Raw genomic sequence first — 93,724 nt, forward strand, 5'->3', positions numbered from 1 at the left:
GGAAATGGTGATGCCGGGCGACAACGTGAAGATGGTTGTCACCCTGATCAACCCGGTCGCCATGGACGAAGGTCTGCGCTTCGCCATCCGTGAAGGCGGTCGTACCGTCGGCGCCGGCGTGGTCTCCAAGATCCTCGAGTAATCTGCTAGAATCTGCGCCCCGATGTTGCCTGGGTAGGGCATCGGGGCGTAATTAAATGGGAAAAGAGGCGCAGGATGCTCCTCGTGTTCCCCAGACCAGGAAGGGTCGCGCCATTCAGGCTTTGTCAACAGTGACCCTGTTGACTGCCAACTTGTATGCGCGCTATACTTTTTGTCTGGGCAGATCGGGAAACCGGTCTGCCTCGATTTTTGAGGTCTACGGAAAGATCTTGTCGCCGCGCAGGAATGTGCGGCGTCTGCATTCAGGATATTCATGGGACAAGGCAACCCAGAGGCCTTGTCCGTCGCTCTTTTAACGAAGGAACCCACCGTCATGGCGGACCAAAAGATCCGGATTCGGCTGAAGGCGTTCGATCATCGTTTGATCGACCGTTCGGCCAGCGAGATCGTAGAAACGGCAAAGCGGACCGGCGCGCAAGTGCGTGGCCCGATCCCCCTGCCGACCAAGATCGAGCGTTACACCATTCTCGTCTCCCCGCACGTCGACAAAGACGCGCGTGACCAGTACGAGACCCGCACGCACAAGCGCGTGCTCGATATCGTTGACCCGAACGACAAGACCGTGGACGCGCTGATGAAGCTCGAACTGGCTGCCGGCGTCGACGTTCAGATCAAGCTGACCTGAGGACTACGACCATGACGAAGAAATATTCGTTGGGCTTCGTGGGCCGCAAGGCTGGCATGAGCCGCGTGTTCACCGAAGATGGCCAGGCCATCCCGGTAACCCTGATTGAAGCAACCCCGAACCGCATCGCGCAGATCAAGACCGTCGAAGCTGACGGCTACAGCGCCGTGCAGGTGACCGTCGGCGCGCGTCGCGCTGCCCTGGTCAACAAGCCGGAAGCCGGTCACTTCGCCAAGGCGAAGGTCGACGCGGGCCGTGGCCTGTGGGAATTCCGCGTTGAAGACGCGCAGCTCGGCGATTTCGCCGTCGGCGGCGAAGTCAAGGCGGACATCTTTGAAGTTGGCCAGAAGGTCGACGTCCAGGGTGTCACCAAGGGTAAGGGCTTCCAGGGCACCATCAAGCGCTACAACTTCCGTATGGGCGATGCAACCCACGGTAACTCGCTGTCGCATCGCGCGCCGGGTTCCTTGGGCCAGCGCCAGACCCCGGGTCGCGTTTTCCCGGGTAAGAAGATGTCCGGCCACATGGGTTCGGTGCAGCAGAGCACCCAGAACCTGGAAGTGGTGAAGGTCGATGTCGAGCGTGGTCTGATCGCGATCCGTGGTGCCGTTCCGGGCGCAGCGGGTGGTGACGTGATCGTTCGTCCGGCTAGCAAGGCATAAGGAGAGATGACGATGGAACTCGTTATCACGGGTAGCAACAACAAGGTCTCGGTCTCCGATGCCGTGTTCGGTCGCGATTTCAGCGAAGATCTGGTTCACCAGGTCGTCGTTGCTTACCGCAACGCCGGTCGCGCCGGCACCAAGGCACAGAAGACTCGCTCTGAAGTGGCTGGTACCACCAAGAAGTCGAAGAAGCAGAAGGGCGGCGGCGCGCGTCATGGCGCACTGACGGCTCCGATCTTCATCGGCGGCGGTGTCACCTTCGCGGCCAAGCCGCGCAGCTTCGAGCAGAAGGTCAACCGTAAGCAGTACCGTGCAGCCATGTGCGCGATCCTGTCCGAGCTGAACCGCCAGGGCCGTCTGACGATCGTGGAGTCCTTCGATGTCGAAGCGACCAACACCAAGTCGTTGATCGCCAAGCTGGCCGGCCTGGAAGTGGGCAAGCGTCCGCTGATCGTCACCGAAGATGCTTCCGAGCACCTGTACCTGTCGGCGCGCAACATTCCCTACGTGGAAGTGCGTGACGTGCAGGGCCTGGACCCGGTGTCGCTGGTCGGTGCCGACACGGTCGTCATCACCGCTGATGCGGTCAAGAAGGTCGAGGAGTGGCTGGCATGAGCAGCAACGAAAAAGTCTTCAGCGTGCTGCGCGCTCCGCGAGTCTCCGAAAAGACCGCGCGCCTGCAGGAACATTCCAACCAGTATGTCTTCGAAGTTTCGAACGAAGCCACCAAGGCCGATGTAAAGGCCGCGGTCGAGCAGCTGTTCGACGTCAAGGTCGAGTCGGTCAACGTGCTGAACGTGAAGGGCAAGAACAAGTCCTTCCGTAACCGCACCGGCCGCCGCGGCGATTGGCGCAAGGCGTACGTGCGTCTCGCCGATGGCCAGTCCATCGATGTAACGGCCAAGGCCTGAGGTACATCCCATGCCATTGATGAAATTCAAACCCACTTCTCCCGGCCGTCGTTCGGCCGTGCGCGTGGTCACGCCCGATCTGCACAAGGGCGCGCCGCATGCCGCGCTGCTGGAGCCGCAGAGCAAGTCCGGTGGTCGTAACCACCACGGCCGCATCACCACCCGTCACGTGGGTGGTGGTCACAAGCAGCACTACCGTGTCATCGACTTCAAGCGCAACAAGGAAGGCATTCCGGCGCGCGTGGAACGCATCGAATACGATCCGAACCGCACCGCCCATATCGCCCTGCTGTGCTACGTCGACGGCGAGCGCCGCTACATCATCGCACCGAAGGGCCTGAAGGCCGGTGACCAGGTGATCGCGGGTTCGGATGCGCCGATCAAGACCGGCAACACCCTGCCGCTGCGCAACATCCCGGTCGGTACCACTGTCCACGGCATCGAACTGAAGCCGGGCAAGGGTGCTCAGATCGCGCGTGCCGCCGGCGCTGCCGTGCAGCTCGTCGCTCGTGAAGGCATCTACGCCACCCTGCGCCTGCGCTCGGGTGAAATGCGCAAGGTGCCGGTCGAGTGCCGCGCCACCATCGGTGAAGTCGGTAACGACGAACACAACCTGGAAAAGCTGGGCAAGGCTGGCGCCAAGCGCTGGCGTGGTGTCCGCCCGACCGTTCGTGGTGCTGCCATGAACCCGGTTGACCATCCGCACGGTGGTGGTGAGGCGAAGGCCGGCCAGGGCAACCCGCATCCGGTCACCCCGTGGGGTGTCCCGACCAAGGGTTACAAGACGCGCCATAACAAGCGCACCCAGCAATTCATCGTCCGCGATCGTAGGGGCTAATCGACCATGGCACGTTCACTCAAGAAGGGCCCGTTTGTCGATCACCACCTCATCAAGAAGGTGGAAGCCGCTGCGGGTAGCAAGAAGCCGATCAAGACCTGGTCGCGCCGTTCGATGATCCTGCCGGAAATGGTAGGCGTCACCATCGCCGTTCATAACGGTAAGAACCACGTTCCGGTGCTCGTCAACGAGAACATGGTCGGCCACAAGCTCGGCGAATTTGCCATCACCCGGACCTTCAAGGGTCACGGTGGTGACAAGAAGTCGGGCAAGTAAGGAGAGATGACAATGGAAGCGAAAGCAATCCTGCGCTCCGCGCGCATCTCTGCGCAGAAAGCCCGCCTGGTCGCTGACCAGGTGCGTGGCCTGCCGGCCGAGCGTGCGGTCAACCTGCTGAAGTTCTCGGACAAGAAGGCTGCCCACCTGATCAAGAAGGTGGTGGAGTCGGCTATTGCAAACGCCGAGAACAACCAGGGCGCCGACGTCGACGAGCTGAAGGTACAGACCATCATGGTAGATGAAGGTCCGACCCTGAAGCGTTTCATGGCGCGGGCGAAAGGCCGCGGCACCCGCATCCTCAAGCGCACCAGCCACATCACTGTGGTTGTGGGCGCCGGCAAGTAAGCGGAAAGGAAAACACCATGGGTCATAAAGTTCATCCGATTGGTATCCGCCTCGGCATTTCCAAGGACTGGAACTCCAAGTGGTACGCCAACAAGGCCGAGTTTGCTGGTTATCTGGCAGCCGACCTGAAGGTGCGGGACATGCTGCGCAAGAAGCTTGCGCAGGCCGGCATCAGCAAGATCCTGATCGAGCGTCCGGCAAAGACCGCTCGCGTGACGATCCACACCGCCCGTCCGGGCGTGGTGATCGGCAAGCGCGGTGAGGACATCGAGAAGCTGCGCAAGGAAGTGAGCGAAATGATGGGCGTCCCGGCGCACATCAACGTCACCGAAGTGCGTAAACCCGAGCTGGACGCACAGCTGGTTGCCGAGTCGATCGCGCAGCAGCTGGAGCGTCGCATCATGTTCCGCCGCGCGATGAAGCGCTCGGTCGGCAACGCGATGCGCCTCGGTGCCCTGGGCATCAAGGTCAATGTCGGTGGCCGCTTGAACGGCGCGGAAATCGCCCGTTCGGAGTGGTACCGCGAAGGCCGCGTGCCGCTGCATACGCTGCGTGCCGACATCGACTATGGCTTCGCTGAAGCCAAGACGACCTACGGCATCATCGGCATCAAGGTCTGGATCTACAAGGGCGAAGTCTTCGATTTCTCCCAGGTTGGCCAGGAAAAGCAGGACGACTCCCCGCGCAACGATCGTAACGATCGCGGCGACCGCGGTGACCGTCCGTCGCGCCCGGCTCGTGAAGCGAGGTAACGACAATGTTGCAACCCAAGCGAACCAAATACCGCAAGGTACACAAGGGCCGTAACGATGGTCTGAGCTGGAGCGGCAACGCCGTCAGCTTCGGCGAGTACGGCCTGAAGGCAACCGCTCATGGTCAGCTGACCGCGCGTCAGATCGAAGCGGCCCGCCGCTCGATCAGCCGCTACGTCAAGCGCGGCGGCAAGATGTGGATCCGAGTGTTCCCCGACAAGCCGATCACCAAGAAGCCCATCGAAGTCCGAATGGGTTCTGGTAAGGGCAACGTGGAGTACTGGGTAGCCCAGATCCAGCCCGGCCGCATGATCTATGAAATCGAAGGCGTCGCAGAAGACGTGGCACGTGAGGCGTTCCGCCTGGCTGCCGCCAAGCTCTCCGTGACCACCACTTTCGTGACCCGGACGGTGCTCTGATGGATATCAAACAACTTCGCGAAAAGTCGGCTGACGACCTGAAGAGCCACCTGATCGACCTGCGTAAGGAGCAGTTCTCGCTCCGTATGCAGCAGGTCACTGGCCAGCTGCCGAAGACCCACGAAACCCGCCGGGTTCGTCGCGAGATCGCTCGCGTCAAGACCCTGCTCGGCAGCACCAAGTAAGGATGGCCGCGATGAGCGATAACAACGACAGCAAGACGCTGCGCACGGTCGAAGGCCGTGTCGTCAGCAACAAGATGGACAAGACGGTCACCGTGTTGGTGGAGCGCCTGGTCAAGCACGCCCTGTACGGCAAGTACATCAAGCGTTCGACCAAGCTGCACGCACACGACGCCGACAACACCTGCAACGAAGGTGATGTCGTGCGCGTGGCCGAGATTGCTCCGATGTCCAAGACCAAGAACTGGCGCGTGGTGGAAGTCATCACGCGTGCGGCTGAATAAGGAGATCTGAATCATGATCCAGATGCAGAGCTACCTCGACGCCGCGGACAACTCCGGTGCCAAGGAACTGATGTGCATCAAGGTGCTGGGTGGTTCCAAGCGCCGTTATGCCCACATCGGCGACATCATCAAGGTCACCGTGAAGGACGCAATCCCGCGCGGCAAAGTCAAGAAGGGTGAAGTGTATGACGCCGTCGTGGTGCGTACCCGCAAGGGTGTGCGTCGCGCCGATGGCTCGCTGATCCGTTTCGACGGCAACGCCGCGGTCCTGCTCAACAACAAGCAAGAGCCGATCGGCACCCGCATCTTCGGACCGGTGACCCGTGAACTTCGTTCCGAGAAGTTCATGAAGATCGTCTCGCTCGCTCCCGAAGTTCTGTGAGCGCCAGGAGATAATCATGGCTAACCGTATCAAGAAGGGCGACCAGGTCGTCGTCAACACCGGCAAGGACAAGGGCAAGCAGGGCGAAGTCGTCCGCGTCGACGGCGATCGTGTGATCGTCGCCAACGTGAACATCGTCAAGCGCCACACCAAGCCGAACCCGCAGGCAGGCGTTGCCGGCGGCGTGGTCGAGCGTGAAGCGTCGATCCATATCTCCAACGTGAATGTGCTGAACCCGGCTTCGGGCAAGGGCGAGCGCGTTGGCTTCAAGGTGCTGGAGGATGGACGCAAACTGCGTGTGTTCCGCTCCAGCGGTGAGGCGCTCGACGCCTGAGGAATGAGCTGATGAATTCCCGTCTCGAAAAGTTTTACAAGGAAGAAGTGGTGCCGGCGCTGATGAAGCAGTTCGGCTACACCAATCCGATGCAGGTTCCGAAGCTGGTCAAGGTCACCCTGAACATGGGTGTCGGCGAAGCAGCCACGAACAAGAAGATCCTGGAAAATGCCGTCGCCGATATGGCCAAGGTCTCCGGTCAGAAGCCGATCGTGACCAAGTCCCGTGTCTCGGTGGCATCGTTCAAGATCCGCGATGGTTGGCCGATCGGCTGCAAGACCACGCTGCGTCGTGAAAAGATGTACGAGTTCATGGACCGTCTGATCAACATCTCGTTGCCGCGCGTGCGCGACTTCCGTGGTGTTTCGGGTCGTTCCTTCGACGGTCGCGGCAACTTCAACATGGGTGTGAAGGAACAGATCATCTTCCCGGAAATCGACTTCGACGCTGTCGACGCGATCCGCGGCATGGATATCGCCATCACCACCACCGCCAAGACCGATGCGGAAGCGAAGGCGCTGCTCGCAGCGTTCAAGTTCCCGTTCCGTAACTGATACGTCGAGGAATCCGAAATGGCAAAGACCTCCATGGTCAACCGCGACCTCAAGCGTGCGAAGCTGGCCGTCAAGTACGCCGGCAAGCGTGAAGAGCTGAAGAAGATCATCTCCAGCACGACCGCGTCGTACGACGAAAAGGCCGAGGCCGTCATCAAGCTGCAGAAGCTGCCGCGCGACTCGTCGCCGAGCCGTCACCGCAACCGTTGCGAGCTCTCGGGCCGCCCGCGTGGCGTGTACAGCAAGTTCGGCCTGGGCCGTAACAAGCTGCGTGAAGCCACCATGCGTGGCGACGTGCCGGGCCTGCGCAAGGCCAGCTGGTAAGGGATTCGTCCCTTCCACTGCCGCGCGCCTTCACGGCACGGGGCAGGGGAGAGGGGTCGGTTTTCCGGCCCTGATCCCGGATTAAGGGAGCCCGACGCAAGTCGGGCTCTTTTTGCCGTATACTCCCGCGTCTTGCTCCGTCACGGGGGCTGGCGTAGAGCGGGCCGTTGGTCCGCTGAACAGGCAACAAGGGCCCTGGCCCATCCCAGGTAGACACAAGATTTTCGCGAAAGCGGATATCGGTGCACTCAAAGGTATCGACTATGAGCATGACTGATCCCATCGCCGACCTGCTGGTACGCATCAAGAATGCGGCCGCGGTTGGCAAGCAGACGGTGAAAGCACCGTCGTCCAAGATCAAGGTGGCAATCGCAGAGGTGTTGAAGGCCGAAGGCTACATCACCGATCTGCGCGTGACCAAGATCGAGAACAACAAGGCCGAGCTTGAAATCGTCCTGAAGTATTTCGAAGGCAAGCCGGTCATCGAGACCCTGAAGCGCTTCTCGCGTTCGGGTCTGCGCCAGTACCGTGGCAAGTCCGAGCTGCCGAAGGTCCTCAACGGCCTGGGTATCTCCATCATCTCCACCTCCAAGGGCATCATGACTGATGCGCAGGCGCGCCAGTTGGGCGTCGGCGGCGAAGTCCTGTGCTTCGTGGCCTAAGGCGAGAAGGAAACAACTATGTCCCGCGTAGCCAAGAAGCCAGTCAACCTGCCCAAGGGCGTTGAACTGAACATCCAGCCGGAATCCGTCAGCGTGAAGGGCCCGAAGGGCACCCTGTCGCTTGCCAAGGTTGCTGGCGTTGAAATCACTGTCGACAACGGCGTTGCCACCCTGGCCGCCAACGATGCCTCGCTGGTCGCCCTCACCGGCACCGTGCGCGCCATCCTGGCCAACATGGTCCACGGCGTGACCGAAGGCTTCGAGCGCAAGCTCGAGCTGGTCGGCGTCGGTTACCGTGCCGCCATGCAGGGCAAGGACCTGAACCTGTCGCTCGGGTTCTCGCATCCGGTCCTGTTCGTGGCGCCGGAAGGCATCACCATTTCGACCCCGACCCAGACCGAAGTGCTGGTCCAGGGCACCGACAAGCAGCGCGTTGGCGAAGTTGCCGCCAAGATCCGTGGCTTCCGTCCGCCGGAGCCCTACAAGGGCAAGGGTGTGAAGTACGCCGGCGAAGTCATCATTCGTAAGGAAGCCAAGAAGGCGTAACTCACGCCCTCAGCTTTCAAGGAAAAAGATCATGAACAAGAACATCGCTCGTCTGCGTCGTGCCAAGTCGACCCGTGCCCACATCCGTGTGCTCGGCGTGCCGCGTCTGTCGGTGCTGCGCACCGGTCAGCACCTGTACGCCCAGGTCTTCACCGCCGACGGCTCCAAGGTGCTGGCAGCTGCCAACACCACCCAGGCCGACGTCAAGGAAGGCCTGAAGAACGGCAAGAACAGCGACGCCGCCGCCAAGGTTGGCAAGCTGGTCGCCGAGCGCGCCAAGGCTGCGGGCATCGAGAAGGTCGCTTTCGACCGCTCGGGCTACCGCTACCACGGCCGCATCAAGGCACTGGCTGATGCAGCCCGCGAAGGCGGCCTGCAGTTCTAAGGGATAAGGAAGCGGGGCTGGTCCCCGCTTCCGCCTGCCTGCCGGCGCGGGTTGCGCCGGGCGACGTCCTTCTTCTGCAGGGGCGCTCGAATCACCGCTCCATCTCACAGCTATAAGCGGCCCTGAGCCGTACATACTCAATCAATCAAGGAATCAACATGGCAGAAGAACGTCAGCAGCGGGGTCGCGATCGCGATCGCCGCGAAGAGAAAGTCGACGACGGCATGATCGAAAAGCTGGTCGCGGTCAACCGCGTCAGCAAGACCGTCAAGGGCGGCCGCCAGTTCACCTTCACCGCACTGACCGTGGTCGGTGACGGCGCAGGCAAGGTCGGCTTCGGTTACGGCAAGGCGCGTGAAGTGCCGGTCGCGATCCAGAAGTCGATGGAACAGGCTCGCAAGAACCTGGCCACCGTCGATCTGAACAACGGCACCCTGTGGCACCCGGTGAAGTCCGGCCACGGCGCAGCCCGCGTGTTCATGATGCCGGCCTCCGAAGGTACCGGTGTGATTGCCGGTGGTGCCATGCGCGCCGTCCTGGAAGCCGTTGGCGTCAAGAACGTGCTGGCCAAGGCCGTCGGTTCGCGTAACCCGATCAACCTGGTTCGCGCCACGCTGAAGGGTCTGACCGAAATGCAGTCGCCGGTCCGCATCGCGGCCAAGCGCGGCAAGAAGGTGGAGGATCTCAACCATGGCTAATGAAACCGTCAAGACCGTCAAGGTCCGCCTGGTGGCTGGCCTGCGTGGCACCCAGTCGCGTCACCGCCTGTCGGTGCGTGCCCTGGGCCTGAACAAGCTCAACGATGTGCGTGAACTGAAGGACAGCCCGCAGGTTCGCGGCCTGATCAACAAGGTCCACTACCTCGTCAAGGTTGAGGAATAATCCAATGACCATGCATCTGAATGAATTGAGCCCGGCACCGGGCGCTCGTAAAGAGCGCACCCGCGTCGGTCGTGGTATCGGCTCCGGCCTGGGCAAGACCTGCGGCCGCGGCCACAAGGGTTCGTTCGCCCGTAAGGGTGGCGGCAAGATCAAGGCAGGCTTCGAAGGCGGCCAGACCCCCATGCAGCGTCGTCTGCCGAAGGTCGGTTTCCGTTCCAAGATCGCCAAGGACACCGCTGAAGTGCTGTCCTACCAGCTGGAACGCCTGGAAGCCGGCGAGATCGACTTTGCCGCGCTGCGCGCTGCCAAGCTGGTCCCGAGCACCGCCAAGCGTGCCAAGATCGTCATGAAGGGTGACCTGACCAAGGCCTTCACCCTGAAGGGCGTCGCTGCAACGGCCAGTGCCAAGGCCGCGATCGAAGCTGCCGGCGGCAGCGTACAGGAGTAAGACATGGCGCAAGCTGGCATTGGTAACCTCGGCGGCGGGCTCGGCAAGTTCACGGAACTCCGCCAGCGCCTGCTGTTCGTCATCGGGGCATTGATCGTCTACCGCATCGGCTGTTATGTGCCGGTGCCTGGCGTCAATCCCGATGCCATGCTTGCGCTCATGCAGGCGCAGGGCGGCGGCATCGTGGACATGTTCAACATGTTCTCGGGCGGCGCCCTGCACCGTTTCAGCATTTTCGCGCTGAACGTGATGCCGTACATCTCGGCATCCATCGTGATGCAGCTGGCGGTCCACATCTTCCCGGCATTGAAATCGATGCAGAAGGAAGGTGAATCGGGTCGTCGCAAGATCACCCAATATTCCCGCATCGGCGCCGTGTTGCTGGCGGTGGTGCAGGGCGGCAGCATCGCGCTGGCGCTGCAGAACCAGGTCTCCCCGGGCGGTGCCCCGGTCGTCTACGCACCGGGCATGGGCTTCGTGCTCACCGCCATCGTCGCGCTGACCGCCGGTACCATCTTCCTGATGTGGGTCGGTGAGCAGGTCACCGAGCGCGGCATCGGCAACGGTGTGTCGCTGATCATCTTCGCCGGCATCGTGGCCGGCCTGCCGGGCGCGGTCATCCACACCGTGGAAGCCTACCGCGACGGCAACATGAGCTTCATCGCCCTGCTGCTGATCGTGCTGGTGGTGCTGGCCTTCACCTACTTCGTGGTGTTCGTCGAGCGCGGCCAACGCCGCATCACGGTGAACTACGCACGTCGCCAGGGTGGCCGCAACGCGTACATGAACCAGACCTCGTTCCTGCCGCTGAAGCTGAACATGGCGGGCGTGATCCCGGCCATCTTCGCCTCGAGCATCCTGGCGTTCCCGACGACGCTGGCGATGTGGTCCGGCCAGGCCAGCTCGGCCACGTGGCTGCAGAAGGTCGCCAACGCCCTCGGGCCGGGCGAGCCGCTGCACATGATCGTGTTCGCTGCGCTGATCAGTGGCTTTGCGTTCTTCTACACCGCGCTGGTGTTCAACTCGCAGGAAACCGCCGACAACCTGAAGAAGTCGGGCGCGCTGATTCCGGGCATCCGTCCGGGCAAGGCCACCGCCGACTACGTGGATGCCGTGCTGACCCGCCTGACGGCTGCCGGTTCGCTGTACCTGGTGATCGTCTGCCTGCTGCCGGAAATCCTGCGCACCCAGCTGGGCGCCTCGTTCTACTTCGGCGGCACCTCGCTGCTGATCGTGGTGGTGGTGGTGATGGACTTCATCGCCCAGATCCAGGCGCACCTGATGTCTCACCAGTATGAGAGCCTGTTGAAGAAGGCCAACCTGAAGGGCGGCAACCGCGGCGGTTTTGCCCGCGGCTGATTGACCTGTTACACTAGTCTTCTTGTTGTGAAGGCCCTCCGGTTCCCGGACTGGCCTTCCAAATCGAAGGGCGGCCCCTGCAGCGGTTTCGGGTGGGGGTGTGATGTGGTGGTCCCGCGCGGGAGTAGCGCGGGCGGCGGCGAGGGCAACCTCTGCAGTCAACGACATCCGGCGCCGGAGCATGGGCACACTCCCCACGCCGGGTCCATGGAACCTCAAGGTTCCACGGGCTTCCCAGTAAACCGAGACCTTGATAGAATCGCTAGTTCACTTTTTTGATCCATCCTGCCGGATTGGCGCGCCCATGGTGCGCTGTCGGCCATCACTCAGCTGGAGAACCGCGTCATGGCGCGTATTGCAGGCGTCAACCTGCCAGCCCAGAAGCACGTCTGGGTCGGGTTGCAAAGCATTTACGGCATCGGCCGTACCCGTTCGAAGAAGGTCTGCGACGCCGCAGGCGTGACCTCGACCACCAAGATCCGCGATCTGTCGGAGCCGGAAATCGAGCGTCTGCGTCTCGAAGTCGGCAAGTACATCGTGGAAGGCGATCTGCGCCGTGAAATCGGTATCGCGATCAAGCGCCTGATGGACCTGGGCTGCTACCGCGGTCTGCGTCACCGTCGCGGTCTGCCGCTTCGTGGCCAGCGCACCCGTACCAACGCCCGCACCCGCAAGGGCCCGCGCAAGGCGATCAGGAAGTAAGGGACCTAAGAAATGGCTAAGCCCGTCGCTAAGACCAAGAAGAAGATCAAGCGCGTCGTCACTGACGGCGTCGCCCACGTCCATGCTTCTTTCAACAACACCATCGTGACCATCACCGACCGTCAGGGCAACGCTCTGTCGTGGGCGACCTCCGGTGGCGCTGGCTTCCGCGGTTCGCGTAAGTCCACTCCGTTCGCTGCCCAGGTGGCTGCCGAGAAGGCCGGCCGTGCCGCGCTCGACTACGGCGTCAAGTCCCTGGAAGTCCGCATCAAGGGCCCGGGTCCGGGTCGTGAGTCGGCCGTGCGCTCGCTGAACAACGTGGGCTACAAGATCACCAACATCATCGACGTGACGCCAATCCCGCACAACGGGTGCCGTCCGCCGAAGAAGCGTCGCGTCTAAAGGAGCGATAAGAAATGGCTCGTTATATCGGTCCTACCTGTAAGCTCGCCCGCCGCGAAGGCGCCGACCTTTCCCTCAAGAGCCCGGCCCGTGCGCTGGACTCCAAGTGCAAGCTGGAGCAGAAGCCCGGCCAGCACGGCGCCACTGCCCGTAAGGGCAAGCTGTCCGACTACGCTACCCAGCTGCGCGAAAAGCAAAAGGTCAAGCGTATCTACGGCCTGCTGGAGCGTCAGTTCCGCAACTACTACAAGAAGGCCTCGACCAAGAAGGGCAACACCGGCGAGAACCTGCTGCAGTTGCTGGAAACCCGTCTGGACAACGTCGTCTATCGCATGGGCTTCGCTGTGACCCGTCCGGCTGCCCGTCAGCTGGTCTCGCACCGCGGCGTCACCGTGAACGGCAAGTCGGTCAACCTGGCTTCGTACCAGGTCAAGGCTGGCGACGCCGTCGCTCTGTCCGAGAAGGCTGCCAAGCAGCTGCGCGTTCAGGAAGCCCTGACCGTGTCTGCCACGCATGACCTGCGTCCGTCGTGGGTTGAAGTTGATTCCGGCAAGTTCGCCGGCATCTTCAAGGCCGTGCCGGATCGTTCGGACCTGCCTGCGGATATCAACGAAGCGCTGATCGTCGAGTTGTATTCGAAGTAATTCACATTGGAGAACCTCCGGGTCACACCGGAGGTTCGCAGGAGAACCCGCAACATGACGGTTACCGCCAACCAGGTTCTGCGTCCTCGCGGTCCGCAGATCGAACGCCTTACCGATACCCGCGCCAAGGTCGTCATCGAACCCTTGGAGCGTGGTTACGGGCATACGCTGGGCAACGCCCTGCGTCGCGTGCTGCTGTCGTCCATCCCGGGCTTCGCCATCACGGAAGTCGAAATCGATGGCGTACTGCACGAGTACACCACGCTCGAAGGCTTGCAGGAGGACGTGCTGGAAGTCCTGCTCAACCTGAAGGACGTGGCCATCCGCATGCATACCGGTGACAACGCTACGTTGTCGCTGTCCAAGCAGGGTCCGGGTGTCGTGACCGCTGCTGATATCAAGCTGGACCACAACGTCGAAGTCCTCAACAACGACCATATCATTTGCCACCTGACCAAGGACACGGCAATCAATATGCGTCTGAAGATCGAGCGTGGTTTCGGCTACCAGCCGGCGGCCGCGCGTCGTCGTCCGGATGAAGAAACCCGTGCCATCGGCCGTCTGGTCCTGGACGCCTCGTTCTCGCCGGTCCGTCGCGTCGCCTATTCGGTGGAAGCGGCCCGCGTTGAACAGCGTACCGATCTGGACAAGCTGGTGCTGGACATCGAAACCAACGGCACGATCGATGCCGAGGAAGCCGTGCGCACTGCCGCCGACATCCTCAGCGATCAGCTGTCGGTCTTCGGTGACTTCACCCACCGCGACCGCGGTGCGGCCAAGCCGGCCAACAACGGCGTGGATCCGGTGCTGCTGCGCCCGATCGACGACCTGGAACTGACCGTGCGTTCGGCCAACTGCCTCAAGGCAGAGAGCATCTATTACATCGGCGATCTGATCCAGAAGACCGAAGTGGAGCTGCTCAAGACCCCGAACCTCGGCAAGAAGTCGCTGACCGAGATCAAGGAAGTCCTCGCACAGCGCGGCCTTTCGCTCGGCATGAAGCTGGAGAACTGGCCGCCGGCCGGTGTCGCCCAGCACGGCATGCTCGGCTGATCCAGCGCTACGCAAGATGCTTGACCCCGCACCTTCGGGTGCGGGGGCTTCACCGGCAACACCCCGCACCGACAGGTCGATAGCCTGCGGTGACGGCCAGCCAGGACGGCTGGCACCGGACCATCCGCAGTCCAAGCAGCAACGCCAGGATGGCGACAGCGATACCCAACCGATCCAACATTCACTTCAGGAATCACCGTCATGCGTCATATGAAGTCCGGTCGCAAGTTCAACCGCACCAGCGCCCATCGCGAAGCAATGTTCAAGAACATGGCCGCGTCGCTGTTCAAGCACGAGCTGATCAAGACCACCCTGCCGAAGGCCAAGGAACTGCGCCGCGTTGCCGAGCCGCTGATCACCCTGGCCAAGGTTGATTCGGTTGCCAACCGTCGTCTGGCGTTTGCTCGCCTGCGCGACAACGAAGCCGTCGGCAATCTGTTCACCACCCTGGGCCCGCGTTACGCGAACCGTCCGGGCGGCTACCTGCGTCTGCTGAAGTGTGGTTTCCGCGCTGGCGACAATGCGCCGATGGCCTACGTGGAGCTGGTCGATCGTCCGGCCGCTGTGGCTGAAGCCGTCGAAGAGTAATCTTCGAGCTGTACCTGTTATTCGGTGAAGAACCCGGCCTTGTGCCGGGTTTTTCCGTTTCTGCGGGGTTGATAAGGGCCAAGGCCAAGGCCACGGCCACGGCCACGGCAAGAGCATGGCGCTGCGGGCGAGGGTGGGGCGTCGGCGCGGGTGGGTTGGCGGGACACGCCGTAAATCCGTCCATGGAGGCTCATGTCGCGCCATCCATGGCGCTCATGGTCCCGACAACCCACCCGCGCCAACGCCTGCACACATGGTCGGTGCGCATGGGGTAAAGCGGGGGCTGTGCGCGGCGTAGGTAGAGCCGGCCGTTGGCCGGCTGCGTGGCGGCTGGTCGCGGCCCTGTTAATCTTGGCGCCTGGACTTTCACGAGTGTTGGCAATGAATCCATTGCGTTGGAGTTTCCGCGCCCAGTTCCTGCTGGGGTTCCTGGTCTGCGCGGTGCTGTTGGGGTATGCGATCTTCCTGCAGCTGAAGATGGGGCTGGAGCCGTGCCCGTTGTGCATCTTCCAGCGGATCGCGTTCGCGGCGCTGGGGCTGCTGTTCCTGATCGGGGCGCTGCACGGTCCGCGTGATCCGGCCGGGCGGAAGACGTATGGCGTGCTGGCCTTCATCGCGGCGGCTGTCGGTATCGGCATTGCCGGGCGCCATGTGTATGTGCAGTTGCTGCCGCAGGACATGGGCTCGAGCTGCGGGCCACCGTTGAGCTTCCTCAGCGAGACGATGGGGCCGTTCGAGGTGTTCCGCACGGTGCTGACCGGTACCGGCAACTGCGGCAACATCGATTGGCAGTTCCTGGGCCTGACGATGCCGATGTGGAGCCTGGTGTGGTTCGCGGCCTTGGCGCTGTGGGCGCTGGTGACGGCGTTCCGTGCGCGCCGCCGCCACTGAGGTCGCATCCGGCCGTCTCCGGCCTGGCACGCGTTGCGCGGCCAGGTCGGAGGCTGCGGTCAGGTCTGGATGTTCCCGGCCTGATCCGGTCGCAAGGCGTCAGGGTACCGCTCAGAAGTCCTGCTGCAGGCTGAGGTAGGCGCCACGGCGCGGGCCCCACTGCGGGGCGAAGACGCCGATCCCGCCGCCGTCGCGCAGCTGGTAGCTGCGGTCCAGGGCGTTGACCAGGGCCAGCTGCGCGTGCAGCGGGTGGCCGCTGTCGGCGTTGAAGTCGTGGCCGGCGCTCAGGTTGAGCTGGAGGTAGGCGGGGAGTTCGCCACCGTTGGGGACGCCGTCGGCGTCCGAGCGCAGGCCGCTACCGAAGACGTAGTCGGCGCCAAGACGATTGTGGCCGGCGAAGGCGTAGCTGATGCCGCCGGACGAGGTCAGTTTCTGGTCGTGGTCCAGGTGGATCCAGTTGTCCTGGACATAGGCCAGTGCTTCCGGATCCAGGTTGTACTGGCCGGTGATGACCTGCTTGCCCATGGCCTTGTTGTAGGCCGCGTTGACGTAGGCGCTGAGCGGGCCATTGCTGTAGTCGGCGCTGAATTCCACGCCGTGGATATGCCCGTGGCGATAGTTGAAGGTCGAGTAGATATAGGCGGCGCCGAACTGGCCTTCGTCCTGCAGCCGGTCGACCTTGCGGTCGTAAGCGTCCAGGCCGAGGGTGAGGTGTTCGCCCAGCTGCTGGGAGACGCCGATGTCGTAGTAGTCGCTGCGCTCGGACAGTGGCGTGGTGCTGCCTCCGGCCGGTTGCTGGTTGGTGGTGCCGTCGTAGAGCGCGATGTCACTGCTGGCCACCAGTTCGCTGGCCGGCGGGGTGAAGTAGCGCGAGTAGCCGGCGTGCACGGTGGTGCTGTCGGTGGCGTTCCAGACCACACCCACCCGCGGGCTGAGCTGGCCTTCGGTGCCACCGAAGGCCTTGTAGCGGTCGCCGCGCAGGCCGTAGTTCACGGTCCAGTCGTCGCCGAGGCGCCATTCGTCCTGCAGATAGACCGCGGTGGTGGTGGCGTTGAAGGCGCTCGCCTCCGGAATGCGCCGGGGCGTGGTGCTGGCCTGTTGGCCGTCGGCGTCGACCGGGAACACCCAGGTGTCGCTGCCGGCGCGGGCGCGTTCGGCGTTGACGTACAGGCCGTAGCGCAAGGTGTGGTTTTCGCCCAGCGGGGTGGAGAAATCGGCCTGCACGGTGTTGGCGCGGTTGCTGCGCTCCACCTGTGAGGCAACGCCGTTGAAGATGAGGTCGCCGGCGAGGTCCGGGTGGAAGGACAGGTCGCTGTACCGCCGCCCGGCCGAGACCTGGTAGGCGGTGCTGCCCAGCGCGCCCTGCAGCACCAGCATGCCGAAGCGGGTGGTCTCGCGCTGGGTTTCGTCCAGCGCGGCGGAGTCCGCAGTGACCGTGTCCAGGTAGCCGAACTGCGGGGTCTGGCCGGGGTTGACCGGGATCTGGAAGCGGTTGTTGGAGAACCCGGCGAACAGGCTCAGGCGGGTGGCGTCGTTGACCAGGTAGGTCAGGTCGGCGAACGCCTTGCCCTGGTGGGTGTCATCGTGGTCCGGCCGGCGCGAGGCGGTGGGGTTTTCCATGCCGACCTGGTCCTGGTCGTAGTTGCCGGTCAGGTACCAGCTCCAGCGGCCCTGGCTGCCCCACCACGAGGCGTTGGGGTTGACCTTGCCGTAGGAGCCGGCGGTGAGGCCGGCGCTGCCGCCATTGCCCAGCTCGGCGCCGCTGCGGGTGGTGATGTCGACCACGGCGGCGGTGCGCTCGCCAAACTGTGCCGGCAGGGCGCCATCCATCAGGCGGAGGCTCTTGATCGCGCGGGCGTCCAGCGTCTGGCCGAAGCCGGAGATCGATTCGGGCAGCAGGACGCCGTTGAGCCGGTACTGGAGGTTGGCATGGCCGCCGCGCACGTGGACGCCACCGTAGGAATCCTGGACCACCCCCGGCGCCTGCAGCAACACCTGGTTCAACGGGGTGGAGGCGCCCAGCGGCAGGTTCTGGATGTCTTCGGCAGTGATCTGGTACTGGCTGCTGCCGATATCCGGCGACAGCGCATTGCGCGCCTGGTCGAGTTTGGCGCTGACCGTGACCGCGTCCAGATCGGTGACGGCAGGGGCGGCGCTGGTGGCGGCGGCGGCGAGGGCGGGCAGGCCGGTCAGGGCCAGGGAAACAGTAATACCGGTAGCAAGCAGGGAGGGCTTCATGAGGATGGCTTGGCTGGGCGATGGAGGAGGGGCCGGCCTGGCAAGTGTTACTCCGTAACAAATCATGCGCCTGTCCGCGGCCGCTGGACCATGCGCGATCTGGCCGATCGCCGCGCCCGTTGACCGGTGTTCAGCCACGCAGGCCGGCCCAGCCCTTTGCGGCGGCGGCGCGCTCTGCGACCATGACCGGCCCCACACCCCGGAAGTCCGTGATGAGCCTGTCCGCCCCCCCCGTAGCCGATCCCGCCGCGACCGCCGTCGACGCTGCCTGGTCGCCGGAGAGCTGGCGTGGCAAGCCGGCGCTGCAGATGCCGACCTACCCGGACCCGCTGGCGCTGGATGCCTCGCTGCACGAGCTCAAGCGGCTGCCGCCGCTGGTGACCTCCTGGGAGATCCTGGCGCTCAAGCAGCAGCTGGCCGATGCCCAGGAAGGCAAGCGCTTCCTGCTGCAGGGCGGTGACTGCGCGGAGAACTTCAGCGACTGCGAATCCACCACCATCTCCAACCGGCTCAAGGTGCTGCTGCAGATGAGCCTGGTGCTGGTACACGGCATGCGCAAGCCGGTGATCCGGGTCGGGCGTTTCGCCGGGCAGTACGCCAAGCCGCGCTCGGCCGATACCGAAACCCGCGACGGCGTGACCCTGCCCAGCTACCGCGGCGACGTGATCAATGCGCCGGAATTCACCGAAGCTGCCCGTCTGCCGGACCCGCGCCGGATGCTGCAGGCGCATGCGCATTCGGCGATGACGATGAACTTCGTGCGGGCGCTGATCGATGGCGGCTTCGCCGATCTGCACCACCCCGAGTACTGGAACCTGGAGTGGGTGCGGCATTCGCCGCTGGCCACCGATTACCAGAAGATGGTGTCCTCGATCGGCGACGCGGTGCGCTTCATGGAAACGCTGTCCGGCACGCAGGTGTACAACCTCAACCGGATCGACTTCTACACCTCGCACGAAGCGCTGCTGCTGCCCTACGAGCAGGCGCTGACCCGGCAGGTGCCGCGCCAGCAGGGTTGGTTGAACCTGAGCACGCACTACCCGTGGATCGGCATGCGCACCGCGGCGCTGGATGGCGCGCACGTGGAATACCTGCGTGGCGTGCGCAATCCGATCGCGATCAAGGTCGGCCCGTCCGTGCAGCCGGACCAGCTGCTGCGCCTGATCGATGTGCTCAACCCCGATGACGAACCGGGCCGCCTGAGCTTCATCCACCGGATGGGCGCGGCTCAGATCGCCGAGAAGCTGCCGCCGCTGTTGAATGCGGTCAAGCGCGATGGCCGGCGCGTGCTGTGGGTGTGCGATGCGATGCATGGCAATACCGAGAGCACCAGCAATGGCTACAAGACGCGCCGTTTCGACAATGTGCGTGGCGAGGTCGAGATGTCCTTCGATCTGCATGCCGCGGCCGGCACGCGGTTGGGCGGCGTGCACCTGGAGCTGACCGGGGAGGACGTGACCGAATGCACCGGCGGCGCCCGCGAGCTGACCGAACGCGACCTGGAGCGTGCCTACCGCTCCTCCGTCGATCCGCGCCTGAACTACGAGCAGTCGCTGGAGATCGCGATGGCGATCGTGCGCAAGCAGGCGCATTACGCCGACTGACACGGGGGCGTGTCCTCGACACGCACCTTACATTTGTCTGATACCCCGGTCATGGTGGTACCGGTATCCTGTGGACTTCCTTGCGAAGAACACAGGAGCGTGCAGTGACCGTGGACTGGCAGCAGGCAGCGCTGTATCTATGGCCGATCTCGATCGCACTGGTGATCGGGATCACGGGCTGGTGGTTGCTGATGGCGTTGACGCGGCGCTTGAAAAACCGCGATTACCGCCGCGCCCGCATCGCGCGCGTGATCAGCCGTCCGCTGGCGTTCGCGCTGCCGCTGCTGCTGCTGATTCCCGCGCTGGAAGCCACGCCGCTGCACGGGCGTTGGCTGGACCAGTCACTGCGCCTGCTGCATATCGGCCTGACCGGCTGCTTCATCTGGCTGCTGGTGCGCGCGGTCGCTGCCGGCGAGCAGGCGATCCTGCGCGACCACCCGATGGAGGTGGCCGACAATCTCGAAGCGCGTCGCATCCAGACCCAGACCCGGGTGCTGAGCCGCGTGCTGATGGGCGCGATCATCCTGATCGGCGTCTCGCTGATCCTGCTGACCTTCCCGATGGTGCGCCAGATCGGCACCGCGCTGCTGGCCTCGGCCGGCATCATCGGCCTGGTCGCCGGTATCGCGGCCAAGCCGGTGTTCGGCAACCTGATCGCCGGCCTGCAGATCGCCTTGACCCAGCCGATCCGGCTGGACGATGTGGTGATCGTGGAAGGTGAGTGGGGCCGGGTGGAGGAGATCAACAGCAGCTACGTGGTGGTGCGGATCTGGGATGCGCGGCGGATGGTGGTGCCCCTGACGTGGTTCATCGAGCACCCGTTCCAGAACTGGACACGGCGCAGTGCGGACCTGCTTGGCACTGCCTTCCTGTGGCTGGATTACACCGCGCCGATCCCGGCGATCCGCGCTGAACTGGAGCGGATCTGCAAAGGCGAGGCACTGTGGGACGGCCAGGTCTGCGTAACCCAGGTGACCGAAACCAGCGAGCACACCCTGCAGGTGCGCCTGCTGGTGAGCGCGCGCAACTCCGGCGATGCATTTGATCTGCGCTGCATCGTGCGCGAGCGGATGCTCGATTTCCTGGCGCGCGAGCATCCGCAGGCGCTGCCGCGCACCCGTGCCGAGCTCAACCAGGAAGTGACGCCCACGCGCCGGCCGCGCTCGCAGCCGGCCGAGGATGTGCGCTCGCCCGGGGCCGAGGATGGTGAGCCGGCGATCCTGCCGGACCCGGGCGATGCATCCCGGTAGTGCCGGCCGCCGGCCGGCAAACGCATGGACCCTGTGCCGGGATTGCGTGGTTGCCGGCCAGCGGCCGGCACTACCGAGGTGGGGCGTACGTTATCGGGTAGGTACCGACCGTTGGTCGGTACACGCCCGTCAGGGCGCGACGGCGTTCGTCAGCAGACTGTCGGTCTGGAAGCGTGGTGGGCGGCGCGCCCGCGTGCGCTGCTCGTAGGCGTAGCCCAGTTCGATCAGGCGCGGCTCGCTCCACGCGGTGCCCATGAACAGCAGGCCCAGCGGCAGGCCGTTCACGTGCGCCATGGGCACGGTCAGGCTCGGGTAGCCGGCCACGGCGGCAGCGCTGTAGCTCTCGCCCGGGAAGTCATCGCCACTGCCCGGCCGGATCGGCCAGGCCACGCCGGTGGTCGGGGCCACCAGCGCATCCAGTTTCTGCTCGCGCAGCACCGCATCGATGCCCTCGGGGCCGGCCAGGCGGCGTGCGTCACTGCGCGCGCGGATGTACGCCGGGGTGCCCGGCCCGCCCATGGCGGCAGCGGTTTCCATCAGGTCCTGGTCGAACAGCGCCAGCTCCTTGCCCGCGTGCTGCCGGTTCCAGGCGATCACGTCCTCCAGGCTGCGCACCGGGGCCTGGTAGGTGGTGAAGTAGCGCTGCAGCCCGGCCTTGAACTCGTGCATCAGCACGATGCGTTCGGCGTCCTGCCACTGGCCCTGGGTCGGCAGCTGCACCGGCACCACGGTGGCGCCGGCGTCGCGCAGCACGGCCACGGCATGCTGCAGGGCCGGGGCGATGCCCGGCTTCTGCATCAGGTCGCCATACAGCACGCCGACCCGCGCGCCGCGCAGGCCATCGGCGTTCAGGCGGGAGGTGTAGTCGTAGACCGCGCGCCCGGGCATGGTCGCGGTGGCCGGGTCGGCCTCGTCGCGGCCGGCCATGGCGGTCAGCAGGGCCGCCGCATCGGCGACGCTGCGCGCCATCGGGCCGGCGGTGTCCTGGCTGAAGGAGATCGGGAGGATGCCTTCCCGGCTGACCAGGCCGACGGTCGGTTTCAGCCCGACCACGCCGTTGACGGCGGCCGGGCAGACGATGCTGCCATCGGTTTCCGTTCCGATCGCCGCCACCGCCAGATTGGCCGACACCGCCACCGCGCTGCCGCTGCTGGAGCCGCAGGGGCTGTGGCTGAGCCGATACGGGTTGCGGGTCTGTCCGCCACGCGCGCTCCAGCCAGAGACCGATTGGCTGGAGCGAAAGTTGGCCCATTCGCTCAGGTTGGTCTTGCCCAGGATCAGCGCGCCGGCCGCGCGCAGCCGCTTGACCAGGAACGCATCGTCGGGGCGGAAGCCTTCCAGTGCGAGCGAGCCGGCAGTGGTACTCATGGGGCTGGCGCCGATGTTGTCCTTGAGCAGCACCGGGATGCCGTGCAGCGGGCCGCGGAGCTGGCCCCGGCGGCGCTCGGCGTCCAGTTGGGCGGCCTCGCGCAGTGCGTCCGGATTGAGCTCGATGACCGCGCGCAGGCGCGGGCCGGCGCGGTCGAGGCGGGCGATGCGGTCCAGGTAGGCGCGGGCCAGGGTGACGCTGTCCAGCTCGCCGCTGGCCATGCGCGCCTGCAGATCGGCGATGTCGGCTTCGGCGTAGGCGAAGGGAATCGGCGCGCTGGTGGGCGGTGCCGCGGCAGGCGACTCACGGGCGTGCAGGGGCGCCGGGCCCGGGCTGCAGCCGGCCAGTGCGATGAGCATCAGTGATGTCAGTGTCAGGCGCATGCCTGTCCCCCCGAACCGGCCGACAGGCTAACCAGCACAGACGGCGCTTGGCAACTCAAGCCGCGTTGGCGGCCTTGCCATGGCGTTTGCGGATATCGCGGGCGAGCACGCCGACCACGATCAGATTGATCACCAGCACCGACCACGAGGCCCAGCCCGGGTGACGGAGAATGGCGTAGATATCGAACGGCAGGTAGATGCCGGCGGTGACGCAGCCCAGCCAGGAGGCCCAGGCTTTGGCGCGCCAGAGGCCCCAGGCCTCGAAAAGGTGCAGGACGCCATAGGCGACCATCGCAGCAGCCGCCAGATGCACGGCATCGGGGCTGATCATGTTGAGCAGCGAGGGCAGGGTGCCGTGATCCGGGTCCAGACTGAACCGGCGGATCAAGGCATTGACCGCATCGCGCAGGGGCTGCGGGCCGAGCATTTCCAGCCCGGTCGCAGCCAACAGCGCCAGAACCGCCTTGCTGGCTTCCAGCAAGGCGATCAGGTGAAGCCCCGGATGCTTGTGAGGATCCGGGTTGTAGGGCTTGTCGGTCACGACAGGGTCCTATCAGCCGCCGCGCGATGCCTTCTTGCGGTCGCTTTCGGTCAGGCCCTTCTTGCGCAGGCGGATTTCCTTCGGGGTGATCTCGACCAGCTCGTCGTCTTCGATGAAGTCCAGGGCCTGCTCCAGCGAGTACTTGATCGCCGGGGTCAGCTGGATCGCATCGTCCTTGCCCGAAGCGCGCATGTTGGTCAGCGGCTTGGTCTTGATCGCGTTGACGGTCAGGTCGTTGTCCTTGGAGTGGATGCCGACCAGCTGGCCTTCATACACGTTGTCGCCTTCAGCAGCGAACAGCTTGCCGCGTTCCTGCAGCGGGCCCAGGGAGTACGCCGGGGTGGCACCCGGAGCATTGGCGATCATCACGCCGTTCTGGCGCTTGGCGATCGAACCCTGTTCCTTCGGGCCGTAATGATCGAACACGTGGAACAGCAGGCCCGAACCCTGGGTCAGGGTCTTGAACTCGTTCTGGAAACCGATCAGGCCACGGGCCGGGATCTGGTATTCCAGGCGCACGCGGCCCTTGCCGTCCGGCTCCATGTTCTTCAGCTGGCCCTTGCGGGTACCCAGCTTTTCCATCACGCCGCCCTGGTGCTGCTCTTCGATGTCCACCACCAGCTGCTCGATCGGCTCCATGGCCTGGCCGTCGATCTGCTTGATGATCACTTCCGGGCGCGACACGGCCAGCTCGTAGCCTTCACGACGCATGTTCTCGATCAGCACCGACAGGTGCAGTTCGCCACGGCCGGAGACCAGGAACTTGTCGGCGTCTTCCAGCTGTTCCACCTTCAGGGCCACGTTGTGGACCTGCTCGCGGTCCAGGCGGTCCTTGATCTGGCGGCTGGTCAGGAACTTGCCACCGGACAGGTCCTTGTTGCCGGCGAACGGCGAGTTGTTGACCTGGAAGGTCATCGAGATCGTCGGCTCATCGACGGTCAGCGCCGGCAGCGCTTCCGGGGTGTCCGGGTGGCACAGGGTGTCGGAGATGGTCAGTTCCGGGATGCCCGAGATGGCGATGATGTCACCGGCCTCGGCGGTATCCTGCTCGATGCGCTCCAGGCCCAGGAAGCCCAGCACCTGCGCGACCTTGCCGTTGCGCTTCTTGCCTTCGCGATCGATGACCGCGACCTGCATGTTCTTCTTCAGGGTGCCGCGCTGCACGCGACCGATGCCGATCACGCCCACGAAGTTGTTGTAGTCCAGCTGGCTGATGCGCATCTGGAACGGACCGTCCGGGTCCACTTCCGGCTTCGGCGCGTGCTGCATGATCGCTTCGTACAGCGGGGTCATGTCGCCGTCGCGCACGGTGTCTTCCAGGCCGGCGTAGCCGTTCAGGGCCGAGGCGTAGACGATCGGGAAGTCCAGCTGCTCATTGGTGGCGCCGAGCTTGTCGAACAGGTCGAAGACCTGGTCGATCACCCAATCCGGACGCGAGCCCGGACGGTCGACCTTGTTGACCACGACGATCGGCTTGAAGCCCATCGCGAAGGCCTTCTGGGTCACGAAGCGGGTCTGCGGCATCGGGCCGTCCATCGCATCGACGAGGATCAGCACGGTGTCGACCATCGACAGCACGCGCTCCACTTCGCCGCCGAAGTCGGCGTGTCCCGGGGTGTCGACGATGTTGATCCGGTTCTTGATGCCGGTCTTCTTGTCTTCCCAGGTAATGGCCGTGTTCTTGGCCAGGATGGTGATGCCGCGTTCCTTTTCCTGGTCATTGCTGTCCATCACGCGCTCGGCGAGCACGGTGCGCTCGGAGAGGGTGCCGGACTGCTTGAGCAGCTGGTCGACGAGGGTGGTCTTACCGTGGTCGACGTGGGCGACGATGGCGATGTTGCGAAGATTTTCGATAGACATGCGAAAGGGGGCCAGTCGGCGCCGGATTTGGAAAAAGAAGTCCAACATTATACGGCCAAGATGACCAATCGCGAAAAGTGCGTCGCAAGCCTTGCCGGACGGGCATTCAGGTAGTGCCGGCCGCTGGCCGGCAACCCCGTGATCCCCGGCAGGTTTTGCCTGGCTGCTGGCCAACGGCCGGCACGACCGCCGTCCCTGAGGCATTCAGCCGCCGTCCCTGAGGCATTCAGCAAAGCGTGTCCGTGCCGGCGCGGAGGTACCTGGGCGCGTGGCGACGCGTTTGTCCAACAGGCGCCCGTTGGTCAGGGGGCGCGGTGTATCCTATGGGGCTAACGACAAACCCCCGTACCCCAAGGATTTGCATGTCCCTCATCGCCACTTTCGACACCACCCAGGGCCCGATCAAGGTCGAGCTGTTCGCCGACAAGGCCCCGCTGACGGTCGCCAACTTCGTGAACCTGGTCAAGCACGGCTTCTATGACGGCCTGATCTTCCACCGCGTCATCCCCGACTTCATGATCCAGGGCGGCTGCCCGCAGGGTCGTGGCACCGGCGGCCCGGGCTACAAGTTCGAAGATGAAAAGAATGGCGTGAAGCATCAGGTCGGTTCGCTGTCGATGGCCAATGCCGGCCCGAACACCAACGGCAGCCAGTTCTTCATCACCCACATCAAGACCGATTGGCTGGACGGCAAGCACACCGTGTTCGGCCAGGTCCTGGACGGCCAGGCCATCGTGGACTCGGTCAAGCAGGGCGATGTGATCCATTCGATCACCCTGGAAGGCGACACCGACGCCGTGCTGGCCGCCCAGGCCGAGCGCGTGGCGGAGTGGAACAAGCTGATCCCCAGCGCCTGATCCGATCCCGACGGCCCCCTGTGAAGGGGGCCGTTTTTACGATTCTTAGCAGAGGAAATCCCCATGAAAGCACCTGTTCGTGTTGCCGTGACCGGCGCCGCCGGCCAGATCGGCTACGCCCTGCTGTTCCGCATCGCCTCCGGCGACATGCTGGGCAAGGACCAGCCGGTCATCCTGCAGCTGCTCGAGCTGCCGGTCGACAAGGCCCAGGCCGCCCTGCGCGGCGTGATGATGGAACTGGAAGACTGCGCGTTCCCGCTGCTGGCCGGCATGGTCGGTACCGACGACGCTGAAGTCGCCTTCAAGGACGCCGACATCGCCCTGCTGGTCGGCGCGCGTCCGCGCGGCCCGGGCATGGAGCGCAAGGATCTGCTGCTGGAAAACGCGAAGATCTTCACCGCCCAGGGCGCCGCACTGAACAAGGTCGCCAAGCGTGACGTGAAGGTGCTGGTGGTCGGCAACCCGGCCAACACCAACGCCTACATCGCCATGAAGTCGGCGCCGGACCTGAACCCGCGCAACTTCACCGCCATGCTGCGCCTGGACCACAACCGCGCGCTGAGCCAGCTGTCGACCAAGCTCGGCAAGCCGGTCGGTGGCATGGAAAAGCTGATCGTGTGGGGCAACCACAGCCCGACCATGTACCCGGACTACCGTTTCGCCACCGCCGATGGTGCCTCCATCGCCGAGGCGATCAACGACCAGGAATGGAACGCATCGACCTTCATCCCGACCGTGGGCAAGCGCGGCGCGGCGATCATCGAAGCGCGTGGCTCGTCCTCGGCAGCCTCGGCCGCCAATGCCGCCGTCGACCACATCCGTGACTGGGTGCTGGGCAGCAACGGCAAGTGGGTCACCATGGGCGTGCCGTCCGACGGCTCCTACGGCATTCCGGAAGGCGTGATCTTCGGCTTCGCGGTCACCACCGAGAACGGCGAGTACACCCTGGTGAAGGATCTGCCGGTCGACGACTTCAGCCAGAAGTACATCGACAAGACCCTGGCCGAGCTGGAAGAAGAGCGCGCCGGCGTCGCCCACCTGCTGGGCTGATCGCACGCCGCGACAGGTGCTGGCCGTTGGTCGGTGCCTGATGGAAGAAACGCCGGGCATTGCCCGGCGTTTTTTTTTGGTTCTTCGCCCATGGGCGGTGCAGGTAGAGGCGCGTGCTGAGTCTTTTCCTCCGCGGCGGTCGGTGGGTCGGGCGCTGGGCCCCCATACCCTTGTAGGCGAAATAAAGGAGGAGGGGGCGGCCGCAGGCCGACGCCGGGGGACATTCGCCGGAAAGGGTATGGGGGCCCAGCGCCCGACCCACCGATCGGCCCTACGACCAAGGTCGGACGGCCCGTGCCTCACCATCGGACTATGCTCGATCCCATGACTTTGTCTGGGAGGGCTGTCATGCGTTACGAAGATGTCTATCGACGTTCGGTCGATGAACCCGAGGCGTTCTGGGGCGAAGAGGCCCAGCGCATCTACTGGCACACGCCGCCGCAGCAGATCCTCGATTACAGCAACCCGCCGTTCCGGCGCTGGTTCGTCGGCGGGGAAACCAACCTCTGCTACAACGCGGTGGACCGCCATCTGGTCGATCGCCCCGACCAGCTCGCGCTGGTCGCGGTCTCCAGTGAAACCGGCGTCACCCGCGAGATCACCTACCGCGAGCTGCACCGCGAAGTAAATGCCTTCGCCGCCGTGCTGCTGCGGCTGGACGTGCAGCGCGGCGATCGCGTGGTGATCTACATGCCGAACATGGCCGAGGCAGTCTTCGCGATGCTGGCCTGCGCGCGCATCGGTGCCATCCACTCGGTGGTGTTCGGTGGCTTCGCCGCGCACAACCTGGCACTGCGCATCGACGACGCCGAACCCAAGCTGCTGATCGCCGCCGATGCCGGCAAGCGCGGTGGCAAAGTGATTCCCTACAAGGCGATGGTCGATGCCGCCTGCGCCGAAGCCGCTTCGCCGCCGCCGCACGTGCTGATCGTCTCGCGCGGGCTGGACCCGGCCGAGCCGAAGGTGCCCGGCCGCGACGTGGACTACGCCGCGTTGCGCGCCGAGGTGGGCGACCAGGATGTGCCGGTGGTGTGGCTGGAATCCAGCGAGCCCAGCTATCTGCTGTATACCTCCGGCACCACGGGCAAGCCCAAGGGCGTGCAGCGCGACGTCGGCGGCTACGCGGTGGCGATGGCGCAGTCGATGGAGACCGTGTTCGATTGCAAGCCCGGCCAGGTGATGTTCTCCACCTCGGATGTGGGCTGGGCGGTCGGGCACTCCTACAACGTGTACGGCCCGCTGATCGGCGGTTGCACCTCGCTGCTGTACGAAGGGCTGCCGACCAGTCCCGATCCGGGCATCTGGTGGGCGCTGTGCGAACAGTACGGCGTGCGCACGCTGTTCTCCTCGCCCACGGCGATCCGCGTGCTCAAGAAGCACGATGCGGACTTCATCCGCCGCCACGATCTGGCCTCGCTGAAGTACGTCTTCCTTGCCGGTGAACCGCTCGATGAACCCACCGCGCACTGGATCAACGACGCACTCGGCAAGCCGATCATCGACAACTACTGGCAGACCGAAACCGGCTGGCCGGCACTGACCCTGCTGCCGGGCGTGGACATGAAACCGGTGCGCTTCGGCTCGCCCGGCTTTCCGAACCTCGGCTACCGGATGAAGGTCATCGATGAGAACACCGGCGAGACCGTCGCGCCGGGGCAGAAGGGCGTGCTGGTGATGATCCCGCCGCTGCCGCCGGGCTGCATGAGCACCGTCTGGAAGGACGATGCGCGCTTCATCCAGAGCTATTTCAGCCACTTCAAGGAACTGCTCTACAGCTCGCTGGACTGGGCGATCCAGGACGAAGACGGCTACACCTTCATCCTGGGCCGCACCGACGATGTCATCAACGTGGCCGGGCACCGCCTGGGCACGCGCGAGATCGAAGAGTGCATCGCCGGCCATCCGCTGGTGGCCGAGGCCGCCGTGATCGGGGTCAAGGATGAACTCAAGGGCCAGGTACCGCTGGTGTTCGTCACCCTCAAGCAGGCCCTTCAAGGCGACGGCAGTGCCGTGGTGGCCGAGATGATGCAGCGGGTGAGTGGCACGCTGGGCGCGGTCGCACGGCCGGCGCACATCCATATCGTCAACGCGCTGCCCAAGACGCGCTCGGGCAAGCTGCTGCGGCGCTCGCTGCAGGCACTGGCCGAGGAACGTGACCCGGGCGATCTGTCGACCCTGGACGACCCGGCGGCCCTGGACGAGATCCGGCGCGCGCTGGGCAACTGACCGGCCGTCGTCCTGGCGTGCCCCACGCGTCCCCACGGCCCGCCTTCCCCCGAGGGCGGGCCTTCAACGCCTGCCGTGCCACCGCCCAGGACCATGCTGCAGCGCATTACCGGCAAGCGGAGCGCTCCGGTAAGCTGCGCAGGCGATCGTTGCAGGCCTCACCGGCCCGGCGCCGCGCGCTGGGGACACGGCGCGCCACGCGCGGCCGGTGATGCGCATCGGCCTGGAAGATCGCAAGGGGGCGCGTACGCATCGGCGAATGTCCGGGTGCCACGCGCGGTGATGCACCACGTGAGGGGGAACACATGGCGTATATCCATGCCAAGACGGCCGCTGGCCGTCAGGAAATCGAGGACCGTGCACGGCGCCTGCCGCCGTCGCTGCGCTCCATTCTGCTGATGGTGGATGGTCAGCGCGATGACACCGCGCTGACCGCTCTGTTGCCGGGCCTGCGTGCACCGGAGGACGCGCTCGCGCAGTTGTCCGCGCAGGGCCTGATCGAGATCGTCGGCGGCAGTGTCGCGCCGGTCGTCGCTGCGGCCCTGACCGCCGGACGCGAGCAGGATCCGGACCTGTACAAGCGACTGTACGACTGGATGAGCGAATCGGTGCGCAGGCATCTCGGTCTGAAGGGCTATTTCATGCAGTTGAAAGTGGAGCGCTGTACCGATGCCGGCAGCCTCGAGACGCTGTGGCCGGACATGGCCGCCGCGATCAGCAAGGCGAAAAGCCCGGCGTTGGCCAACCGTTGGCTCGACGAAACGCGCGCGCTGGTGCAGGCCGATCCCGTGGTCGCCTGAGCCGAGGCCTCCACGGCAGTCAGCCAGCGCGGTGTTTAGAATGCGCGCTGATTCTGTGGCTGGAGAGCGGTGATGGTGGATGAGATCGAGGACGACGGCGCGCCTGGCTGGGAGGCCATCGATGCGGCGTTGAAAGCGGTGTATCCCGTGCAGGCGCCGCAGCATTACGGCCCGGTGCTGCGCTCGCTGCTGGGCGGTGAGGACCCGTTGGACGGCATCAGCGCGTACTGGAACGATGCGCCGCTGCCGCACTGGCATTTCGTCAGCTACGGCTTCTCCGAACTGTATGAAAAAGAGAGCGATGATCCGGCCACCAGTGGCTACGGGTTCGAGCTGAGCTTCCGGGTGGCCGCCGAAGCGGGCAGCGAGCCACCAGCGTGGGCGATGAACTTCCTGCAGAACCTGGCGCGCTACGTGTTCGCCAACGGCAAGGTGTTCCAGCAGGGCCACTACCTCAACGCGGGCGGGCCGATCGCCGCCGATAGCGATACGCTGCTGCGGCACGTCGCCTTCATGCGCGACCCGCAGCTGCCCCCGCGCGAGACGCCCAACGGTTCGCTGGAGTTCCTGCAGGTGATCGGGCTGACCGATGACGAGATGGAGGCGGTGAAGCGCTGGTCGACCACCGGCGTGCTCGAGACGCTGCTGCCCAGGATGCCGCTGTGGATCACCGACATCGCGCGTGGCTCGCTGCTGGGCGACCCGGCACTGGCTGCCGCCGTGGCAGAGGGGGCGGCACGCGAGGGCTCGCAGACGGCCTATCTGTTCCTGGAAAAGCTGGCCTGGTCGGTGCAGGGCGAGGGCGCTGGGCAGCAGTTGACCCTGACGCTGGGCGCGCGCCAGGTGGAATCGCTGCTCGCGCTGCTGCCAGCGCGGTTGCTGTTCGGGCAGCCGTTGACGCTGGTCGGCAATGATCGGCAGATCACGCTGTCGCCAGCGGCGGTCAATGCGCTGGTGATCGACGCCGATGCGCTGGACTGCCAGTTGGCCCCGGCCACGGTGCAGGCGCTGGTTGCCACGGTCATGCCACGCCGCGGGACCTATGCGATCCCGGGCTGGCCGGCGCTGCAGGTAGTGGTGGAGCCGAGCGAGCTGCGCGATGCCGAGGGCACTGTGGTACGTACGATCGGGTAGAGCCACGCCATGCGTGGCTCCTTGTCCGGCCGGCGCGTCTGTTCTGGCCGGACCGCCTGCAGCCACCCATGGGGTGGCTCTACAGGAGGCCTTCGGCCTTCAGCACCGCCTGCACGCCGGTATCAGCCTCCATGCGCTGCTTGAAGGCGGCGAGGTTGTCCAGGCCGCTCAGGTCGATCTTCGCGCCCGCCGCCCAGCGCAGGGTGATGTAGAAGTAGGGGTCGGCGAAGCTGCGGAACCCGGCCAGCCAGGGGCGATCGGCCAGCTGCGCATCGGCGCGCTCGAACAGGCCACGCAGGCGCTTGCGGGCGGCGGCGCGGAGCGCGTCGTACTGGGTGTCGTCTTCGATGAAGGCGCCCGGCGCGAACAGCGGCTTGAACGCCGGGTGCAGGTCGGAGTTGACGAAGGACAGCCAGCGGGTGGCTTCGGCGCGCTGCTTGGGGCTGCCATCACCGGTCAGGCCGGCCTGCGGGTGGGTATCGGCGATATAGCCCATGATCGCCGCGTTCTGGGTCAGCACGAAATCGCCATCGACCACCACCGGGACCGAACCGGCCGGATTGAGGGCCAGGAACGGCGGTGCCTTCAGGGTGTCCTTGTCGAGCAGTTCCACCTCGAACGGCTGGCCGGTCCACTGCAGGGCGATGTGGTCGGCGGTGGAGCAGGCTCCGGGCTTGCTGTACAGCTTCATGGGAACTCCGTTGCGGATCGGTGGAAGGTGAGCCGCCCACTATTCCAGAGCTGGCCCTTCATCCTCAACGGTATCGCCGTAACAGATCGTTACGACGCGCGCGGCTTGAGTTTCTGCACGCGGTAGAACGTGTGGTCGCCGATGGTGGCCACCTGGTAGGCGTTGCGCCAGCTCGGGTTGGCGATCGCCATGGCGGCGAAGTGGCTCGCGCCGGGCACGATCTCCTTGCGCTCACCGGCGGGCAGGGCCCAGTTGCGCTCGGCATCGAAGGCCACGGTCATCGCTTCCTGCCAGGCATCGGCGTTGCCGAGCTGGGTGCCGGGCGCGACGATGGTCGGGGCGAACTGCTTGCGGGCGGTCACCACCTGGCACATCGAGTCGCCCCACAGGCCGCTGTCCAGCCGGCGCAGAGCCACTTCCGCGACGGCTTGCTGGCCGCGCAGGGTCTGGTCACGCGCTTCGAGGTAGACGGTCGTGCTCAGGCACAACGAATCGGCGGCAGGCTGCGGCAACAACTGTGACAGCCAGAGAATCCAGGCCAGTTTCATAAATCTCCTTGCTCCGTGTGGGCCGCACCTGGCTGTTCCATCCGATCGTGCGGACGGGGCGTGGGATACGACTTGGCGTCATGGGGAGGCGGCCATCGGGGCCGCCCGGGGGCGGACCCGAACAAGACGTGGGGTCCGCGCGCTCACTCGAACTGGGTGGTGAGCGGGAAAGTTGGCGCACGATAGGGGGGGATTTCCCAATACATCCTGAACCCGAAAGCTTGACATTCAGGTTGGGAGGTGGGGCTGAATCGGCGGTTCAGCCCCGTATTCAGGTCCGCTCGGACCGGCATCAGAGCCTGATCCAATCCCGGCTCAGAGTGCAGCGGCGACCCGGCTGCCCTGATTGATCGCGCGCTTGGCATCGAGTTCAGCGGCGACATCGGCACCGCCGATCAACTGTGCGGTGATGCCGGCGGCCTGCAGCGCGGCGTGCAGATCACGGCGCGGTTCCTGCCCGGCGCAGACCACCACATGGCTCACCGGCAGCAGCTGTTCTTCGCCCTCCACGCGGATACGCAGGCCGCTGTCGTCCACGCCCAGGTACTCCACGCCGCCGAGCATGCTCACGCCCTTGGCCTTGAGCGTGGCCCGGTGGATCCAGCCGGTGGTCTTGCCCAGGCGGGCGCCGGGCTTGCCCGGGCTGCGCTGCAGCAGCCACACCTTGCGCGCGGGGGGCTCCGGCGCCGGCCTGGCCAGCGCGCCACGGCCCTCGAAGCTGGGGTCCACGCCCCATTCGGCCATCCAGCGTGCCGGGTCCAGCGCCGAGGAGGGGCCCTCGTGGACCAGGAACTCGCCGACATCGAAGCCGATCCCGCCTGCGCCGATGATCGCGACCTGCTCGCCCACCCGGACCCGGCCGAGCAGCACGTCCAGGTAGGTGACCACCTTCGGATGGTCGGCGCCGGGAAAATCGACCCGGCGCGGGGTGATGCCGGTGGCGATGACCACCTCGTCGAAGTTGGCCAGCGCGGCCACGTCGGCCACGGTGTCCAGCCTCACATCGACACCGGTCTCGTCCAGCTTGTGGCGGAAGTAGCGCAGCGTCTCGTGGAATTCTTCCTTGCCCGGGATGCGCTTGGCGACGTTGAACTGCCCGCCGATCTCGCTGCCGGCATCGAACAGCGTGACCGCGTGGCCGCGCTCGGCAGCCACGGTCGCGCAGGCCAGCCCGGCCGGGCCGGCACCGACCACGGCAATCCGGCGCGGCGCGGTGGTCGGGCGGTAGACCAGCTCGGTCTCGTGCACGGCGCGCGGGTTGACCAGGCAGCTGGCGGTCTTGTTCTCGAACACGTGGTCCAGGCAGGCCTGGTTGCAGGCGATGCAGGTGTTGATCGCCTCCGGGCGGCCGGCGCGCGACTTGTTGGCCCACTGCGGGTCGGCCAGCAGCGGCCGCGCCAGCGAAACCATGTCGGCACCGCCCGCGGCGAGGATGCGCTCGGCCACGTCGGGCATGTTGATGCGGTTGGTGGCGATCACCGGCACGCGCACATGCGGCTTGAGCTTGGCGGTGACCCCGGCGAAGGCGCCGCGCGGCACCGAGGTGGCGATGGTGGGGATGCGCGCCTCGTGCCAGCCGATGCCGGAGTTGATCAGGGTCGCGCCCGCCGCCTCGATGGCCTGGGCCTGCTGCACGATCTCGGCCCAGTTGCTGCCGTCGGGCACCAGATCCACCAGCGAGAGCCGGTAGATGATGATGAAGTCCGGCCCGCAGGCCTCGCGGATGCGGCGCACGATCTCCACCGCAAAGCGCATGCGCTGCGCCGCGTCGCCGCCCCAGCGGTCGTTGCGCTGGTTCGTGCGTGGCGCGATGAATTCGTTGATCAGATAGCCTTCCGAGCCCATCACCTCGACGCCGTCGTAGCCGGCCTCGCGGGCCAGCCGCGCGCTGCGTGCGTAATCGGCGATGTGCCGGTCCACGCTGCGCGCGGACAGCGTCCGCGGGGTGAACGGGTTGATCGGTGCCTTCAGCTTGGAAGGCGCCACCGACAGAGGGTGGTAGGCGTAGCGGCCGGCATGCAGCAGCTGCAGGCAGATCCTGCTGCCGTTGTCGTGCACGGCCCGGGTGACCTGGCGATGCGGTCGCACCTCCCACGGCCAGGAGAGCTTGCCGCCGAACGGCTTGAGCCAGCCGACCACGTTGGGGGCGAAGCCGCCGGTGACGATCAAGCCGACGCCGCCGGCCGCCCGCTCGGCGAAATACGCCGCCAGGCGCGGGAAATCGCGCGCGCGGTCTTCCAGACCGGTGTGCATGGACCCCATCAGGACCCGGTTGCGCAGCTGGGTGAAACCCAGGTCGAGCGGGGCGAACAGATGCGGATAGGCGGCGGATTCAGCGGCTGGCGACATGTGGATACGCTTGCGTACGGAAGCCCGCAGGGTGCCGCGAAAGCCCCTGAAGAGCAAGCGAATGTGTCCTGCCACGCACCGACCGCCGGTCGGTGCGGAGGCCCGTTATGGGGTGACGGTTGCCGGGGCGGGCTTGCGGATGCCGAACAGCGGCAGCGTGATGCCGCACAGCGGGCCGATCAGCAGGGCGAAGGCGAGGGTGCCGACACCGACATTGCCGCCCAGCCACCAGCCGATCAGCAGCACGGTGCCTTCGATCGCGCTGCGCACGATCCAGATCGGCCAGCCGCTGCGTGCGTGCAGGCCGGTCATCAGGCCATCGCGCGGGCCCGGGCCGAAGCGCGCGCCGATGTACAGGCCGGTGGCCAGCGCGACCAGCAGCAGGCCACACAGGAACATGGGGATCTGCCAGGCCAGGCCGTGCAGCTCCGGCAGCAGCCACAGCCCGAACTGCGCGCTGGGGCCGATCAGCAGCACGTTGAGCACGGTGCCCAGGCCCGGCTTCTGCCGGATCGGCCACCACAGCAGCAGCACCAGCGCGCCGATCACATTGGTGGCCACGCCGAAGGAGAGCGGTGTCTGCAGCGCGATGCCCTGCGAAAGCACATCCCAGGGCGCCACGCCGATCGCGGCGCGGATCATCACCGCCGCACCGAAGCCATACAGGAACAGACCAAGCAGGAGTTGCAGCAGGCGCAGGGGCAGGGAAGTGGGCATGGCGATGTCACCGGAAGGGCCACTGAATGTAGGCGGCGCCGGGCCGCGCCGACAGATACAGATGACCGCGAATGTGCGCTGACACGTTGCCGCGCCGGTTACGCCCAGCCCGACAGCACCAGCTTGCCGATCACCCCGCCGCCTTCCAGCCGCCGGTGCGCCTCGCGCAGGTTCGCCGCATTGATCGTACCCAGGTGCGTGTGCGCGGTGGTGCGCAGCTCACCGGCGTCGATCAGGCTGGCGGCGCGGCCCAGGATGCAGTGCTGCTCGATCATGTCGGCGGTCTGGAAGCGCGAGCGCGCGAACATGAATTCCCAATGGATGCCAATGCACTTGGCTTTGTAGGGATCGCCGATCCGCAGGGGTCCACGGGGTTCGACGATCAGCCCCACATGCCCCTGCGGGGCCAGCAGTTCGCCCAGCGCGTCCCAGTAGTGGTCGGTGTCGGCCAGGTTCAGCGCGACCTGCACCTGCGTGATCCCCAGCGCCTGCAGCTGCGCCGCCAATGGCTGGCGATGATCGATCACGTGGTCGGCGCCCATCTGCAGGCACCACGCACGGCTCTGCTCGCGCGACGCGGTGGCGATCACGGTGAAGCCTGCATGGCGCGCGAGTTGGATCGCCATCGAACCGACGCCGCCGGCACCGCCGATGATCAACAGATGCTGGCCGCGATGGCGGCGATCTTCGAACTGCAGCGGCATGCGCTGGAACAGCAGCTCCCAGGCGGTCAGCGTGGTCAATGGCAACGCCGCGGCTTCGGCGAAATCCAGCGTGGTGGGTTTGCGCCCGACCAGGCGCTCATCCACCCACTGGTACTGCGCATTGCAACCGGGGCGGGTGACATCGCCTGCGTAATACACCTCATCGCCGGGCGCGAAAGCGCTGACTTCCGGGCCGACGGCTTCCACGACACCGGCCGCGTCGTAGCCCAGGATCCGCGGCGGGTTTTCGTGCTGCGCGCGCGGCGCGCGCTGTTTGGTATCCACGGGATTGACGGAAACAGCGTGTACCCGCACCAGCAGGTCGCGCCCCTGGGGCGCGCCGGGTGTCGCCACATTCACGTCCTGCAGCGCGGCGGGGTCTTCAATCGGCAGATACTGGGTCAATCCCACGGCTTTCATGTCGGCTCCGGAACGAGGGAATCCTCCCCATCATACGGATCACGCCGTCCCTGTTTTTGCGCTGAATCAAGGCGCCATCGCGATTTGAACCCTAACGTGAAAAATGTGTCGCGACGTCGCCTGAATTAGGCAAAACCCTTGTCATTGCTGGGTCTTGCGGAATTTCATCAACCTGTATAGGGTGCCACCAGCTGGACCCGGTAGAGGTCTGGCGGTCGTCTTCACATGTTACGTGACTGTTAACATCACCTTCACTCGCCTGAGCATAATGTTCGCGGCGGTGGCGTGCTGAATCGGCAGTCTGAAAACGACGCAGTAGTGCTGGCCCATGCCTCTACCGGTTTCATACCCCCGAAATAGGAGCTGTACTCAATGAACAAGAAGATCCTTACTGCCGCGCTGCTGGGCGGTCTGGCTTTCGCCCAGGCTGCATCGGCGCAGGATTTTGACGACCGCTGGTACCTGACCGGTTCGGCCGGCTTCAACTTCCAGGATAGCGACCGTCTGACCAACGACGCTCCGTTCGTTACCCTGGGCCTCGGTAAGTTCATCAGCCCCAACTGGTCGCTGGACGGCGAGCTGAACTACCAGAACCCGAACTTCGATGCCAATCAGGATCTGAACTGGAGCCAGTACGGCGCCTCGCTCGACCTGCGTCGCCACTTCATCCAGGAAGGCCGCGGCTGGAACCCGTACCTGCTGTTCGGTCTGGGCTACCAGAAGTCGGAAGAAGAGTACGCAGCGCTGAACACCAACGGTCCGCGTGAGCGCAAGGACGGCAACTTCGCCGCCAAGCTCGGCGTCGGTCTGCAGACCACCTTCGAAAAGCGCGTCGCCGTGCGTGCCGAAGTGGCCTACCGCGCTGACTTCGACGACCAGAGCGTTGCTGCTCCGAGCGAAGACTGGTTCGGCGACGTGCTGGCTTCGGTCGGCGTCGTGATCCCGCTGGGCCCGGCCCCGGTTGCTGCCGTGCCGGCTCCGGCTCCGGTTGCCCCGAGCTGCGCCGACCTGGATGACGATGGTGACGGCGTCAACAACTGCGACGACAAGTGCCCGAACTCGCAGCCTGGCCAGACCATCGGTCCGGACGGTTGCCCGGTCCCGGTGTCGATCGATCTGAAGGGCGTGAACTTCGACTTCGACAAGTCGAACCTGCGTCCGGACGCGGTTGCGATCCTGAGCGAAGCTTCGGAAATCCTGAAGCGTTACCCGGATCTGCGCGTTGAAGTGGCCGGTCACACCGATTCCAAGGGTACCGACGCTTACAACCAGAAGCTGTCCGAGCGTCGTGCTACCTCGGTGTACAACTACCTGACCCAGAACGGCGTTGACGCTTCGCGTCTGGTCGGTCCGATCGGTTACGGCGAGAGCCGCCCGATTGCGCCGAACACCAACCCGGATGGTTCGGATAACCCGGAAGGTCGCGCCAAGAACCGTCGTACCGAGCTGAACGTCCAGAACTAATCCTTCTGGCAGTACAGTCTCATCAGCAGGGCCCGGCATTGCCGGGCCCTGTTTTTTTTGCCTCTGGTTTGCCAGAAACAGAGAAATCAACAATAAATCCAACAAGTTGCCGTATTCATTGAAGGTGGCGCTTGAAAGACGTTGTGGCGCTGTTAAACTCGCCGCGTCGACCCCTTCCTGGATGCATCCCATGCAGCGTTTTGCACTGGCCGCCGCGCTTGGCCTGGCCCTGGTTCCCACCGCCCACGCTGCCGTGGACTGTTCGGCACCTGTCAGCGCATCACCGCTGCCGCTGCCAGCCACCGCGATCGCACCGGTGGCCGAAGAGCTGTACATCCGCAACGTGCAGCTGGGCATGCCTGCCGGCGTGCTGACCTCCAACTTCGACCAGGAACAGTCGCTGGACCGCGTGCTGCAGCGCCTGCGCATCGACGGCTGCCAGAACATCGCCAAGGCGATCCCCAGCGCACCGGTGATCAACCCGAACGATCCGGCCGCCTACAAGCCGCAGACCGAGTTCGACAACACGCCGTGGCGCTTTGACATGAGCCAGAACGGCAAGCGCATGACCGCCGAAGAGTTCGACGCCTGGATGAAGGCGCGCGGTGTGCGCGTGGTCAAGGCGCGCCCGGTACCGGCTGCCGTCCCGGCCGCCGCCACCGAAGCCCCGGCTGAGACCAAGCCGGTGGACAAGAAGTAAGCCGCCTGAGCGGAGCACGATGACGACACGCCGGCCACCCGCCGCGAACGCGTCCCGACCACGCCGCCCCGAGCGGCGTGCGAGCCCCGCAACAGGCAGCCGCAGCACCGCCTCCAGCGCCACCCCGACCGCACCGCGCCATGGCCTGGCGCGGGTACTGTCCAAAGCCGGGCTGTGCTCGCGCACGGAAGCCGCGCGCTGGATCGCCGAGGGCCGGGTCACGGTCGATGGCCGTGTCATCAACAACCCCGAATTTCCCATCATCGACGGCCGCCACCACGTGCGCGTCGATGGTCAGCCGCTGGACGCCCCCAAGCGCGTGTACCTGCTGTTGAACAAGCCGCGCGGCCTGGTCACCACCGCGCAGGACGAGCGCGGCCGCGACACCGTCTACCGCTGCTTCGACGATGCCGGGCTGCCGTGGATTGCGCCGGTCGGGCGCTTGGACAAGGCCAGCGAAGGCCTGTTGCTCTTCAGCAATGATCCGCAGTGGGCCGCGCGCCTGACCGATCCGGCCACCGGTCCGGACAAGACCTATCACGTCCAGATCGATGCCATCCCCGACGCCGCGCAGCTGCAGGCGTTGTGCGCCGGCATCGAGGACGAGGGCGAATGGCTGCGCGCGCGCCGCGCCACGCTGCTGCGCAGCGGAGACAAGACCGCCTGGCTGGAAATCGTGCTGGAGGAGGGCCGCAACCGGCATATCCGCCGGTTGCTGGCCGCCTTGGACATCACCGTGCTGCGCCTGGTACGCGTGGCGATCGGCCAGCTGCCGCTGGGCGAGCTGGGCAAAGGCGCCTGGCGCGAGCTCAGCCAACACGATCTGGATCTGCTTCATGCCGTGGCCGACAGCGCCGCGGCGACACCGTGACCTTGTGGCCTGCCGGCAGGTGGCAGGCCAGTCGACCCGGGCAATGGATGGCCTTCGAAGGGACGTTCCGTTCAACACCGGGAGTAAGACCATGCACGTCAGTACCCTCAACCGTTCCCTGTTTCGTGGCGCCTGCCTGCTGTTGCCGGCCGCGCTGCTGACCGCCTGCGGCGGACACAAACAGATCGCCAAGCAGGATCCGCCGGTGACCGACAAGGTGGTGGAGATCAAGATTCCCGAGCTCGATGGCCGCGGCAGCTACCGCTTCCTGATGAGCGATGGCGACAAGCGCATGAGTGCCGACGAGTTCGATGCCTGGATGAAGGCCAACGGTATCCGCGTGGCCAAGGGCAACGGCCAGGATGGCCCGGTCGCGGCACCAGTGGTGGTGGCCAGCAAGGAAGAGGCCAAGGACAAGAAGCAAAAGAAGAAGTAACCCGCCGCGCGCGTCACCCCAACGGTAGAGCCGACCGTCGGTCGGCTGGAGCACGCAAGGCGTGCCCCGCATCCGATGTCCACACCCCCCACCAACGGTAGAGCCGACCGTTGGTCGGCTGAGGCACGCAAAGCGTGCCCCCATGCCGGAGGTTCATGACCTGCGACGAGAGGCAGCCGACCAACGGTCGGCTCTACCTCCGCAATGCGCGGGTGCTACGGCCGTGCCGACCGTTGGTCGGTTGCGGCCCTCAGCCCTTGATCACGCCCAGCTCGACGCCGATGCGGGTGAACGCATCGATGGCGCGGTCCAGGTGCGCACGCGTGTGCGCGGCGCTGATCTGGGTGCGGATGCGGGCCTGGCCCTTGGGCACCACCGGGAAGAAGAAGCCGATCGCGTAGATGCCTTCTTCCAGCAGGCGCTCGGCGAACTTCTGCGCGAGCGGCGCGTCGTACAGCATCACCGGGCTGATCGGGTGCACGCCCGGCTTCACGTCGAAGCCGGCAGCCGTCATCTTCTCGCGGAAGTAGGCGGTGTTCTCGGCCAGCGTGCTGCGCAGGTCGTCGGCGGCGGCCAGCATTTCAAAGGCCTTGATGCCGGCGGCGACCACGTGCGGCGGCAGCGAGTTGGAGAACAGGTACGGGCGCGAGCGCTGGCGCAGCAGCTCGATCACTTCGGCGCTGGCGCAGGTGAAACCGCCCAGTGCGCCGCCCATGGCCTTGCCCAGGGTGCCGGTGATGATGTCGATCTTCTCCAGCACGCCCTTGACCTCGGCCGAGCCGCGGCCGGTTGGGCCGAGGAAGCCGGTGGCATGGCATTCGTCGATGTGCACCAGCGCGTTGTACTTCTTCGCCAGTGCGGTGATCTCATCCAGCGGGGCGATGAAGCCGTCCATCGAGAACACGCCGTCGGTGGTGATCAGCTTGGTCTTGCAGCCGGCCGCATCGGCGGCCTGCAGCTGGGCTTCCAGATCGGCCATGTCGCAGTTGGCGTAGCGGAAGCGCTTGGCCTTGCACAGGCGCACGCCGTCGATGATCGAGGCGTGGTTGAGCGAATCGGAAATGATCGCATCGTGCTCGCCCAGCAGCGGCTCGAACAGGCCGCCGTTGGCATCGAAGCAGGCCGCGTACAGGATGGTGTCCTGCTTGCCGAAGAACCCGGCGATCTGCTTTTCCAGCTGCTTGTGCAGGTCTTGGGTGCCGCAGATGAAGCGCACCGAGGCCATGCCGAAGCCGTGGGTATCCAGCGCGTCCTTGGCCGCCTGGATCAGGTCCGGATGGTCGGCCAGGCCCAGGTAGTTGTTGGCGCAGAAGTTCAGCACGGTACGGCCGTCGTCCAGGGTGATCTCGGCCGACTGCGGGCTGGTGATGATCCGTTCGGACTTGAACAGGCCCTGGGCGCGGATCGCCTCGAGTTCTTCAACGTAGTGCTGGGTCAGCGAGGCGGTGGTGGCGTCGGTCATGGCAGGCAGTCTTCGGCACGGGAAACCCGGGATTTTACCTGTCGCAGGCGGCCGCCGGGTTGCACGTCCGGTCGATCGCGCCGGGGCCGGCGGGGAACCGTTGCAGACGTGATTGTTGCATCGCAATATCAATCAGGTTAAAAAACTGTAAACCGCACCGTTCCGCCCACCCCCACGTCTGGAGAGACCCCGCATGAACCACGCCACGCGCTGTACCGCCGCCGTTGTGCTCTGCGCCGCCCTGCTTGCCCCGTTTGCCGCCAGTGCCCAGGACGAGGCCGCCTCTCCCTTCAGCTGGAACGTGACCGGCGTGTCGGACTACGTGTTCCGCGGTGTCTCCCAGACCGATGAAGATCCGACGATCCAGGCCGGTTTCACCTATACCTCGCCGGTCGGCCTGTACGCCGGTGTCTGGGGCTCGGGCGTGGACTTTGGCGATGGCGGCCCGGATGCCGAGGTCGACTACCTGATCGGCTACGCCTTCGACGTGACCGACACCGTCAACCTGGACCTGCTGCTGAACCGCTACACCTACCCGGGTTCCAGCGAACTGGCGTACAACGAGTTCATCACCAAGACCACCTTCGCCAAGCAGTACAGCCTGACCGTGACCTACACCAACGACGTGTTCAATTCGGGCACCGATGCGTGGTACTACGCCGTGGGTGGCGAGTGGGCGCTGCCGCAGGACTTCACGTTGAGCGCCAACGTCGGCCGCAGCACCTTCGAAGAAGGCATCTCCAAGGATTACACCGACTGGAACGTCGGCGTCAGCCGCCAGTTCGGCCTGTTCAATCTCGGCCTGGGCTACTACGGCACCGACGGCAACGGCCGCGACAACTCCGGCAAGCTGGCCGACAGCCGCGTGGTGTTCACGGTCGGCATCGGGCAGTAACCGGCGCCCGACACCGCCGACCACCTCGCGAACCAGAAAAGGCGCCCGGATGGGCGCCTTTTCACTGTGGGTCTCACACCGGAACCCCTGCTGGAGCGCCGCCCCCTTCTTGTTCAAGGGGGCGCGCCAACGGCGCGGGAATACGGTGGATTGGACCATTGATCATCTGTGCCGAAGGCGCAGGTGATCAATTCCAGCTCAACACCACCTTGCCGGCCTTGCCCTGTTCCATCAGGTCGAAGCCCTTCTGGAACTCATCGATCGGCAGCTGGTGGGTCATCACCTTGCCCAGCGGGAAGCCGGACAGCACCAGCTGGGTCATCTTGTACCAGGTCTCGTACATCTTGCGGCCGTAGATGCCCTGCACGGTCAGGCCCTTGAAGATGATCTTGTCCCAGTCGCAGCCCGCGCCCTTGGGCATGATGCCGAGCATGGCGATCTTGCCGCCGTGGTACATGCAGTCGAGCATGTCGTTGAACGCGCGCGGGTTGCCGCTCATTTCCAGGCCCACGTCGAAGCCCTCCATGTGCAGCTCCTTCATCACGTCCTTGAGCGAGGTGTTGGACACGTTGACCACGCGGGTGGCGCCCATGTCGGCGGCCAGCTTCAGGCGGAAATCGTTGACGTCGGTGACCACCACGTTGCGCGCGCCGATGTGCTTGCAGATGCCCGCGGCGATGATGCCGATCGGGCCGGCGCCGGTGATCAGCACGTCCTCGCCGATCACGTTGAACTCCAGCGCGCAGTGCGCGGCGTTGCCGTACGGATCGAAGAAGGCGGCCAGCTCGGACGGGATCTGGTCCGGGATCGGCCACAGGTTGCTGGCCGGCATCACCATGTATTCGGCGAAGGCGCCGTTGACGTTGACGCCGATGCCCACGGTGTTCGGGCACAGGTGCTGGCGGCCGCCGCGGCAGTTGCGGCAATGGCCGCAGACGATGTGGCCTTCGGCCGAGACGCGCTGGCCGATTTCATAACCGGTCACGCCCGGGCCGATCTCGGCGATGCGGCCGACGAACTCGTGGCCGATGGTCAGGCCCGGCTTGATCGTGCGCTGGCTCCACTCGTCCCACAGGTAGATGTGCAGGTCGGTGCCGCAGATGGCGGTCTTTTCCAGCTTGATCAGGACCTGGTTCGGACCGGGGGTGGGGACCGGAACCTCTTCCAGCCAGATGCCCTTGGCGGCTTCGCGTTTGACCAGGGCCTTCATTGTTTGCTGCGCCATCGGGGTGGAACTCATCTGGGGGAAAACGCGGATTATAGAGCCGCTGGCGTTTTTCCCATGTTGCAGCGCGGGTGGGCTGGGCGGTGGCCATGCCCATCATGGCCGCACTGTGTGCGGCCAGCCGACCATGGGTCGGCTCTACCCGGCTTCGGGCCGGGGCAGCGGCTGGGCTAGAATCGGCGGTTCTTTCACCAGGGGCTGCTCAATGCGCTCGAACCTGCTTGCCTTCTCCGTCGTCGCCAGCCTTGGGCTGGTCCAGGTCGCCCATGCCGCTGAAGGCATGTGGGTGCCGCAGCAGCTGCCGGAAATCGCCGGCCCGCTCAAGCAGGCCGGCCTGAAGCTGTCCCCGGAGCAGATCTCCAACCTGACCGGCGACCCGATGGGCGCGGTCGTGGCATTGGGCGGCTGCACCGCCAGCTTCGTCTCCCCGCAGGGCCTGGTGGTCACCAACCACCACTGCGCCTACGGTGCGATCCAGCTGAATTCGACGGCCGAGAAGAACCTGATCAAGGACGGCTTCAACGCCCCGACCCTGAAGGACGAACTGAGCGCCGGCCCGAACGCCCGCGTGTTCGTGCTGGACCAGATCACCGACGTCACCGACCAGGCCAAGGCCGCCATCGCCGCCGCCGGCAAGAACCCGCTGGCCCGGACCCGCGCGCTGGAGGCCTTCGACAAGGCCCAGACGGCCGCCTGTGAAGCCGATGCCGGCTTCCGCTGCCGCCTGTACAGCTTCTCCGGCGGCAACACCTACCGCCTGTTCCGCAACATGGAAATCAAGGACGTGCGCCTGGTCTACGCGCCCCCGGGCAGCGTCGGCAAGTTCGGTGGCGACATCGACAACTGGATGTGGCCGCGCCACACCGGCGATTTCTCGTTCTACCGCGCCTACGTGGGCAAGGACGGCAAGCCGGCCGCCTTCTCGGCCGACAACGTGCCTTACCAGCCCAAGCACTTCCTGACGTTCGCCGACCAGCCGCTGGGCGCCGACGACTTCGTGATGGTGGCCGGCTACCCGGGGCGCACCAACCGCTACGCCCTGGCCGGCGAGTTCAATGAAACCGCCAGCTGGACCTACCCGACCATCGCGCGCCACTACAACGCGGTGCTGAAGATGATCGACGAGGCCGGCAAGGCCGACCCGGACGTCAAGGTGAAGTACGCCGCCACCGCGGCCAGCATGAACAACGTGGCCAAGAACTACGCGGGCCAGTTGGAAGGCTTCAAGCGCATCGACGCGGCCGGCCAGAAGCAGGCCGAAGAAGCCGCCGTGCTGGCCTGGCTGAAGAAGCGCGGTGCCGCCGGCAAGCCGGCCCTGGCCGCACATGCGCAGCTGATCCAGCACCTGGACACCAGCAAGGCCACGCGTGAGCGCGACCTGTTCGTCAGCCAGTTCAACAGCACCTCCGCAGTGGGCTCGGCGATCACCCTGTACCGCCTGTCGATCGAACGCAGCAAGGCCGATGCCGAGCGTGAGGTCGGCTACCAGGAACGTGACCTGCCCTCGATCGAAGGCGGCCTGAAGCAGATGGACCGCCGTTACGTGCCGCGCATGGACCAGCAGCTGCAGACCTACTGGCTGAGCCAGTACGTGGCCCTGCCGGCCGCGCAGCGCAGCAACGAGGTGCTCAACCAGTGGCTGGCCGGCAGCGACAAGGCCGCCGTGGATGGCCTGGTCGGCAAGCTCTCGGGCACCAAGCTGGGCAGCCTGGATGAGCGCCTGAAGTGGTTCAAGGCCGACCGTGCCGCCTTCGAAGCCAGCACCGACCCGGCGATCCAGTACGCGGTCGCGGTGATGCCGGCGCTGCTGCAGCAGGAAGAGCAGAAGAAGACCCGCGAAGGCGAGTCGCTGGTATCGCGCCCGCTGTACCTGCAGGCCGTGGCCGACTACAAGAAGAGCAAGGGCGAGTTCGTCTATCCGGACGCCAACCTGTCGCTGCGCATCACCTTCGGCAACGTCATGGGCTACGGCAAGGACGGCGTGAACTACACCCCGTTCACTACCCTGGAAGGCGTGGCGGCGAAGGAAACCGGCGAAGACCCGTTCGATTCGCCCAAGGCGCTGCTGGAAGCGGTCAAGGCCAAGCGCTATGGCGGCCTGGAAGACAAGCGCATCGGCTCGGTGCCGGTGAACTTCCTGTCCAACCTGGACATCACCGGTGGCAACTCCGGTTCGCCGGTGCTCGATGCCAACGGCAAGCTGGTCGGCCTGGCCTTCGACGGCAACTGGGAATCGGTGAGCTCCAACTGGGTGTTCGATCCGGTGATGACCCGCATGATTGCCGTGGACAGCCGTTACATGCAGTGGATCATGCAGGAAGTGGCGCCGGCGCCGCAGCTGCTGAAGGAACTGAACCTCAGCAAGTAAGCCGACACGTCGGTTTCGATGACCCCGCAGCGAAATCTGCGGGGTTTTTTTATGTGCGACGTACAGTCAAGCCCGCGGCGTCTTGTTTTCCCCCGTGGGGGCGCGCCGGCCTGGGCCGGGCAGGGTAGGCCAGCAAGCCAGCATGCCCGCACGCAACGAAGCGCAAAGCGCCGCACAGCTTCACCGCCGCGACCGGGTATGATCCCTGTTCGGTGTGGTTTCACAGGACGTGAACGAAACGCCGCAACCTCCTCCCCCCAAGGACCCCTTGTCCGCATGCGCATCCTGCTTGCCCGTCACGGCGAAACGCCGTGGAATGCCGAAGGCCGCTACCAAGGCCAGATCGATATCCCGTTGTCGCCGATCGGCGAAGCCCAGGCCAAGGCCTTGGGGGAACGCCTCAACTCGGTCGACATCACCCGCGCCGTCGCCTCACCGCTTGTGCGTGCCCAGCTGACCGCCCAGCTCGCCCTTGGCGCCGAGCGTGCCCCGATGCTGCTGACCGAGCCGGACCTGCAGGAAATCGCCCACGGCGAATGGGAGGGCCTGCTGGCCAGCGAAATCCACGAGAAGGATCCCTCCCGCCTGCGCGCCTGGCGCGAAGAGCCGGATACCGTGCTGATGCCCGGCGGCGAATCGCTGCGCCTGGTGCTCGAGCGCAGCTGGCGCGGCCTGGCCCGTGCCGCCGAAGGCCTCGGCGAGCATGACACCCTGCTGGTGGTCGCCCACGACGCCGTCAACCGCGTGATCCTGTGCCGCATCCTCGGCCTGCCGATCTCGCGCCTGTGGACCTTCCGCCAGGCACCGACCACCCTCAACCTGCTCGAAGGGCCCGACCTGGACCAGCTGGAAGTGGTCCGCCTCAACGACTGTGCCCACCACACGCCGTTCTTCGGCGAAGCCAAGCACCGCGCGCTGTAACGCACTGCGTCCCATCCTGCCGTCCGCCCCAACGATTCCGATCCAACGACCATGACCACCACCGCCCGCCCGCAGACCCTCTCCGACTGGCTCGGCTACATCGAGCAGCAGCACCCCGCCACCATCGACATGGGGCTGGACCGGGTGCGTACCGTGGCGCAGGCGATGGGGCTGGGCGCACCGGCCGAGCGCAGCATCGTGGTCGGGGGCACCAACGGCAAGGGCTCCACGATTGCCTTCATCGAGGCGATCGCCCGTGCGGCCGGCTGGAAGGTCGGCGCGTACACCTCCCCGCACCTGCTGCGCTACAACGAGCGTGTGCGCATCGATGGGCAAGACGCCAGCGATGACGAACTGATGGCCGCCTTCAACGCCATCGAAGACGCGCGCGGCGATACCACGCTCACCTATTTCGAGTACGGCACCCTGGCCGCGCTGCATCTGTTCGCACAGGCCGGGCTGGATCTGGCCGTGCTTGAAGTCGGCCTCGGCGGGCGCCTGGATGCGGTGAACATCGTCGATGGCGACGTGGCGGTGATCACCACCGTGGACATCGATCACAGCGATTGGCTGGGCGAGGACCGCGAAGCGATCGGCACCGAGAAGGCCGGCATCATCCGGGGCTGGAAGCCGGTCATCCTGGGCGAAATCGATCCGCCCTCGAGCGTGCTCGCGCGCGCCTACCTGCTCGGGGCCAATGCCATCCGCGGCGGCAGCGACTTCTTCGCCGAGGCCATCGATGGCGAACGCTGGCGCTGGCGTGATGTCGGCTTCCGGCTTGAACTGCCGCACCCGGCCCTGCGTGGCCCGATCCAGCGCGCCAATGCCGCCACCGCGATTGCCGCGCTGCGTGCCCTGGATCGCCCGCTGCCGCGCACCGCCTTCATCGAGGGCGTGGCGGCCGCGCGCATCCGTGGCCGTCTGCAATCCTTCGATCGTGATGGTGTGGAGGTGCTGGTCGATGTCGGCCACAACCCGCAGGCCGCCCGTGAGCTGGCGGCGGCGCTGAAGGCCAGTCCCGTCACCGGCAGCACCATCGCCGTGTTCGCTGCCCTGCAGGACAAGGATGCTGCCGGTGTGGTGGATGCCTTGGCCGATCAGGTCCAGCAGTGGCATCTGGCCGGCCTGGAGGGCGCGCGTGCGCAGAGTGCCGCGGAACTGCAGGCACGCCTGGCTGGTACGGCTGCGGCCGCCGCAACGCCGCACGCGACCGTCGTGGAGGCACTGCAGCATGCGGTGACGCAGGCCAACGCCGGCGACCGCGTGCTGGTGTTCGGCTCCTTCCATACCGCCGCACAGGCGCTGCAGACGCTCGACCCCGGCGCCTGAGGGCGCTTTGCGGTGCCGTTCAGCCGCATCAGCCGCCGCACACGCGCGCACCCGTATAATCGCCGTGGCATTCCGCCGCGCCGCCTGCCTGCCTTCACGTGGATACTCCTCTGAAACAGCGACTGATTGGTGCCATCGTCCTGGTGGCGTTGGCCGTGATTTTCCTGCCCATGCTGGTCAAGGGTCCCGCACCTGACAGTGGTGTCGCCAACGTGCCGATCAGCGCACCGGCCGCGCCATCGGACGGTCAGTTCGAAACCCGCGAGCTGCCGCTGGTCGCACCGACCGGTGGTGCCACCGGCCTGCAGAGCGGCGCATCGACCACCCAGCCGCTGGCCGACAGCGCTGCCGTCGCCGCCGATCCGGCCCCGGCCGATACCTCGCCGGCCGTCGCCGCCGGCAACTACGCCGTGAGCTTTGGCGCCTACGCCAGCGAAGCCGATGCCGACCGCGTCATCGCCTCGTTGAAGAGTGCCCAGCTGGCGGGCTTCCGCGAGCCGGCCACGATCAACGGTCGCCAGGCCTGGCGCGTGCGCGTGGGCCCCTACGCCGACCGCGCGCTGGCCGAAGCGGGCCGCCTGCAGGCGGTCAAGGTGCGCAACGATGTCAAGGCCGAGGTGATCACCCTCGATGCGCGCGCGGCCACCGCGGTTGCCGCGACCCCGGCCGCCACCGCACCGACTCCCTCGGCTGCACCGCCGGCCTCCAGCGCCGCCGCCGCGCCATCGGGCAACACGGTGAAAACCGAATCCCTGCCGGCCGAACCGGTCGCGGCCGCCAAGCCGGAACCGAAGCCGGCCGCGCCCAAGCCCGAACCCAAGCCGGCACCGGCACCCAAGCCCGAAGCTGCCGCTGCGGCGCCTGCTGCCCCGGCGGCCCCGGCGGCCAGCAGTGTCGGCTTCGCCGTGCAGCTGGGTGCCTTTGGCCAGGCCACCGAAGCCAACGCGCTGCGCGACAAAGTCCGCGCCGCCGGCTTCAGCGCCTTCGTGGAGCAGGTCCGCACCGACAAGGGCACCCTCAACCGGGTCCGCGTCGGGCCGGTCGCCAACCGCGCCGATGCCGAGAACCTCAAGGCCCAGGTCGCCGCCAAGGTCGGCGTGGCCGGCATGGTCCGCCCGCATCCCTGATGCCTGACCTGCGCCGCCCCGCAGCTGCTGGACGGCGCCTGCCGCGCGGCCTGACGGCATGATCGACATCGTCCTGCTGGTCCTGATCGGCGCCTCGGTCCTGCTGGGGCTGATGCGCGGCTTCGTCGGGATCGTGGTCGGCACGCTGTCCTGGCTGCTGGCCGGCTGGGCCGCATTCCTGTTCGGCAACGACGCGGCGCACTGGTGGGCCGCCCCCCTGGAACCGGGCACCGGCCACTATGTTGCCGGCTATCTGGGGGTGTTCCTGATCGTCATGATCGCGGTGGGCCTGATCGGCATGCTGATCAAGGCCGCCGTGAAGGTCACCTGCCTGACGGGCGCCGACCGCGTGCTGGGCGGCGCGCTGGGCCTGGTCCGGGGCGCCTTCTTGGGCTGCGTGCTGCTGATGCTGGCCGCCTTCACACCGTTGCCGCAGGAGCCGGCCTGGCAGACTTCGCAGGTGCGCCCGCTGCTGCAGCCGGGCGTGCGCTGGATGCAGGCGCAGCTGCCCGAGATGGCGTTGCCGGAGGTGAATCTGCCGCAACTGCCGACGATGGATTTGGGCAAGCCGCTCGCGACAGGCGATAATGGCGTCCTTGGCGAGGTAGTGGCAGGGCGCGGATGGCCGCGTCCCGTTGACGAGGGGAGGGAGACGGCACCTGCCGACGCTGCGGCGCGCGGGCCGGCTTCCACACTGCCAGTCAATATCGAGCCGGCGCACCCGCGTCCGGACGACACCGCTCCGGCACGGAACGGTACCCCCGGCCAGGCACGGCCACCTTCACTGTAGATGGGCGCAGCCCAGCGGAGAACTCGCACCATGTGTGGCATCGTCGGAATCGTCGGCAACCAGAACGTCGCCGGGCAGTTGTATGACGGCCTGACCGTCCTCCAGCATCGTGGCCAGGACGCGGCCGGCATCGCCACCGCCGATGGCACCCGCCTGCGCGTGCAGAAGGCCAATGGCCTGGTGCGTGATGTGTTCGATGCCAAGCGGATGTCCACGCTGGAAGGCCGCGTCGGCATCGCGCACGTGCGCTATCCCACCGCCGGTTCGGAAGGCATGGACGAGGCGCAGCCGTTCTACGTGAACTCGCCGTACGGCATCGCGCTGGCCCACAACGGCAACCTGATCAATACCGAAGCCCTGCGCCAGCAGGTGTTCGAGCAGGACCGCCGCAACGTCAACACCGATTCGGACAGCGAAGTGCTGCTGAACGTGTTCGCCTTCGAACTGGACGCGCAGCGCCAGCTGACCCCGGAAGCGGCGATCCGCGCCGTGGCCGCCGTGCACCGCCGGGTCAAGGGTGGCTATGCGGTGATCAGCGTGGTGCTGGGCCTGGGCCTGGTGGCCTTCCGCGATCCGCATGGCATCCGCCCGCTGGTACTGGGCAAGCGCGCCCACGCCGAAGGCGATGAATACATCGTGGCCTCCGAATCGGCCGCCCTGGACGTGCTCGGCTTCCAGCGCGTGCGCGACGTGCGCCCGGGTGAAGCGCTGGTCATCACCGCGCGCGGCGAGCTGTTCTCCGAAGTCTGCGCCGAGCCGGTCGAGCACAGCCCGTGCATCTTCGAGTACGTGTACTTCGCGCGCCCGGATTCGATGATCGACAACGTGTCGGTGCACAAGGCGCGCATGCGCATGGGCATCAAGCTGGGCGAGAAGATCCTGCGCCTGCGCCCGGACCACGACATCGACACCATCATCCCGATCCCGGATACCTCGCGCGATGCCGCGCTGGAGATCTCCAACACCCTCGGGGTGAAGTACCGCGAAGGCTTCATCAAGAACCGCTACATCGGCCGCACCTTCATCATGCCGGGCCAGGGCGAGCGCGTGAAGTCGGTGCGCCGCAAGCTCAACCCGATCCACCTGGAGTTCCGCAACCGCGTGGTGCTGCTGGTGGATGACTCGATCGTGCGCGGCACCACCAGCCAGCAGATCGTGCAGATGGCGCGCGACGCCGGTGCCCGCAAGGTCTACCTGGCCAGCGCCGCGCCGCCGGTGCGCTATCCGAACATCTACGGCATCGACATGCCGGCGGCCGAAGAACTGGTCGCGCACAATCGCAGCATCGAGGAAATCGAGAAGCACCTGGGCTGCGACTGGCTGATCTACCAGGACATCGAGGACATGGAAGCGGCGGTGAGCGAAGGCAATCCGGAGCTGAAGTCGTTCGATTCCTCGTGCTTCAACGGCGTCTACCCGACCGGGATCGAGCCGGGCTATTTCGAGCGCATCCAGCAGCTGCGTTCGGACGATGCCAAGCACAAGCGTCGCGCCTGAGGGCCGGGCATGAGTGATGTGTTGGACAGCGCGGCCGGCGATCTGCTGCAGGCCGCGCAGCAGTGCCTGGCCGAGCCGGATCCGCTGCGCAAGGTTGCCTTGACCCAGCACTATGCCGTGCAGTTCCGCGCCGGTCGCCTGAAGGCACCGGCCGATGCGCCGCCACCGGCGCCGATCCGGATGCCGGGGCGCCCGGCCAGGCCGACGCTGGTCCACCCGCGCGATCTGCCGCGGCGTGGCCTGGGCAGCGTGGAGGGGCGTGCCGCGTTCGTGCATGCCATCGCGCATATCGAACTCAATGCGATCGATCTGGCCTGGGATGCGGTGTACCGATTCCGCGGCCTGCCGACGTCGTTCCATGCCGACTGGGTCAGTGTGGCCGATGACGAATCGCGCCACTTCATGCTGCTGCACGATCGGCTGCAGGCCAATGGCTATGCGTACGGCGATTTCGACGCACACAACGGCCTGTGGGAAATGTGCGAGAAGACCGCGCACGACGGGCTGGCGCGCATGGCGCTGGTGCCGCGCGTGCTCGAAGCGCGCGGGCTGGATGTCACCCCGGGGATGATCGTGAAGCTGCGTGCCGGTGGCGACCATGCCACCGCCGATGTGCTGGAGATCATCCTGCGCGAAGAAGTGGCGCACGTGGCCGCCGGCTCGCGCTGGTACCGCTGGTACTGCACGCGTGAAAACGTCGAGCCGCGACCGCGGTTCATGGCGCTGCTGAAGGAATACGCCGGCGGCTATCTCTATGGCCCGTTCAATCTCGAAGCGCGCCTGCTGGCTGGCTTTGATGAGGAAGAACTGGCCGAGCTGATCGAACAGACCGAGCTGCGCGGTCAGGTGTTGGCCAGCACCACGCGCTGACCGCTCGCGGTCGGCCGGTTGACGTAGAACAGGCCTGGCCCGGGTCGATACGGCAACTCCCGGGTGCCTTCATCGGCGGCGTAGAGCAGCGCGGTATCGCCCAATGCATCGAAGTTCCAATGTGCTGACTGCATCAGGTAGCGCTGGCGCAGCAGCAGCTCCTGCGCGGCGTCCAGCGGCTGGCCGGCCAGCAGCCGCGCTGCGATCGGTTGCAGTTCCATCGGCAACGCCAGCGCAGGCAGCTGATCGGGCGAGGTCGTCCACGCCACGCCCGCCCCGGCGGCGCGCTGGTGCAGCAGCCGCAACGCGATGAACTGGTAGCGCGCATCGATCTCGCGGCGCAGGACGACCGCCGCGTACCCACGCAGGGTGAGTTGCGGCAGCACGCTGCGGCTGCCGGCGATGCGCTGCTGCTGCCACTGGTGCCAGACATCGACCCAGATCGCGTCATCGCCCAGGCCGAGCGTGCGCTGCCAGCGGCGGCAGGTTGCCTGCGCGGTGCGGTAGACCGTGCTCGCGCGCAGCAGTGCCAGCGGCGGCACCGCGCCTGGCGCCAGCCCGGTACCGCGCAGCAGCTGACCCTGGGGCCGGCTGAGCAGCTTGGGCCCTTCGATACGCTGGTCGTAGCCGCCGCCAATGTTGGCGTGCACGCCCGGCAGGGCGATCTCTTCGTGCTCGGGCGCCACGCTGGTGAGCGCGAAATGCTCGCGGTGTTCATCGCGGGCGACCAGCTGCACCACCTTGTCCGCACAGCCGGGGCGCAGCGCGAGCGCCGGCATCTCATCGCGGTGCTGGCGGCCGATCGCCACCACGGTATCGAGCAGCCCCACGAAGCGTACCGGCCGCGCGGTGGCGGGGAATCCCGGCGCCAGCGCCCAGCCCGAGCGCACCAGCTGTTCGCGCAGCCACGCGGCACCGGCGGGCGCATTGAGCACGTTCACCACGTCGCGTGCACTGGCCGCGCCACGCGAATAACCGAACAGATCCACCCGCACGCTGCCCAGGGTATGACCGGGCTGCGCGCGGGCCAGCTGGCGCAGCGCCTCCGGCAGCAGCTGCTCCAGCGCGCGCCGTCGTTTGGCGCGTACGCCGGTGCGTCCGATGCCGAACGCCAGCCCCATCAGGTCGTCTTCCTCGCCGGTACGCGTGCCCACGCCTTCGATGTAGATCGACAGCGCGAGGGTGCTTCCGGCCGGCGGCAGCTGCCGATGGTCCGGGTACAAGGCGTGCAGCCGCGCGATGTTGGTCAGGCCGTTGCTGTAACTGCTGGTCAAGCGGCTCTGGTACGGCGAGGCATCATCGGCGACCACCGCAGGTGGGCGCGGCGCAGGCGTGGTGGCACCGGGCGGGCGCGAGGCGCGCTGCAGGTTGTCGGCGTTGTTGCGGGTGCCGTCGAAGAACAGGCCGATGTGCAGCGACACCGTCGGCGCCGTCGTCGGTTGGGTAGCTGCCACCGCCATATCGTCCCTGTTCCCCGAGGATGCCCGGCTAAGGTAGCGCGGAAGCCCCGCGCCGGAACAGCACGGCAGGCAGGGCCGCTGCCGGCGTCAGCTCGCCAGCGAATCCAGGGTCCAGCCGTCCGGGGTGACGCGCAGCACCGAGCCCTGTTCGTACCAGTCGCCCAGCACGATACGCGTGCAATCGCGGCCCCCGGCCTGCAGCGCATGGATGGCGGGGCGGTGGGTATGGCCGTGGATCATGGTGTCCACGCCGTAGCGGCCGAAGGTGGCGTCCACTTCTGCCGGCGCGACATCGGTGACGGTCTCGAACTGGGCACGGTCCCCCTGCTTCATTTCCGACTGGCGCGCCTGGCTGGCATCGCGGGCCTTCTGCGCGAAGGCAATGCGCGCGGCCAGCGGCTGCGACAGGAACTGCGCCTGGAACACCGGGTCGCGGGTCTGTGCGCGGAACTGCTGGTAAGCGATGTCGTCGGTGCACAGCAGGTCGCCATGCTGCAGCAGCACCGGGCGGCCGTACAGATCGATCACACTCGGGTCGGGCAGGATCGTGAATCCCGCGCGGCGCGCATAGTCCTCGCCGACCAGGAAATCGCGGTTGCCACGGATGAAGTACACCGGCACGCCGGCGTCGGCCACGGCATGCAGCGCGACCGCGACCGCATCGGCGGCCGGGGAGGGCGTGTCATCGCCGATCCAGGCTTCGAACAGATCGCCCAGGATGTACAGGGCATCGGCCTGCATCGCTTCATCGCGCAGGAACGCCAGGAACAGGTCGGTGATGGCTGGACGACTCGGGTCCAGGTGCAGATCGGAGATGAACAGCGTGGTCATGCCCGCATTGTAAAACGGGATCACGGGCGAGGCATCGCTGCAGGGTGAAGCGCCTGGCTGCGTCAACGCAGCACGGCCATGGCCGCTACAGCGGCAGCCACTGCAGGCTGGCCGCCGCCAGCAGGGCGGCAATCCCGGTCGCGGCCAGCACATCGCTGGGGTAATGCAGCCCCAGCACGACCCGCGACAGCCCGATCAGCATCGTAAAGGGCACCAGCACCGGGGCCAGCCACGGGTAATAGGCCAGTGCCACGATCGTGAAGGACACCGCGTGCAGGGTGTGCCCGGACGGGAAACTGAACTCGTCCAGCGGCGCCACCCAAGCGCGGATGCGCAGGTCGGCGGCGTAGGGCCGCGGGCGTCGCGTCCAGCGTTTGAGGCCTTTGTACAGCAGCAGGGCCATCAAGCCGGTGGCGGCCATGTGCAGCGAGGCGCGCAGGCCGTCCAAGCCATCCAGCAGCACCAGCGCCCCCATCAGTGCGTACCAGAAGGCGCCATCACCCAGGCGGCTGATCACCGCGAAGGCATGGCGGATCCGGCGGTGCCGGCAATAGTGGTTGGCGCGGCGGCACCAGCGCGTTTCGCGGCCACGCAGGGCGTCAAGCGGCGTGGTCGGCATGTGCCCTCCGGGCGTGGGCCAGTTCAGAGAGCAGCGCATCGAACTCGGCGACCACGTGCTGCGGATGCAGGCGCTTCATCGCCGTGGCGGCGTTACGGCCGAGCCGGTGGCGCAACGTATCGTCGCCGGCCAGCTGCACGGCGGCGGTCACAAACTCGCTGTCGTCACTTACGGCGATGCCGTTCTCATCGGTACGCAGGTATTCGCGGGCGGCGCCGTAGTCGAAGGCGACCGTGGCCAGTCCGCTGGCCATGGCTTCAAGGGTCACGTTGCCGAAGGTCTCGCTGCGGCTGGGGAACAGGAACAGATCGCCGCTGGCGAAATGCCGCGCCAGCGCGTCGCCGCGCTGCACGCCGCAGAAGATGAAGTCCGGGTTGTCGTGGGCCAGCCTGGCGCGCGCTGGGCCATCGCCGACGAAGATGAAGCGCGCCTTCGGGCGTACCTGCTGCAGGCGGCGGAACGCTTTGACCGCCAGCCCGAGATTTTTCTCCGGGGCGATGCGGCCGACATGGATCGCCGCGAATCCGTTGCCGTCGATGCCCCATTCCTCACGCAGCGCCGGGTCGCGCCGCTCGGGTTCGAACTGGCTGCTGTCCACCGCGCGCGCCAGCAGACGGACGCGGTCGAAGCCCTGCTCGCCGAGGAACTGCTGCAGCTCCTGGGTCGGCACCAGCGTCGCATCGGCCTGGTTGTGGAAGCGGCGCATCCAGCGCAGCGCGGCGGCCTGCAGCCAGGCCACGCCGTAGTCGGGCAGGTATTCGTCAAAGCGGGTATGGAAGCCGGTCGCGACCGGAATGCCGAGGCGTCGCGCGGTGCGCAGTGCCGACCAGCCCAGTGGGCCTTCCGTGGCGATGTAGATCGCGTCCGGCCGCTGCTGCTGCCACTGGCGGCTCAACCGGGCGGGCGCGGGCAGGCCGAAACGCAGGCCGGGGTAGCGCGGCAGGTTGGCGCCGGTGACCAGGACGGTGCCTTCGGCGTTGTCCACATCGGACGGTTGCCGGGGCCGGACCAGATCCACCTGGTGGCCGGCGGCACGCAGCCCCAGTTCCAGGCCCTGCACGGTCAGGGCGACGCCGTTGACTTCCGGGGGATAGGTTTCGGTGACGATGGCATAGCGCATGGCGGGCCTCCGGTATGCCACGCATGCTGGGGCCGGGCGATGTAGCCGACATGACCGCCGTATGACGCCGGCATGACGCGCACGCCGGCAGAAAAACACCACGGCCCCGAAGGGCCGTGGTGATCAAGCGAGGTTACCGGGCGGCGATCAGAAACGCTGCTGGTACTTCATGTACAGGAAGCGGCCGATGTCGTAACCGCCGTAGTACGAGAACGTCGAGTTCGGCTGGGTGTACATGATCGGGCCGTACTTCTCGAACACGTTGTTGGCACCGACCGAGACGGTGGCGTCCCACGGCAGGGAGTAGCGGAACTGCACGTCGTGGAAGGTGACCGAGCCGCGCTCGTTGTAGTCACGCGAGCCGGCATACCACGGGGCCTGCACGCCGGGGTCGGAGCACTCGTCCGGTCGGGCTCGTGCGTTGATGCAGCGTTCCTTGACGCCGGAGTAGTAGCGGGCGGTCCAGCTGGCGCCGAAGTTGCCCACGTCCCAGCCCAGGGTCAGGTTGGAGCGCACGCGGAAGCCGCTGCCGATGCCGTTTTTCGTTTCGGGCACCACATCAGCGTCGTTGGTGGTGCGCTCGAGGTAGGAACTGACATAGGTCGTCGTCCATCCCGTGCTCAACTTGCCATGGCGGGTATCCAGGTGGTGGCTCAGCTCCAGGTCGTAGCCTTCGGTTTCCAGGAAACCGGAGTTGCGCCTGCCGTACGTCAACTGGTCCACGATGCCGGTGACCGGATCGCGGGTGAAGCCGCTGCAGCGCGAGGTGATGCCCTGCTCATAGCAGTCGCGCAGCATGTCGTTGGGGTGATCGTTGACGATGGTGTTGTCGATGCGGACCTTCCACCAGTCCAGCGCCACGTTGAGGTGGGGCACGAAGGACGGGCTCCAGACCAGGCCCAGCGTGCGGCTGGTCGAGGTTTCCGGCTGCAGGTCGGGGTTGGAGCCGTTGGTGAACGGCACCGGGGTCTGGTCGCTGCTGCTGGTGATCGGCACGCCGCCCTGGCGCAGCTGGCGGTAGGCGTCGGCATTGGCGATGTCGGCGGCGCACCGGGCGCGCACCTCGGCACTGCTGGCCGAGGCCCCGTAGACGGTGTCGCAGGGGTCACGGTAGCCGGTGGTGAAGGTTTCCGAACCGCCGCCATACAGATCGGAGATGGTCGGCGCGCGGAAGCCCTGCGCCCACGTGCCGCGCACCAGCAACTGCTCGATCGGCTTCCACTTGAAGCCGAACTTGCTGTTGAGGGTGGTGCCGAAGGTGCTGTAGTCCGAGTGGCGGGTGGCGGCGCTCAGGCTCAGCTCGCGCGCACCCGGCAGGTCGGCCAGGATCGGCACGCTCAGCTCCAGGTAGGCCTCATTGACCTTGTAGCCGCCCCCGGTCGGGCCGGCGGCCAGGTTGGTGGTGGCACCGCTCTGGGCCAGCGCATCGGGGATGAACTCACCGGCCTCCTTGCGCGTTTCCACGCCGAAGGCGAAGCCCAGATCACCGGCCGGCAGGGTCATCACCGTACCGGCGATGCTGGCGAACGCATTGCGGGTGGTGGTCTTGCCGCGCGTGATTTCCGGCGGGAACAGATGGTCGATCAGGGCCTGGTTGCCGCTCAGCCCATTGGGGTCGTTGCTGCCATACGGCGCCAGCGGGTTCCACGGCATGCAGCCCGCGATCGGTGCGCCCGGGACGCCACATTCCACCTTGCCGGTGGCCTCGTTGTAATACGACGGGCCGACCGCGTTCTTGACCCGTTCCTTGTGCAGATTGCCGGTCGACCGCTGCAGCAGTTCGCTGCGGTTGTACTGGTAGCCCACTTCCCAATCGAAGTACCGCTCGCCCACCTCGAAGCTGCCTTCCAGCGCGGCCACGGCGCGCCAGGTGGTCAGCTCGCTGGTGCTGACCCGCGGAACCTCCCAGGCGCGGCGGTTCCAGGCGATGTCGGTGGGGGTGTCATAGCCGTGGTGGTTGCCGAACGGATTGAACCAGCTGTCGGCCGACATCCGCCCGATACCGGCGGTGGCGGACTGCAGCGGATAGCCGGCCACCTGGCGCGTGGATGTGCGCTTGTTGTAGCCCAGCTGGGTGGTCAGGCGGATGTCATCGGTCAGGTCCAGGCGGCCATCGAGGAACAGCGAATCGCGCTTGAGCGGCGAGATCAGGTGCATCTGCTCCTGTGCGTTGCTGACATCACCGGTGAACGGGGTCAGATCGCTGAGATGGTAGTTGGCCGGGTTGGTCGGGTCGGCGCCGCGATCCAGCGAATAATTGCAGCCCGCCGCGGCGGTGCAGCCCGGGCCCCTCAGGCCAGTGATCTGGCCCCACTGGCTGAGCTGGGTCCAGTTGTCGCCGGGGTGGCGGGTGGTGTTCGGGAATTCGCTGAACCAGCGGTTGCGTGCCCAGACGCCCTTCTCTTCGGTGTGCTCGGCCGAGAAGGTCAACGAGGCGCGGTCGTTGGACCAGCCGGCCACCACATCGACACTGGTGCGCGCGCCATCGCCCTGGCTGTACTGGCCCTGGTAGACGTTGGCGGTCACGCCGCTGACGTTGCTGCGGGTGATGATGTTGATCACGCCGGCCATGGCGTCCGAGCCATAGATCGCCGAGGCGCCATCCTTCAGCACCTCCATGCGTTCGATCGCCGAGACCGGCACGCTGGAGATGTCCTGGTAGCCGCCGGTATTGATGCCCAGACGCTTGCCGTTGATCAGCACCAGAGTGCGTTGCGCGCCCAGGTTGCGCATGTCGATGTAGGTGCCGCCGGCATTTTCGCCGGCAGCGAGCACGTTGGAGCGGCTCAGCGCCGGGCTGCCGACCGCGGTCAGGTTCTGCAGGATGTCGGCAACTGAACTGAAGCCCTGCCGCTCGATGTCGGCGCGGCTGATCGCGAGCACCGGCTGGGCGGACTCGACATCGACCTGGCGGATGCGCGAGCCGGTGATCTCGATGCGGTCCAGGGTGGTCGGGGTGGCGTCCTGGGCGAGGACGGCGGTGGAAGCCAGGCCAGCGGTGCCGGCGACCAGGGCCAGGCGGATCGCCTGCCCCAGCGGGGTAGTGGATGAAGACATGATCGACTCTCTCTCTAATCGGAACGACGTCCAAGAAGTCGGCGGACCCAAGTACCGCCTTCTTCAAAAATCCAGCCCAATGAAGGCCGGTGTCCCGAGAGTAGATCGATTCGTTAATCGTTCATGAAGGACATGTGAGGGCGTTCTCACAAATACGTCATGGGCCGTGCGTTCTGCGAATTCAGTCCACGAATTGCTGCAGACGCACGTTTGGAAGCGGGTAGAAAGCGTCAGGCAACAAAGGGGCGGAACTGCACACCGAGCCCGGCCATGCCTTCGGTTTCCCCGATCAGGTCCGCACGCAGCAGCGGACGCGCATCGATGTACGCCTGCGGCAGGATCAACGACAGGCGCGCGTCCTCGGCGGTCAATTCCAGCTTCGGCATCGGCGTGTCTTCGTGCGCGCGGTTGAGCAGCACTGCCAGGCGCAACAGGGCGGTCATGCGCCGTGCCGGTTGCAGCAGACGCTCGGGCAGCGCATCGAAGGCGGACTTGGAAATATTGCGGCGATGGCTGCGCACGAGCGCGGCGAGCAGCTGCTGTTCCTGCCGCGAGAAGCCGGCGATGTCCGAGTTCTCCAGCACGTAGCTGCCATGCACGTGGTAACCGCTGTGCGCGATCATCAGGCCAAGCTCGTGCAGGCGCGCGGACCAGCCGAGCATGCGCGCATCGTCCGGGTCCAGCTGCCAGCTTTCCTCGACCTGGGCCAGCAGGTTCATCGCGGTGTTCTCCACGCGATCGGCCTGGACGGTATCGATGCCGTAGCGCTGGGTCAGGGCCGCGACCGACTCGTCGCGCAGGTCGTTCTCGCTGGCGCGGCCGAGGATGTCGTACAGGATGCCTTCGCGCATCGCCGCCTTGCTCACCAGCAGCTTCTGCAGCCCCAGCGCCTGGAAGGCCGCCTCGAGCACCAGGATGCCGCCGGCGATGATCGGGCGGCGATCGGCGGACAGCCCCGGCAGATTGATGTCCTCGATGCGCTTGGCCTTGAGCAGCTCATCACGCAGCTGCGGCAAAGCCTCGGCGGTGATCGCGCCCTTGCTGAGCTTCATGGTGGCGCAGATTTCGCTGATCGCCTTGTGCGTGCCCGACGAGCCCAGCGCTTCGTGCCAGCCCAGCGCGCGGTACTTGTTGGCGAACTGCTGGAACTCCGCGCCGATCTCGGTCAGTGCGTCCTTCCAGCGCTTCTTGCTCAGCTTGCCGCCGGGGAAGAAGCGCCGCGTGCTGGCGATGCAGCCGGCCTGCAGGCTTTCGCGCTCCAGGGTCTGCATGCCCTGGCCGATGATGAACTCCGTGGAGCCGCCACCGATGTCGATCACCAGCCGGCGCTGGTCCGGCTTGGGCGGCTGCGCATGGGCCACGCCCAGGTAGATCAGGCGCGCCTCCTCGCGGCCGCTGACCACTTCGATGGCATGCCCGAGCGCGGTTTCGGCCGGCATCAGGAAGGCCTGCGGCGAGCGCAGCTGGCGGACCGTATTGGTGGCCAGGGCGCGGACCCGCACCGAGGGGATCGCGCGGATGCGCTGGCCGAACCGGGCCAGGCATTCCAGCGCGCGCTGGCGGGCTTCGGCGGACAGGCCGCCCTTGCCATCCAGGCCGTCGGCCATGCGTACGGTCTCGCGCAGGCGGTCGACCACCCGCAACTGCCCGAGGGTGTATCGCGCGATGACCATGTGGAAGCTGTTGGATCCCAGGTCGATGGCGGCGAGCAGGTCGCCATCCTGCAGGGCGGGCGGTGTCGTGGAGGTATGCGGCATTTGCGAATGTTAGCCGAACGGTGGGTCGCGAAGTCACCGCGCGCCCTTCACATGGGCAGGCTGCGACGACCGGTCGCATCGAAGGGGCAGGCAATGACCGCGTACCGACCAACGGTCGGTACCTACAGACCCTGCAGCAAGGCCATCTGCGCCGCATGCGGCGGCTCGTCATGGCCCGGCGTGCACTTGATGTAGCCGCCGTCGGCCTGCAGCTCCCAGGCGTTGAGGTTGTCGTCGAGGTAGTTCTGCAGCACATCGCGGTAGACCTTGCGCGCCAGCTCCGGGTCCAGGATCGGGAAACAGGTCTCGACCCGGCGCAGCAGGTTGCGTTCCAGCCAGTCCGCGCTGGCGCAGAACAGCTCCGAGGCGCCGTCATTGCCGAACCAGTAGACCCGGCTGTGCTCCAGGAAACGGCCTACGATCGAGCGCACCCGGATGTTGTCCGAGACGCCGGGCACCCCGGGGCGCAGGGTGCAGGCGCCGCGCACGATCAGGTCGATCTGCACGCCGGCCTGCGAAGCGGCATACAGCGCGCGGATCATCTGCGGTTCGTTGAGGGCGTTCATCTTGGCGATGATCCGCCCGGGGCGCCCGCTCGCAGCCAGCCGCGTTTCGCGCTCGATCCGCTGCAGCAGGCCCGGGTGCAGGGTGAAGGGCGACTGCAGCAGGCGCTTGAGCTTCATCCGCGGCGCCAGCCCGGACAACTGCTGGAACAGCAGATGCACATCGTTGCCGATGTCCGCATCGGCGGTGATCAGGCTCAGGTCGGTGTACGCGCGTGCGGTGCCGCTGTGGTAGTTGCCGGTGCCCAGGTGCACGTAACGGCGCAGCTTGCGGCCTTCGCGACGCACGATCAGCAGCATCTTGGCATGGGTCTTGAACCCGACCACGCCGTAGACGACCTGCACGCCGGCTTCCTGCAGGCGGTCGGCGAGGCCAAGGTTGGCTTCTTCGTCGAAGCGCGCGCGCAGTTCGACCACCACGGTGACGTCCTTGCCGTTGCGTGCGGCCTGGATCAGCGCATCGACGATCAGCGAATCCTTGCCGGTGCGGTACAGGGTCTGCTTGATCGCCAGCACGTTGGGGTCGACCGCGGCCTGCTTGATCACATCCAGCACGGCGGTGAACGCATCGAAGGGGTGGTGCAGCAGCACATCCCGGCGCGCGACGATCTCGAAGATCCCGTCGCTGTCGCGCAGCGTGCGCGGGCTCAGGGCGGGGTACTTCAGTTCCGGCCGCTGGATCACGTCGTACAGCTGGATCACGCGGTTGAGGTTGACCGGGCCGTCGATACGGTAGACCGCGTTTTCGGTCAGCCCGAAGTTCTGCAGCAGGGTGCGCACGATGTCGCGCGGGCAGTCCTGCGCGATCTCCAGCCGGACCGCCGGGCGGTAGCCACGGTCGACCAGTTCATCGCGCAACGCCAGGGCGAGGTTCTCGACCTCTTCCTCGTCCACCACCAGCTCGGAATTGCGGGTCACGCGGAACTGGTAGGCCCCCTGGACTTCCATGCCCGGGAACATCTCATCGACGAAGGTCGACAGCACCGAGGACAGGAACACGAAGGTCTGCGGGCCGCCGAGTTGCTCCGGCAGCTGGATGATGCGCGGCAGCGAGCGCGGTGCACGCACGATTGCCAGGTGCCCGGCGCGACCAAACGCGTCGGTGCCCTTGAGCACCACCACGATGTTCAGCGATTTGTTGAGGATCTTCGGGAACGGGTGCGAGGGATCCAGGCCGAGCGGAGACAGCACCGGCATGATCTCGTTGCGGAAGTAGGCGCGCAGCCAGCGCTTCTGGCGGTGGTTCCAGGAGTGCCGGCCGAGTACGTCGATGCCTGCCTCGTGCAGCGCCGGGCGCAGCGTTTCGTTCCAGCAGCGGTACTGCTGGTCCACCAGCTGTGCGGCGCGGTCGTGGATCGCATTGAGGATCGCCTGCGGCGTCATGCCATCCGGCGCCGGCGGCAGGCCGAACTCCTGCGCATGGCGCACGGCGGCCGCGCGGATCTCGAAGAACTCGTCCAGGTTGGTGCAGGAGATGCACATGAAGCGCAGGCGCTCCAGCAGCGGCACCTGCGGGTCCATGGCCTGGGCCAGCACGCGGAAATTGAAATCCAGCTGCGACAGTTCACGGTTGATGTACAGCGCCGGGTCGCGCAGCAGATCGCCGTCCACGGGTACGGCGACGGGAACAGGAGTACTCATGCGGAAAAGTCTTCGGCGGAAGGAAGGGAGGCGACCTCGGTGCGCGCACGCACCTGGTCGGCATCGAAATGGCAGGAGAACGTGCTGCCCTTGCCGACTTCGCTCTGGATGTCCAGGCGGGCATGGTGCAGCCCCAGGATGTGTTTGACGATCGACAGCCCCAGGCCGGTGCCGCCGCTCTCGCGCGAGCGGCTGCTGGACACCCGGTAGAAGCGTTCGGTCAGGCGCGGCAGATGATTGGCCGGGATGCCGTAGCCGGTGTCACGCACCGACAGCACTACGCCATCTGCTTCGCGGGCGAACTCCACTTCCACGCGGCCACCGGCCGGCGTGTAGCGCACGGCATTGGTGACCAGGTTGGAGAACGCGCTGTGCAGTTCCTTGTTGGAGCCCTGCAGGTCCACCCCGGCCGTATCGATGATGCTGATCTGGTGGCGGCCCTGGCTGTGCGCTTCGGCTTCACGGCGCAGCGTGGCCAGCATCGGCGTCATCGCCACGGCCTCAGCTTCGGTGTGCTCCTGCGATTCCAGCCGCGACAGGGTGAGCAGGTCTTCGACCAGCTGCGCCATGCGCTGGGACTGCTTGCGCATTTCCTCCAGCATCGGGCCGGTGCCAGGGAAGTCCTCCGGGTCCATCATGTCCAGGTAGCCATGTACCACGGTCAGTGGCGTGCGCAGTTCATGCGAAACGTTGGCGACGAAGTCGCGGCGGACCTGTTCCAGTCGCAGCAGCTTGCTGACGTCACGCGCGATCAGCAGCCAGTAGTCCGGCGAGTAGGGAATCAGGCGCAGGTTGAGGCGGATCGCCGGATCGACCGGCGAGGGCACGTCCAGGATGGGTTCGGCATTGCGGCCACCGGCCAGCCAGTGGGCCAGCGGCATCGGCTGCAGGCGTTCGACCAGCGCCTCGCCGAGATCGCCTGGATGATGCAGGCCGAGCAGCGAGGTGGCCGCTTCGTTGAACCACTGCACGCGCTGGCTGTTGCGGTCCACCACCACCACGGCATCGGGCAGTGCCGCGGCGGCGGCGCGATAACTGCGCAGCATGTCGAGCAGGCGGCGCTTGCGTGTGCGCATTTCCCACTGATTGCGGTAGAGCAGGCGGTCCAGCTCGTTCCACACGCCGGTGCCGTCGCCCATGTCCCAGCGATGGCGCGCGGTGAGCCCACGCAGCACCCGGCGCAGACGCCAGTAATGCCAGGCCAGCGCGCCGATGGAGGCCAGTGCGATGCACATCCACACATGTCCCACTGCCAGCCCCAGCAAGCCGGCCGCGAGCAGCAGGGCGGCGAGGGTGGCCAGCGTTTTCAACCAGGCAGAACGGATGTGGCGCGGCATTGCGGTCTCGCAGAAGGTGCGGTCCTCGGACTCGATCCAAGGTTATAGCAGGAGTGGCCGGAACCAGGCATGCGCGCCAGGTCCCGGCCCGACGAGACTCAGGTCGAGGTCGAGAACCGGTAGCCGGCGCCGCGCACCGTCTGCACCATGTTCTCCGCGCCGAACGGCTCCAGCGTCTTGCGCAGGCGGCGGATGTGCACATCGATGGTGCGCTCCTCCACGTACACGCTGCCGCCCCACACGTGATCCAGCAGCTGGGCACGGGTGTACACGCGCTCAGGGTGGGTCATGAAGAAATGCAGCAGCCGGTATTCGGTCGGACCGATCGGCACCGGCTGATCGCCGGCGAAGACGCGGTGCGCGGCGCCGTCGATGCGGATCGTGCCGACCGCCACGCTGCCGTCTTCGTCATCGTCGCGGGCACGGCGCATGACCGCACGGATGCGGGCCAGCAGTTCGCGCGCCGAGAACGGCTTGACCACGTAGTCGTCGACACCGGCCTCCAGGCCACCGACGCGGTCGTTCTCTTCCCCGCGCGCGGTCAGCATGATGATCGGCACCTCGCGGGTGAGGGCTTCTTTGCGCCAGCGCCGGGCCAGGTCCAGGCCGCTGGTGCCCGGAAGCATCCAGTCCAGCAGGATCAGGTCCGGAACGCGGTCGGCGATGGCGGTCTGCGCCTCGCGGGCGTCGCCGGCATGGATCGGGTCATAGTCGCCCTTGCGCAGGGCAAAGGCGACCATTTCGCGGATCGCGGGTTCGTCATCGACGATCAGGATGCGTTTCTGCACGTGCCCACCGTATTGCTCATCAGATCGGGATTGAGCCCAGTAGACTACGGTTTCATGACAGGTTTGTGACGAGGGGGCCGTTCCCGTCGTTGACCGCCATCCCACCGTCATCCCGACCCCTTGAACGGCGCCTCAGCGGCGGTCCAGTTCCGGGTCGTCGATGCCTTGGCGGCGCATTTCCAGCACGGTCGGGGTGATGCTCTCGATCCGGGCATCGACCCGGGCCCGGCCCACGTAGTCCAGATCCGGTTGCCGCTTCAGGGCCTGCAGCTGGATCAGGGCCTGCTCCGGCCGGCCGCTGAGGAAGGCCGCCTCGGCATAGGCCTCGCTGGCCCGGGTGGTATCCCCGGCCAATTCGCTGGCGCGGGCGAAGCGCTGCTGGAAGACCGGATCATTGCCGCTTTGCGACAGCATCGGGCGCAGCATCGCCTGCGCGCGCTGGCCGGCCTCGCGCCCGCCCTGTTCATTGAGGATGGTGGCGTAGGTCAACGCGACCGGGCGGCTGCCGGGGTGCTGGCGCATCAGGGTCTCGAAACGGGCGTTGGCCTGGGCCTGCTGGCCGCTGCGCGACTCCGCCTCGCCCAGCGCCAGTGCCACCCAGACGTTGTCCGGGTGGTCGCGCAGCAGCTCGGCCAGGTCGCGGCTGGCCTGCGCGGCGGCACTGTTGCGCAGCCGGCCCAGGGCCAGCCCGTAGCGCTGTGGTTCGGTCAGCCCGTTCTTCTGCGCGCGCTGCAGGCTTTCGTATTCGCGGATGACATCGCCCGGGGTGTCGGCGCTGAGCACCCGCAGCCGCTCGCGCGCCCATTCGAACTGACCGGTGCTGCCGCGGCTGAGCGAGTTGACCGAAATCTGCATCGAGGCCGGCAGCAACGGGTTGCTCCGCCGCACCAGCGGATCGGACAACGCCGGGTCGGACGGGTTCACCCGTTCCTGCCGGACGCCGCCGGGCACCTCGGTGGTCAGCAGCACCGTGTCTTTCTTCATCTGTTCGGCGCGGGCCTTGGCCTCGCTGATGCGGGTGGTGGTGACCGGGTGGGTCTGCAGGAAGTCCGGGACGCTGTAGCCCCCCTGGTTGCCACGCATCGAGGCGGACATGCGCTCGAAGAAGCCGGCCATGGCATCCACGTCATAGCCGCTGCGGGCCAGGGTGCGGATGCCCAGGCGGTCGGCCTCGGATTCGTTGGAGCGGGTGTAATTGATCTGGCGCTGCTGCATCAGCCCCATGCCCGAAGTGATCGCGGCCATGGTGGCGTCACCGGAGGAGTTGCCGCCGGCCTGCTGCGCGGCCACGATCGCGGCAAGCATGCCGAGCAGGATCGGGATCTGGTCGCGCTGTGCGCGCTCGACGCCGCGCAGCACGTGCTGCTGGGTGACGTGGGCGATTTCGTGGGACAGCACCGCGGCGACCTCGTCCTCGCGCTCGGCGGTCAGTACCAGGCCCGCATTGACCCCGATGTAACCGCCCAGGGTCGCGAAGGCATTGATCTGCCGGTCCTTGAGCATGAAGAAGGTGTAGGACTGGCGTGGCTGGGCGCTGTTGGAGCCCAGCCGGGCGCCCATGGTCTGCAGCCAGTCATCGACCAGCGGGTCATCGAGCAGGTACCCATAGTTGCGCAGTTCGCGCAGCATCATCCCGCCGTATTCGGCCTGCCGTGCCGGGGTCAGCAGCTCGCCGGCCGAAGAACCGATGTCCGGCAGCTTGCTTTCCTGGGCCCCGGCCAGCGGTACGGCCAGGGCCAGGGTCAAGGCGGCAGAGAGCAGCAGAGGGCGCAAACGGAGCTCCTGGGGGAAGGCGGACGACAGCGTGACAGGGCCAGTGCAACCTGCAGTTAAACCACAGTGTTGCGACGGTGACGTGGAAAATCCAGCGGACCGCTACCATATACAGACCAACGTTCCGCTGTGGAGTTTCCCGTGAGCCAAGATGCTGTTTCCACCCCCGGTGGCGCTCCCGCCATCACCATCTACTCGACCGCGGTGTGCCCGTACTGCGTGGCCGCCAAGAACTTCCTGAAGAGCAAGGGCCGCGACTGGACGGAGGTCCGGATCGACCTGGACCCTGTCGAGCGCGAGAAGATGATGGCCAAGACCCGCCGCACCAGCGTGCCGCAGATCTTCGTCGGCGAGGTCCATGTGGGCGGCTACGACGACATGATGGCGCTGCACCGTGCTGGCAAGCTGGAGCCGTTGCTGGCCGGGCAGGACCCGGCATGAGCGCGGCCGACGACGGCAGCAAGGACCGTATCGCCGAATTCACCGAGTTCCGCCAGCGCATGAATCAGCGCATCCTGGGCGAACCCAACCAGGTCGTGCGCCGCTTCTTCGCGCTGGACACCCAGACCTACCAGGCCGGCGCGCTGGATGTGAAGACCAAGGAGCTGCTGGGCCTGGTCGCCTCGATGGTGCTGCGCTGCGATGACTGCATCAGCTACCACGTGGCCCAGTGCAAGGACGCCGGCGTGACCCGTGAGGAGTTCTTCGAGACCTTCTCGGTCGGCCTGGTGGTCGGCGGCTCGATCGTGATCCCGCACCTGCGCCGCGCGGTCGATTTCCTGGACCAGCTCGAAGGCGGCGCCGAAGCGCCGGCCGTTCACGAGCATTGAGGTCGGGGCCGACCCGGCCCCACCGAGGTAGAGCCGACCGTTGGTCGGCTGCTTGGGCGCCCCGACGATATCGGCGCCCGGCAGTGCGCTGTTCATGTTCTAGATCCCGTTCCACCGACCAACGGTCGGTGGCTACCCCGTCGTTCAGCCCACCCCTGGTTGCCGGCCAGCGGCCGGCACTACCGATCGCGTGTCTTGAGCACAGCCCCCTTCTGTTGATGGCGGCGCGCCAACGGCGCGGGGAGAGGGGGAATGCGCGGGCAATGCTGCCTTGCCCGCCTAAGACCAATGGCCCATTTGGGGTCCATCGGGCGGGTAAGGCATAATTGCCGATGAAACTTCCCTTGCGCCCGCGCTTCGCGCACCTCACGGATGGCGCTCCCCCCTCGGTTCGGAATACACATCAATGACGCAGAAAATCACGGTCATCCGCGGTGACGGCATCGGCCCGGAGATCATGGACGCTACCCTGTTCGTGCTCGGCAAGCTGGACACCGGCTTTGAATATGAAGACGCCGACGCGGGCCTGGTCGCGCTGGAGAAGCACGGCGATCTGATGCCGGCGGCCACGCTGGAATCGATCGCACGCAACAAGATCGCGCTGAAGAGCCCGCTGACCACGCCGGTCGGTGGTGGCTTCACCTCGATCAACGTCAGCCTGCGTCGCCATTTCGACCTGTACGCCAACGTGCGTCCGGCGGTCTCGTTCCCGAACACCAAGTCGCGTTTCGGCGACGGCGTGGACCTGATCACCGTCCGTGAGAACACCGAAGGCGCGTACCTGGCCGAAGGCCAGGAAGTGTCGGCCGATGGCGAGACCGCCTTCTCCGGCACCCGCATCACCCGCAAGGGCTCCGAGCGCATCGTGCGCTACGCCTTCGAGCTGGCCCGCAGCACCGGCCGCAAGAAGGTCACCGCCGTGCACAAGGCCAACATCATCAAGTCGACCTCGGGCCTGTTCCTGGCCGTGGCGCGTGAAGTGGCCGCCAAGTACCCGGACATCGAGTTCCAGGAAATGATCGTCGACAACTGCTGCATGCAGCTGGTGATGCGTCCGGAACAGTTCGATGTGATCGTGACCACCAACCTGTTCGGCGACATCATCTCCGACCTGTGTGCCGGTCTGGTCGGCGGCCTGGGCCTGGCCCCGGGCGCCAACATCGGTGAGAACGCGGCGATCTTCGAAGCCGTGCACGGCACCGCCCCGGACATCGCCGGCCAGGGCAAGGCCAATCCGTGCGCGCTGCTGCTGGCCGCCGCACAGATGCTGGACCATGTCGGCCAGGTCGAAAACGCCGAGCGCCTGCGCAAGGCCATCGTGGCCACGCTGGAAGCCAAGGATTCGCTGACCGGCGACCTGGGTGGCACCGGCAACACCATGGGCTTCGCCCAGGCCATCGCCAGCCGCCTGTAAGCGGCCGGCGCTCTTGCTGGATGCTGTCCCAGGCGGTAGCCAGGCAACGCTGCGCATTGTTGAAGACGGGCCGTCCTTGTACGGCCCGTCTGCGTTTTAAAGTGCGGCTTTTCACCGACAGGATTTTTGCAGATGCCTGATGCGGCTGTGTGGGTGGTGGCGGCTGTTGCCGTCTATGCGATTGGCGTAGGCATCTACTTCGTCTTCTGCTGGCCCTGGTCCCGTTCGCAGCGCGCGTTGCGTCGCCTGCGGACGCATGGGGTCTCCATCCGCAACCTGCGGCACAGCGAAGCGCGCGCGCTGCAGTTGATCGAATATCCGGCGGGGGCGCCGGTGTACCGGCTGGAGGGCGCCTGCGCGGAGTTCATCATCAGGGGCAAGAATGGGGCAGCGCATGTGCAGACCCTCGCAGGGGTGCCGGTGAAGTACCCGGCGGGCCTGGAACGTGCCGTGCGCGCTGGCAGCAACGCTGCCGAGGTGGTGCCAGGGCGAAAGGACGCGGTGATCGTGCGGCTCAATGGCGTCACGCTGGCGTCGTCGAGTCGAGCCCTGCGCGGCTGATCGTTTACGGGCGCCCAAACGAAAAGCAGTCGTGCCTGGCGCGACTCCACACGAACGGTCTGTTCGAAATCTGCACAGATCATGTGTCACTCCATGGCTGGTTCGTGCGCCATCCGCCTCGCATCCTGTGCCCACTTTCCATCGCACAGGAGTCGTCCCATGAACCTCATGGCCTTCGGCCTGGCCAGCCTGATCGGCATGGCTGCCACCGCTCCGGTTGTTGCCGCTGAACCGTCCCATCCCACCATCCGCCACATGGCGGGTGCCCCGGTGCCCGCCTCGCTCGACGCAGCGAAGACCGCGGTGCTGGTGATCGACTTCCAGAACGAATACTTCGATGCCCGTGCCGCGCCAGGTTTCGCCGGCGGCCGCATGGTCATTCCCGACGGCATGGCCGCACTGCGTCAGACCCGCCGCGTGGTCGACTTCGCCGATGCCCACGGCATCCGCGTCATCCACGTGCAGCATGTGCTGCCGGCGGGCGCGCCGCTGTTCGCGCAGGGGAGTGTCAACGTCGCCTTCCATCGCGACATGCAGCCGCGCAGTGGCGAAACCGTCATCCAGAAGGACAACGTCAGCGTGTTCGCCGGCGCCTCGGCTGCGGCGCTGGATACGGTGCTCAAGCAGGCCGGCATCGACACGTTGATCATCACCGGCCTGCAGACCCATGCCTGCGTCGTCGGGGCCGCCCGCGACGCGGCTGCCGCGCCGCGCGGCTACCGTGTCCTCGTGGCGTCCGATGCCAGCGCCAGTCGCGACCTCGACCTGGCCGACGGCACGCGCATCGGCCACCGCGCACTGCACGAGGCGTCCCTGGCGCAGATCGAGGATGCGTTCGGCGATGTCATGGCCACCGACGCGATCCTGGCCCTGCCGGTCCGCGAGGCGGGCAAGGGCGCTTGATAAGCTGGCCAGGCCCGCATCCGGCGGGTCCTGCCACTCGCCTGGAGCTGACTGCCGATGGATCACTTCGCCGCCCTGCGCGCGCTGCGCGCCATCGTCGAGGCCGGCAGCTTCAGTGCGGCCGCAGAGCGGCAGGGAACCACCCACTCCTCCCTGTCGCGGCAACTGCGGCAGCTGGAAGAGCACCTGCAGGTCCGGTTGCTCGATCGCACCACCCGGCGGCTGTCGCTGACCGAGGCCGGGCGCGACTATTACCGCGATGCCGTAGCCCTGCTTGAGCGGCTGGAGCTGGCCGACGACCGCGCCCGCGCGGGCCAGGCAGCGCCGAGCGGGCGCCTGCGCATCAGCGTGCCGCAGGTGGTGGCCAGCCAGGAATTGCCGCAGTGGCTGCCGGGGTTCCTGGCCCGCTATCCGCAGGTAAGCCTGGATCTGTCGGCCAACGACCAGCTGGTGGACGTGGTCGGCGGTGGCTTCGACATGGCGCTTCGCATTGCCGCCAGCCTGCCTGACAGCCAACTGGTGGCCCGCGAGCTGGCGTGCTGCCCGCGCATCCTGGTGGCCGCACCGGCTTACCTGGCCCGGCACGCCCTGCCGCGCCAGGTGGCGGACCTTCCGGCGCACACGCTGCTGGCGTTCCAGCCCGGCGCGGCCAGTACCGCTTGGCACCTGCAGGGCCCGCGGGGCGCGCAGGCCAGCGTGGAGGCCGGCCAACGGCTGCGCGTGGACGCCACGCCCGCCCTCTATGCCGCAGTGCGGGCCGGCATGGGTATCAGCCTGTTCACCGCGTTGACCGTGCAGGACGATCTGCGCGCCGGTCGCCTGATCCATGTGTTGCCCGGCTGGCATGCCGGGCAGCGCCGCTACTTCGCGCTGTATCCGCACGCACGTTCGCTGGCGCCAAAGGTGCGCGCGCTGGTGGAGCATCTGGCCGCGCATTACGCAGGGCAAGCCGGCGCGGCGGCCTAGTACCCTGCCAGGCGCTCCGGCCGGGGCTTGCCGGGGCGCCATGCGGGCGCATGAAAAAGGGCGCCCGAAGGCGCCCCTGATGCTTGCCTGGCCAGTGGCTCAGCGCTGCTGGATCTAGCGCTGCTGGATCTTGGAGAGCAGGCGCAGGAATTCCACGTACAACCACACCAGCGTGACCATCAGGCCGAACGCGCCGTACCACTCCATGTACTTCGGGGCGTGTGCGGCGGCACCGGTTTCGATGAAGTCGAAATCCAGCACCAGGTTCAGCGCGGCCACCGCCACCACGAACAGGCTGAAGGCGATGCCCAGCAGGCTGGCATCGTGGATCACCGGCACGTTGATGTTGAAGAAGCTCAGCACGAAGGAGGCCAGGTACACCAGCGCGATGCCACCGGTGGCGGCGAACACGCCCATCTTGAACTTCTCGGTGACCTTGATCACGCCACTGCGGTACAGCATCAGCAGCGCGAACAGGGTGCCGAAGGTCAGCAGCACCGCCTGGAACACGATGCCTGGGAACTTCATGTTGAACACGGCCGAGATCGCACCGAGGAAGAAGCCTTCCACCAGGGCATACATCGGCGCAGTGACGGGCGACCATTCCTTCTTGAACACGGTGACGAGTGCCAGGATCAGCCCGCCCACCGCGCCGCCGATGGTGTACATCATCGCGCTGGAGGACACCTGCCCATAGGCATCGACCGACTGGCTCCACGCGAACGCGGCCGTCAGCACGGTGAGCAGCAACAGGATGCCGGTCTTGTTGACGGTGCCGTTGATGGTCATCGCCTGGTCGGGGCGGGCCACGACCGAGCCGCTGGCCAGGTCGAGGAAGGTCGACTCGGAAAGTGCGGGATTGCCGCTGCGCATTGCCAATCTCCTTGATGGGGTAGGGGGCTGGCCATCCGGCCACTGACCCGAGCATAGCCGAAGCGACCCTCGCCAATGGCGACAGGTGAATTGATGTGTGAAAACCGTTGACAGATGCCACGCCGATTCCCACAATAGGCGGCTCTTTCGGGGGGAACCCCGGAGGGAAACAAACCGCCGGGGTATAGCGCAGTCTGGTAGCGCGCCTGCTTTGGGAGCAGGATGTCGGGGGTTCGAATCCCTCTACCCCGACCAAGCCCGCTGCTCAAACCGGGATTGGAATGCGACAATCCGGATCGAGCGCCCGTAGCTCAACTGGATAGAGCACCGGCCTTCTAAGCCGGCGGTTACAGGTTCGATTCCTGTCGGGCGCGCCATTCGGTGCAAGCGGTAGGAAGCAAGGTTTTCAGTGGTGGCTGTAGCTCAGTTGGTTAGAGTTCCGGATTGTGATTCCGGTGGTCGGGGGTTCGAGTCCCCTCAGCCACCCCACTGATTCAAACTGGTTCATCGAAAGTGAAGCAGGGTTGCAAAAGGCAGCACACACGCTACAATGTGCGCCTGAGTTTTTCAGGGCTGTTAGCTCAGTTGGTAGAGCAGTTGACTCTTAATCAATAGGTCCAAGGTTCGAATCCTTGACAGCCCACCAAGACAGAAGCCATCGGGTCCGCCCGGTGGCTTTTTTCTTGTTCGCGACACGTTGAACCGGTGGCGCATTGGCGGTCCACTGCCGCCATTGGCCATCCATTCAAATAAAACGCTTGCGTCGCGCGCAGGAAACCCTGCATAATTCGCCTCCCGATTTTCGGGCTGTTAGCTCAGTTGGTAGAGCAGTTGACTCTTAATCAATAGGTCCAAGGTTCGAATCCTTGACAGCCCACCAAGACAGAAGCCGCCTGGTCCGCCAGGCGGCTTTTTTCTTTTCCGGGCGTGCGTATCTGAAAGCCTCCTGAAACCGGGGTCGAACGCGACACGCAGCGTTTCCAAGCTGCGCGACAGAGCACGGATCGCAACCGGCAATCAGGTTCCACTCGACGGACCGCGCTTAGGCGCCCATCGAGGTACTCCCATCATGACTCTCCGGATCCTTGCCGCCGTGGCGTTGACCGCCTGCGCGGCCACGGCCGCCACGGCTGCCGAAACGCCCGCCCACGCATCGTTCGACCCGGTCCTGGCCGGTTATGCCACGACCGTGATCCGCAACACTCTTGCTCCCGGCGATTTCCAGCCGGCCAAGCCACTGGCCCGTGTCTCCATGCAGGACGCGCCCCAGGCCGAGGAACGCCAGGCGCTGGCGAAAGGGCCGCTGCTTCCCGGCGTGGCGCTGCCGGCGCGATAGTTGCCGATCCGCGGGGTGGGGCACGCGCTTCACCCCCGTTAAGCGGCATGACGACCTTCCGCTTTCCGGCCCCGCCTGCAACAATGTGCGCCTGGGCTTTCAGGCTCGCGAAAGTGGCGGAATTGGTAGACGCCCTGGATTTAGGTTCCAGTGCCGCAAGGCGTGGGGGTTCGAGTCCCCCCTTTCGCACCAGTGCAGGGCGTTTTCGCCGGCACCATGACCATGGGCACGTCCCGGATCGGGGAGACGGCCACATGCTGGGCCCTTGGCGGCCCCCGGACGTTCTCGGCCCGCGCTGGCGGCGCTGGCGTTTATCGGCGAAACTACAGGGCTGCGGCGGGCATGCGCGTCCACGACCCCGCGTCCAAAACCCGTTTCATCCATCACATCGTGCCGGGGCCCATGCCGCCGGTGGCAGGAGTCAACATGCAAGCTTCGATCGAATCCACTGGCAATCTGGAACGCCGCCTGACCTTCTCGCTGCCGGAAGACCGCCTGCAGACGCACATCAGCGGCCGTCTGGGCGAAATCGCCCGCACCACGCGCATCAAGGGCTTCCGCCCGGGCAAGGTGCCGGCCAAGGTGATCGAGCAGCGTTTCGGCCAGCAGGTCCGCAGCGAAGCCGTCGATGGCCTGCTGCGTGAGACCTTCGATGCCGCCCTGCGCGAGCATGAGCTGCGCATCGCCGGCACCCCGCGCATCGACAAGGGCGAGGGCGAGCTGTCCTTCGTGGCTACCGTCGAGCTGGTGCCGGACTTCGGCGACGTGGATGTCAGCAAGCTGACCGTGGTCCGCCACACCGCTGAAATCAACGACGCCGACATCGACCAGATGATCACCAACCTGCGCGAACAGCGCCGCAGCTGGAGCCCGGTCACCCGTGGCGCCCAGGACGGCGATCTGGTCGCGCTGGAAACCTGGTCGCAGGCCGGTGATGAGCGCCTGCCGGCCGAAGGCACCGAAAAGGGCAGCGTGATCGTGGGCCAGGGCATGATGTTCGAGCAGATCGAACAGGGCCTGGTCGGTCTGACCGCCGGTGAAGAAAAGACCCTGGACGTCGAATTCCCGGCCGATTGGCGCGTCCCGGCACTGGCCGGCAAGCAGGTCAAGGTCACCGTCAAGGCGGTGGACGTGTCCGCGCCGGTGCTGCCGGAGGTGGATGCCGAGTTCATCAAGAGCTTCGGTGTGAAGGGCGGCGACGTGGAGCAGTTCCGCAAGGACATCCGCGCCAACCTGGAGCGCGAGCTCAAGGGTGCCCTGATGAACCGCCTGCGCCGCGAAGTCGGTGAGCAGCTGATCGCCGCCTACGCCTCGGTGGAAATGCCGCCGCGCCTGGTCGAGAACGAAGCCCGCGCCATGCTGGACCAGCAGCTCGAGCAGATCCGCCGCAGTGGCCGCAACCCGGGTGACGTCCCGGCCGACGCCCACGAAGGCTTCAAGGACGCCGCCGCCAAGCGCGTGCTGGTCGGCCTGCTGGTCGGTGAAGTGGCCCGCAAGAACGACCTGCGCCTGGATCCCAAGCGCCTGAATGAAACCATGCGCCTGATCGCCTCGACCTACGAAGAGCCGGAGCAGGTCATTGAGATGTACCGCAACGACCCCCAGCTGATGAGTGGGCTGCAGAATCGTGTGATGGAAGAGCAGGTGATCGACTGGATCGCCGAGCGCGCCCAGCACACCGAAGAGAAGCTGTCGTTCCAGGACGCGATCCGCCAGTAAGCGGTCGTGTTTTACGCCCCGCGCCCTGGCGCGGGGTCGTTCCCCCCAAAATAGGTGCCTCACTAATGGACAACCGAACCACAGCCCTGAACATGGTTCCGATGGTGGTCGAACAGACCAGCCGCGGCGAGCGCGCCTATGACATCTATTCGCGCCTGTTGAAGGAGCGCCTGATCTTCCTCGTGGGCCCGATCGACGATCACATGGCCAACGTGGTGGTGGCGCAGCTGCTGTTCCTGGAAGCGGACAACCCGGAAAAGGACATCAGCATCTACATCAACTCGCCTGGTGGCGTAGTCACCGCCGGCATGGCGATCTACGACACCATGCAGTACATCAAGCCGGACGTGAGCACCATCTGCGTCGGCCAGGCGGCCTCCATGGGCGCCCTGCTGCTGGCGTCCGGCGCGGCCGGCAAGCGTTACGCGCTGCCGAATTCGCGCGTGATGATCCACCAGCCGCTGGGCGGCTTCCAGGGCCAGGCCACGGACATCGACATCCATGCCCGTGAAATCCTGACCCTGCGTTCGCGCCTGAACGAAGTGCTGGCCAAGCACACCGGCCAGTCGCTGGAGACCATCGCCCGGGATACCGAGCGTGACAACTTCAAGAGCGCGGCCGATGCGGTGGCCTACGGCCTGGTCGACCAGGTCCTGGAGCGTCGTCCGGAAGAGTCGATCCAGCCGGCATAACGTTGTACCAGGCCGGGAAACCGGCCTGTTTCCACCGGGTCGGGCGGGACTGGCGTCCTCCTGACCCTGTGCTATTCTCGAATCGAACCCCCGTTCAGTCGGGTGGGGTAACTGGGTAAGCGAAGCATGAGCGAAGACCGCCAAGGTCGTTCCACGGACACCGGCAAGATCCTCTACTGCTCTTTCTGCGGAAAGAGCCAGCATGAGGTGCGCAAGCTGATTGCGGGTCCGAGCGTGTTCATCTGCGATGAATGCGTCGAGCTGTGCAACGACATCATCCGTGAGGAGCTGGAGGAGAAGGCGCAGTCGGCCCGCAGTTCGCTGCCCAAGCCGCGCGAGATCCTCGAGGTCCTGGACCAGTACGTGATCGGGCAGAACCGCGCCAAGCGGACCCTGGCCGTGGCCGTATACAACCACTACAAGCGCATCGAGAGCCGCCAGAAGAACGACGAGGTCGAACTGGCGAAGTCGAACATCCTGCTGGTCGGTCCGACCGGTTCGGGCAAGACGCTGCTGGCCGAAACCCTGGCCCGCCTGCTCAACGTGCCGTTCACCATGGCCGACGCCACCACGCTGACCGAAGCCGGTTACGTGGGCGAGGACGTGGAGAACATCATCCAGAAGCTGCTGCAGAAGTGCGACTACGACGTCGAGAAGGCACAGCAGGGCATTGTCTACATCGATGAAATCGACAAGATCTCGCGCAAGAGCGAGAACCCGTCGATCACCCGCGATGTGTCCGGCGAAGGCGTCCAGCAGGCCCTGCTGAAGCTGATCGAAGGCACCGTGGCCAGCGTGCCGCCGCAGGGCGGTCGCAAGCATCCGCAGCAGGAATTCCTGCAGGTGGACACCAAGAACATCCTGTTCATCTGTGGCGGTGCGTTTGCTGGCCTGGACAAGGTGATCCAGCAGCGTTCCAACGATTCGGGCGGCATCGGGTTCGGTGCCAAGGTGAAGAGTTCCGAGCGCAAGCAGGAAGTGGGCAAGATCCTGGCCGAAGTCGAGCCGGAAGATCTGATCAAGTTCGGCCTGATTCCGGAGTTCGTCGGCCGCCTGCCGGTCGTGGCGACCCTGGAAGAGCTGGACGAGGCCGCCCTGGTGCGCATCCTCACCGAGCCGAAGAACGCCATCACCAAGCAGTTCAAGAAGCTGTTCGAGATGGAGCACGTCGAGCTGGAGTTCCGTCCGGACGCGCTGGCCGCTATTGCCCGCAAGGCGCTCAAGCGCAAGACCGGTGCCCGTGGCCTGCGTACGATCGTCGAATCGGTTCTGCTGGACACCATGTATGACCTGCCCTCGGCAGAGAATGTCAGCAAGGTGGTGGTGGACGAATCGGTGATCGAACACAAGTCCGAACCGTACCTGATCTACCAGACGCCACCGGCGCCTGAACAGAAGGCGGCTGGTGCTGAATAATCAGTTCAAGTAATTGAATTGAAAGAAATTTTTCAGAACAGCTTGCATCTAGAAGCCGATGGCCCCATAACGAGGCCATCGGCTTTTTTTGTATCCGGGCGAGGCGCCCGGAGGCCATCCCCACTGTTCCACTGGAGCCCACATGGCCCGTTCCCCAACTGAGACTCTCGACCTGCCGGTACTGCCGCTGCGTGACGTGGTGGTGTTCCCGCACATGGTCATTCCGCTGTTCGTCGGCCGTGACAAGTCCATGCATGCGCTGGAGCAGGCGATGGAAGCGGACAAGCGCATCCTGCTGCTCGCGCAGAAGTCCGCCGAGACGGATGATCCGTCCGCCGCCGATCTGTACCAGGTCGGCACGCTCGCCCAGGTCCTGCAGCTGCTGAAGCTGCCCGACGGCACCATCAAGGTGCTGGTCGAAGGCCTGTCGCGCGTCAACGTCACCGACGTGACCGAGCGTGATGGCTCGCTGCACGGCGTGGGCATGGAAATCGAATCGGACGAATCGCGTGAGCCGCGCGAGATCGAGGCGATCGCCCGCTCGCTGATGTCGCTGTTCGAGCAGTACGTCAAAACCAATCGCAAGCTGCCGCCGGAGCTGCTGCAGACCCTGGCCGGCATCGACGAGCCCGCGCGCCTGGCCGATACCATCGCCGCGCATATCAGCGTGCGCCTGGCCGACAAGCAGCGCCTGCTGGAAACGCTGCAGATCGGCGACCGCCTGGAAATGCTGGTCGGCCTGGTCGATGGCGAGATCGACGTGCAGCAGATGGAAAAGCGCATCCGCGGCCGCGTGAAGTCGCAGATGGAAAAGAGCCAGCGCGAGTACTACCTCAACGAGCAGATGAAGGCCATCCAGAAAGAACTGGGTGACCTGGATGACGCGCCCGGCGAGATGGACGAGCTGGCGCGCAAGATCGCCGAGGCGGGCATGCCCAAGCCGGTGGAGACCAAGGCCAAGGCCGAGCTCAACAAGCTCAAGCAGATGTCGCCGATGTCCGCCGAAGCGGCGGTCGTGCGCAATTACCTGGAGTGGCTGCTGGGCGTGCCGTGGAAGAAGCGCACCAAGGTCCGCAAGGATCTCAAGGCCGCGCAGGACACGCTGGACGCCGATCACTTCGGTCTGGACAAGGTCAAGGACCGCATCCTGGAATACCTGGCGGTGCAGTCGCGCGTGAAGCAGATGAAGGGCCCGATCCTGTGCCTGGTCGGTCCGCCCGGCGTGGGCAAGACCTCGCTGGGCCAGTCCATCGCCAAGGCGACCAACCGCAAGTTCGTGCGCATGAGCCTGGGTGGCGTGCGCGACGAGGCCGAGATCCGTGGCCATCGCCGCACCTACGTCGGCTCGATGCCGGGCCGCATCGTGCAGAATCTCAACAAGGTGGGCAGCAAGAACGCGCTGTTCGTGCTCGATGAGATCGACAAGATGTCGATGGACTTCCGTGGCGATCCGTCCTCGGCGCTGCTGGAAGTGCTCGACCCGGAGCAGAACAACGCCTTCAACGATCACTACCTGGAAGTGGACCTGGACCTGTCCGAAGTGATGTTCGTGGCGACGTCCAACTCGCTCAACATCCCCGGCCCGCTGCTGGACCGCATGGAAGTGATCCGCATCCCCGGCTACACCGAGGATGAGAAGCTCAACATCGCCATGCGCTACCTGGTGCCCAAGCAGATCAAGGCCAACGGCCTGAAGCCGGAAGAGCTGGAGATCGAGGCCGATGCGATCCAGGACATCGTGCGTTACTACACGCGCGAATCCGGCGTGCGCAACCTCGAGCGCGAAGTGGCCAAGATCTGCCGCAAGGTGGTCAAGGAAATCGCGCTTGCCGGTCCCGTAGCGCCCGCCAAGGCGGCCAAGCCGGCCAAGGCCGGCAAGAAGGCCAGCGCGAAGAAGAAGGCGCTGGTGGTGGTCAACGGCAAGAACCTGGACAAGTACCTGGGGGTTCGCCGCGTCGATTTCGGGCGTGCCGAAGAGCAGAACGAAGTGGGCCTGGTCACCGGCCTGGCCTGGACCGAAGTGGGCGGCGATCTGCTGCAGATCGAATCCACCCTGGTGCCGGGCAAGGGCCAGCTGATCCTCACCGGCCAGCTGGGCAACGTGATGAAGGAATCCGCCTCGGCGGCCCTGTCGGTGGTGCGCTCGCGTGCCGAGCGGCTGGGCATCGACAATGAGTTCCTGCAGAAGCACGACGTGCACGTCCACGTGCCCGATGGCGCCACCCCCAAGGATGGCCCGAGTGCGGGTATCGCCATGGTCACCTCGCTGGTGTCCACGCTGACCAAGGTGCCGATCAGGGCCGAAGTGGCGATGACCGGCGAGATCACCCTGCGTGGTCGCGTCACCGCCATCGGCGGCCTCAAGGAGAAGCTGTTGGCGGCGCTGCGCGGCGGCATCACCACGGTCATCATTCCCGAGGAGAACCGCAAGGATCTGGCCGATATCCCCGCCAATGTCACCCGCGATCTGAAGATCGTGCCGGTGAAGTGGATCGAGGAAGTGCTCGACCTGGCCCTGGAGGCCCCGCTGACCGCACCGAAGCCCAAGAAAGATGGGCAACGTGTCACGGTACGCGGCAAGTCCAAGACAGCTTCCACAACGCGCGTCAAGCACTGACGCGTCCTGTGGAAATGCCCGAAACCCGCGTCGTTATTGGCTTTTCAGCTTGCGCGGGTAGGGGGGCACTGGTATAAAAGCACCACTCGCGAGTCAGCGTACATCTGAATTCGGCGAACAGAGAACTTCACTGGCATCCGACGGCGTATCGTCGTCGGGTGTCTCAATGTTGAATCCGCGGAATCCCCGCCAAAGGAGCTGTAGAGAATGAACAAGACCGAATTGATCGACGCCGTTGCTGAAGCCGCCGACCTGACCAAGGCCGAGTCCAGCCGCGCCGTTGATGCCGTCATCGCTTCCGTCACCAAGGCCCTGAAGGGCGGTGACGCGGTGACGCTGGTGGGCTTCGGCACGTTCCAGGTCCGCGACCGCGCTGCCCGTACCGGCCGCAACCCGAAGACCGGCGACACCATCAAGATCGCTGCGTCGAAGAATCCGTCGTTCAAGGCTGGCAAAGCCCTGAAGGATGCCGTAAACTAAGCGGCTTGCTGGGGTGCTTAGCTCAGCGGTAGAGCGTCTCCTTTACACGGAGAGGGTCGGGGGTTCGAAACCCTCAGCACCCACCAGGCACTGCCAGTAAAAGTTTTGAAATGTGGAGCGGTAGTTCAGCTGGTTAGAATGCTGGCCTGTCACGCCGGAGGTCGCGGGTTCAAGTCCCGTCCGCTCCGCCAGTTTCAAGAAGGCCCCTGAGCAATCGGGGGCCTTGTTTTCTCCGCCGACGCATGTCGCGGTGAAGGCGGTAGAGCCGACCGTTGGTCGGCTGAATGAATTAAAACAAGGAGCGGTAGTTCAGCTGGTTAGAATGCTGGCCTGTCACGCCGGAGGTCGCGGGTTCAAGTCCCGTCCGCTCCGCCAGTTTTAAAAAAACCTCGAAAAAAGCAGCATTTCGGGGTGGGCAATCTGAATATCTTCGGATAGAATGAGCGCCTGCAAAGTTTCAAGTGCGGAGCGGTAGTTCAGCTGGTTAGAATGCTGGCCTGTCACGCCGGAGGTCGCGGGTTCAAGTCCCGTCCGCTCCGCCAATCTTTGAAGAGCCCTTGGTGAAAACCAAGGGCTTTTTTTTGTTTCCAATCCAGCAGATTGATCGACAGCGCGGCGCACACCGTTTGCCCGCCGCGATCAGCGGGTGCGGCACCGGGCAGATCGCGCGCAGGGGCCGGCGCGGGCACTTTTGGAGCCTGCCGCGAAGCGGGTTACACTGCCGGGCTCGCCAATCAGGCCTTGATTTTTCCCATGCTGCAGAAACTTCGCGACAAGACCTCGGGCTGGATCGTTACCGTGATCCTGGGGCTGCTGATGATTCCGTTCCTGTTCGTGATCGACTCCAGCTACCTCGGTGGCGTCGGCTCGCAGAACGTGGCCAAAGTGGCCGCCCCGCCGACCTGGTGGAAGTCCGCCCCGTCGTGGTGGCCGGTCTCGTTCCTGTGGCAGCACCATGAGATCAGCTCCAACGATTTCCGCGTGCGCTTCGAGCAGGCGCGCCAGCAGGCACGCCAGGAGCAGGGCGAGGACTTTGATCCGCGCCAGTTCGAAAGCACGGAGAGCAAGCTGGCCGTGCTCGATCAGATGATCGATGAGCAGGTCGTGCGCCTGGCCGGCGAACAGTCCGGCATCGTGATCGGCGATGCCGCCGTGCGCGAGTACATCGCCTCGATCCCGGCCTTCCTCGGTGCCGACGGCAAGTTCAACCAGGACAACTACCGCATCGCGCTGGCCAGCGGCAATCCGCCGCGCACGCCGACGCAGTTCGAAGCGCTGGTGCGCGAGAGCATCCAGCAGTCGATCATTCCGTCGGCCCTGCAGCGTTCCGGGTTCACCACCCAGAGCGAAGCCGAGCGCCTGATGAAGCTGCTCGGTGAAACGCGTGACGTCGAACTGGCCGCGCTGCCGGAAACCCCGGCCGACACCGCCGAAGTGACCGACGCACAGATCAAGCAGTGGTATGACAGCCACACCAAGGATTTCCGCCAGCCGGAAACCGTGTCGCTGGAATACGTCGAAATCAACGGCGCGAACCTGCCTGCGCCGGCGGCCGCCGACGAAGCCACGCTGCGCAAGCGCTATGACGATGAGAAGGCGCGCTTTGCCACGCCGGAACAGCGTCTGGCCTCGCACATCCTGATCACCGCCGATGGCAGCGATCCGGCCAAGCTCAAGGCGGCTGAAGAGAAGGCAACCCGCCTGGCCGCCGAAGCCAAGGCACCGGGTGCCGACTTCGCCGCACTGGCCAAGGCCAACTCCGAAGATCCCGGTTCCAAGGACACCGGTGGTGACCTGGGCTGGGTGGAACGCGGCGCGATGGTGAAGCCGTTCGAAGATGCCCTGTTCGCCATGAAGGCGGGCGAGGTGACCGGTCCGGTCAAGACCGACTTCGGTTTCCACGTGCTCAAGCTGCGCGAGACCAAGGGCGGCGAAGGCCGTTCCTTCGACGAGGTGCGTGACCAGCTGGCTGCCGAGCAGCTCAAGGCCGACACCGACCGCGTGTTCACCGAGCTGAGCGGCCGCCTGGTCGATCTGGTCTACAAGAACCCGACCTCGCTGGAAGGCCCGGCCAAGGACATGAGCCTGCCGGTGCAGACCATCGGTCCGTTCACCCGCACCACCGCCAGTGGCATCGCCGCCAACCCGGCCGTGCTGCGCGCGGCGTTCTCCGACATCCTGACCCAGGACGGCACGGTGAGCGACCCGATCGAGCTGGGTCCGAACCACAACGTGATGATCCGCGTGACCGAGCACAGCCCGGAACAGGCGCTGCCGCTGGACAAGGCCCGTGAGCAGGTCATCGCCGCGATCCATGCCGACCGCACCCGCCAGGCGTCGGAGAAGGCCGTGGATGCCGTGCTGGCCAAGCTGAAGGCCGGTCAGACCCTGCAGGCGCTGGCGACCAGCGAGAAGCTGCAGATCAGCCCGCTGCCGGGCCTGCCGCGCACCCAGCCGGTGCCGACCCCGGAAATCAACCGTGCCGTGTTCAGCGCGCCGTTGCCCGCTGAAGGCAAGGCCAGCTACGGCAAGGTCGCCGTGCAGGGCCGCTACGTGATCTACGCGGTGACCAAGGTCACCCCGGGCAACGTTGCTGAAGTGGACGCGGCCCAGCAGCAGCAGCTCAAGGAGCAGCTGAGCCAGATCGACGGCATGGCCGCCGCCAAGGCCTACGTGGAAGCGATGCGCAAGCACTTCAAGGTGCAGACCGAAGAAGCCAACCTCTAACCGGGGCGGCTTCTGCTGGACAACAAAAAGCCCGGCGATGCCGGGCTTTTTGCGTTGGGGGTGGGCGCCGCTCAGTCTTCGACGCGCAACACCGCTCCCGGCTTGAGCACACTGCTGCCACTGAGGCCATTGAGCGACAGCAGGGCCTTCAACGGCATCCCGTAACGGCGGGCGATGGTCCAGGGCGATTCGCCATCGCGCACGGTGTGGCGGCGGCTCCGCGGACGATCCGCGCTGGCCACCGTGCGGGTGGCGGCCGGCGCAGGCGCCGTACGGGCCGCCGGGCTATCCACCGGTGCGCTGGGAGCCACCGCAATGGCGGCCACGCTGGCGCTGGCATCCACCGGCGCATGCGCGGTCGGGGCCAGAACCGTCACCTGGCCGGCCGGGCGGCCCTTGCCGCTGGCCAGGGCCGGGTTGAGCCGGGCGATCCGGGCCGGATCCAGGTCGCGCTGCTGGGCCCACTGTTGGACGCTGGTGCCCGCCGGCAGGGTATGCCCCTTCAGCACGGGCACGGTGCGGTCCAGCGAGGCCATCACGGCTGGCTCGGTTTCTGCGTCTTCCAGCACGCAGGCCAGCGCGTGCAGCTTCTCGACATAGGCATAGGTGACCGGCGACAGGCCGGGCAACTCCGCCGGACGCGCGTTCTGCGCGTTCATGCCAGCCTTGCGCAGCGATTGCAGGACCCGGTACTCGCCGGCGTTGTAGGCCATGGTGGCCAGGCGCCAGTCGCCGCCGAACATGCCGTGCAGGGTCTTGAGGTAACGCACCGCGGCCTGGGTGGAATCCACCGCCGAGAGGCGGCCGTCGTAGCCCGGGGTCATCTGCACGCGGTGGTTCTTGGCGGTGGTGGCGATGAACTGCCACAGGCCGGCCGGGCCGCCGCCGTTGCGGGCGTTGGGCCGGTAGCCGCTTTCCACGAAGGGAATCAGCGCAAATTCGGTCGGCAGGTCGGATCTGCGCAGTTCTTCCACCACATAGCCGAACAGCACCAGGGCGTCATCGTCCTGGTTGGCCAGGCGCGAGGGGGCATGCGCGAACTGCTTCTGCCAGCGCGGGCTGGTCGCCTCGGCGTCGCAGGTGGGTTCAGCCAGGCCATCGCGGAAGCTGGCGAAGATGTCCTGCCCATTGCGCACCGAGGCCGGCGGCAGCGCCGCAGCGGTCAGGGGGAGGGAGGACAGGCCGGCCACGTTCTGCGACATGCCGGCGGTCAACGACTGGGCGCCCGCGCTGCCGGCCACGGCGATCGCCAGGCCCAGCGCGAGCGGCAACAATCGCCGACTCATGTTCGGAATCCGTCTTTCCAGTGTCGCAGCCCTGCGACAACATCGACTTCATCGGTAACGGGACGCCCGAGATGGGCGCTGACGGCCGCCTGGATGGCGGGGGTACTGGTACGCAGGAACGGATTGCATTCCAGCTCGCTTGCCAGTGAAACCGGCAGCGTGGGCAGGTCATCGCGGCGCATGGCCAAGGCCTCCTCATGGCGCTGCGACAGCGCAGCGTTGGTGGGGTCTACATGCCGCGCGAAGACGGCATTGGACAGGGTGTACTCGTGGGCGCAACAGACCATCAGTTGCGCTGGCAGGGACGCCAGCTTCCGCAGGGATGCCAGAAGCTGGGGAGGCGTACCTTCGAACATGCGCCCACAGCCCAGGCTGAACAACGCATCGCCACTGAAAAGGTGTTCAGCGGTGTGAAACGCGATATGGCTCCGGGTGTGCCCGGGCACGGATACTACGTGGAACCCGAGGCCCAATGCCTGAACGCATTCACCTTCAGCGACCCGATGGGCGGCCACCTGGATGCGCGGTTCTTCTGGCGCGTAAACCTCCACCGCCGGAAAACGGGCCTGCAGTTCTGCCACGCCGCCGATGTGATCATCGTGGTGATGGGTCAGCAGAATGCTGTGGGGAACCCATCCCTGCTGCGCTGCGGCAGCCAGAACGGGGTCGGCCTGGCCGGGGTCGATGACCACGGCGCGGCCGTCGTCGGCGACCAGCGCCCAGATGTAATTGTCCGCAAACGCGGGTAGGGCGGTCAGTCGCATAGAATTGGACCATGCCCCCCGCGCCGAGCCCCCGTCAAGCGACAGTCGCATCCTGGTTTGATACTGAACCGGCACAAGCCTTGTGCCGTCTGGAATCCGAGCGGTTGCGCAGCCTGCTCGCCGAGCGCCCGGTGAACCCCTGGCTGTGGGTGGCACCGACGCCCGGCTGGCTGGAGCGCGTCGAACTGCCCGGTCGCGGCCTGGGGCTGTTCCGCGACGGAGCGAGCTACGCCGGGGACGTGCACTGCGGGCTGCCGTTGCCGCTGCCGGACGAGAGCGTCAACGCGATCATCCTGCAGCACGTCACCGCGCGCGATGCCGAGCAGCTGATCGACGAGTGCGCGCGGGTGCTGATGCCGGGCGGCCGCCTGTGGTTGTCCACGCTCAACCCGTTCAGCCCGTACCGCCGGCAGTGGCGCCACCACGGACTGGTGGTGCGCAGCCCGCAGCGGCTGCGCCATACCCTCACGCAGGCCGGTCTGAGCTGCGAAGACCTGCACTACCTCGGCCCGATGTGGCGCGACCGCTCGCCGGCCCGGCGCGACCTCGCTCCACTGCGCGCGGCCTGTCTGTTCACCGCTGAAAAACGCACTCTGGCCCTGCCGGGACCGACGCCCGTGGCCCTGCCACGCTGGCACGGGACCGTGGCCACCTGATCTGGAATGGAATGAAGACGATAGAAATCCACACCGACGGTTCCTGCCTCGGCAATCCCGGCCCGGGCGGCTGGGCGGCGTTGCTGCGCTACAACGCGCACGAGCGTGAGCTGAGCGGTGGTGAAGCGCATACCACCAACAACCGCATGGAACTGATGGCGGCCATCTCGGGGCTGGAAGCGCTCACCGAGCCATGCAACATCGTGCTGTACACCGATTCGCAGTACGTACGCCAGGGCCTGACCGAGTGGATGCCCGGCTGGATCCGCAAAAACTGGAAAACCGCGGGCGGCTCGCCGGTCAAGAACCGCGAGCTGTGGGAGCGCCTGCACGCGGCCACGCTCAAGCACACCATCGACTGGCGCTGGGTCAAGGGGCATTCCGGCGATCCGGACAATGAGCGCGTGGACCAGCTGGCGCGCGACGCCGCGATCCGGATCCGTGCCGCTGGCCCGGTACACTGAGCCCATGCGTCAGATCATCCTTGATACCGAAACCACCGGCCTGGAGTGGCGGAAGGGCAACCGCATCGTCGAAATCGGCTGTGTGGAACTGCTCGAGCGCCGCCCCAGTGGCAACAACTACCACCAGTACCTCAAGCCGGACTGCGAGTTCGAGCAGGGCGCGCAGGAAGTCACCGGCCTGACCCTGGAATTCCTGGCCGACAAGCCGGACTTCGCCCAGGTCGTCGACGAATTCCTGGCCTACATCGACGGCGCCGAGCTGATCATCCACAACGCGGCGTTCGATCTGGGCTTCCTGGACAACGAGCTGTCGCTGCTTGGCGACCACTACGGCAAGATCACCGACCGCTGCACGGTGATCGATACGCTGAAGATGGCGCGTGAGCGCTTTCCCGGCCAGCGCAACTCGCTGGACGCGCTGTGCCGGCGCCTGGGCGTGGACAACGCCCACCGCCAGCTGCACGGCGGCCTGCTCGATGCCCAGATCCTGGGCGATGTGTACATCGCGCTGACCTCGGGCCAGGAAGAAATCGGCTTCGGCGCGGCCGACGACCGCAAATCCGGCAGCGCCCACGTGCAGACCTTCGACACCTCGCGCCTGCTGCCACGCCCGCGCGTGGTCGCCACCGCCTCGGAGCTGGAAGCACACGAAGCGCGCCTGGCCAAGCTGCGCAAGAAGGCCGGCCGTGCGATCTGGGATGGTGAGCCTGAAGCGGTGGAAGCGGTCAGCGCCTGAGGGCCCGACCCCGGCGGTAGATCCCGACCGTTGGTCGGGATGCCTGCCTCAGTGGCATCGCACCAGGATCACGGTGATGTTGTCCGAGCCGCCGCCATCCAGTGCGGCGGCGACCAGGGTATCCACGCATTCCTGCGCACTGGCATCGTCGAAGGCGAGGGTACGGGCAATGCCCTTGTCCTCGACCTCCTCGGTGAGCCCATCACTGCACAGCAGCAGCTGCATGCCCGGGCGCAGTTCACCGGTGGTGGTCGCCACATTCAGGTGCGCCGGATCGGTCACGCCCAGCGCCTGGGTCACCACATTGCGGTGCGGATGCGCGCGTGCCTGCTCGGCGGTCAGATTGCCCTGCGCGACCAGTTCCTGGACCACGCTGTGATCCTGGCTGAGCTGGGCCAGCTTGCCGTCGCGCCACAGATACGCGCGGCTGTCGCCCACCCACGCCACCTCGTAGCGATTGCCCTGGACCCGCGCGGCCACCACCGTCGTGCCCATCGGCAGGCTGTCATTGCGGCGGCGCGAGGTGCGGATGATCTCCTCATCGGCGATCCGGATGGCATGCGCCAGCGTCGCCCCGCGGCGGATCTCGCGCACGATGGTCTCGCGTGCCAGCGCACTGGCCACCTCGCCACAGGCGTGCCCGCCCATGCCATCGGCGACCAGCCACAGCGCCAGTTCGCCATCGCCGTAATACGTATCCTCATTGAGGTCACGGCGCAGGCCGGGGTGGGTCAGGTGTCCGAATTCGATCATGAAGGCGCGTGCCGGTAAGGATTGCGGGGGATAACGGCATGATCGCGGCCCGCCGGACATCCGGCAAGGCATCCATACAGAAGAAATTCACTTCTTTGCCCGCAATGACTTGTCGCCAGCGCGTCCTACCCGTATTATTCGCGTCCCGGTTCGCCGGGACCATCTGGAGAGGTGGCAGAGCGGTTGAATGTACCTGACTCGAAATCAGGCAGGCGTTTATAGCGCCTCGGGGGTTCGAATCCCCCCCTCTCCGCCAGATAAAAAGAAAAGGGCTGCCCATCGGGCGGCCCTTTTCTTTTTATCCGGCCTGATGGGCGGACGAGAACCCCCGACGGGGGTTCGACGGATCTGCAGGAGCAGATCCGGACAGACGAACGTCTGGCCCTGGAGCGCGCAAGCGCGGAAGGGCTGGGTGCATGGATGCACCCAGCAATCCCAATGAAGCGGCCACCCTGTCTCCGAAGCCACAGCGCCATCACCGACATTCCCGGGCGCGTGGCGACGAGTTCATCGCCAACGGCGTCTCCAGCTCCAGGAGGCGCGGCCCTGGAGCGCGCAAGCGCGGAAGGGCTGGGTGCATGGATGCACCCAGCAATCCCAATGAAGCGGCCATCGCGCAGCCACGCATGGCGTGGCTCTGCCCGGGGCCCGCACCCCCACCCCACACCCCGCCAACCTGCGCTCCGCTAAACTGCCCACCTCACGTAACGGATCTCCCCCATGACCGCTGAAATCCTTGTCCCCGTGTCCTTCGGTGAACTGCTCGACAAGATCTCGATTCTGCAGATCAAGTCCGAGCGCATCAGCGACGAGGCCAAGCTGGCCAACATCCGCACCGAACTGAGCGCGCTGGAAAAGACCTGGATGGCGCACCCGGCCGGGGTCAAGGACATCGCGCGCCTGCGTGCCGAGCTCAAGGCGGTCAACGAGCGCCTGTGGGACATCGAAGACAACATTCGCCTGCAGGACAAGGCGCAGGCCTTCGACGACCATTTCGTCGAGCTGGCGCGCAGCGTCTACCAGCAGAACGATGAGCGCGCCCGCATCAAGAAGGACATCAACCTGGCGCTGGGCTCGCTCTACGTGGAAGAGAAGTCGTACAAGGATTACGCGCCGCGCGGCGCGTAATCGGCGACATACCGTTCGAAGGCGGCGATGCCGTCCTCGACGGTGATCAACTGCATCACGTCGTCGAACTCGACCTTCGCGCCCCACTTCAGTTCGCTGGCCGGCTTGCCCAGGAACTTGCGCGCGGCATCGTCGTAGCGGTCCACGCAGTAGCGGCGGTCGGAGTAGGGGCCGCTGCGGTGCGGGTTGCTCGCTGCATGCAGGCCGAGCACCTTGGTGCCCATCGCGTTGGCGATATGCATCGGGCCCGAGTCGGGCGTCATCACCAGCGCGGCGCGCGCCAACAGCGCCGGCAGCTGCTTGAGCGTGTCCTTGCCGACCAGGTCCAGCGCCGGCGAGGCCAGCTGGGCCTGGATCGCATCGGCCATGCCGCGTTCCAGTTCGCTGCGCCCACCGCACAGCACCACCCGCCAGCCGCGTGAGGTGGCGTGGTTGGCCACGGCTGCATAGCGGTCGGCATACCAGTTGCGGCGCACATGGCTGGAGCAGGGCGAGATCATCAGCACCGGGCGGCCATCGTCGGTCCACTGGGCGTTGGCCCACTCGACCGCGGCCGGCGGCACGGCCAGGTCCCAGCTGACCTCGGTCTGCTTCAGGCCGAGCGGTTCGCAGAAGCTGCCGATTGCATCCAGCACATGGATGCCGGGGCGGTCGGGGATGCGCTCATTGATGAAAAGCCCGTGAAGATCCTTGGAGCGGGCCTTGTCATAGCCAATGCGGCGCTTGGCCGGCACGAAGGCGGACAGCACGTTGGCACGGAAAGCCACCTGCATCTGCAGCAGCGCATCGAAGCGCTCGGCGGGAAGGCTGTCGCGCAGGGCGCGCATGCCGGCCAGGCCAGTCTTCTTGTCGTAGCTGTGGAAGGTCACGCCGGGCAGGCCATCGAGCAGCTTGTGGCCGGCCTTGTCGATGATCCAGTGCAGCGACACCCCGGGATCGGCCTGCTGCAGGGTGCGTACCAGCGGCACCACATGGGTCACGTCCCCCAGCGCGGACAAACGCAAAAGACACAAGGAAGAGGACGATGGTGCCATGGTGTTGTTAGACTCGAAGGAATGGTCGCATTCGACGCCACTGAAGCGCTGACGCCCTGCCGCGATGGACGCGGTATCGGTGCCATTCTGTTCGACCGCGAAGCCTTGCGGCAAGCCGAGATGAGCCTGTTCGCACCGGCCCACTGGGGCGAGCGGGCACGGCCGGTCGGCGATGGCGGCCGTGGTGGCGCCTGGTTCGTCGATGCCCCCTTCGGTCATGCCGTGCTGCGCCAGTACCTGCGTGGCGGCCTGGCGGCCAAGCTCAGCCGGGACCACTACATCTGGCGCGGGGCCAACCGCACCCGCAGTTTCGCCGAGTTCCGGCTGATGCGTGCCCTGCGCGCGCAGAAGCTGCCGGTGCCGCGACCGATCGCCGCGTTCTACATGCGCGAAGGCCTGCGCTACAAGGCGGCGATCCTGATGGAGCGCCTGGAGGGCGTGCGTTCGCTGGCCGACCGCGCGCTGGTCGCCGGGCGCGGCGCGCCCTGGGAAGAGACCGGCCGGCTGATCGCGCGGTTCCATCGCGTCGGGCTGGACCACGCCGATCTCAACGCCCACAACATTCTGTTCGACGCCAACGGCCACGGCTGGCTGATCGATTTCGATCGCGGCGTGCTGCGCATCCCGGCCACCCGCTGGCGCGAGCGCAATCTCAAGCGGCTGCTGCGCTCGCTGATCAAGCTGCGCGGTGAGCGCAGCCAGGATGACGTCGAGAAGGACTACGCACGGCTGCGCCGCGCCTACGATCTGGCCTGGAACCGGGGTTACTGATGGACTGGGCACTGCGTTTCATGGGGGTCGGCAATGCGTCGGCCGTGCAGCTCGGTTCGCCGATGGCGGTGATCGAACGCGATGGACGCCCGTGGCTGACCATCGATTGCGGCGGGGAAGGGCTCACTGCGTTCCAGGCGCACTACGGCCATGTGCCGCAGGCATTGTTCGTCACCCATGTGCACCTGGACCACGTCGCCGGTTTCGAACGCCTGTTCGTCGATGCGTATTTCTCGCCGCAGCGTCGTGGGCGTATTCGCGTGTACGTGCCGGCGACGGTCGTGCCGCTGCTGCACAAGCGCGTGGCCGATTACCCGAACGTGCTGGCCGAGGGCGGTGCGAATTTCTGGGATGCGTTCCAGCTGATCGTGGTCGGCGATGCGTTCTGGCATGACGGCGTGCGCCTGGAAGTGTTTCCGGTCCGCCATCACTGGCCGGAAACCGCCTATGGCCTGCGCCTGAAGGGTGCGGTCACCTGGAGTGGCGATACCCGGCCGATTCCGGAAATGCTGGCGCGCTACGCCGACGACAACGAACTGATCGCCCACGATTGCGGCCTGCATGGCAACCCGTCGCACACCGGTGTGGATGACCTGGAGCGTGAATACACGGCCGAGTTGCAGGCGCGGATGATGCTCTACCACTACGCCAGCGAGGCTGACGGCGAGGCGCTGCGCCAGCGGGGTCACCGCGTGGCCGTGCCTGGCGAACGTGTGGCGCTGGCGTCTCCCACCGCCATGCACGTGCTGGCGCAGGATCCTCCCTGAGCATGGACGACGCGCTGGCCGCTCATCTGCAGGCGCTCGAACGCGCGTTGCACGAACCTGCGGTGCGTGGCGATGTCGCGCAGCTGGCGGCATTGTTGGATGACGACTTCAGTGAGATCGGCAGCTCGGGTGCGTGTTTCGATCGGGCTGCTGCGCTGGCGGAGATTCCGCGCGAGCGCGCACAGGTCGAGATCGTGTCCACCGACTACCAGGTCGTGTTGTTGGCGCCCACCTTGGCACAGGTGCGCTATCGCAGCTGGTATGTGGTCGGCGGCGAGCGCCAGCGCGAGGTGTTGCGCAGTTCGCTGTGGCGGCTGTGCGGTGCGGCATGGCGGATGGTGTTCCATCAGGGCACGCCTGCGGTGCCTTGAGCGGCAGCATCACTGAGGGGGAAGCCTGGCGCCCAAAAAGGTGGCGGCCCCGCCGACTGACCTCGGCGCCCGCGTCGATCGATACCGTTGCTGCCTTCCGGCCCTGGCGGGATTTTCGACCTAGCGTCGCGAGGGGCCGACGGGGCCACCATAGAGACGTTCCGGCTGCAGGGCGATCGAGGATCAGCCGGCCGCAGGCGGAAGGTGCAACGCAGGAACAGGTCCGGCAGTGCAGTCGCGCATTCTAGCGCATGCACGGCCTGCAGTGCCAGACGCGGAGGCTGAATCCCGTGTAGCCCGGTGCCGCCGGAATAGGGCATCCGGCGAGTGGGTTGCTAAAATGCGTGGCACAGGAGGAACGGCCTCCCCCATTTCGGGAACCACTGACCAGGACGGCCTGGCCCCCATCAAGGAGGGCCGCATGGCCTGGATCTATCTGTTGGCAGCCGGTGTGCTGGAAATCGTCTGGGCGTTCTCGATGAAGCAGTCCGAGGGGTTCAGCAGGCTCACCCCGTCGATCATCACCCTCGTCACCATGATCGCCAGCTTCTGGCTGCTGTCGCTGGCGATGCGCACGTTGCCGCTGGGCACTGCGTACACGATCTGGACCGGCATCGGCGCGGTCGGCGCGTTCGTGATCGGCATTACCTTCCTCGGCGAGCAGGTCAGCGCGATGCGGATTGCTGCAGCGGTGTTGATCGTGAGCGGATTGGTGTTGATGAAGTTGAGCAGCAGCTGAGGCTCTAAAGCGAAGGCTGCGGCGTCGACGACGGTAGCAACTGTGTTGCTGGAGGAGCTTCAGCCCCCCAGCGGACGGGCATGGTAGTGCCGGCCGCTGGCCGGCAGCCGTTGGAGATGTGCCCCGGCGCGCTTCAGGCGGGGATCGATTCGCTTTGAGCGTCGCGCATCCGGGCGTTGAGGATGACCAGCATCTTGCGCATGACAGCTACCAAGGCGACCTTGCTCGCCTTTCCTTTGGCTTTCAGGGTCGAGTAAAAGTCACGTAGCTTGGGCTCGTAACGGATGGCAGTTAGCGCCGCCATGTAGAGCGCTTCGCGCACTACGGCCCGGCCCCCGGTGATGCTGCGCTTGCCCTGCCAGGTACCGCTCTCGCGGTTCATGGGAGCCAGGCCGACCAGCGAAGCAATGGCCTTGCTCCCCAGTGTTCCCAGCTCCGGCAGTTCGCAGGCCAAGGTGCTG

The 93,724-nt window shown here is 66.1% G+C and carries 95 protein-coding genes, 11 tRNA genes, 1 other RNA gene and 1 pseudogene; 80 read left to right on the forward strand and 28 right to left on the reverse strand.

Annotation, left to right across the window (positions count from 1 at the left end):
* The 29 genes and pseudogenes from tuf to C0R07_RS16965 form a co-directional block, all read left to right on the forward strand.
* Positions 1-142: pseudogene (gene tuf, locus C0R07_RS16820) on the forward strand (elongation factor Tu); the annotation flags it as partial.
* A 333-nt stretch (positions 143-475) separates the two neighbouring features.
* Entirely contained in the window at positions 476-787 is a 312-nt protein-coding gene (gene rpsJ / locus C0R07_RS16825) for a 30S ribosomal protein S10 (RefSeq protein WP_010341589.1), read from the forward strand.
* A gap of 11 nt (positions 788-798) precedes the next feature.
* On the forward strand, positions 799-1,449 hold the full coding sequence (rplC, locus tag C0R07_RS16830) for a 50S ribosomal protein L3 (RefSeq protein WP_019186145.1): 651 nt from the start codon (positions 799-801) through the stop codon (positions 1,447-1,449).
* Positions 1,450-1,461: 12 nt separating this feature from the next.
* The gene (rplD, locus tag C0R07_RS16835) at positions 1,462-2,067 is read left to right on the forward strand and encodes a 50S ribosomal protein L4 (protein ID WP_019186146.1); all 606 of its coding nucleotides are present in this window, start codon (positions 1,462-1,464) and stop codon (positions 2,065-2,067) included.
* Positions 2,064-2,363, forward strand: a complete 300-nt coding sequence (gene rplW / locus C0R07_RS16840; RefSeq protein WP_019186147.1) for a 50S ribosomal protein L23 — start codon at positions 2,064-2,066, stop codon at positions 2,361-2,363. The genes rplD and rplW overlap by 4 nt, the downstream gene beginning before the upstream one ends.
* A gap of 10 nt (positions 2,364-2,373) precedes the next feature.
* Positions 2,374-3,201, forward strand: a complete 828-nt coding sequence (gene rplB, locus C0R07_RS16845; protein ID WP_017355408.1) for a 50S ribosomal protein L2 — start codon at positions 2,374-2,376, stop codon at positions 3,199-3,201.
* Positions 3,202-3,207: 6 nt separating this feature from the next.
* On the forward strand, positions 3,208-3,477 hold the full coding sequence (gene rpsS / locus C0R07_RS16850; RefSeq protein ID WP_019186148.1) for a 30S ribosomal protein S19: 270 nt from the start codon (positions 3,208-3,210) through the stop codon (positions 3,475-3,477).
* 12 nt (positions 3,478-3,489) lie between these two features.
* On the forward strand, positions 3,490-3,825 hold the full coding sequence (gene rplV / locus C0R07_RS16855; protein ID WP_017355410.1) for a 50S ribosomal protein L22: 336 nt from the start codon (positions 3,490-3,492) through the stop codon (positions 3,823-3,825).
* Positions 3,826-3,842: 17 nt separating this feature from the next.
* Positions 3,843-4,577: a 30S ribosomal protein S3 gene (rpsC, locus tag C0R07_RS16860; RefSeq protein WP_019186149.1), complete on the forward strand. Its 735-nt coding sequence runs from the start codon at positions 3,843-3,845 to the stop codon at positions 4,575-4,577.
* Between the two features lie 5 nt (positions 4,578-4,582).
* Positions 4,583-4,996 (forward strand): 50S ribosomal protein L16, encoded by a 414-nt coding sequence (gene rplP, locus C0R07_RS16865; protein ID WP_019186150.1) that lies wholly within the window; start codon positions 4,583-4,585, stop codon positions 4,994-4,996.
* Positions 4,996-5,181 carry a 50S ribosomal protein L29 gene (gene rpmC / locus C0R07_RS16870; RefSeq protein WP_019186151.1) on the forward strand — a complete coding sequence of 62 codons (186 nt, stop codon included), beginning with the start codon at positions 4,996-4,998 and terminating at the stop codon, positions 5,179-5,181. Before rplP ends, rpmC begins: the two co-directional genes overlap by 1 nt.
* An 11-nt stretch (positions 5,182-5,192) precedes the next feature.
* On the forward strand, positions 5,193-5,462 hold the full coding sequence (gene rpsQ / locus C0R07_RS16875) for a 30S ribosomal protein S17 (RefSeq protein WP_019186152.1): 270 nt from the start codon (positions 5,193-5,195) through the stop codon (positions 5,460-5,462).
* Positions 5,463-5,475: 13 nt separating this feature from the next.
* Positions 5,476-5,844, forward strand: a complete 369-nt coding sequence (gene rplN / locus C0R07_RS16880; protein WP_019186153.1) for a 50S ribosomal protein L14 — start codon at positions 5,476-5,478, stop codon at positions 5,842-5,844.
* 16 nt (positions 5,845-5,860) lie between these two features.
* A complete protein-coding gene (gene rplX / locus C0R07_RS16885) occupies positions 5,861-6,178 on the forward strand; it encodes a 50S ribosomal protein L24 (protein ID WP_017355416.1) in 318 nt (105 codons plus the stop codon).
* A gap of 11 nt (positions 6,179-6,189) precedes the next feature.
* The gene (gene rplE, locus C0R07_RS16890; RefSeq protein WP_019186154.1) at positions 6,190-6,732 is read left to right on the forward strand and encodes a 50S ribosomal protein L5; all 543 of its coding nucleotides are present in this window, start codon (positions 6,190-6,192) and stop codon (positions 6,730-6,732) included.
* 18 nt (positions 6,733-6,750) lie between these two features.
* Complete coding sequence (gene rpsN, locus C0R07_RS16895; RefSeq protein WP_019186155.1) at positions 6,751-7,056, forward strand: 30S ribosomal protein S14; 306 nt, start codon at positions 6,751-6,753, stop codon at positions 7,054-7,056.
* 263 nt (positions 7,057-7,319) lie between these two features.
* Positions 7,320-7,718: a 30S ribosomal protein S8 gene (gene rpsH, locus C0R07_RS16905; RefSeq protein ID WP_019186156.1), complete on the forward strand. Its 399-nt coding sequence runs from the start codon at positions 7,320-7,322 to the stop codon at positions 7,716-7,718.
* 18 nt (positions 7,719-7,736) lie between these two features.
* Positions 7,737-8,264, forward strand: a complete 528-nt coding sequence (rplF, locus tag C0R07_RS16910; RefSeq protein WP_019186157.1) for a 50S ribosomal protein L6 — start codon at positions 7,737-7,739, stop codon at positions 8,262-8,264.
* Between the two features lie 31 nt (positions 8,265-8,295).
* A complete protein-coding gene (rplR, locus tag C0R07_RS16915; RefSeq protein WP_019186158.1) occupies positions 8,296-8,649 on the forward strand; it encodes a 50S ribosomal protein L18 in 354 nt (117 codons plus the stop codon).
* 158 nt (positions 8,650-8,807) lie between these two features.
* Complete coding sequence (gene rpsE, locus C0R07_RS16920) at positions 8,808-9,347, forward strand: 30S ribosomal protein S5 (protein ID WP_019186159.1); 540 nt, start codon at positions 8,808-8,810, stop codon at positions 9,345-9,347.
* Positions 9,340-9,531, forward strand: coding sequence for a 50S ribosomal protein L30 (gene rpmD, locus C0R07_RS16925; protein WP_019186160.1), 192 nt, complete (start codon positions 9,340-9,342; stop codon positions 9,529-9,531). Before rpsE ends, rpmD begins: the two co-directional genes overlap by 8 nt.
* 4 nt (positions 9,532-9,535) lie before the next feature.
* On the forward strand, positions 9,536-9,979 hold the full coding sequence (gene rplO, locus C0R07_RS16930; RefSeq protein WP_019186161.1) for a 50S ribosomal protein L15: 444 nt from the start codon (positions 9,536-9,538) through the stop codon (positions 9,977-9,979).
* A 3-nt stretch (positions 9,980-9,982) separates the two neighbouring features.
* Positions 9,983-11,338, forward strand: a complete 1,356-nt coding sequence (gene secY / locus C0R07_RS16935; protein WP_019186162.1) for a preprotein translocase subunit SecY — start codon at positions 9,983-9,985, stop codon at positions 11,336-11,338.
* 345 nt (positions 11,339-11,683) lie between these two features.
* Complete coding sequence (rpsM, locus tag C0R07_RS16940) at positions 11,684-12,040, forward strand: 30S ribosomal protein S13 (RefSeq protein ID WP_019186163.1); 357 nt, start codon at positions 11,684-11,686, stop codon at positions 12,038-12,040.
* Positions 12,041-12,052: 12 nt separating this feature from the next.
* Positions 12,053-12,442 (forward strand): 30S ribosomal protein S11, encoded by a 390-nt coding sequence (gene rpsK / locus C0R07_RS16945; protein ID WP_017355427.1) that lies wholly within the window; start codon positions 12,053-12,055, stop codon positions 12,440-12,442.
* A 14-nt stretch (positions 12,443-12,456) separates the two neighbouring features.
* Entirely contained in the window at positions 12,457-13,086 is a 630-nt protein-coding gene (gene rpsD / locus C0R07_RS16950) for a 30S ribosomal protein S4 (protein WP_019186164.1), read from the forward strand.
* Between the two features lie 54 nt (positions 13,087-13,140).
* Complete coding sequence (locus C0R07_RS16955) at positions 13,141-14,139, forward strand: DNA-directed RNA polymerase subunit alpha (protein WP_019186165.1); 999 nt, start codon at positions 13,141-13,143, stop codon at positions 14,137-14,139.
* Between the two features lie 201 nt (positions 14,140-14,340).
* A complete protein-coding gene (gene rplQ / locus C0R07_RS16960) occupies positions 14,341-14,727 on the forward strand; it encodes a 50S ribosomal protein L17 (RefSeq protein WP_019186166.1) in 387 nt (128 codons plus the stop codon).
* Positions 14,728-15,108: 381 nt separating this feature from the next.
* Positions 15,109-15,618 (forward strand): disulfide bond formation protein B, encoded by a 510-nt coding sequence (locus C0R07_RS16965; protein ID WP_102789530.1) that lies wholly within the window; start codon positions 15,109-15,111, stop codon positions 15,616-15,618.
* Between the two features lie 111 nt (positions 15,619-15,729).
* Here C0R07_RS16965 and C0R07_RS16970 read toward each other — a convergent pair whose 3' ends face one another.
* Positions 15,730-17,856, reverse strand: a complete 2,127-nt coding sequence (locus C0R07_RS16970) for a TonB-dependent receptor (RefSeq protein WP_102789531.1) — start codon at positions 17,854-17,856, stop codon at positions 15,730-15,732.
* A 212-nt stretch (positions 17,857-18,068) separates the two neighbouring features.
* Between C0R07_RS16970 and C0R07_RS16975 the strand changes: the two genes are divergently transcribed.
* Positions 18,069-19,460, forward strand: coding sequence for a class II 3-deoxy-7-phosphoheptulonate synthase (locus C0R07_RS16975; RefSeq protein WP_019186169.1), 1,392 nt, complete (start codon positions 18,069-18,071; stop codon positions 19,458-19,460).
* A gap of 104 nt (positions 19,461-19,564) precedes the next feature.
* Positions 19,565-20,710, forward strand: coding sequence for a mechanosensitive ion channel family protein (locus tag C0R07_RS16980; protein WP_390331293.1), 1,146 nt, complete (start codon positions 19,565-19,567; stop codon positions 20,708-20,710).
* Between the two features lie 129 nt (positions 20,711-20,839).
* On the opposite strand, the gene C0R07_RS16985 is transcribed toward C0R07_RS16980, so the two are convergent.
* Genes C0R07_RS16985 through typA form a run of 3 tightly spaced genes read right to left on the reverse strand, consistent with a single transcriptional unit; the run spans position 20,840 to position 24,863 of the window.
* Entirely contained in the window at positions 20,840-22,462 is a 1,623-nt protein-coding gene (locus tag C0R07_RS16985; RefSeq protein WP_026070243.1) for an amidase, read from the reverse strand.
* Between the two features lie 55 nt (positions 22,463-22,517).
* On the reverse strand, positions 22,518-23,003 hold the full coding sequence (locus C0R07_RS16990) for a DUF2127 domain-containing protein (RefSeq protein WP_019186172.1): 486 nt from the start codon (positions 23,001-23,003) through the stop codon (positions 22,518-22,520).
* Positions 23,004-23,015: 12 nt separating this feature from the next.
* A complete protein-coding gene (typA, locus tag C0R07_RS16995) occupies positions 23,016-24,863 on the reverse strand; it encodes a translational GTPase TypA (protein ID WP_102789532.1) in 1,848 nt (615 codons plus the stop codon).
* Positions 24,864-25,225: 362 nt separating this feature from the next.
* On the opposite strand from typA, the gene C0R07_RS17000 reads away from it, so the two are divergent.
* From C0R07_RS17000 to C0R07_RS17020, 5 genes are all read left to right on the forward strand, one after another.
* Positions 25,226-25,720 (forward strand): peptidylprolyl isomerase, encoded by a 495-nt coding sequence (locus C0R07_RS17000; RefSeq protein ID WP_019186174.1) that lies wholly within the window; start codon positions 25,226-25,228, stop codon positions 25,718-25,720.
* Between the two features lie 63 nt (positions 25,721-25,783).
* A complete protein-coding gene (locus C0R07_RS17005) occupies positions 25,784-26,770 on the forward strand; it encodes a malate dehydrogenase (protein WP_019186175.1) in 987 nt (328 codons plus the stop codon).
* Between the two features lie 348 nt (positions 26,771-27,118).
* Complete coding sequence (prpE, locus tag C0R07_RS17010; protein WP_070473725.1) at positions 27,119-28,996, forward strand: propionate--CoA ligase; 1,878 nt, start codon at positions 27,119-27,121, stop codon at positions 28,994-28,996.
* Between the two features lie 305 nt (positions 28,997-29,301).
* Positions 29,302-29,796, forward strand: a complete 495-nt coding sequence (locus C0R07_RS17015) for a hypothetical protein (RefSeq protein ID WP_070473727.1) — start codon at positions 29,302-29,304, stop codon at positions 29,794-29,796.
* A gap of 72 nt (positions 29,797-29,868) precedes the next feature.
* Entirely contained in the window at positions 29,869-30,930 is a 1,062-nt protein-coding gene (locus tag C0R07_RS17020) for a suppressor of fused domain protein (RefSeq protein WP_102789533.1), read from the forward strand.
* A 79-nt stretch (positions 30,931-31,009) separates the two neighbouring features.
* On the opposite strand, the gene C0R07_RS17025 is transcribed toward C0R07_RS17020, so the two are convergent.
* From C0R07_RS17025 to C0R07_RS17045, 5 genes are all read right to left on the reverse strand, one after another.
* Complete coding sequence (locus C0R07_RS17025) at positions 31,010-31,621, reverse strand: glutathione S-transferase family protein (RefSeq protein WP_070426696.1); 612 nt, start codon at positions 31,619-31,621, stop codon at positions 31,010-31,012.
* Between the two features lie 89 nt (positions 31,622-31,710).
* Positions 31,711-32,169 (reverse strand): cell wall hydrolase, encoded by a 459-nt coding sequence (locus tag C0R07_RS17030; RefSeq protein ID WP_019185842.1) that lies wholly within the window; start codon positions 32,167-32,169, stop codon positions 31,711-31,713.
* 315 nt (positions 32,170-32,484) lie between these two features.
* Entirely contained in the window at positions 32,485-34,518 is a 2,034-nt protein-coding gene (locus C0R07_RS17035) for an NADPH-dependent 2,4-dienoyl-CoA reductase (RefSeq protein WP_102789534.1), read from the reverse strand.
* A 105-nt stretch (positions 34,519-34,623) separates the two neighbouring features.
* Positions 34,624-35,235, reverse strand: a complete 612-nt coding sequence (locus C0R07_RS17040) for a YczE/YyaS/YitT family protein (protein ID WP_102789535.1) — start codon at positions 35,233-35,235, stop codon at positions 34,624-34,626.
* A gap of 98 nt (positions 35,236-35,333) precedes the next feature.
* A complete protein-coding gene (locus C0R07_RS17045) occupies positions 35,334-36,359 on the reverse strand; it encodes a zinc-binding alcohol dehydrogenase family protein (RefSeq protein ID WP_019185839.1) in 1,026 nt (341 codons plus the stop codon).
* Between the two features lie 372 nt (positions 36,360-36,731).
* Here C0R07_RS17045 and C0R07_RS17050 point away from each other — a divergent pair, with 372 nt between their 5' ends.
* The 4 genes from C0R07_RS17050 (at position 36,732) to C0R07_RS17065 (ending at position 39,830) form a co-directional block, all read left to right on the forward strand.
* Entirely contained in the window at positions 36,732-37,823 is a 1,092-nt protein-coding gene (locus C0R07_RS17050) for an OmpA family protein (RefSeq protein ID WP_019185837.1), read from the forward strand.
* 190 nt (positions 37,824-38,013) lie between these two features.
* Entirely contained in the window at positions 38,014-38,523 is a 510-nt protein-coding gene (locus tag C0R07_RS17055) for a hypothetical protein (protein ID WP_019185836.1), read from the forward strand.
* A 19-nt stretch (positions 38,524-38,542) separates the two neighbouring features.
* Positions 38,543-39,394, forward strand: a complete 852-nt coding sequence (locus tag C0R07_RS17060; RefSeq protein WP_070473739.1) for a pseudouridine synthase — start codon at positions 38,543-38,545, stop codon at positions 39,392-39,394.
* Positions 39,395-39,485: 91 nt separating this feature from the next.
* The gene (locus C0R07_RS17065) at positions 39,486-39,830 is read left to right on the forward strand and encodes a hypothetical protein (protein ID WP_019185834.1); all 345 of its coding nucleotides are present in this window, start codon (positions 39,486-39,488) and stop codon (positions 39,828-39,830) included.
* 250 nt (positions 39,831-40,080) lie between these two features.
* On the opposite strand, the gene kbl is transcribed toward C0R07_RS17065, so the two are convergent.
* Positions 40,081-41,292 carry a glycine C-acetyltransferase gene (gene kbl / locus C0R07_RS17070; RefSeq protein WP_070473741.1) on the reverse strand — a complete coding sequence of 404 codons (1,212 nt, stop codon included), beginning with the start codon at positions 41,290-41,292 and terminating at the stop codon, positions 40,081-40,083.
* 193 nt (positions 41,293-41,485) lie between these two features.
* Here kbl and C0R07_RS17075 point away from each other — a divergent pair, with 193 nt between their 5' ends.
* Positions 41,486-42,187: a TorF family putative porin gene (locus C0R07_RS17075; protein WP_019185832.1), complete on the forward strand. Its 702-nt coding sequence runs from the start codon at positions 41,486-41,488 to the stop codon at positions 42,185-42,187.
* 187 nt (positions 42,188-42,374) lie between these two features.
* On the opposite strand, the gene tdh is transcribed toward C0R07_RS17075, so the two are convergent.
* Complete coding sequence (tdh, locus tag C0R07_RS17080) at positions 42,375-43,397, reverse strand: L-threonine 3-dehydrogenase (RefSeq protein ID WP_026070190.1); 1,023 nt, start codon at positions 43,395-43,397, stop codon at positions 42,375-42,377.
* A gap of 220 nt (positions 43,398-43,617) precedes the next feature.
* On the opposite strand from tdh, the gene C0R07_RS17085 reads away from it, so the two are divergent.
* From C0R07_RS17085 to C0R07_RS17115, 7 genes are all read left to right on the forward strand, one after another.
* Complete coding sequence (locus C0R07_RS17085; protein ID WP_070473743.1) at positions 43,618-45,780, forward strand: S46 family peptidase; 2,163 nt, start codon at positions 43,618-43,620, stop codon at positions 45,778-45,780.
* Positions 45,781-46,056: 276 nt separating this feature from the next.
* Positions 46,057-46,701 carry a histidine phosphatase family protein gene (locus tag C0R07_RS17090; RefSeq protein ID WP_019185829.1) on the forward strand — a complete coding sequence of 215 codons (645 nt, stop codon included), beginning with the start codon at positions 46,057-46,059 and terminating at the stop codon, positions 46,699-46,701.
* A 51-nt stretch (positions 46,702-46,752) separates the two neighbouring features.
* The gene (gene folC, locus C0R07_RS17095) at positions 46,753-48,030 is read left to right on the forward strand and encodes a bifunctional tetrahydrofolate synthase/dihydrofolate synthase (RefSeq protein ID WP_102789536.1); all 1,278 of its coding nucleotides are present in this window, start codon (positions 46,753-46,755) and stop codon (positions 48,028-48,030) included.
* 98 nt (positions 48,031-48,128) lie between these two features.
* Positions 48,129-49,157 carry an SPOR domain-containing protein gene (locus tag C0R07_RS17100; RefSeq protein ID WP_019185827.1) on the forward strand — a complete coding sequence of 343 codons (1,029 nt, stop codon included), beginning with the start codon at positions 48,129-48,131 and terminating at the stop codon, positions 49,155-49,157.
* A 58-nt stretch (positions 49,158-49,215) separates the two neighbouring features.
* On the forward strand, positions 49,216-49,947 hold the full coding sequence (locus C0R07_RS17105; protein ID WP_019185826.1) for a CvpA family protein: 732 nt from the start codon (positions 49,216-49,218) through the stop codon (positions 49,945-49,947).
* A 30-nt stretch (positions 49,948-49,977) separates the two neighbouring features.
* Positions 49,978-51,444 carry an amidophosphoribosyltransferase gene (gene purF, locus C0R07_RS17110; protein ID WP_019185825.1) on the forward strand — a complete coding sequence of 489 codons (1,467 nt, stop codon included), beginning with the start codon at positions 49,978-49,980 and terminating at the stop codon, positions 51,442-51,444.
* Positions 51,445-51,453: 9 nt separating this feature from the next.
* Complete coding sequence (locus C0R07_RS17115) at positions 51,454-52,314, forward strand: ferritin-like domain-containing protein (protein WP_046272391.1); 861 nt, start codon at positions 51,454-51,456, stop codon at positions 52,312-52,314.
* Here C0R07_RS17115 and C0R07_RS17120 read toward each other — a convergent pair.
* From C0R07_RS17120 to C0R07_RS17165, 10 genes are all read right to left on the reverse strand, one after another.
* On the reverse strand, positions 52,287-53,774 hold the full coding sequence (locus C0R07_RS17120) for a phospholipase effector Tle1 domain-containing protein (protein WP_102789537.1): 1,488 nt from the start codon (positions 53,772-53,774) through the stop codon (positions 52,287-52,289). The genes C0R07_RS17115 and C0R07_RS17120 overlap by 28 nt on opposite strands.
* 87 nt (positions 53,775-53,861) lie before the next feature.
* The gene (gene lpxH / locus C0R07_RS17125) at positions 53,862-54,605 is read right to left on the reverse strand and encodes a UDP-2,3-diacylglucosamine diphosphatase (RefSeq protein ID WP_046272389.1); all 744 of its coding nucleotides are present in this window, start codon (positions 54,603-54,605) and stop codon (positions 53,862-53,864) included.
* Positions 54,606-54,690: 85 nt separating this feature from the next.
* Positions 54,691-55,224: a phosphatase PAP2 family protein gene (locus tag C0R07_RS17130; protein ID WP_019185821.1), complete on the reverse strand. Its 534-nt coding sequence runs from the start codon at positions 55,222-55,224 to the stop codon at positions 54,691-54,693.
* On the reverse strand, positions 55,205-56,344 hold the full coding sequence (locus C0R07_RS17135; protein WP_019185820.1) for a glycosyltransferase family 4 protein: 1,140 nt from the start codon (positions 56,342-56,344) through the stop codon (positions 55,205-55,207). The genes C0R07_RS17130 and C0R07_RS17135 overlap by 20 nt, the downstream gene beginning before the upstream one ends.
* A gap of 147 nt (positions 56,345-56,491) precedes the next feature.
* Positions 56,492-59,401, reverse strand: a complete 2,910-nt coding sequence (locus C0R07_RS17140) for a TonB-dependent receptor plug domain-containing protein (protein ID WP_070473750.1) — start codon at positions 59,399-59,401, stop codon at positions 56,492-56,494.
* 230 nt (positions 59,402-59,631) lie between these two features.
* A complete protein-coding gene (gene ppx / locus C0R07_RS17145; protein WP_019185818.1) occupies positions 59,632-61,158 on the reverse strand; it encodes an exopolyphosphatase in 1,527 nt (508 codons plus the stop codon).
* A 122-nt stretch (positions 61,159-61,280) separates the two neighbouring features.
* Positions 61,281-63,362: a polyphosphate kinase 1 gene (ppk1, locus tag C0R07_RS17150; protein WP_019185817.1), complete on the reverse strand. Its 2,082-nt coding sequence runs from the start codon at positions 63,360-63,362 to the stop codon at positions 61,281-61,283.
* A complete protein-coding gene (gene phoR / locus C0R07_RS17155; protein ID WP_019185816.1) occupies positions 63,359-64,699 on the reverse strand; it encodes a phosphate regulon sensor histidine kinase PhoR in 1,341 nt (446 codons plus the stop codon). The genes ppk1 and phoR overlap by 4 nt, the downstream gene beginning before the upstream one ends.
* 98 nt (positions 64,700-64,797) lie before the next feature.
* Positions 64,798-65,487, reverse strand: a complete 690-nt coding sequence (phoB, locus tag C0R07_RS17160) for a phosphate regulon transcriptional regulator PhoB (RefSeq protein WP_019185815.1) — start codon at positions 65,485-65,487, stop codon at positions 64,798-64,800.
* Positions 65,488-65,619: 132 nt separating this feature from the next.
* Positions 65,620-67,260 (reverse strand): M48 family metalloprotease, encoded by a 1,641-nt coding sequence (locus tag C0R07_RS17165; RefSeq protein ID WP_070426710.1) that lies wholly within the window; start codon positions 67,258-67,260, stop codon positions 65,620-65,622.
* Positions 67,261-67,401: 141 nt separating this feature from the next.
* Between C0R07_RS17165 and grxC the strand changes: the two genes are divergently transcribed.
* From grxC to C0R07_RS17195, 6 genes are all read left to right on the forward strand, one after another.
* Positions 67,402-67,701, forward strand: a complete 300-nt coding sequence (gene grxC / locus C0R07_RS17170) for a glutaredoxin 3 (RefSeq protein ID WP_019185813.1) — start codon at positions 67,402-67,404, stop codon at positions 67,699-67,701.
* Positions 67,698-68,090 (forward strand): carboxymuconolactone decarboxylase family protein, encoded by a 393-nt coding sequence (locus tag C0R07_RS17175; protein WP_019185812.1) that lies wholly within the window; start codon positions 67,698-67,700, stop codon positions 68,088-68,090. Before grxC ends, C0R07_RS17175 begins: the two co-directional genes overlap by 4 nt.
* Before the next feature lie 406 nt (positions 68,091-68,496).
* Positions 68,497-69,504: an isocitrate dehydrogenase gene (locus tag C0R07_RS17180; protein WP_019185811.1), complete on the forward strand. Its 1,008-nt coding sequence runs from the start codon at positions 68,497-68,499 to the stop codon at positions 69,502-69,504.
* Positions 69,505-69,636: 132 nt separating this feature from the next.
* On the forward strand, positions 69,637-70,065 hold the full coding sequence (locus C0R07_RS17185) for a hypothetical protein (protein ID WP_102789538.1): 429 nt from the start codon (positions 69,637-69,639) through the stop codon (positions 70,063-70,065).
* A 159-nt stretch (positions 70,066-70,224) separates the two neighbouring features.
* Positions 70,225-70,968 carry a cysteine hydrolase family protein gene (locus C0R07_RS17190; protein WP_102789539.1) on the forward strand — a complete coding sequence of 248 codons (744 nt, stop codon included), beginning with the start codon at positions 70,225-70,227 and terminating at the stop codon, positions 70,966-70,968.
* A 57-nt stretch (positions 70,969-71,025) separates the two neighbouring features.
* Positions 71,026-71,934, forward strand: coding sequence for a LysR family transcriptional regulator (locus C0R07_RS17195; protein ID WP_070473760.1), 909 nt, complete (start codon positions 71,026-71,028; stop codon positions 71,932-71,934).
* 114 nt (positions 71,935-72,048) lie between these two features.
* On the opposite strand, the gene C0R07_RS17200 is transcribed toward C0R07_RS17195, so the two are convergent.
* Positions 72,049-72,807, reverse strand: a complete 759-nt coding sequence (locus C0R07_RS17200; RefSeq protein ID WP_070426714.1) for a Bax inhibitor-1/YccA family protein — start codon at positions 72,805-72,807, stop codon at positions 72,049-72,051.
* Between the two features lie 178 nt (positions 72,808-72,985).
* Between C0R07_RS17200 and C0R07_RS17205 the strand changes: the two genes are divergently transcribed.
* The 17 genes from C0R07_RS17205 to C0R07_RS17285 all read left to right on the forward strand — a co-directional run bounded on the left by C0R07_RS17205 (position 72,986) and on the right by C0R07_RS17285 (position 83,794).
* Positions 72,986-73,062 (forward strand) — tRNA-Pro (locus tag C0R07_RS17205).
* A 45-nt stretch (positions 73,063-73,107) separates the two neighbouring features.
* A tRNA-Arg gene (locus tag C0R07_RS17210) sits at positions 73,108-73,184 on the forward strand.
* A gap of 35 nt (positions 73,185-73,219) precedes the next feature.
* Positions 73,220-73,296, forward strand: a tRNA-His gene (locus C0R07_RS17215).
* A gap of 81 nt (positions 73,297-73,377) precedes the next feature.
* Positions 73,378-73,453, forward strand: a tRNA-Lys gene (locus tag C0R07_RS17220).
* 158 nt (positions 73,454-73,611) lie between these two features.
* Positions 73,612-73,687 (forward strand) — tRNA-Lys (locus tag C0R07_RS17225).
* Positions 73,688-73,876: 189 nt separating this feature from the next.
* Entirely contained in the window at positions 73,877-74,143 is a 267-nt protein-coding gene (locus tag C0R07_RS17230) for a hypothetical protein (protein ID WP_139146385.1), read from the forward strand.
* 107 nt (positions 74,144-74,250) lie between these two features.
* Positions 74,251-74,335, forward strand: a tRNA-Leu gene (locus tag C0R07_RS17235).
* A 234-nt stretch (positions 74,336-74,569) separates the two neighbouring features.
* Positions 74,570-75,862, forward strand: coding sequence for a trigger factor (tig, locus tag C0R07_RS17240; protein WP_019185805.1), 1,293 nt, complete (start codon positions 74,570-74,572; stop codon positions 75,860-75,862).
* A 65-nt stretch (positions 75,863-75,927) separates the two neighbouring features.
* Positions 75,928-76,554 carry an ATP-dependent Clp endopeptidase proteolytic subunit ClpP gene (clpP, locus tag C0R07_RS17245; protein ID WP_019185804.1) on the forward strand — a complete coding sequence of 209 codons (627 nt, stop codon included), beginning with the start codon at positions 75,928-75,930 and terminating at the stop codon, positions 76,552-76,554.
* 126 nt (positions 76,555-76,680) lie between these two features.
* Positions 76,681-77,970, forward strand: a complete 1,290-nt coding sequence (gene clpX, locus C0R07_RS17250) for an ATP-dependent Clp protease ATP-binding subunit ClpX (protein ID WP_019185803.1) — start codon at positions 76,681-76,683, stop codon at positions 77,968-77,970.
* Between the two features lie 142 nt (positions 77,971-78,112).
* Positions 78,113-80,587 (forward strand): endopeptidase La, encoded by a 2,475-nt coding sequence (gene lon / locus C0R07_RS17255; protein ID WP_019185802.1) that lies wholly within the window; start codon positions 78,113-78,115, stop codon positions 80,585-80,587.
* A gap of 207 nt (positions 80,588-80,794) precedes the next feature.
* On the forward strand, positions 80,795-81,067 hold the full coding sequence (locus C0R07_RS17260) for an HU family DNA-binding protein (RefSeq protein ID WP_019185801.1): 273 nt from the start codon (positions 80,795-80,797) through the stop codon (positions 81,065-81,067).
* A gap of 11 nt (positions 81,068-81,078) precedes the next feature.
* A tRNA-Val gene (locus C0R07_RS17265) sits at positions 81,079-81,153 on the forward strand.
* A gap of 28 nt (positions 81,154-81,181) precedes the next feature.
* A tRNA-Asp gene (locus C0R07_RS17270) sits at positions 81,182-81,258 on the forward strand.
* Positions 81,259-81,365: 107 nt separating this feature from the next.
* Positions 81,366-81,442, forward strand: a tRNA-Asp gene (locus C0R07_RS17275).
* A 90-nt stretch (positions 81,443-81,532) separates the two neighbouring features.
* Positions 81,533-81,609: transfer RNA gene (locus C0R07_RS17280), tRNA-Asp, on the forward strand.
* 211 nt (positions 81,610-81,820) lie between these two features.
* Positions 81,821-83,794, forward strand: a complete 1,974-nt coding sequence (locus tag C0R07_RS17285) for a peptidyl-prolyl cis-trans isomerase (protein ID WP_102789540.1) — start codon at positions 81,821-81,823, stop codon at positions 83,792-83,794.
* A gap of 71 nt (positions 83,795-83,865) precedes the next feature.
* Here C0R07_RS17285 and C0R07_RS17290 read toward each other — a convergent pair whose 3' ends face one another.
* Positions 83,866-85,080, reverse strand: coding sequence for a lytic transglycosylase domain-containing protein (locus C0R07_RS17290; protein ID WP_070426718.1), 1,215 nt, complete (start codon positions 85,078-85,080; stop codon positions 83,866-83,868).
* The gene (gloB, locus tag C0R07_RS17295) at positions 85,077-85,844 is read right to left on the reverse strand and encodes a hydroxyacylglutathione hydrolase (RefSeq protein WP_102789541.1); all 768 of its coding nucleotides are present in this window, start codon (positions 85,842-85,844) and stop codon (positions 85,077-85,079) included. Before gloB ends, C0R07_RS17290 begins: the two co-directional genes overlap by 4 nt.
* An 11-nt stretch (positions 85,845-85,855) precedes the next feature.
* On the opposite strand from gloB, the gene C0R07_RS17300 reads away from it, so the two are divergent.
* Genes C0R07_RS17300 through dnaQ form a run of 3 tightly spaced genes read left to right on the forward strand, consistent with a single transcriptional unit; the run spans position 85,856 to position 87,700 of the window.
* Positions 85,856-86,500, forward strand: a complete 645-nt coding sequence (locus tag C0R07_RS17300) for a methyltransferase domain-containing protein (protein WP_019185796.1) — start codon at positions 85,856-85,858, stop codon at positions 86,498-86,500.
* Between the two features lie 11 nt (positions 86,501-86,511).
* On the forward strand, positions 86,512-86,964 hold the full coding sequence (gene rnhA / locus C0R07_RS17305) for a ribonuclease HI (protein WP_019185795.1): 453 nt from the start codon (positions 86,512-86,514) through the stop codon (positions 86,962-86,964).
* A gap of 4 nt (positions 86,965-86,968) precedes the next feature.
* The gene (dnaQ, locus tag C0R07_RS17310; protein WP_019185794.1) at positions 86,969-87,700 is read left to right on the forward strand and encodes a DNA polymerase III subunit epsilon; all 732 of its coding nucleotides are present in this window, start codon (positions 86,969-86,971) and stop codon (positions 87,698-87,700) included.
* A gap of 48 nt (positions 87,701-87,748) precedes the next feature.
* Here the strand turns inward: dnaQ and C0R07_RS17315 are convergent, their stop codons facing one another.
* Positions 87,749-88,453 (reverse strand): PP2C family protein-serine/threonine phosphatase, encoded by a 705-nt coding sequence (locus tag C0R07_RS17315; RefSeq protein WP_019185793.1) that lies wholly within the window; start codon positions 88,451-88,453, stop codon positions 87,749-87,751.
* A gap of 165 nt (positions 88,454-88,618) precedes the next feature.
* Between C0R07_RS17315 and C0R07_RS17320 the strand changes: the two genes are divergently transcribed.
* Together C0R07_RS17320 and C0R07_RS17325 are read left to right on the forward strand one after the other, a co-directional pair.
* Positions 88,619-88,709, forward strand: a tRNA-Ser gene (locus tag C0R07_RS17320).
* A 464-nt stretch (positions 88,710-89,173) separates the two neighbouring features.
* On the forward strand, positions 89,174-89,581 hold the full coding sequence (locus tag C0R07_RS17325) for a DUF6165 family protein (RefSeq protein WP_019185792.1): 408 nt from the start codon (positions 89,174-89,176) through the stop codon (positions 89,579-89,581).
* On the opposite strand, the gene C0R07_RS17330 is transcribed toward C0R07_RS17325, so the two are convergent.
* Positions 89,560-90,615: a glycosyltransferase family 9 protein gene (locus tag C0R07_RS17330; protein ID WP_102789542.1), complete on the reverse strand. Its 1,056-nt coding sequence runs from the start codon at positions 90,613-90,615 to the stop codon at positions 89,560-89,562. The two genes, C0R07_RS17325 and C0R07_RS17330, sit on opposite strands and share 22 nt — an antisense overlap.
* Positions 90,616-90,636: 21 nt before the next feature.
* Here C0R07_RS17330 and C0R07_RS17335 point away from each other — a divergent pair, with 21 nt between their 5' ends.
* Genes C0R07_RS17335 through C0R07_RS17345 form a run of 3 tightly spaced genes read left to right on the forward strand, consistent with a single transcriptional unit; the run spans position 90,637 to position 92,524 of the window.
* Entirely contained in the window at positions 90,637-91,386 is a 750-nt protein-coding gene (locus tag C0R07_RS17335) for a 3-deoxy-D-manno-octulosonic acid kinase (protein WP_019185790.1), read from the forward strand.
* Complete coding sequence (locus C0R07_RS17340) at positions 91,386-92,153, forward strand: MBL fold metallo-hydrolase (RefSeq protein ID WP_019185789.1); 768 nt, start codon at positions 91,386-91,388, stop codon at positions 92,151-92,153. Before C0R07_RS17335 ends, C0R07_RS17340 begins: the two co-directional genes overlap by 1 nt.
* A 2-nt stretch (positions 92,154-92,155) precedes the next feature.
* Positions 92,156-92,524: a DUF4440 domain-containing protein gene (locus C0R07_RS17345; RefSeq protein WP_019185788.1), complete on the forward strand. Its 369-nt coding sequence runs from the start codon at positions 92,156-92,158 to the stop codon at positions 92,522-92,524.
* Positions 92,525-92,570: 46 nt separating this feature from the next.
* On the opposite strand, the gene ffs is transcribed toward C0R07_RS17345, so the two are convergent.
* Positions 92,571-92,667: signal recognition particle sRNA small type (gene ffs, locus C0R07_RS17350), an RNA gene on the reverse strand.
* Between the two features lie 278 nt (positions 92,668-92,945).
* On the opposite strand from ffs, the gene C0R07_RS17355 reads away from it, so the two are divergent.
* Positions 92,946-93,263 carry a DMT family transporter gene (locus C0R07_RS17355; protein WP_019185787.1) on the forward strand — a complete coding sequence of 106 codons (318 nt, stop codon included), beginning with the start codon at positions 92,946-92,948 and terminating at the stop codon, positions 93,261-93,263.
* Positions 93,264-93,396: 133 nt separating this feature from the next.
* Here C0R07_RS17355 and C0R07_RS17360 read toward each other — a convergent pair.
* On the reverse strand, positions 93,397-93,724 hold a 328-nt coding region (locus C0R07_RS17360), incomplete at its 5' end, for a transposase (RefSeq protein ID WP_146027635.1).

The sequence above is a fragment of the Stenotrophomonas bentonitica genome (genome assembly GCF_002887735.1).
Lineage (GTDB): Bacteria > Pseudomonadota > Gammaproteobacteria > Xanthomonadales > Xanthomonadaceae > Stenotrophomonas > Stenotrophomonas bentonitica_A.

Excerpts from the sequence above, each read along its gene's own strand:
- rnhA (WP_019185795.1), top strand. The coding sequence starts at position 86,512 with ATGAAGACGATAGAAATCCACACCGACGGTTCCTGCCTCGGCAATCCC.
- C0R07_RS17335 (WP_019185790.1), top strand. The coding sequence starts at position 90,637 with ATGGTCGCATTCGACGCCACTGAAGCGCTGACGCCCTGCCGCGATGGA.
- C0R07_RS17090 (WP_019185829.1), top strand. The coding sequence starts at position 46,057 with ATGCGCATCCTGCTTGCCCGTCACGGCGAAACGCCGTGGAATGCCGAA.
- C0R07_RS17000 (WP_019186174.1), top strand. The coding sequence starts at position 25,226 with ATGTCCCTCATCGCCACTTTCGACACCACCCAGGGCCCGATCAAGGTC.
- clpP (WP_019185804.1), top strand. The coding sequence starts at position 75,928 with ATGGACAACCGAACCACAGCCCTGAACATGGTTCCGATGGTGGTCGAA.
- C0R07_RS17060 (WP_070473739.1), top strand. The coding sequence starts at position 38,543 with ATGACGACACGCCGGCCACCCGCCGCGAACGCGTCCCGACCACGCCGC.
- lpxH (WP_046272389.1), bottom strand. The coding sequence starts at position 54,605 with ATGACCACGCTGTTCATCTCCGATCTGCACCTGGACCCGAGTCGTCCA.
- rpsQ (WP_019186152.1), top strand. The coding sequence starts at position 5,193 with ATGAGCGATAACAACGACAGCAAGACGCTGCGCACGGTCGAAGGCCGT.
- C0R07_RS17260 (WP_019185801.1), top strand. The coding sequence starts at position 80,795 with ATGAACAAGACCGAATTGATCGACGCCGTTGCTGAAGCCGCCGACCTG.
- typA (WP_102789532.1), bottom strand. The coding sequence starts at position 24,863 with ATGTCTATCGAAAATCTTCGCAACATCGCCATCGTCGCCCACGTCGAC.
- rplX (WP_017355416.1), top strand. The coding sequence starts at position 5,861 with ATGGCTAACCGTATCAAGAAGGGCGACCAGGTCGTCGTCAACACCGGC.
- rplO (WP_019186161.1), top strand. The coding sequence starts at position 9,536 with ATGACCATGCATCTGAATGAATTGAGCCCGGCACCGGGCGCTCGTAAA.
- C0R07_RS16965 (WP_102789530.1), top strand. The coding sequence starts at position 15,109 with ATGAATCCATTGCGTTGGAGTTTCCGCGCCCAGTTCCTGCTGGGGTTC.
- C0R07_RS16970 (WP_102789531.1), bottom strand. The coding sequence starts at position 17,856 with ATGAAGCCCTCCCTGCTTGCTACCGGTATTACTGTTTCCCTGGCCCTG.
- rplC (WP_019186145.1), top strand. The coding sequence starts at position 799 with ATGACGAAGAAATATTCGTTGGGCTTCGTGGGCCGCAAGGCTGGCATG.
- C0R07_RS17300 (WP_019185796.1), top strand. The coding sequence starts at position 85,856 with ATGCCCCCCGCGCCGAGCCCCCGTCAAGCGACAGTCGCATCCTGGTTT.
- C0R07_RS17325 (WP_019185792.1), top strand. The coding sequence starts at position 89,174 with ATGACCGCTGAAATCCTTGTCCCCGTGTCCTTCGGTGAACTGCTCGAC.
- rplN (WP_019186153.1), top strand. The coding sequence starts at position 5,476 with ATGATCCAGATGCAGAGCTACCTCGACGCCGCGGACAACTCCGGTGCC.
- C0R07_RS17340 (WP_019185789.1), top strand. The coding sequence starts at position 91,386 with ATGGACTGGGCACTGCGTTTCATGGGGGTCGGCAATGCGTCGGCCGTG.
- rpmC (WP_019186151.1), top strand. The coding sequence starts at position 4,996 with ATGGATATCAAACAACTTCGCGAAAAGTCGGCTGACGACCTGAAGAGC.
- C0R07_RS16975 (WP_019186169.1), top strand. The coding sequence starts at position 18,069 with ATGAGCCTGTCCGCCCCCCCCGTAGCCGATCCCGCCGCGACCGCCGTC.
- lon (WP_019185802.1), top strand. The coding sequence starts at position 78,113 with ATGGCCCGTTCCCCAACTGAGACTCTCGACCTGCCGGTACTGCCGCTG.
- rpsC (WP_019186149.1), top strand. The coding sequence starts at position 3,843 with ATGGGTCATAAAGTTCATCCGATTGGTATCCGCCTCGGCATTTCCAAG.
- C0R07_RS17315 (WP_019185793.1), bottom strand. The coding sequence starts at position 88,453 with ATGATCGAATTCGGACACCTGACCCACCCCGGCCTGCGCCGTGACCTC.
- C0R07_RS17290 (WP_070426718.1), bottom strand. The coding sequence starts at position 85,080 with ATGAGTCGGCGATTGTTGCCGCTCGCGCTGGGCCTGGCGATCGCCGTG.
- C0R07_RS17065 (WP_019185834.1), top strand. The coding sequence starts at position 39,486 with ATGCACGTCAGTACCCTCAACCGTTCCCTGTTTCGTGGCGCCTGCCTG.
- C0R07_RS17330 (WP_102789542.1), bottom strand. The coding sequence starts at position 90,615 with ATGGCACCATCGTCCTCTTCCTTGTGTCTTTTGCGTTTGTCCGCGCTG.
- C0R07_RS17120 (WP_102789537.1), bottom strand. The coding sequence starts at position 53,774 with ATGGCGGTGGCAGCTACCCAACCGACGACGGCGCCGACGGTGTCGCTG.
- C0R07_RS17345 (WP_019185788.1), top strand. The coding sequence starts at position 92,156 with ATGGACGACGCGCTGGCCGCTCATCTGCAGGCGCTCGAACGCGCGTTG.
- C0R07_RS16985 (WP_026070243.1), bottom strand. The coding sequence starts at position 22,462 with ATGCGCCTGACACTGACATCACTGATGCTCATCGCACTGGCCGGCTGC.
- rplQ (WP_019186166.1), top strand. The coding sequence starts at position 14,341 with ATGCGTCATATGAAGTCCGGTCGCAAGTTCAACCGCACCAGCGCCCAT.
- C0R07_RS17040 (WP_102789535.1), bottom strand. The coding sequence starts at position 35,235 with ATGCCCACTTCCCTGCCCCTGCGCCTGCTGCAACTCCTGCTTGGTCTG.
- C0R07_RS17035 (WP_102789534.1), bottom strand. The coding sequence starts at position 34,518 with ATGTCGCCAGCCGCTGAATCCGCCGCCTATCCGCATCTGTTCGCCCCG.
- ppx (WP_019185818.1), bottom strand. The coding sequence starts at position 61,158 with ATGCCGCATACCTCCACGACACCGCCCGCCCTGCAGGATGGCGACCTG.
- tig (WP_019185805.1), top strand. The coding sequence starts at position 74,570 with ATGCAAGCTTCGATCGAATCCACTGGCAATCTGGAACGCCGCCTGACC.
- rpsM (WP_019186163.1), top strand. The coding sequence starts at position 11,684 with ATGGCGCGTATTGCAGGCGTCAACCTGCCAGCCCAGAAGCACGTCTGG.
- folC (WP_102789536.1), top strand. The coding sequence starts at position 46,753 with ATGACCACCACCGCCCGCCCGCAGACCCTCTCCGACTGGCTCGGCTAC.
- secY (WP_019186162.1), top strand. The coding sequence starts at position 9,983 with ATGGCGCAAGCTGGCATTGGTAACCTCGGCGGCGGGCTCGGCAAGTTC.
- ppk1 (WP_019185817.1), bottom strand. The coding sequence starts at position 63,362 with ATGAGTACTCCTGTTCCCGTCGCCGTACCCGTGGACGGCGATCTGCTG.
- C0R07_RS17285 (WP_102789540.1), top strand. The coding sequence starts at position 81,821 with ATGCTGCAGAAACTTCGCGACAAGACCTCGGGCTGGATCGTTACCGTG.
- rplE (WP_019186154.1), top strand. The coding sequence starts at position 6,190 with ATGAATTCCCGTCTCGAAAAGTTTTACAAGGAAGAAGTGGTGCCGGCG.
- C0R07_RS17195 (WP_070473760.1), top strand. The coding sequence starts at position 71,026 with ATGGATCACTTCGCCGCCCTGCGCGCGCTGCGCGCCATCGTCGAGGCC.
- rpsK (WP_017355427.1), top strand. The coding sequence starts at position 12,053 with ATGGCTAAGCCCGTCGCTAAGACCAAGAAGAAGATCAAGCGCGTCGTC.
- clpX (WP_019185803.1), top strand. The coding sequence starts at position 76,681 with ATGAGCGAAGACCGCCAAGGTCGTTCCACGGACACCGGCAAGATCCTC.
- C0R07_RS17180 (WP_019185811.1), top strand. The coding sequence starts at position 68,497 with ATGACGCAGAAAATCACGGTCATCCGCGGTGACGGCATCGGCCCGGAG.
- C0R07_RS17015 (WP_070473727.1), top strand. The coding sequence starts at position 29,302 with ATGGCGTATATCCATGCCAAGACGGCCGCTGGCCGTCAGGAAATCGAG.
- rplF (WP_019186157.1), top strand. The coding sequence starts at position 7,737 with ATGTCCCGCGTAGCCAAGAAGCCAGTCAACCTGCCCAAGGGCGTTGAA.
- C0R07_RS17025 (WP_070426696.1), bottom strand. The coding sequence starts at position 31,621 with ATGAAGCTGTACAGCAAGCCCGGAGCCTGCTCCACCGCCGACCACATC.
- C0R07_RS17005 (WP_019186175.1), top strand. The coding sequence starts at position 25,784 with ATGAAAGCACCTGTTCGTGTTGCCGTGACCGGCGCCGCCGGCCAGATC.
- dnaQ (WP_019185794.1), top strand. The coding sequence starts at position 86,969 with ATGCGTCAGATCATCCTTGATACCGAAACCACCGGCCTGGAGTGGCGG.
- C0R07_RS17135 (WP_019185820.1), bottom strand. The coding sequence starts at position 56,344 with ATGCGCTATGCCATCGTCACCGAAACCTATCCCCCGGAAGTCAACGGC.
- rpsS (WP_019186148.1), top strand. The coding sequence starts at position 3,208 with ATGGCACGTTCACTCAAGAAGGGCCCGTTTGTCGATCACCACCTCATC.
- C0R07_RS17355 (WP_019185787.1), top strand. The coding sequence starts at position 92,946 with ATGGCCTGGATCTATCTGTTGGCAGCCGGTGTGCTGGAAATCGTCTGG.
- rplR (WP_019186158.1), top strand. The coding sequence starts at position 8,296 with ATGAACAAGAACATCGCTCGTCTGCGTCGTGCCAAGTCGACCCGTGCC.
- rpsJ (WP_010341589.1), top strand. The coding sequence starts at position 476 with ATGGCGGACCAAAAGATCCGGATTCGGCTGAAGGCGTTCGATCATCGT.
- rpmD (WP_019186160.1), top strand. The coding sequence starts at position 9,340 with ATGGCTAATGAAACCGTCAAGACCGTCAAGGTCCGCCTGGTGGCTGGC.
- rplW (WP_019186147.1), top strand. The coding sequence starts at position 2,064 with ATGAGCAGCAACGAAAAAGTCTTCAGCGTGCTGCGCGCTCCGCGAGTC.
- C0R07_RS17230 (WP_139146385.1), top strand. The coding sequence starts at position 73,877 with ATGACTCTCCGGATCCTTGCCGCCGTGGCGTTGACCGCCTGCGCGGCC.
- C0R07_RS17055 (WP_019185836.1), top strand. The coding sequence starts at position 38,014 with ATGCAGCGTTTTGCACTGGCCGCCGCGCTTGGCCTGGCCCTGGTTCCC.
- C0R07_RS17190 (WP_102789539.1), top strand. The coding sequence starts at position 70,225 with ATGAACCTCATGGCCTTCGGCCTGGCCAGCCTGATCGGCATGGCTGCC.
- C0R07_RS17140 (WP_070473750.1), bottom strand. The coding sequence starts at position 59,401 with ATGTCTTCATCCACTACCCCGCTGGGGCAGGCGATCCGCCTGGCCCTG.
- rplV (WP_017355410.1), top strand. The coding sequence starts at position 3,490 with ATGGAAGCGAAAGCAATCCTGCGCTCCGCGCGCATCTCTGCGCAGAAA.
- tdh (WP_026070190.1), bottom strand. The coding sequence starts at position 43,397 with ATGAAGGCCCTGGTCAAACGCGAAGCCGCCAAGGGCATCTGGCTGGAA.
- purF (WP_019185825.1), top strand. The coding sequence starts at position 49,978 with ATGTGTGGCATCGTCGGAATCGTCGGCAACCAGAACGTCGCCGGGCAG.
- phoR (WP_019185816.1), bottom strand. The coding sequence starts at position 64,699 with ATGCCGCGCCACATCCGTTCTGCCTGGTTGAAAACGCTGGCCACCCTC.
- C0R07_RS17075 (WP_019185832.1), top strand. The coding sequence starts at position 41,486 with ATGAACCACGCCACGCGCTGTACCGCCGCCGTTGTGCTCTGCGCCGCC.
- rplP (WP_019186150.1), top strand. The coding sequence starts at position 4,583 with ATGTTGCAACCCAAGCGAACCAAATACCGCAAGGTACACAAGGGCCGT.
- kbl (WP_070473741.1), bottom strand. The coding sequence starts at position 41,292 with ATGACCGACGCCACCACCGCCTCGCTGACCCAGCACTACGTTGAAGAA.
- C0R07_RS17130 (WP_019185821.1), bottom strand. The coding sequence starts at position 55,224 with ATGCCGACCACGCCGCTTGACGCCCTGCGTGGCCGCGAAACGCGCTGG.
- C0R07_RS17045 (WP_019185839.1), bottom strand. The coding sequence starts at position 36,359 with ATGAAAGCCGTGGGATTGACCCAGTATCTGCCGATTGAAGACCCCGCC.
- C0R07_RS17085 (WP_070473743.1), top strand. The coding sequence starts at position 43,618 with ATGCGCTCGAACCTGCTTGCCTTCTCCGTCGTCGCCAGCCTTGGGCTG.
- C0R07_RS17105 (WP_019185826.1), top strand. The coding sequence starts at position 49,216 with ATGATCGACATCGTCCTGCTGGTCCTGATCGGCGCCTCGGTCCTGCTG.
- C0R07_RS17175 (WP_019185812.1), top strand. The coding sequence starts at position 67,698 with ATGAGCGCGGCCGACGACGGCAGCAAGGACCGTATCGCCGAATTCACC.
- rpsD (WP_019186164.1), top strand. The coding sequence starts at position 12,457 with ATGGCTCGTTATATCGGTCCTACCTGTAAGCTCGCCCGCCGCGAAGGC.
- gloB (WP_102789541.1), bottom strand. The coding sequence starts at position 85,844 with ATGCGACTGACCGCCCTACCCGCGTTTGCGGACAATTACATCTGGGCG.
- C0R07_RS17115 (WP_046272391.1), top strand. The coding sequence starts at position 51,454 with ATGAGTGATGTGTTGGACAGCGCGGCCGGCGATCTGCTGCAGGCCGCG.
- rpsN (WP_019186155.1), top strand. The coding sequence starts at position 6,751 with ATGGCAAAGACCTCCATGGTCAACCGCGACCTCAAGCGTGCGAAGCTG.
- C0R07_RS17185 (WP_102789538.1), top strand. The coding sequence starts at position 69,637 with ATGCCTGATGCGGCTGTGTGGGTGGTGGCGGCTGTTGCCGTCTATGCG.
- C0R07_RS17050 (WP_019185837.1), top strand. The coding sequence starts at position 36,732 with ATGAACAAGAAGATCCTTACTGCCGCGCTGCTGGGCGGTCTGGCTTTC.
- rplB (WP_017355408.1), top strand. The coding sequence starts at position 2,374 with ATGCCATTGATGAAATTCAAACCCACTTCTCCCGGCCGTCGTTCGGCC.
- C0R07_RS17020 (WP_102789533.1), top strand. The coding sequence starts at position 29,869 with ATGGTGGATGAGATCGAGGACGACGGCGCGCCTGGCTGGGAGGCCATC.
- C0R07_RS17200 (WP_070426714.1), bottom strand. The coding sequence starts at position 72,807 with ATGCGCAGCGGCAATCCCGCACTTTCCGAGTCGACCTTCCTCGACCTG.
- C0R07_RS17030 (WP_019185842.1), bottom strand. The coding sequence starts at position 32,169 with ATGAAACTGGCCTGGATTCTCTGGCTGTCACAGTTGTTGCCGCAGCCT.
- C0R07_RS16955 (WP_019186165.1), top strand. The coding sequence starts at position 13,141 with ATGACGGTTACCGCCAACCAGGTTCTGCGTCCTCGCGGTCCGCAGATC.
- rplD (WP_019186146.1), top strand. The coding sequence starts at position 1,462 with ATGGAACTCGTTATCACGGGTAGCAACAACAAGGTCTCGGTCTCCGAT.
- prpE (WP_070473725.1), top strand. The coding sequence starts at position 27,119 with ATGCGTTACGAAGATGTCTATCGACGTTCGGTCGATGAACCCGAGGCG.
- rpsH (WP_019186156.1), top strand. The coding sequence starts at position 7,320 with ATGAGCATGACTGATCCCATCGCCGACCTGCTGGTACGCATCAAGAAT.
- rpsE (WP_019186159.1), top strand. The coding sequence starts at position 8,808 with ATGGCAGAAGAACGTCAGCAGCGGGGTCGCGATCGCGATCGCCGCGAA.